Genomic DNA, 113225 nt, shown 5'->3' with positions numbered 1-113225 from the left:
GGCAGCTGATGCGGATACTGGTGCGACAGCAGCATCAGCGCCGCCAGAATCGACGGCCCGGCCACCAGCGGGATCGCCAGCGGCACCAGGAAGGGTTCTTCGCCGGCGGACAGCCCGGAGCTGTTCCCCTCCTGCGTGGGGAAAATCATCTTGATGGCGATCAGAAACAGGATGATGCCGCCGGAAATGGAGACGGTTTCGGTGCGCAGGTTGAGGAACGCCAGAATTTTCTCGCCGGCGAACAGGAAGATCAGCATCAGCAGCAGGGCGATCAGCAGCTCGCGGATCAGCACTACCCGGCGGCGGCGCGGTTCCAGATGCTTGAGCACCGACATGAAAATCGGCAGGTTGCCCAGCGGATCCATAATTAAAAACAGCAATACCGTAGCGGAAATCATCTCTGTCATGGTGACCTCGTGATCGGGAAAACGCCTCGGCCTTTCCGGCCGCGTCCTTGCCTATAAGAAGGATTGCTGAGAAATCCCCAGCCATCGAATAAATTCACTTTGCGCCCGCGCCGACATTTTGTAAGGTGAGGAGATATTGCACACAACTCGTTATCACCTACATAAGCCCTTATCCGGGCGGGACACAGATATTATGAAAAACGTTGGTTTCATCGGTTGGCGCGGAATGGTCGGCTCGGTTCTCATGCAACGCATGACGGAAGAGCGCGATTTCGACGCCATTCGCCCGGTCTTTTTCTCCACCTCGCAGCACGGTTCCGCCGCGCCGGCCTTCGGCGGCCAGCAGGGCACGCTGCAGGATGCGTATGATATCGACGCGCTGAGCGCGCTCGATATCATTATTACCTGTCAGGGCGGCGATTATACCAACGAAGTGTATCCTAAGCTGCGCGCCAGCGGTTGGCAGGGGTACTGGATTGACGCGGCCTCTTCGCTGCGCATGCAGGACGACGCCATCATCATCCTGGATCCGGTCAACCACGCGGTGATTCAGCAGGGCCTGGACAACGGCATCAAAACCTTCGTCGGCGGCAACTGCACCGTCAGCCTGATGCTGATGTCGCTCGGCGGCCTGTTCGCCAACGATCTGGTGGAGTGGGCGTCGGTCGCCACTTATCAGGCGGCCTCCGGCGGCGGCGCGCGCCACATGCGCGAACTGCTGACCCAGATGGGCATGCTGCATGCCGACGTGGCGAAAGAGCTGCAGGATCCGGCTTCCGCCATTCTGGATATCGAGCGTAAGGTGACCGAGGCCACCCGCAGCGGCAAACTGCCGACCGATAACTTCGGCGTGCCGCTGGCCGGCAGCCTGATCCCGTGGATCGACAAGCAGCTCGACAACGGCCAGAGCCGCGAAGAGTGGAAAGGCCAGGCGGAAACCAACAAGATTCTGAACACCGGCAGCGTGATCCCGGTCGATGGCCTGTGCGTGCGCGTCGGCGCGCTGCGCTGCCACAGCCAGGCGTTCACCCTGAAGCTGAAAAAAGACGTGTCGCTGCCGGAAATCGAGCAGATGCTGGCGACGCACAACGACTGGGTGCGCGTGATCCCGAACGACCGTGAGCTGACCATGCGCGAACTGACGCCGGCGGCGGTGACCGGCACGCTGAATACGCCGGTCGGCCGTCTGCGCAAGCTGAATATGGGGCCGGAGTACCTGTCGGCGTTCACCGTGGGCGACCAGCTGCTGTGGGGCGCGGCCGAGCCGCTGCGCCGCATGCTGCGTATTCTGCTGTAAACCCGCATTTCCTGGGGGCTGGCTACTTTCAGCCCCCTAAAGCCTTATTTTCCGCTTTTTTGTTCGCCGCGTCCGCGTCGGGCAACGTCATCGCAAGCCCTGCTTCAATGAGCTGTACCCCGCATATCTCCTCGTCGGCCGCCGCATGCCGGCGCCGCCAGGCTGGCAGTTTTCTTAATGAAGAATTTTCCTGAGCAATGCTGAGCAGTTTTTAACAGACATTGGCTATGCTTAACGCATGGGCGAACAATTTTTCACCATGACTGAAATATTTCTAAAAATAAGCATAAAGAGCGAAATTCAGGTCGGCAGAGTAAAGATTGGTCAATAACCGACCGCAATCACGCTTTGGATACCGAATGCATTGCATGATGACCAAAACGGCCAAGGAATAACCAACAAGCCGTGCTTAGATCATGCTGTTAATCTAAGGAAGAAGACTATGCCTGTACTTCCCGATCGTGACGTGATTGATCAGATCATCTCCGGCCATTACGCCGACCCCTTTGCTCTGCTTGGCATGCATGCGACCGATAACGGTCTGCAGGTGCGCGCGCTGCTGCCGGACGCTGGCGCAGTCTGGCTGGTGGAACAGCAAACCGGCCGGCGGCTGGTGCAGTTGAACTGCGACGATCCGCGCGGCTTCTTCAGTGCCGTGGTGCCGCGGCGCAAAAATCCTTTCCGCTATCAGCTGCAGGTCAGCTGGCGCGATCACCAACAGACCGTCGACGATCCCTACCGGTTCGGCCCGCTGCTGCAGGACATCGACAGCTGGCTATTGGCCGAGGGCACGCACCTGCGCCCCTATGAACGCCTGGGGGCTCACCTCGCCACGCTGGATGACGTCGACGGCGTCAGCTTTGCCGTTTGGGCGCCCAACGCCCAGCGCGTCTCGGTGGTGGGGGAGTTCAACTTCTGGGACGGCCGCCGCCATCCGATGCGTCTGCGGCGTGAAAACGGCATCTGGGAGCTGTTCCTGCCCGGCGTGCGGGCCGGCCAGCTGTACAAATATGAAATCGTCGATTGCTACGGCAATACCCAGTTGAAAGCCGATCCTTACGCCTTCGAGGCGCAGATGCGCCCGGACACCGCCTCGCTGGTGGCGCCGCTGCCGGAGGTGGTGCCGTCGACGCAGGCGCGCCGCCGCGCCAACGATTTTGACCAGCCGATCGCCATCTACGAGGTGCATCTCGGCTCATGGCGCCGCCACACCGACAACCATTTCTGGCTCAGCTACGGCGAGCTGGCGGTGCAGCTTATCGACTATGTGAAGGACATGGGATTCACCCATATCGAGCTGCTGCCGATCAACGAGCACCCGTTCGACGGCAGCTGGGGCTACCAGCCGCTGGGGCTGTATGCGCCGACCCGGCGCTTCGGCACGCCGGCCGATTTCCGGGCGTTCGTGGCGGCGGCGCATGAGGCGGGCATCAACGTGATCCTCGACTGGGTGCCGGGGCACTTCCCGAGCGACGCCTACGGCCTGGCGAATTTTGACGGCACCGCGCTGTATGAATACGCCGATCCGCGCGAAGGCTACCACCAGGACTGGAATACGCTGATCTACAACTACGGCCGCCACGAGGTGCGCAACTACCTGGCGGGCAACGCGCTGTATTGGCTGGAGCGTTTCGGTATCGACGCGCTGCGGGTCGATGCGGTGGCGTCGATGATCTATCGCGATTACAGCCGCGCCGACGGCGAGTGGGTGCCGAATTACTACGGCGGCAACGAGAACCTGGAGGCGATCGCCTTCCTGCGTTATACCAACCAGACTATCGGCCAGGCGCAGCCGGGTGCGGTGACATTGGCGGAGGAGTCCACCGACTATCCCGGCGTCACCCTGCCGCCGGACGCCAACGGCCTGGGATTCCACTACAAGTGGAACCTCGGCTGGATGCACGACACGCTCAATTACATGAAGTGCGATCCGGTGCACCGCAAGTATCACCACAACCAGATGACCTTCGGCATGCTGTACGCCTACACCGAGAACTTCGTGTTGCCTATCTCGCACGATGAAGTGGTGCACGGCAAAAAATCGATCCTCGACCGCATGCCGGGCGACGCCTGGCAAAAGTTCGCCAACCTGCGCGCCTACTACGGGTTTATGTGGGCGCATCCGGGCAAAAAGCTGCTGTTTATGGGCTGCGAGTTCGCGCAGGGGCGCGAGTGGAATTTCGATACCAGCCTCGACTGGCATTTGCTGGAAGGGCTGGATAACTGGCACAACGGCGTGCAGCGGCTGGTGCGCGATCTGAACCACTGCTACCGGCAGCAGGCGCCGCTGTATGAGCGCGACTACCGCCCGGACGGCTTCGAGTGGCTGGTGGTCGACGATCACGACAACTCGGTGTTCGCGTTCGCGCGCTACGATTCGCAGGGCAATGAGCTGATCGCCATCAGCAACTTTACCCCGGTGCCGCGCTACCGCTACCGCATCGGCCTCTCACGCGCCGGCGACTATCGCGAGATCCTCAATACCGACTCGCACCACTATCACGGCAGCAACGCCGGCAATCAGGGGCGGGTCTCTTCCGAAGCGGTCGGCAGCCACGGCCGCGACTTTTCCATCTGCGTGACGCTGCCGCCGCTGGCGACCATTTATCTGCTGCGGGAGGCGCCATGACGGAGCTGACGGCCGGCCTCGCCGCGCCGCTGGGCGCCCATTACGACGGCGAAGGCATCAACTTTACCCTGTACTCGGCGCACGCCGAGCGGGTGGAGCTGTGCCTGTTCGACGGCCAGCAGCGCGAAGTGCGCCTGCCGCTGCCGGCGCGCAGCGGCGATATCTGGCATGGCTACTTGCCGGGCGGCAGACCGGGGCAACGTTACGGTTACCGGGTCTACGGCCCGTTCGACCCGGCGAACGGGCAGCGTTTCAACCCCAACAAGCTGGCGCTCGATCCGGCCGCGCGCGCGGTGGAGGGGCCGGTGGCGGATCACCCGCACCTGCACGGCGGTTACGAACAGCCTGATCCGCACGACAGCGCCGAGCTGATGCCGAAATGCGTGGTGGTGGACGAACAGTACGACTGGCAGGACGATCGCCCGCCCGCCACGCCCTGGGGGCAGACGGTGATTTACGAAGCGCACGTGCGCGGCCTGACGCTGCTGCACCCGAAGATCCCGCCGGCGCTGCGCGGCAGTTTCGCCGCGCTGGGGCACCCGGTGATGATCGCCCACTTCAAACGCCTCGGCATCACCGCGCTGGAACTGTTGCCGGTGCAGCAACATACCTCCGAACCGCGCCTGCAGCGGCTGGGGCTGATCAACTACTGGGGCTATAACGTGCTGGCGCCCTATGCGCCGGACAACCGCTACGCCAGCCTGAGCACCGACGGCACGCCGCTGAACGAATTTCGCGATGCGGTCAAGGCGCTGCACCAAGCCGGCATCGAGGTGATCCTCGACGTGGTGTACAACCACAGCGCCGAGCTGGACAGGGACGGGCCGATGCTGTCGCTGAGCGGCATCGACAACCAGAGCTACTACTGGCTGACGCCGGAGGGTGACTACGTCAACGACACCGGCTGCGGCAACACCCTGCGATTGGATCAGCCGCAGGGCGTGGCCTGGGTGATGGATTGCCTGCGTTTTTGGGTGCGGGAGTGCCACGTCGACGGTTTCCGCTTCGATCTGGGCAGCGTGCTCGGCCGCACGCCGGGGTTCGATCGCGATGCGCCGCTGTTCCAGGCGATGCTGGCGGACGATGTGCTGTCGCGCTGCAAGCTGATCGCCGAACCCTGGGACGTTGGCCCCGGCGGCTATCAGGTGGGGGCGTTCCCCGGCCGCTTCGCCGAATGGAACGACCATTATCGCGACGACATGCGCCGTTTCTGGCTGCAGAGCGGCGTGTCGCTCGGCCAGTTCGCCCGGCGTTTTGCCGCCTCCAGCGATCTGTACAACCAGCGCGGACGGGCGCCTTACGCCACCGTCAACATGCTGACCGCCCATGACGGTTTTACCCTGCAGGACGTGGTCAGCTTCAACGAGAAACACAACCAGCCGAACGGCGAAGGCAACCGTGACGGCAGCGATCGCAATTTCAGCAACAACCACGGCGTGGAAGGCCTGGTCGCCGACGACGCCATTGTGCAACGCCGCAGGGCCAGCCAGCGGGCGATGCTCGCCACGCTGTTGCTGTCCCAGGGAACGCCGATGCTGCTGGCCGGCGATGAACAGGGACACAGCCAGCAGGGGAACAACAACGCCTATTGTCAGGACAACGCCATCACCTGGCTCGATTGGGCCACGGCGGATGACGCGCTGACCGACTACGTCGCGGCGCTGATCGCGCTGCGCCGCCAGATCCCCGCGTTGCAACAGGATCGCTGGTGGCAGCAGGACGACGGCAGCGTGCAGTGGCTAAACGCGCAAGGGCAGCCGCTCGACGCGCAACAGTGGGAGCAGGGCGATCTGCTCATGCAGATCCTGCTGTCGCAGCGCTGGCTGCTGCTGGTCAACGCCACGCCGCAAACGGTGGAGATGAGGTTGCCGGAAGGCGATTGGCAGGTTGTCGCCCCGTTCACTCAGGAAGACTCACGGGCGGTGTTACCCGCCTGGCACCAGGCCGCGCGCTCGCTTTGCGTTCTGGTACGGAAATAATAAAAGGAGTCCGCTATGGTTAGGTTTGAAAATAAAGACCCCCTGATGTTGGCGCGCCAGCTGCCGATTAAATCCGTAGCGCTGATCCTAGCCGGCGGCCGCGGCTCGCGCCTGAAAGATTTGACCTCCACCCGCGCCAAGCCCGCCGTCCACTTTGGCGGCAAGTTCCGCATCATCGATTTCGCCCTGTCGAACTGCCTGAACTCCGGCATTCGCCGCATCGGCGTGATCACCCAATACCAGTCGCACACGCTGGTGCAGCACATTCAGCGCGGCTGGTCGTTTCTCAACGAGGAAATGAACGAGTTCGTCGATCTGCTGCCGGCCCAGCAGCGCCTCAGCACCGAGCATTGGTACAAAGGCACCGCCGACGCGGTGTATCAGAACCTGGACATCATCCGCCGCTATGAGGCCGAATACGTGGTGATCCTGGCGGGCGACCACATCTACAAGATGGATTACTCGCGCATGCTGATAGACCACGTCGAGAAGGGCGCCCAGTGCACCGTGGCCTGCCTGCCGGTGCCGCGCAGCGAAGCCGGCGAATTCGGCGTGATGAAGGTGGATGAAAGCGACCGCATCATCGAGTTCCTGGAGAAACCCGCCGATCCGCCGGCGATGCCGGGCAACCCGGATATGTCGCTGGCCAGCATGGGCATCTATATTTTTAATGCCGCCTACCTGTTTCAACTGCTGGAAGAGGATATGTCGACCCCCGGCTCCAGCCACGATTTCGGCAAGGATCTGATCCCGAAAATCACCGCGCAGCAGGCGGCGTGGGCGCATCCGTTTACCTTGTCCTGCGTGACCTCCAACCCCGATCTGCCGCCGTACTGGCGCGACGTGGGCACGCTGGACGCCTACTGGCGCGCCAACCTCGATCTGGCGTCGGTGACGCCGGAGCTGGACATGTACGACCGCGCCTGGCCGATCCGCACCCACATGGAGCCGCTGCCGCCGGCCAAGTTCGTGCAGGATCGCTCCGGCAGCCACGGCATGACCATGAACTCGCTGGTGTCCGGCGGCTGTATCGTCTCGGGCTCGGTGGTGGTGCATTCGGTGCTGTTCCCGCGCGTGCGAGTGAACTCGTTCTGCACCATCGACTCTACCGTATTGTTGCCGGACGTGAACGTCGGCCGTTCCTGCCGCCTGCGGCGCTGCATCATCGACCGCGCCTGCCACATTCCGGAAGGCATGGTGATCGGGGAAAACGCCGATGAGGACAGCAAGCGTTTTTATCGCTCGGAAGGCGGCATCGTGCTGGTGACGCGCGAAATGTTGTCAAAATTGTGAGTTAACGTGGGCGGCAGAACGATAGCCTGCCGCCTGATGAACGGTTCGATGGCTTGCGCAACGCGGCACGCATAACAGCGGCAAGCCTGCTTTATTTCTTATCCAGAGGCCTTCGGCCGACTTTCAGGAGTGATAATGCAGGTCTTACACGTATGTTCTGAAATGTTCCCCCTGCTGAAAACGGGTGGACTCGCAGACGTGGTTGGCGCGCTGCCGGCGGCGCAAATCGCCGAAGGCGCCGATGTTCGGGTGCTATTGCCCGCTTTCCCTGACGTACGCAACGGCATCCCCGACACCTCGCTGGTGGCGGAAATCGACTCGTTCGCCGGCCGGGTCGGCCTGCGTTACGGCACTTACCATGGCGTGGGCATCTATCTCATCGATGCGCCCTGGCTGTATGACCGGCCGGGCAGCCCGTACCACGATCAGTCCATGTACGCCTATCCCGACAACCACCGCCGCTTTGCGCTGCTGGGCTGGATGGCCTGCGAACTGGCCAAGGGGCTGGATCGCTACTGGCGGCCGCAGCTGGTGCATGCCCACGACTGGCACGCCGGCCTGAGCTGCGCCTATCTGGCCGCCAACGGCCACCCGGCGCGCTCGGTGTTTACGGTGCACAACCTGGCTTATCAAGGGCTGTTCTCCGCCCATCACGTGACCGAGCTGTGGCTGCCGGCGTCGTTTTACGATGTTTATGGCCTGGAGTTCTACGGCCAGATGTCGTTCCTCAAGGCCGGGCTGTTTTATGCCGACCACGTGACCGCCGTCAGCCCGACCTATGCGCGCGAGATCACCCGGCCGGAGTTCGGCTACGGCATGGAGGGGCTGCTGCAGGAGCGGCAGCGGCAGGGCAGGCTGAGCGGCATCCTCAACGGGGTGGACGACAACATTTGGGATCCGGCCCGCGACCCGCGGCTGAGCGCCCGCTACGACGCTGACGATCTGAAAAGCAAGGTCAAAAACAAGCTGCATCTGCAAAAGGCCATGGGGCTGAAGGTGGATGAATCGCTGCCGGTGTTCGCGGTGGTGAGCCGATTGACCAGCCAAAAAGGCCTGGATCTGGTGCTGCAGGCACTGCCTGAACTGCTGGCGCAGGGTGGGCAGCTGGCGCTGCTGGGCGCCGGCGATGCGGTGCTGCAACAGGCGTTTCTGGCCGCCGCTGCCGATTATCCCGAGCAGGTTGGGGTGCAGATCGGCTATCACGAATCCTTCTCCCACCGCATCATCGGCGGCGCCGACGTGATTCTGGTGCCGAGCCGCTTCGAGCCCTGCGGCCTGACGCAGCTCTACGGCCTGAAATACGGCACGCTGCCGCTGGTGCGCCGCACCGGCGGGCTGGCGGACACGGTGGTGGACTGCGCGCTGGAGAACCTGGCCGACGGCACCGCCAGCGGCTTCGTGTTCGACGATTGCGACGCCGTCGCGCTGGGCAACGCCATCCGCCGCGCCATGGTGCTGTGGAGCCGGCCGAAACACTGGCGCCACGTTCAGCGCCACGCCATGAGCGTGGACTTCGGCTGGCCGGTGGCGGCGAAAGAGTATTTATCGCTTTATCAACGTTTGTAGCCCGCGTTTCGCGTCTCGGGTTGACGCGCGGCGGGCAGCCGTTTGGGTTGATTGTCGGGGCGCGGCGTGCCGCGTCCATGTTCAGCGGAGCCCGCTATTCCGCGGCGAATGGCTGGGCTCCCTACAAGGGATTAAAAAGCCATGACTTCACCGTTTAGTTACACCTCACCTACGGTCAGTGTGGAAGCGCTGAAACACTCCATCGCCTATAAGCTGATGTTTATCGTCGGCAAGGATCCGGCCATCGCCAACCGGCACGACTGGCTGAACGCCGTGCTGTTCGCGGTGCGCGATCGCATGGTTGAACGCTGGCTGCGTTCCAACCGCGCCCAGCTGTCTCAAGACGTGCGGCAGGTGTATTACCTGTCGATGGAGTTTCTGATCGGCCGCACCCTGTCGAACGCGCTGCTGTCGATGGGCATCTATCAGGATATCGACAACGCGCTGAACGAAATGGGGTTGAGCCTGGGTGAACTGCTGGAAGAAGAGAACGACCCTGGCCTCGGCAACGGCGGTCTGGGCCGCCTGGCGGCCTGCTTCCTCGATTCGCTGGCGACGCTGGCGCTGCCGGGGCGCGGCTACGGCATTCGCTACGAGTACGGCATGTTCAAGCAGAACATCGTCAACGGCCAACAGATGGAGTCGCCGGACTACTGGCTGGAGTACGGCAATCCGTGGGAGTTTCCGCGTCATAACACCCGCTACAAGGTGCGCTTCGGCGGCCGCGTGCAGCAGGAGGGCGCCAAGGCGCGCTGGCTGGAGACCGAAGAGGTCGTGGCCATCGCCTACGATCAGGTGATCCCCGGTTTCGACACCGATGCCACCAACACCCTGCGGCTGTGGGGCGCGCAGGCCAGTAACGAGATCAACCTCGGCAAGTTCAACCAGGGCGATTATTTCGCCGCGGTGGAAGATAAAAACCATTCGGAGAACGTGTCGCGCGTGCTGTATCCGGACGACTCGACCTCCTCCGGGCGCGAGCTGCGGCTGCGGCAGGAGTATTTCCTGGTGTCGGCGACGGTGCAGGACATCCTCAACCGCCATTGGCTGATGCACAAAACCTTCGACAACCTGGCGGACAAGATCGCCATTCACCTCAACGACACTCACCCGGTCTTGTCGATTCCCGAGCTGATGCACCGGCTGATCGACGAGCACAAATTCAAGTGGCTCGACGCCTGGGAAGTGGTGGAGCAGGTGTTTTCTTACACCAACCACACGCTGATGAGCGAGGCGCTGGAAACCTGGCCGCTGGACATGATTGGCCGCATCTTGCCGCGCCACCTGCAGCTGATTTTCGAAATCAACGATCACTTCCTCAAGATGGTGCAGGAAGTGGCGCCGGGCGACAACGACCTGCTGGCGCGGGTCTCGATCATCGACGAAACCAACGGCCGCCGGGTGCGCATGGCGTGGCTGGCGGTGGTGGCCAGCCTCAAGGTCAACGGCGTTTCCGCCCTGCATTCCGAACTGATGGTGCAGTCGCTGTTCGCCGACTTCGCCCGGCTGTTCCCTAATCGTTTCTGCAACAAAACCAACGGGGTGACGCCGCGCCGTTGGCTGGCGCTGGCCAACCCGCCGCTGGCGGCGGTGTTGGACGACTGCATCGGCCAAACCTGGCGCACCGATCTCAGCCAGCTGAGCGAGATCAAAGCCAACGTCGATTACCCGAGTTTCCTGCAGGCGGTGCAGCGCGCCAAGCGGCAGAACAAGGAGCGGCTGGCGCTGTACATCGCCAAAACGCTCAACGTGGTGGTCAACCCGGATGCGCTGTTCGACGTGCAGATCAAGCGCATCCACGAGTACAAACGGCAGCTGCTCAACGTGTTGCACGTCATCACGCTGTATAACCGTCTGCTGGACGATCCGGAGATCGAGCGCGTGCCGCGGGTGGTGATCTTCGCCGGCAAGGCGGCCTCGGCCTACTATGCCGCCAAGCAGATCATCCGCTTGATCAACGACGTGGCCAAAGTGATCAACAACGATCCGCGCGTGCATACCCAGCTGAAGGTGGTGTTCATTCCGAACTACGGCGTCAGCCTGGCGCAGATCATTATCCCGGCGGCGGATCTGTCCGAACAGATCTCGCTGGCGGGCACCGAGGCCTCGGGCACCAGCAACATGAAGTTCGCGCTGAACGGCGCGCTGACCATCGGTACGCTGGACGGCGCCAACGTCGAGATGCGCGAGCACGTGGGGGAGGAGAATATCTTTATCTTCGGCAATACCGCCGAGCAGGTCGAGGAACTGCGCCGCAACGGTTACAACCCGCGCCAGTACTATGAGCAAGACCCGGAGCTGCATCAGGCGCTGACGCAGATCGCCACCGGCGTGTTCAGCCCGGAAGAGCCGAAACGCTATGGCAATTTGTTCGACTCGCTGGTCAACCTCGGCGATCACTATCAGCTGTTGGCGGATTACCGCAGCTACGTGGACACGCAGGACAAGGTGGACGAGGTGTATCTCAATCAGGACGAGTGGACGCGGCGCGCGGTGCTGAATATCGCCAACATGGGCTACTTCTCCTCCGATCGCACCATTCAGGAATATGCGGATGAAATCTGGCACATTCAGCCGGTGAAGCTGTAAAGCGTGCGAGGAAGAGCAAAGAAAAGGGCCGGATAACCGGCCCTTTCTTTGTTACGCTGCGGCTCAGGAAGCCAGAGACAGCGTTTTCGTTTTCGCGTGTTCCGCCAGCCAGGCTTTCACTCGCGCCTGCTGCGCTTCGTCCAGCCACATGCCCAGCTTGGTGCGGCGCCAGATGGCGTCGTCCAGCTCTACGACCCACTCTTTCTCGGTCAGGTAGCGCAGTTCGGCTTCATACAGACCGTGGCCGAAATCTTCGCCCAGATCGGCGAGGCCGTTGGCGCCGGCCAGGATCAGCTCGCTCTGGCTACCGTAGGTGCGGGCATAGCGGCGCGCCAGCGCTTCCGGCAACCAGCCGTGGGCGCGGCGCAATTTGGCCGCGTAGCCGTCGCGATCGCCGCCGATGTCACCGCCCGGCAGCGTGGCGTTTTTGGTCCACGCCGGGCCGCAGCCTGGGTAGTAGTGGGCCAGTTTTTCCATCGCGTGCTCGGCCAGCTTGCGGTAGGTGGTCAGCTTGCCGCCGAAGACCGACAGCAGCGGCGCCTTGCCTTGTTCGTCGTGCACGTCCAGCGTGTAATCGCGGGTGATCGCCTGCGGCGAATCGGATTCGTCGTCGCACAGCGGACGCACGCCGGAGTAAGTCCAGACGATGTCGTCGCGGCCCAGCTGCTTCTTGAAGTGATCGTTGTACACTTTCAGCAGATAAGCGATTTCGTTCTCGTCGATCTTCACGTCCTTCGGATCGCCTTTGTACTCCACGTCGGTGGTGCCGATGATGGAGAACTCGTCATTCCACGGGATCACGAACACGATGCGGTGGTCTTCGTTCTGCAGAATGTAAGACTGCGGCTGATCGTGTACGCGCGGCACCACGATGTGGCTGCCTTTGATCAGGCGGATGCCGTAAGGCGATTTCAGCTTCAGGCCGTCGTCGAAGAAGTTTTTCACCCACGGGCCGGTGGCGTTCACCAGGCCTTTGGCGCGCCAGGTGAAGGTTTTGCCGCTGTCGATATCGACCGCTTCCACCATCCACATGCCGTTTTCACGCCATGCGCGGGTCACTTTGGTGCGGGTGCGCACTTCGCCGCCGCGTTTTTCCACTTCCTGCGCGTTCAGCACCACCAGGCGAGCATCGTCGACCCAGCAGTCGGAATATTCGAAACCGCGCTTCAATTCAGGCTTCAGCACCGACTCTGGTCCAAAGCGCAAGCCCTTGCTGCCCGGCAGGCTGGTGCGTTTGCCCAGGTGATCGTACAGGAACAGGCCGATACGGATCATCCAGGCCGGGCGCAGGTGCGGCTGGTGCGGCAGGCGGAAACGCATTGGGAACGCGATGTGCGGCGCCAGCTTCAGCAGCACTTCACGTTCGGCCAGCGCTTCGCTCACCAAACGGAATTCGTAGTGTTCCAGGTAGCGCAGGCCACCGTGGATCAGTTTGGAACTGGCGGAAGACGTAGCACAGGCCAAGTCTTGCGCTTCCAGTAGCAGTACCGACAGCCCGCGCCCGGCAGCATCCGCCGCGATGCCGGCACCGTTGATGCCGCCACCGATAACGATCAAGTCTTTGGTTTCCACGTCATCTTCCTCCAGATGTTCGAAATAGCTCTTTCATGTTCGTTTTCGCTCATGATTGTAATCAAAAACCAACAAGCAAGCCAAGACTTAACCAAACAAAAACATTTAGGCGTGATAAAGGTAACAGTTTGGTGATGATAGGCACATAAATTATAAGGATATGGCGCGGGCGGGCAAACGGCTGTCGAAAAGGGGGCGTCGGGGGTGGGAAACGGGGCGGCGGCGCGCCCCGCGGATTAACGGCGGATCAGCACAGCTCCAGCTGCACGTCGTACTGCTCGATGATTTTCATCACGCTCGGCGGCGGCAGCTGGTCGGTAAACAGGTAGTCGATCAGGTTCATGTTGCCCAGGTTGACCATGGCGTTGCGGCCGAATTTGGAGTGGTCGGTGACCAGCATTACGCAGCGGGAATTTTCGATAATCGCGCGTTTGGTGCGCACTTCGTGATAGTCGAATTCGAGCAGCGAGCCGTCCATATCGATGCCGCTGATGCCGAGAATGCCGTAATCGAGGCGGAATTGAGAGATGAAGTCCAGGGTGGCTTCGCCCATGATGCCGCCGTCGCGGGTGCGCACTTCGCCGCCGGCCAGGATCAGACGGAAGTCTTCCTTGGCGGTCAGCAGGGTGGCGACGTTGAGGTTGTTGGTGACCACGCGCAGGTTCTTGTGGTTCATCAGCGCATGGGCCACCGCTTCCGGCGTGGTGCCGATATCGATGAACAGCGTGGCGCCGTCCGGGATCTGGCTGGCGACGCGCTGCGCGATGCGGGCCTTCTCTTCCGACCACATCACCTTGCGATCGTTATAGGCAGCGTTGACCGAGCTGGAAGGCAGCGCCGCGCCGCCGTGGTGACGCTGGATCTTGTTCTGGTCGGCCAGGTCATTCAAATCGCGGCGAATCGTTTGCGGGCTGACGTCAAAATGTTCGACCAGCTCTTCCGTGCTGACGTAACCCTGCAGGCGCACCAGCTCGATAATTGCGTCATGACGCTGTGTTTGCTTCACGATAATCCCCTAAAACGCCCGCTATGCCCGCTGGGCACAGCTCCCGGCTGTTATTGTTCGTTGTGTGCGCGATGGCGCGTATCCCAAAATGCCATCAATAACCCTAACACTAAACCGGCTACGTGTGCCGCGTTGGCGATCGACATTCCTAAAATATCGAAATATCCGGCCACCAGCCACAGCACCGAGAACGCCATCAGGCCGCGCGGCAGCATCAGGCCGCGCTCCGGCGCCCGTTCGCCCGTTAGCCACACATAGCCCATCAGCGCATAAACCACGCCCGACAGCCCGCCGAACAGCGCGCCGCTGAACAGCGATTGCGCCCAGCCGCTGAAGAAGGCCGACACCACCGCCAGCACGAACAGCTTGCCGGCGCCGAGGCGTTTTTCCATCTGGCCGCCGAGATACCACCACCACATCAGGTTAAACAGAATATGCAGCAGGGAGAAGTGCAGGAACGCATGGCTGACCCAGCGCCACAGCTGTGTGTATTGGCTGCTGTTTTGCGGCCAGGAGAGCCAGTACATCACGGTGTCGTCGCCCAGCGCCTGCATCAGAATATAGACCGCGATGCACAGCACCATCACGCCGAGCGTCAGCGGCCCGGCCTTGCTGCGCAGGGTGTGCAGATAGGATTCGCTCTGATAGTGCAGGCCGGCGTCGGTATGGCCGGTCTGCCAACTGGCGGCCTGATAACGGCGGTTGAGCGGATCGGTCAGAAACTGCTGCAGCTCGTGTTGCACCTGCTCGAGGTGAACGTCGTCGGCCAGCCAGATTTCCGCCGCCTCGCCGCTGTTGCGCAGCTCAAGCCGGATGCCCTGGGTCGCCATATAGTCGACAAAGGCCAGCGCCAGGCGCGGGTTGGATACGGCGATTACTCTAACCATTGCTCTTCCGTCGTAAGTGAATGATTTTGGCCGCGGCTTGCCCGCCGGCGACCCTGACGGCCGATTATAACGTCGAAATCCTGAGCGCTGGCAAACGGATCTGCGAAAAACCCGCGAAAACGCGCACAAAATCGAAGGGGAAGCCCGCCGACGCACGGCGGGCGGCGGGGATCAGGCAGAGGTTTCCACGTCTTGCGGATACTGGCGGGCCCAGGCCTCGAAGCCGCCGTCGATACTGTAGACCGCGTCGAACCCCTGGTGCAGCAGGTACTGCGCCGCGCTGCGGCTGCTGTTGCCGTGGTAGCACATCACCATTACCGGCCGCTCGAAGTCGTTTTGCTGCATAAAGGCCGACAGGGTGGCGTTGGTGAGGTGAAAGGCGCCCGGCGTATGCCCGGCTTCAAAACTTTGCGGATCGCGGATGTCGACCAGGGCGGCGCTGCCCTCTTTCCAGCGGGCGTACGCTTGCTCAACGTTGATCGCTTCGAACTGTTCCATACTGCTGACTGCCTCGTAATTGGGGGACGCCGCTATTGTAACCAACTCTGCGGCGTTTAAGACCAGAGCAAGGGTGTGGTTTTGTCACACCAGCAGCACTTCAACGCCCTGTTGACGCAGTTGCTCAACGATCGCCGGATTGGCAGCGCGGCCGGTGATCACCATGGCGATTTGCTCGGTGCGGCTGAACAGCATGCCGGCGCGTTGGCCGACTTTGCTGCTGTCGACCAGCACCACCAGTTTACCGACGTAGTTGAGCATCTTTTGCTCCGCCATGGCGGTCAGCATATCCGTTTTATACAAACCCTCGGCGGTAAGGCCGATACCGCTGGTGAACATCCTGTGCCCGGCGTACAGCGTCGCGTCGCCGTCCTGAGGCGCCAGGGTAATCGACTGAGTCTTGTTGTACTGGCCACCCATGATCACCACGCTGTCATGGTCCTGTTCGATCAGGTAGTTGGCCAGCGGCAGGTAGTTGGTGATCACCTGAACCGGCTTGCCGCAAATTTCACGCCCCAGCAGAAATGCGGTGGAACCGCAGTTGATCACCACGCTTTCGCCCGGCTGACAGAGTTGCGCCGCCGCTGCCGCGATGCGCATTTTTTCGTCGAGATGCTGGGTTTGGTGGATGTTGAGCGGCGTCCAGGCCGGGCGCGGGGTTTGCGTAGCTTCGGCGCCGTTGCGCACTTTGCGCAATTTGCCAATTTCATTCAGTTTGTTGATGTCCCGGCGCGCGGTGGCCGGAGAGATGTCAAACGCCGCGATCACGTCCGCCACGGAGATTTGCCCCTTGCGATGCAAGAGATCGAGAATGGCATTGTGGCGTTGGGACTCTGTCATGCGGGCTCCATCAGGGTGAGAAGAACGTCGTTGCCTTCGATTATATGCGCGCCGTTTGACGATTTGAATCATTGCCGTTCAAAAGCGCGCATCAGTATGCAACACCGGTTGATTACAAGAAAGACTTGAAGGGCAGGTCGGGTTCCTGGGTGAAACAATCATCGAACCCGCGCGGATAGTGATATTCCAGATTGTCTTTGTCCTGCGGCCAGATGAACTTGCCGCCAACCTGCCAGATAAAGGGTTTGAAACCGTACTTGAGCCGATCCTTTTTCATGTCCCACAACACGCGGATCTCCTGCGGGTCTGCCTGGAAATTCGACCAAATATCGTGGTGGAAGGGGATCACGACCTTGGCGTTCAACGATTCCGCCATGCGCAAGATGTCGGCGCTGGTCATCTTGTCGGTAATGCCGCGTGGGTTCTCGCCGTAGGAGCCGAGGGCGACATCAATGTGGTGATCGTTGCCGTGCTTGGCGTAATAGTTGGAGTAGTGAGAATCGCCGCTGTGATAAAGGTTGCCGCCCGGCGTTTTGAACAGGTAGTTGACCGCACGCAGATCCATGCCGTCCGGCAGTACGCCCGCGGCCTTTTGTTCCACCGGTAATGTGATCAGCGCCGTGCGATCGAAAGCATCCAGCGCATGAATTTCGACGTCTTTGATTTTTATCACGTCGCCAGGTTTGACGGTGATGCAGCGCGCCGGCGGCACGCCCCAGCCGATCCAGATATCCACGCAGCTTTTCGGCCCGATAAACGGGACGGATTCGGGACAGTTCTGCAACACGGCCGCCGCGACGTTCACATCGATATGGTCGTTGTGATCGTGCGTGGCCAGCACGGCGTCGAGCTGGGTGATGGCGAACGGGTCGAGTACGAATGGGGTAGTGCGCAGGTTCGGCTGCAGCTTCCGCACCCCGGCCATGCGCTGCATTTGATGGCCGGTTTTCATCAGCGGGTTGCCGTGGCTCTGCTTACCGGTGCCGCACCAAAAATCGACGCACAGATTGGCGCCTTCTTCAGACTTGAGCCAGATGCCGGTGCAGCCCAGCCACCACATGGCGAAGGTGCCGGGCGCGACTTTCTCCTGCTCTATCTCTTCGTTCAGCCAAGTGCCCCATTCGGGAAAGGTGTTCAATATCCAGGACTCGCGGGTGATGTCGTTGACTTTACTCATGGGTTTTTCCTCATTGTCGGTGATGATAAAATCATAAATAATCACATTAAGATTTTATGTGACTTGTTTTGATTGAATCTAGCATCGTTTTTTTCACCTGACAACGATCTTAACTCCCGTTAACGCCGCCTTATTCGCGTGCGACACTGCCCATGGCGCTTATGCTTCTCCTGGTTACTGCTATTAAATTCAATGGTTAATAAAATGAGTGTTGCCTAATTCATTGAATGTTAGTGGAATTGATTTTTATCTTGCGAGGTTGTTCACAAATAATCATTTATGATCTTTTTGTGATTGTTGGTGATTGATATGGTGAAAGCGTTACCTGCACGCCAACCTTTCCGGGAGAGCCGTATGGAAACCCTTTACACCATCTTCACCGTCTTTTTTAACCAGGTGATGACCAATGCGCCGCTGCTGCTGGGGCTGGTTACACTGCTGGGTTACACGTTGCTGCGCAAAAGCGCGGCGGTCATCATCAAAGGCACCATCAAGACTATTATCGGTTTCATGTTATTGCAGGCCGGCTCCGGCATCCTGACCGGCACGTTCAAACCGGTCGTGGCGAAGTTGTCCGAGGTATACGGCATCAACGGGGCGATTTCGGACACCTATGCTTCGATGATGGCCACCATCGAACGTATGGGGGACGCCTACAGCTGGGTCGGCTACGCGGTATTGCTGGCATTGGCGCTGAACATTCTCTACGTACTGCTGCGGCGTATTACCGGGATTCGTACCATCATGCTCACCGGCCACATCATGTTTCAGCAGGTCGGGCTGATCGCGGTATTTTTCTACATTCTGGGTTACGGCATGTGGACGACGGTATTGTGCAGCGCGCTATTGGCTTCACTGTACTGGGGCATCACCTCCAACATGATGTTCAAGCCGACGCAGGCGGTAACGGAAAACAGCGGCTTCTCGATCGGGCATCAACAGCAGTTCGCTTCGTGGCTGGCATACAAGGCCGCACCGTATCTCGGTAAAAAAGAGGACAGCGTGGAAGATCTGAAGCTGCCCGGGTGGCTGAACATTTTCCATGACAACATCGTGTCCACCGCCATCGTGATGACGCTGTTTTTCGGCATCATTCTGTGCTCGTTCGGCTTGGACACTCTGCAGGCGATGGCCGGTAAAACCCACTGGAGCATCTATATCCTGCAAACCGGGCTGATGTTCGCGGTGGCGATTTTCATCATCGTGCAGGGCGTGCGCATGTTCGTCGCCGAATTGACCGAGGCCTTTAACGGCATATCCCAACGTCTGATCCCCGGCGCGGTACTGGCCATCGACTGCGCCGCCATTTATAGCTTCGCGCCCAACGCCGTGGTGTGGGGTTTTATGTGGGGCACTATCGGCCAACTGATCGCCGTCGGCATACTGTTGGCGCTCGGTTCTTCCATCATGATCATTCCCGGTTTCATTCCCATGTTCTTTTCTAACGCCACCATCGGCGTATTCGCTAACCACTTCGGCGGCTGGCGCGCGGCGATGAAGATCTGTCTGGTGATGGGAATGATAGAGATCTTCGGCTGCGTGTGGGCCATCAAACTGACCGGGCTAAGCGCCTGGATGGGCATGGCGGACTGGTCGATTCTGGCGCCGCCGCTGATGCAGGGGCTGAGTCTGGGCCTGTGGTTTATGGGTGTGGTGATCGTTATCGCCCTGCTGTACATGTTCTTCGCCGGACGCACCCTGCGTGCGGAAGAAGATGCTGAAAAACAATCGGTTGAACCAGCGTCACGTTAATAGGAGTGCAGATTATGACGGTACGAATCCTGGCGGTATGCGGTTGCGGGCAAGGCAGTTCCATGATCATGAAAATGAAAGTCGACCAATTTTTAACGCAGCAAGGTGTGAATCATTCGGTCAACAGCTGTGCGGTGGGGGAATACAAATCCGAGTTGAACGGGGCCGACATCATCATCGCTTCCACCCATGTCGCCGACGAAATCGTCGTGAGCGGCAACAAATATGTGGTTGGGGTGCGCAATATGCTCTCGGCGGCGGACTTCGGCCCGAAGCTGATGGAAGTTATCGGCACGCATTTTCCGCAAGATTTGAAGCAGTAAGGAGCGAGTGATGAAGCTGAGCGATTCGTTGGCGCAAAACAACGCCATCCAGCTGCAGGCGGAGGCTACTGACTGGCGGCAGGCGGTGCGGTTGGGCGTCGATTTGCTGGTGGCTGCCGGGGTGGTGGAACCGCGCTATTTCGACGCCATTTTGGCCGGCGTCGAACGGCACGGCCCTTACTTCGTGCTGGCGCCGGGCCTGGCGATGCCGCACGGCCGGCCGGAGGAAGGGGTGCTGAAAACCGGCTTCGCCTTGGTCACCTTGAAAACGCCGGTGTGTTTCGGCGATGAGGACAACGATCCGATAGACATCTTGATCACCCTGGCGGCGGTGGACGCCAAAACGCATCAGGAGGTGGGGATCATGCAAGTGGTGAATCTGTTTGAAGATGAGGCGAACTTCGATCGCTTGCGGGCCTGTCGCCACGCGAGCGAGGTATTGGCGTTGATCGACAAAACGTCTACGGCGGCGAATTGATTGAAGGAGACAAACAATGAACACGCAGTTACCGATGTTGCAGGTGGCGCTGGATAACCTGTCCATGGCCGCGGCTTACGATACGACTCGCCTGATCGCGGCCGAAGTCGACATCATCGAAGTCGGCACTATTTTGTGCGTGGCGGAAGGCGTGCGCGCCGTGCGCGATCTGAAAGCGCTGTATCCGGATCGCATCGTGTTGGCGGACGCAAAAATCGCCGATGCGGGTCAGATTTTGGCGCGAATGTGCTTCGAGGCGCATGCCGATTGGATCACGGTGATCTGCTGTGCCGACATCAATACGGTCAAGGGCGCCCTGCAGGTGGCGCATGAGTTCGGTGGCGACGTGCAGATCGAACTGACGGGGTTCTGGACCTGGGAACAGGCGCAGGCGTGGCGTGAAGCGGGAATGGGTCAGGTGGTGTACCACCGCAGCCGCGATGCGCAGGCCGCAGGGGTCGCATGGAGCGAAGACGATATCCGCGCGGTGCGCCGCCTGAGCGAGATGGGTTTTAAGGTGACGGTCACCGGCGGTTTGGCGTTGGAAGACTTGCCACTGTTCCAGGGCATTCCCATCCACGTCTTTATCGCCGGACGCAGCATTCGCGATGCCGCCGATCCGGTCGCGGCGGCGCGGGAATTTAAATCCGTCATTGCCCAGCTGTGGGGCTGAGGAGCGGTTATGTTGCACAAATCCGTGCCGTTGGGCATCTATGAGAAAGCGTTGCCGCCGGGCGAGGACTGGCTGACGCGTCTGCAGCTGGCGGGTGAGTTGGGATTCGATTTCGTTGAAATGTCGATCGATGAAAGCGACGGCCGCCTGGCGCGGCTGGACTGGAGCGCTGAACAGCGGCTCGCCTTGGTTAGCGCCGTTGCGGCGAGCGGTGTGCGCGTCCCTTCTTTATGCCTCAGCGCCCACCGGCGTTTTCCGTTGGGCAGTGCAGACGACACCACGCGCGACCGGGGACTGGAGATCGTGCGAAAAGCTATTCGGCTGGCGCAGGATACCGGCATCCGGGTGATCCAACTGGCCGGGTATGACGTTTATTACCAGCAGTCAACTGCGCAGACCCGCGCCCGGTTCCGCGCCGGATTGGCGCAGGCGGTGGAGATGGCCAGCCGTGCGCAGGTCATGCTGGCGATGGAAATCATGGACTATCCGCTGATGAACTCGATCAGCAAGGCGCTGGGCTATGCCCACTACCTGAATAACCCGTGGTTTCAGCTTTACCCGGACATCGGCAACTTGTCTGCCTGGGACAACGATGTGCCGATGGAGCTCATGGCCGGGCGCGGACATATCGTGGCGGTACACGTTAAGGATACGCGGCCGGGGGAGTTTAAGAATGTGCCGTTCGGCGAGGGCGTGGTCGATTTCGTGCGCTGTTTCGAAACGCTGTTGCAGAGCGGCTATCGCGGCCCCTATCTGCTCGAGATGTGGAGCGAGAAAGCGGACGATCCGCTGCGGGTGGTGCGGGATGCGCGAGCCTGGGTGGTTGAACGCATGGTCGAGGCCGGGTTGGAAATAAGGGGGGAGCATGCTGGAGCAACTGAAAAGTCAGGTGTACCGAGCCAATATGGCGTTGCCTGAGCACGGGCTGGTGACCTATACCTGGGGCAATGTCAGCGGCATCGATCGGGCCAGTGGGCTGGTGGTGATCAAACCCAGCGGCGTACCTTATGAAACGATGCGGGCTGAGGATATGGTGGTGGTGAATACGCGAGGTGAGGTTGTCGAGGGGCAACTGCGGCCTTCGTCCGATACGCCGACGCATTTGGCGCTGTATCGGGCGTTCCCCCAACTCGGCGGTGTGGTGCATACGCACTCTACCCATGCCACCGCCTGGGCGCAGGCGGGTGAAGCGATACCGGCGCTCGGCACCACCCACGCCGACTATTTTTCCGGCGACATTCCTTGTACCCGCGGGCTGACGGCGGAAGAGGTGGCGCGGGAATATGAGCTGAACACCGGTCGGGTGATTATCGAAACCCTGAAAGGGCGTGAACCGCTGCACATTCCCGGCATCCTGGCGTATCAGCATGGCCCGTTCAGTTGGGGAAGGACGCCGGATGAGGCGGTGCATAACGCCGTGGTGTTGGAGGAGGTGGCGAAAATGGCGTGGATCAGCCGGGATATTAACCCCGGCCTGAAACGGATCGATGACTATCTGCTGGAAAAGCATTTCAGCCGCAAACATGGCGCCGGCGCCTATTACGGCCAGCGCTGACTCTCAGGCGCCGTACCCCATCATCTTCAACAGCTGCTGCGCTTGCTGCACCGCTTCCTGGCGATGGGCCACGCCCAGTTTCTGATACAGGTTGCGGATGTGCGTCTTGATGGTGGTGGCCGCCACGTCCAACTCGCCGGCGATCTGGTCGTTGCTGTAGCCGGAATAGATCAGCCCCAGCACCTGCCATTCGCGCTGGGTGAGCGGGCTGGTGCGGATCAGCTCCGGCACCTGCGGATGGGTCAGCAGCTTATCGACGAAATTCTCGTCAAAATGCGCGAACTTGTGCCGATGATGCTGGTTGATGTCGCGCAGGATGCGCTGGGCGCGATGCTGTTCCAGCTCCGGCAGCGTGTTGAGCTGGATCAGCTGTCGCAGCTGCTGCGCCATCGCTTCGCCCTCGATGACGAAGTGGCTGATAAAGCCGGTGCGGTTGGCCAGCGACAGCGCTTCGATCAGCGCCTGCTGCGCTTCGCCCTTGCGCTCTTGCAGCCAGTAGAGCTGGTTGCTGAGCAGCAGGTTGCGGTTGAGATCGCTCACCAGCCGCAGGCGGCGGGCGTTTTCGTTCAGCTCATCCAGCACCACGCCGGCCTCTTCATACTGGCCGAGCAGGATCTGCACCCGCGCGATGTTGCGCCACTGGCCCTGCGTGAAGTGGTTGTCCGCCATGCCGGGCTTTTCGGTGTGGCGCAGCCACTGGGCAGAGGCGGCGGTGTCGCCGGTCATCTGCCAGTGGATCACCCGCGACTTGTCGGTGTTGGTCAGCCAGTCGCGATGGTAGTGGGCGCCGTGCAGCAGGGTTTCGCAGCGCTGCAGATGGGTATTGGCGTTGTCCAGATCGCCGCGCGCCAGCGAGCATTTGGCCAGCATGGCGATGCACTGCAACTGTTGCTGCGGCTGGTAGTTCGCCAGGATTTTCAGCCCGGTGCGCGCCGCGTCTTCCGCCTCGTCCAGCCGCGACCACGACCACAGGATCTGCGCGCGAATGCGCAGCAGGAACTCGTGCATCGGCAGCTGTTCCAGGTGCTGTTCGCGGATCAGTTCGAACGCCTTGTCCTGGGTTTCGTAAGCGGCCTGCAGGAAGCCCTGGGCGATGAGGATTTCGCTCTGCTGCAGCAGCGCCCAGAGCGCGTAATGGTTGGCCTGATGACGACGCGCCATCTGCTCGGTTTGCTGCATCATCGGCAGCGCGCGCGCCAGTTCGCCCTTGCAGTGGTGCACTTCGCCGGTCACCGAGGTGGCGACGATGCGGCTGTAATAGCTGGACAGCGGCAGGAATTTCAACGCTTCGGTCGCCAGCCGCTCGGCCTCTTCCGGTTTACCGGCGTTGATCGCCACCTGGGCGCGCAAGGCGTCGAACTCGGCGTGCAGCGTTTGGTCTATCTCGATTTTCTGCTCGCGCATGGTGCGCTCGGCGCGCTCCAGCAGGGTATTGACCTCGCCGTAGCGGTGCTGGCTCTGCGCCAGCCAGGCCTGCAGCAGCGCCAGCTTGGGATTTTGGATCAGGCGCTCATAAGGCAGCGCGTTGAGGCACTCCTCCAGCAAGGCCAGTTCGCTGTGGTGGAACAGCGACCAGGCGTGTTGCAGCAGGATATCGCGCAGCATGCTGACGTCGCTGGCCGCCAGCGCATGGTGAATGGCCTCCGCCGGATACCCCAGCGCCAGCCAGCCCTCGGCGGCGGCGCGGTGCAACCCCGGCAGCTCCAGCGCCAGCTCCCACTGGCAACGCTGGCGCAGGAAAGAAGCGAACAGCGGATGGAAGTTGAACCATTCGCCGGTGTCGTCCATGCGGTGGATAAACAGCCCCTGGCGCTCCAGCTCCTCCAGCCGCTGCTGGCCGTTGTCTTCGCCGGTCAGCCGCACGATCAGCGCGTCGTTCATCGAGCGCAGCACCGAACAGCGCAGCAGGAAGGCGCGCGCCTCGGCATCGACGTGATCCAGCACTTCGTCCACCAGATAGTCGGACAGGTGGCTGGCGTTCAGCCCCGCCAGCCGCTTGGCCGACAGCTGAGCCGACGAGGCGGACTGGCGGGCCGACAGCGCGATCAGCTGCAGCGCGGTGGCCCAACCTTCGACTTCGTCGCACAGGCGGCTGCTGTCCTGCTGTTCCATCGGCGCCGCCAGGCGGCAGTCGAAGAATTGTTTGGCTTCCTGATGGGTAAACGCCAGCTGCTGCGTGCCCATTTCCAGCAGCTGATCGCGCACCCGCAGATTGGCGATGCCGAGCGGCGGCAGGGTGCGCGAGAGCAGGATCAGCGTCAGGTTTTCCGGCTGATGGCGCAGGAAGAAGCGCATGGCTTCGTGAATGGCGTCGTTGGTGATCAGATGGTAGTCGTCGATCACCAGGTACAGCGGCTGGTACCAGTCGGCCAGCTCGATAAACAGCTGGGCGAACAGCGCCGACAGGCTGGCGTACTGGTGTTTCTGGCTCAGCGCCTCGCTCTTGACGCAGCGGCCGCCGCTGGCCTGCTGCAGCGCGGCGATCAGGTAGCTGGCGAAGCGCTCCGGCTGGTTGTCGCTCTCGTCCAGCGAATACCAGCCCAGATCGGCCTTGCCGGCCGCCCATTGGGCGATCAGCGTGGTTTTTCCGTATCCCGCCGGGCAATTGACCAGTGTCAGGCGATAGTTGCCCGCGCTGGCCAGTTTGGCCAGCAGGCGATCGCGGATCACGGTATTTTGCAGCCGTACCGGGCGGCTCAGTTTTGATGGGATCAGCATAGTATTCCAGGGTATAAATCGCGGTTCCCGCCGGGATTGGAGTGGCGCTAATTATTTTATGGTTCGTAATTAATAGCTCCCCCTAACTTCTGCCAACCCTAAACGTATTGCAACAAGCTTCCGCATCGGCTTGGAGTTAAGTTGCTATCGATCACACTTTTTTACGTTTGGCGTCGGCGCGCGGCGTTGCGGTTGCAGATCGCATTTCCGGCCATGCACAAAACTTCAGCAGTGCGAATACTTGTGCTAACGTCATGGCTAACGTTCTCAGTGCTCGCCGCACGCGTTGGCGGGCTTTTTTGCATCGTTGCAAGGGAGTCAAACAGTGCCTGAGATCACAATTCCAGCTACGCCCCAATCCTCCTCCCCAGCTAATCCCCAGGCGGGATGATGCCGTCAGGCTTTCTCACCGGCACGATAGCGGCAATTTGACCCACTTACTGGATAGAGAGTTTTCCTTATGTCACAGCCTACGCTCAAGAAGGATGCTTTTCTGGCGGCGCTTGCCCGTCAGTGGCAACGGTTCGGCCTCAGTTCCGCACAGCAGATGACGCAACATCAATGGTGGGAAGCCGTCAGTGCGGCGCTGGCCGAGCAGCTGGCCGCACAGCCGGCGCCGCGCAAAAGCGCCAAACCGCTGCGCCACGTGAACTACATCTCGATGGAGTTTCTGATCGGCCGGCTGACGGCGAACAACCTGATCAACCTGGGCTGGTACGACACCGTCGAGCAGGCGCTGGCGGAGCAGAACGTCAAGCTGGCGGATCTGCTGGAGCAGGAAACCGATCCGGCGCTGGGCAACGGCGGGCTGGGGCGGCTGGCGGCCTGTTTCCTTGACTCGATGGCGACGGTGGAGCAACCGGCCACCGGGTATGGGCTGAACTACCAGTACGGGCTGTTCCGCCAGTCGTTCCAGGGTGGGCAGCAGCAAGAGGCGCCGGATAACTGGCAGCGCGAGAGCTACCCGTGGTTCCGCCACAACGCCGCGCTGGCGGTGGACGTGGGCATCGGCGGCAAGCTGGAAAAGCAGGCCGACGGCCGCGAACTGTGGCGCCCGGCCTTCACCCTGCGCGGCGAAGCCTGGGATCTGCCGGTGCTGGGGTATCGCAACGGCGTGGCGCAGCCGCTGCGCCTGTGGCAGGCGACCCATCAGCATCCGTTCAACCTGAGCGATTTCAACGACGGCAAATTCCTGCAGGCGGAGAAGCAGGGCGTAGAAGCCGACAAGCTGACCAAGGTGCTCTACCCGAACGACAACCATCAGGCCGGCAAGCGCCTGCGCCTGATGCAGCAGTATTTCCAGTGCGCCTGCTCGGTGGCGGACATTTTGCGCAAGCACCATCAGGCCGGCCGCAAGATTGAAGAGCTGCCGAAGTACGAAGTGATCCAACTGAACGACACCCACCCGACCATCGCCATTCCGGAAATGCTGCGCATTCTGCTGGACGAACACCAGCTGGAGTGGGAGGCGGCCTGGGCGATCACCAGCAACACTTTCGCCTATACCAACCACACCCTGATGCCGGAAGCGCTGGAGTGCTGGGATGAAAAACTGGTGCGCAGCCTGCTGCCGCGCCATTTCTCCATCATCAAACAGATCAACGCCAGGTTCAAAAAGCTGGTGGATAAGCACTGGCCGGGCGACGAGGCGGTGTGGGCCAAACTGGCGGTGCACCACAACAAGCAGGTGCGCATGGCCAACCTGTGCGTGGTCAGCGGCTTTGCGGTCAACGGCGTGGCGCAGCTGCACTCGGATTTGGTGGTGAAGGATCTGTTCCCGGAATATCACCAGCTGTGGCCGAACAAATTCCATAACGTCACCAACGGCATCACGCCGCGCCGCTGGCTGAAACAGTGCAACCCGGCGCTGTCGGGCCTGATCGACGAGACGCTGAAGGTGGAATGGGCGAACGATCTCGACGCGTTGCGCGGGCTGGAAAAATTCGCCGACGACGCGGCGTTCCGCCAGCGTTATCAGCAGATCAAACGCGACAACAAGGTGGCGCTGGCCCATTACGTGCACGGCGTGATGGGGTTGACGCTCGACCCGGACGCGATTTTCGACGTGCAGATCAAGCGTCTGCACGAGTACAAACGCCAGCACCTGAACCTGCTGCACATCCTGTCGCTGTATCGCCAGCTGCGCGACAACCCGAATCTGGACATCGTGCCGCGCGTCTTCCTGTTCGGCGCCAAGGCGGCGCCGGGCTACTACCTGGCGAAGAACATCATTTACGCGATCAACCAGGCGGCCGAGAAGATCAATAACGATCCGCTGGTGAAAGACCGCCTGAAAGTGGCGTTCATTCCCGACTACCGCGTGTCGGTGGCCGAACTGATGATCCCGGCGGCGGATATCTCTGAGCAGATCTCCACCGCCGGCAAAGAGGCCTCCGGCACCGGCAATATGAAGCTGGCGCTGAACGGCGCGCTGACGGTCGGCACGCTGGACGGCGCCAACGTCGAAATCGCCGAGCAGGTGGGCGAAGACAATATCTTTATCTTCGGCAATACCGTGGAGCAGGTGAAGGCGATACTGGCGAAGGGCTACGATCCGCTCAGCTACCGCAAGAAAGACAAGCACCTGAAGGCGATTTTGGATGAGCTGGCGAGCGGCGCGTTCAGCCACGGCGACAAGCACGCGTTCGACATGATGCTGCACAGCCTGCTGGAGGGCGGCGATCCCTATCTGGTGTTGGCGGACTTCGCCTCGTATTGCCAGGCGCAAAGCCGGGTCGATGAACTGTACCGCGATCGGGACGAATGGACGCGGCGGACTATCCTTAACACCGCGCGCGTCGGCATGTTCAGCTCGGATCGTTCGATCCGCGATTACCAGCAGCGCATCTGGCAAGCCAAACGTTAAGGAGAACGAATGGATCGCAAGCGTATCGATCAGGCGGCGGCACAGGCGGGGATCGCCGCCGATTTCATCAATGCCCACGGCAAGCGGCAGGCGATTGAACCGGAGACCAAGCGCAAGCTGCTGGCGGCCATGAATCGGGCCGAAGCCGCGCAGGAAGGGGCGGCGTCGCCGTTACCGGCGGTCAAGGTGTTCTATCAGGGCGCGCCGTTGGCGTTGACCCCGGCGGGCGAAGGCGAGTACCTGTGGGCGCTGCAGCGTGAAGACGGCGAATGCCTGCAGGGGCGCGTCGGCGCGCGCAAGACCCTGACGCTGCCGGGCGATCTGCCGGCGGGCTACCACCAATTGACGCTGAGCCAGGGCGCGCGGCAGTGGTCATGTCGAGTGATCGTCGCGCCGAGGCGCTGCTTCGAGCCGAACGCCTTGCTGACCGGCAAGAAGCTGTGGGGCGCCTGCGTTCAGCTGTATACGCTGCGTTCCGATCGCAACTGGGGCATCGGCGATTTCGGCGATCTGCGCCTGATGGTGGAGCAGGTGGGGGAACGCGGCGGCGCTTTCGTCGGCCTCAATCCGATCCATGCGCTGTATCCGGCCAACCCGGAGAGCGCCAGCCCCTACAGCCCCTCGTCGCGCCGCTGGCTGAATCTGGCGTATATCGACGTCAACGCGGTGGAGGATTTCCAACGCAGCGACGCGGCTCAGCGCTGGTGGCAGAAGCCGGCGACGCAGAAGCAGCTGGCCAAGGCGCGCGTCGCGGAGTGGGTGGATTACACCGCCGTGATGCAGCTGAAGCTGACGGGGCTGAAGCTGGCGTTCCCGCTGTTTCAGGCGCGCAAGCCGAACGACGCGCAGCGTCAGGCATTCGAACGGTTCGTGACTGAGGGCGGCGAAAGCCTGTATCAGCAGGCGGCGTTCGATGCGCTGCATGCCCACCTGGCGGCCAAAGACGCCAGCCAGTGGGGGTGGCCGGCCTGGCCCGAGCGCTATCGGCGTGGGCAGAGCGAAGCGGTGCGGCAGTTCTGCGATGAGCATCAGGACGCGGTCCGCTTTTACCTGTGGCTGCAGTGGCTGGCGGCCACGCAGTTCGCGCAGTGTTTCGAACAGAGCCGGCAGCAGCAGATGCCGATTGGCCTGTATCGCGATCTGGCGGTCGGGGTGGCGGAAGGCGGGGCGGAAACCTGGTGTGACCGCGAACTGTACTGCCTGAAAGCGTCGGTCGGCGCGCCGCCGGACATCCTGGGGCCGCTCGGGCAAAACTGGGGGTTGCCGCCGATGGATCCGCACGTGATGGCGGCGCGCGGTTATCAGCCGTTCATCGATCTTTTGCGCGCCAACATGACCAGCTGTGGCGCGCTGCGCATCGATCACGTCATGGCGCTGCTGCGGCTGTGGTGGATCCCGTATGGCGAAACCGCCGATCGCGGCGCCTACGTCAAATACCCGGTGGACGATCTGCTGGCGGTGCTGGCGCTGGAAAGCCAGCGCCACCGCTGCATGGTGATCGGCGAGGATCTCGGCACCGTGCCGGTGGAGATCGTCGGCAAGCTGCGCGACAGCGGCGTCTATTCCTACAAAGTGCTGTATTTCGAAAGCGACGGCGAACACCATTTCCGCGCGCCGCAGGCCTATCCGGTGCAGGCGATGGCGACCATCACCACCCACGATCTGCCGACGCTGCGCGGCTACTGGCAAAGCGACGATCTGACGCTCGGCAACCGGCTGGGCCTTTACCCGGATGCGGAGATCCTGCGGGCGCTGTTCGCCGATCGGGAACGCGCCAAGCAGGGGCTGCTGGACGGGTTGCATCGCTATGGCTGCGTGCCGCAGAAGGTGGGCAAGAAGGCGGCGCTGCTCGGCATGAGCCCGCTGCTTAACCGCGGCCTGCAGCGCTATGTCGCCGACAGCGCCAGCGCCCTGCTCGGCCTGCAGCCGGAAGACTGGCTGGACATGGCCGATCCGGTCAATATTCCCGGCACCAGCGATCAATACCCTAACTGGCGGCGCAAGCTGACCGAAACGCTGGAGGAGATGTTCGCCGATCCGCGGATAAACCGGTTGCTGAAGGATTTGGACAAACGGCGGCGCAAGGTGTCGGTGGGCTGAAAACGACAATGCCGGAACGGGTTTCCCCCTTCCGGCATTGTGTTATCCACCGCGGCGCGAGCGCCGGGGATCAGTAATAGGAGTGCTCGCCGCGCTGGTGCTCGGTCAAATCGCGCACGCCTTTCAGCTCCGGGAATTTCTGCAGCAGCTCTTTCTCGATGCCTTCTTTCAGCGTGACGTCGACCATCGAACAACCGTTACAGCCGCCGCCGAACTGCAGGATCGCCATGTTGTCGTCGGTGATCTCCATCAGCGTCACGCGGCCGCCGTGGCCCGCCAGCTGTGGGTTGATCTGCGACTGCAGCACGTATTCCACGCGCTCCATCAGCGGCGCGTCGTCATCGACCTTGCGCATCTTGGCGTTTGGCGCTTTCAGCGTCAGCTGAGAACCCAGCTGGTCGGTCACGAAGTCGATTTCGGCGTCTTCCAGATACGGCGCGCTCAGCTCATCGACATAGGCGGACAGTTTGTCGAACTTCAGTTCGGTATCCGTCGCTTCTACCGCGTCCGGCGGGCAATAAGAGACACCGCATTCGGCCGTCGGCGTGCCCGGGTTGATCACGAATACGCGGATTTGGGTGCCTTCTTCTTGATTTGCCAGCAGTTTGGCAAAGTGTTCCTGTGCAGCATCTGTTATACGGATCATAGCATTAGCTCAATAGTTGACTTCTATAGTCGGTTATAATACGCCCATTGCCGTGGCACTACAACGTGCGGCAAACGCACCATATCTGCACCGAGGCGGCGCCTTGCCGCCGCAACAGCGCCGCGATTTCCGCGACGGTGCTGCCGGTGGTCACCACGTCATCCACCAAGGCGATATGCCGGCCGGCGACCGGCACCGTGCAGGTGAAAGCGCGCTGCAAATTGCGCCTGCGCGCTCCGGCGCTCAGCCGCTGTTGCAGGGCTGTCTTGCGCACCCGGCGCAAAGCGGCGGGCCAATAGGCGCAGCCCAGCCAGCGCGCCAGCGGCCGGGCCAGCAGATCGCTCTGGTTATAACCACGGCGCCAACAGCGTGATGTATGCAAGGGTACCGCTAAAATCAGGTCGGGTCTGTTCAGATTCTGCTCTCTGCGCGTCTGCTGCCACCGCAACAGCATCAGGCGCGCCAGCGTCGGCGCCAGCTCGGGCGCGCGGTGAAACTTGAACCTCTTTACCAGTTGGCTGAGGGGCGCAACGTAGTCGCCGACGAACACCAGCCGCTGCCAGGGCGGCGGCCGTTGCAGGCAGCGGCCGCAGGGGGTTTGCGTCTCCCCGGCGGGCAATCCGCAGCGCGGGCAACACGGCGGGTGGGCCGGCAGATGGCGCAGGCAGCAGCTGCAAATGCCATGACGCATCAGGCTCAACGGCTGTCGGCATAGCCAACAGCGGCTGCGGATTGATAGCATAGAGCCTCCGAGACGGATAAGCATGAAAGGACAATAACCAATGACAGCGCTGTACTGGCAAACAATAGGTGAGGGCGAACGCGATCTTGTGCTGCTGCACGGCTGGGGCTTGAACGCCGAAGTGTGGAGTTGCATTCAGGCGCGACTGGCGCCACATTTTCGCCTGCACCTGGTCGATCTGCCGGGTTATGGCCGCAGCCAGGGGTTCGGCGCGTTGTCGCTGGTGCAGATGACGGAAATCGTGCTGGCGGCCGCCCCGCCGCAGGCCTGGTGGCTAGGCTGGTCGCTCGGCGGACTGGTGGCCAGCCAGGCGGCGCTGATGCAGCCCGAGCGGGTCAAGGGGCTGATCACCGTAGCCTCCTCGCCGTGCTTTGCCGCCCGCGATGAGTGGCCGGGGATCCGCCCGGACGTGCTGAGCGGTTTCCAGCATCAGCTGAGTCTGGATTTCCAGCGCACCGTCGAGCGTTTTCTGGCGTTGCAGACGCTGGGCACCGAGAGCGCGCGTCAGGATGCGCGCCAGCTGAAAGCGGTGGTGCTCAGCCAACCGACCCCGAGCGTCGAGGTGTTGAACGGCGGGCTGGAGATCCTGCGCACCGCCGATCTGCGCGTGCCGCTGGCGGAGTTGAATCTGCCGCTGCTGCGGATCTACGGCTATCTGGACGGGCTGGTGCCGCGCAAGGTCGCCGAGCTGCTCGATGCCGCCTGGCCGCATTCTGCGTCGCAGATCGTGGCCAAAGCCGCCCATGCGCCGTTTATCTCTCATCCCGATGAATTTGTGACGATGATCGAAGCGTTTATTGCAGCACATTGAATCCGGTGGGAAATCGCACGATAGGGCGCTAAAAAAAACGCCGCCGGGTGGATAAAAGACAAAGCTGTTCGATACTTAGTGAGTCAATGCGTTGGCTGCAAAATGAAAAGACCGCGTGCGGCGCTTTTCATTTTGGCGTTTCGTCTCTGGGAAACAGGCCCCGTCAGGGAAAGCAACGAGGCCTGAGGATGTCGCGGCAGCCTGCGGTACTACGCATGGATTCTTGACGGCTTTCATAACAGATAAATTATCCATTGAGAGGTTAGTGTCATGAAATCATTGAAGATGATTATTGCAGCGGCAGTGCTGGGTTCGGTGTCTTTCGGCTCCATGGCGGCAACCCTGCTGACCAAGGAAGATCTGGATAAGAACCCGGGTAAATACGAGAAGATCGGCACCGTCACCACGACGGCGGAAACCACGTCACCGATGGATGCCAAGGAAGAGCTGTCCAAACTGGCTGACGAAAAGGGCGGTCAATACTACGTGATCCTGGCAGGCCGCGAACACGGTAAATTCAGCGCCATCGCCGAAGTTTACAAAGACAAGCAATAAGCCTTGAACGGCAAAGGGGCGCCCGTCATGGCGCCCCTGATCGTCAGGCCTTCAGCCGATAGAACACCGTGCTGCACCCCTCCCCCTGCGGGCAGCTTTTGCAACTGCCGCTCAGACAGGCGCCGTCATCCTGTTCGATGCGTTCCACTTTTCCCATCGCCGTCAATCGATCCAGCATCGCCTGCACCAGCGGCAGTGGCGTCGCCAGCGAGTGGCTGAGCTGCTGCGCCTGGGCGCTGCCGCGCAGCGCCAGCGCATCGCGCACCTGCAGCAGCCCGGCCATCAGTGACAGCTCCCTTTGGCGCTCTGGCAACAGGCCGCCGGCGTGGCGTTGCCCAGGCGCACCGTGACGCGGCTGCGCGCCCGGCGCAGGCCGAACAGCACCAGCAGATTCACCAGCACCACTGCCAGGATCGCCGTCAGGCTGTACTGCGGGTGTTGGTTGAAGGTGGCCGCCTGATAGAACAGCGTCGCCAGCGAGTAGGCCACGTTCAGCCCCCACAGAATAGAGAAGGTCATCCAGCCGCGGCTCGATTCACGGGCGATGGCGCCCATCACCGAGACGCAAGGCACATACAGCAGCACGAAGATCAGATAGCTGTAGGCGGAGATGCCGGAGCCGAATTTGCTGCTCATCACGCCCATCGAGCCGACGCCCATCTCGCCGTCGCCCTTGCTGGCTTCGATCGGGTTGGAGAGCACGCTCAGGCTGAAGGTATTTTTCAGGCCGTCCCAAGTTTCGTTCAGCGCGCCGCCCAGTTCATCGAGCAGGTTGAAGTTGGCGGCGTCGAACGCCTCTTTGTTGATGCGCTCGGCGGTGTACAGCGTATTCAGCGTGCCGACCACCACTTCTTTCGCCATCGCGCCGGTCACCAGCCCGACGGTGGCCTGCCAGTTATCGCTGTGGACGCCCATCGGCTGCAGCAGCGGCGTCAGCACCCTGGAAACCGAGGCCAGCGCGGAGTCGTTGATGTTGTCGACCGTCTTGCCGCTGAACGAGAAGCTGTTCAGGCCGCCGATGAATATGCTGGCCACCACGATCACCTTGCCGGCGCGCAGCACGAAGCCTTTCAGCCGCTGCCAGGTTTGCAGCAGCAGGCTTTTCAGGTGCGGCACGTGGTAGACCGGCAGCTCCATCACGAACGGCGAGGCTTCGCCGCGCATGAGGGTGTATTTGAGCACCAGGCCGGTAAGGATCGCCACCGCAATGCCGAGCATGTACAGCGAGAACACCACCCCGGCGCCGTCCTGGCCGAAGAAGGCGGCGGCGAACACCGCGAAGATCGCCAGACGGGCGCCGCAGGACATGAACGGCGCCATCATGATGGTGATCAGGCGCTCGCGCTGGGCATCCAGCGTCCGGGCGCCCATGATGGACGGCACATTGCAGCCGAAGCCGACGATCAGCGGCACGAAGGATTTGCCCGGCAGCCCGAGCGCCTGCATCAGGCGATCCATCACGAACGCCGCGCGCGCCATGTAGCCGGAATCCTCCAGGAACGACAGAAACAGGTACATCATGCCGATCTGCGGCACCAGCGGCAGCACGGTATTGATGCCGCCGCCGACGCCCTGCGCCAGGAAAACGGTCAGCCAGTCGGGGAAGTGCAGGGTGTAGCCGAGCCACTGAATGCCCTGAATGAAGATCGCCGCCGAGCCGATATCGAAGATCGGCTGCAGCGCACCGCCGATGTTGATCGCCAGCAGGAACATCAGGTACATCACCAGCAGGAAGATCGGCACGCCCAGCCAGCGGTTGAGGATCACTTTATCCAGCAGCTCGGTCAGACGGTTGGGCATCGCCTGCTGCGAGTTGCTGACCTCATCGCACAGGGCGGCGATGGACTGGTAGCGCGCGTCGGCGATCACCAGCGCCGGATCTTCCTGCTGCTGCTGTTGCAACGCCTGGGCAGCCGCAGGCAACAGCGCGACGGCGGGACCGGCCAGCCGGTGGCTGTAGATGTCGCCTTCCAGCATTTGCAATGCCAGCCAGCGGCGCTGCACCGCCGGCAGCGTTTGCGGCATGGCGTCGCTCAGCGTGGCGACCGCTTTCAGCAACAGCGGTGGGTAGTTCACCAGCGCCTGCTGTTCGTTGATGTGATGATTGTCGATCATCTGTTTCAGCACGCCGATGCCGTCGGCGCGGGTGGAGACCATCGGCACTACCGGGCAGCCGAGGCGCGCCGACAGCGCGGCGACGTCGATATCGATATGCTGACTTTTGGCGATGTCGAGCATGTTCAGCGCCACGATGCAGGGAATGCCCAGCTCCAGCAGCTGCAGCGTCAGGTAGAGGTTGCGCTCCAGGTTGGAGGCGTCGACCACGTTGATCAGCAGATCGGCATCGCCGCTCAAAATGTAGTGGCAGGCGATCTGCTCGTCGAGCGAGGTTTGCTCTGAAATGGTGGTCAGGGAGTAGGTGCCGGGCAAATCGACCAGCCGCACGTCGGACTGCGGGGTGGTGAAATGGCCTTCTTTGCGTTCGACCGTCACGCCCGCCCAGTTGCCGACCCGTTGGCGTGCGCCGGTCAGCTGGTTGAACAGCGTGGTTTTGCCGGAGTTCGGGTTACCGATTAAGCCGATGGTGAGTTTTTTCATAGTTCAGCGTGTCGTCTTCAAGGAGAACAGCGCCGGCGCAAAGGCGCGTCGGCAAACGGAGAGCGTGTCGGCTCAGGGCTGGCCGTCGAGCTGCAGCAGCGCCAGATCCTTCCTGCGCAGCACCAGGCTGACGCGGCGAGTTTTAATTTCTATCGGATCGCCTAGCGGTGCGATGCGCACTACGTCGAACGAAGAGCCGGGCAGCATGCCGAGCGATAACAGTTTCTGGCGGTAGGCCGGCGCAATTTCACCGGAAAAGCCGACAATCTTATACGTGCGTTTAGGTTGGAGCTGCATGTGATTAACCTTCCGGGTGCCGATGAGCATCGGGCTGATGATAATTGGACGTTGCCGGCGAAAATGCCACGCCGTCGGCGGTATTCATCCATAAGGTCATGCAATAAAGTGAGCGCAAATAATAGTAATTATCATTATCGCGTTCAATACAAAAAGTAAGGGTATTGTAACCAATTATTATGGCGTCGACAGTTTTTGATGGCGTTGTCTTGATTAACGACGTTTTACCACCGGTTGCGCTGGGGAACAAATGAGAATGGCGAGTTAAATCAGTTACGTATTTGTAGCCGAGTTTTCTTGTTTGCAAATATAGATGGTTTTTTCCCTTTATTTATTTCCACCGAAAGGCAATTCGATAACATTATTCCGCCGTAATGCGAGCGGTAACCATTTGTGTTTCTCTCACAATTCGCGAGATGAAAAATGCGTGTTAACGAAGTTGTTAATAAATGGCTGCAGAAGGGATTGTTGTTGCCTGAATAATGGGAGGGTGGTCACGCAGGCGCGGGAAATAAAAAGATGACGGTTTATTGAGGCGGGTCAAGAAATGCCGCAAGTTTTATTCATCAGAAAGGGGCGGAGCAGGCTCCGCCCCCTGTTGGATCTGACTTAGCGTTTCTTGCCGAATGCCGCCGCCAGCGCGTCGCCCATGGCGCTGTTGCCGGCCGGCGCCGCGTTGCGCGGTTTGGCCTTGTTGCCGCCCGCCGAACGGTTGGTGTGGTCGCGCGTCTGTGCAGGCGCGTTGCCGCCGCGGCGCGGTGAACCTTCGCCCGGCTGCTCATCCAGGCGCATGCTCAGCGCGATGCGTTTACGCTGCAGATCGACTTCCATCACCTTCACTTTGACGATGTCGCCGGCCTTCACCACGGTGTGCGGATCTTCAACGAACTTGTCCGCCAGCGAGGAGATGTGCACCAGGCCATCCTGATGCACGCCGATATCCACGAAGGCGCCGAAGTTGGTGACGTTGGTGACCGACCCTTCCAGGATCATGCCCACCTGCAGATCGTTGAGGGTTTCCACGCCTTCGGCGAAGGTGGCGGTTTTGAACTCCGGACGTGGATCGCGGCCCGGCTTCTCCAGCTCTTTCAGGATGTCGGTGACCGTCGGCACGCCGAACTTGTCGTCGGTGAAGTCGACCGCTTTCAGGCTGCGCACCGCCGAGGCGTTGCCCATCAGGTCCTGCAGCGCCTGCTCGGTGGCGGCCAGGATGCGCTGCACCACCGGGTAGGCTTCCGGGTGAACGGTGGAAGCGTCCAGCGGGTTGTCGCCGTGGTTGATGCGCAGGAAGCCGGCGCACTGTTCGAAGGCCTTCGGCCCCAGGCGGCTGACTTTCAGCAGTTGCTCACGGTTGCTGAAGCGGCCGTTCTCGTCGCGCCAGTTGACGATGTTCTGCGCCATCATGCGCGTCAGGCCGGCCACGCGGGTCAGCAACGGCACCGACGCGGTGTTCAGATCGACGCCGACGGCGTTCACGCAGTCTTCCACCACCGAGTCCAGCTTCTTCGCCAGCTGGCTCTGGCTGACGTCGTGCTGATACTGGCCGACGCCGATGGATTTCGGGTCGATTTTCACCAGCTCCGCCAGCGGATCCTGCAGACGACGGGCGATGGACACCGCGCCGCGCAGCGACACGTCGAGATCCGGGAACTCCTGCGCCGCCAGTTCGGACGCGGAATACACCGACGCGCCCGCTTCGCTGACGATCACTTTCTGCGCCCGGACCTCGCCGAACTGCTTTTGCAGGTCGAGATAGAAACGCTCGGTTTCACGCGAAGCGGTGCCGTTGCCGATGGCCACCAGCTCCACGTTGTGTTTGATGCACAGCGCCGCGACGATGGCGGCGGCTTTGGCCGCTTGCCCGGTGTGCGGGTAGACGGTGTCGGTGGCGACCAGCTTGCCGGTCGCGTCGACCACGGCGACTTTCACCCCGGTGCGCAGGCCCGGATCGAGGCCCATGGTGGCGCGCATGCCGGCCGGCGCGGCCATCAGCAGATCGTGCATGTTGCGGGCGAAAACGTTGATCGCTTCATCTTCCGCGCGCTCGCGCACCGTGCCCATCAGCTCGGTTTCCAGGTGCAGCAACACCTTGATGCGCCAGGTCCAGTTGACCACCGCCTTGCGCCAGGCGTCGGCCGGGGCGTTGTTCAGGCGCAGGTTGAGGTGATTGATGATGATCAGCTCCGCCTGGCTTTCGCGCGGCGCTTCCTCAAACTGCGGATCGGCGTTCAGCGCCAGCTGCAGCACACCTTCGTTGCGGCCGCGGAACATCGCCAGCGCGCGGTGCGAAGGCACCTGGGAAATCGGTTCGTGGTGATCGAAATAGTCGCGGAACTTGGCGCCTTCTTCTTCCTTGCCCTCGACCACTTTGGACACCAGATGGGCGTTTTTCCACAGGTAGTCGCGCACCTTGGCCAGCAGCGAGGCATCTTCGGCGAAGCGCTCCATCAGGATATAGCGCGCGCCGTCGAGGGCGGCTTTGACGTCCGCCACGCCCTTGTCGGCGTCGACGTAGCGTTCAGCCAGCTGTTCCGGCTGCTGTTGCGGATCCAGCCACAGCGCGTCCGCCAGCGGTTCCAGACCGGCCTCGATGGCGATCTGGCCGCGGGTGCGGCGCTTCGGTTTGTACGGCAGATAGAGGTCTTCGAGTTCGGTCTTGCTCAGCGTGGCGTTGATCGCCCCCGCCAGTTGTTCGGTCAGTTTGCCCTGTTCATCGATCGACTTCAGGATGGTCTGACGACGATCTTCCAGTTCACGCAGATAACCCAGGCGGGTTTCCAGCTGGCGCAGTTGGGTGTCGTCCAGGCCCCCGGTGACTTCCTTACGATAGCGTGCAATAAAGGGCACGGTATTACCTTCATCCAGCAGACGGATGGCGGAGTCGACTTGCTCCGGCCGGGCCTGCAGTTCTGTTGCAATAATGCGGCTCAGTGGGTCATTCATAGGTCTGGTATCTGTATTGAGAACGGTGAATAAACAGGGGACAGTTATACGGATTGATCGGGGAAAATGCCAGTGGAGCGGGCCGCCGCCGCGCGGCCGCCGCGTGGAGAACTGCGCAGGCGGCGGCGTTGGCGGCGGTTCGGAAAAAGCTGAAAGCTTACTTCGGGTAGTCTATCTCGTTAACGTACCACTGCGCCTCGCCCAGCGGCGTATTGACGGTGGCGACGTCGCCGACCTCTTTTTTCAGCAGGGCGCGCGCCATCGGCGCGTCGATGGAGATGTAATCCTTGCGGCCGAAGATCTCGTCGTAACCGACGATGCGAAAGCGTTTGGTCTCGCCGTCGTCGTTCTCCACTTCCACCCAGGCGCCGAAGAACACCTTGCCTTCCTGCTGCGGAGAGTAATCGACGATCTTCAGCTGCTCCAGGCATTTGGTCAGATAGCGGACGCGGCGGTCGATCTCGCGCAGCCGCTTCTTGTTGTACTGGTAGTCGGCGTTTTCGCTTCTGTCGCCCAGGCTGGCGGCCCAGGTCACTTTCTTGGTCACCTCGGGGCGTTCTTCGCGCCAGAGGTAATCCAGCTCTTGCTTGAGCTTGTCATACCCTTCACGGGTTATCAGTTGAGTTCTCATGGTGATTTATCTTTATGGGGCCACCGCCACAGTGTACGTGAATGCGGGGGGCTTTAGAAATGGCGCGCGGGCCTGCGCGTTGCCGCACGGTTGTTATTCAGTTTGCGCAGCTTTTAACAATCGGGAGTATGCTTAGCGATAGCGGAAAAGGAATGTGACGAAAGGAGGATATCTGGCGAGAGAGACAAGGAATTTTGGCGCACAACCCAACACATTGAAGGTATTACCGCATGGAATTTAAAGATTACTACGCAACGATGGGCGTTGAGCCCAACGCCGATCTGAAAACCATCAAAACGGCCTACCGCCGGCTGGCGCGTAAATATCACCCTGACGTGAGCACCGAAGAAGACGCCGAGAGCAAATTCAAGGAGCTGGCCGAAGCCTATGAGGTGCTGAAGGACGAAGAGCGCCGCGCCGAGTACGATCAGATCCGGCTGCACCGCAACGATCCGAACTTTGGCCGCCAGGCGCGCGGCGATCGCGGCGGCTACCAGCAGAGCGCTTCATGGCACGGCGGCGGCGCCGACGCGCAAGACTTCTCCGATTTCTTCGAAAGCATGTTCGGCGGGCGTGCGGCGGGCGGGTATCGCTCCGCTTCGCACTCGCACGGCGGGCATGGCTTCCGCGGCCAGGATCTCGAGATGGAGGTGCCGCTGTTCCTCGAGGAAACGCTGCATGGCCAAAGCCGCGAGATCTCCTACAAGCTGCCGGTGTACGACGAGCTGGGGCGGCAGGTGAGCGAAGCCAGCAAAACGCTGAACGTGAAAATCCCGGCCGGGGTGGGCGACGGCGAGCGCATTCGCCTCAAGGGGCAGGGCGTTGCCGGCGTGGGCGGCGGCCAGAACGGCGATCTGTATCTGGTCATCCGCCTCGCGCCGCATCCGCTGTTTGAGATCGACGGCCACAACCTGAGCATCGTGGCACCTCTCGCCCCTTGGGAGGCGGCGCTCGGCGCCAGCATTGAGGTGCCGACGCTGACCGGCAAAATCGCGTTGACCGTGCCGGCCGGCAGCCAGAGCGGCAAACGGCTGCGGGTCAAGGGCAAGGGGCTGGCGGGCAAGAAAGAGCCCGGTGACCTGTATGTCATTCTCAAGGTGGTGATGCCGCCGAAGCCGAACGAGAAGGCCAGCGCCCTGTGGCGAGAACTGGCTGAACAGGCGGCGTTCAACCCGCGCGCGGAATGGGAGTAAAGCACATGATGAAGAAAGAGATCACTTTCACCGTGGTGGAACTGTGCCAACGGGTGGAGATTTCAGAGGATGAGCTGGTCGAGATCGTTGGCCTGGGCGTGATCGTGCCGCTGGAGCCGGCGCAGCCGAGCTGGGAGTTCGACTACCCGGCGCTGAGCCATCTGCAGCGTGCGCGCAGGCTGCGGGCCGAGCTGGATCTGGATTGGCCGGGGATCGCCATGGCGCTGACGTTGCTCGATCGGGTTGAGGCGCTGCAGCAAGAGAACCGGCAGCTGCGCCGGCAGCTGGCGCGTTTCCTGCAGACTTCCTGACTCGCCGTCAAAACGCCACCGTGCGGTTTGCCGGTGGCGAAATTGCGTAAAATTGGGCCGCGGCCCCACATTGCGCTGATAAAGGGCGATATTTTGACGAACCCCCGTCGACATTCACTGAAAATTGTTGATAAATGGGGAAAAGAATAAGCTTTGTAACAATTTCGTCTAGAATACATACCATTAAACGCTGTCTCAAATGGCAAGGTTTTCTAACAATATTCGAGTCAGGCAATAAAGCCTTTGGGAGTAATACCATGCAAGAGAATCATAAGATCCTGGTTGTCGATGATGACATGCGCCTGCGCGCACTTTTGGAACGTTATTTAACCGAGCAGGGCTTCCAGGTTCGCAGCGTTGCCAACGCTGAGCAAATGGATCGCTTGCTGACCCGTGAATCCTTCCATTTGATGGTGCTCGATCTGATGTTGCCGGGCGAAGACGGCCTGTCCATCTGCCGCCGCCTGCGCAGCCAGAGCAACCCGATGCCGATCATTATGGTCACCGCCAAAGGTGAAGAGGTCGATCGCATCGTCGGGCTGGAAATCGGCGCCGACGACTACATTCCTAAACCGTTTAACCCGCGTGAGCTGTTGGCTCGCATTCGTGCAGTGCTGCGCCGCCAGGCTAACGAGCTGCCGGGCGCGCCTTCGCAGGAAGAAGCGGTGATCGCGTTCGGCAAATTCAAACTGAACCTCGGCACCCGCGAGATGTTCCGCGAAGACGAACCGATGCCGTTGACCAGCGGCGAGTTCGCGGTACTGAAGGCGCTGGTCAGCCACCCGCGTGAACCGCTGTCGCGCGATAAGCTGATGAACCTGGCGCGTGGCCGCGAATACAGCGCCATGGAGCGCTCCATCGACGTGCAGATCTCTCGCCTGCGCCGCATGGTGGAAGAAGATCCGGCGCATCCGCGTTATATCCAGACCGTTTGGGGTCTCGGCTACGTGTTCGTCCCGGACGGCAGCAAGGCATGAGGCGATTACGCTTTTCACCGCGTAGCTCGTTTGCCCGAACCCTGTTGTTGATCGTCACCCTGCTGTTCGTCAGCCTGGTGACGACCTATCTGGTGGTGCTGAACTTCGCCATCCTGCCCAGCCTGCAGCAGTTCAACAAGGTATTGGCCTACGAAGTGCGTATGCTGATGACCGATCGGCTGCAGCTGGAGGACGGCACGCTGCTGGAAGTGCCGCCGGCGTTCCGCCGCGAGATCTACCGCGAACTGGGCATCTCTCTCTACACCAACTCGGCGGCGGAGGAGAGCGGCCTGCGCTGGGCGCAGCACTACCAGTTCCTCAGCCAGCAGATGGCGCAGCAGCTCGGCGGGCCGACCGATGTGCGGGTGGAGGTGAACAAGAACTCCCCGGTGGTGTGGCTGAAAACCTGGCTGCAGCCCGATATCTGGGTGCGCGTGCCGCTGACGGAAATCCACCAGGGCGACTTCTCTCCGCTGTTCCGCTATACGCTGGCGATCATGTTGCTGGCGATCGGCGGCGCCTGGCTGTTTATCCGCATTCAAAACCGCCCGCTGGTGGAGCTGGAACATGCGGCGCTGCAGGTGGGCAAGGGGATTATTCCGCCGCCGCTGCGCGAGTATGGCGCTTCCGAAGTGCGGTCGGTGACTCGCGCATTCAATCAGATGGCGTCGGGCGTCAAGCAGCTGGCGGATGACCGCACCTTGCTGATGGCCGGGGTTAGCCACGATCTGCGCACGCCGTTGACGCGTATCCGGCTGGCGACGGAGATGATGAGCGCCGAAGACGGCTATCTGGCCGAGTCGATCAATAAAGACATCGAAGAGTGCAACGCCATCATCGAGCAGTTCATCGATTATCTGCGCACCGGGCAGGAGATGCCGACCGAAAGCAGCGATCTGAACGCCATTTTGGGCGAGGTGGTCGCGGCGGAAAGCGGCTATGAGCGGGTGATTGAAACCGCGCTGTCGCCGGGTGAACTGATGATGAACGTGCACCCGCTGTCGATTAAGAGGGCGGCGGTGAACATGGTGGTGAACGCGGCGCGTTACGGCAACGGCTGGATCAAGGTCAGCAGCGGCCGCGAGCTGCAGCGCGGCTGGTTCCAGGTGGAAGACGACGGCCCGGGCATCAAGCCGGAAGAGTTGAAGCACCTGCTGCAGCCGTTCGTCCGCGGTGACAGCGCGCGCAGCACCAGCGGCACCGGTCTGGGGCTGGCGATCGTGCAGCGTATTATCGATGCGCACGACGGTGAGTTGGAAATCGGCACCAGCGAACGCGGCGGGCTCTTGATCCGCGCGTATATTCCGTTGCCGATGGAGAAAAAAGAGTCGGCCAACGGCCATCAAACCGCCAGGGAAAACGCCTGACGCGCTTGGCGCGGGCCGCGTCGTTGCGGCCCCGTCAGGACTTCCTGCTCATCACGTAGTATTCCGCCGCATCCTCATGCAACCGACGGCCGGTCGGCGCCTGCCACGGATCGATTAACTCGATGCCGCAGTGGAGGAAGTCTTTGGTGTTGCGGGTGGCCAGGGCGGCGCCGTAATGCAGGCAGGTGGCGGCGATTTGGGCATCCGGCACGCTCATCGCTTTACCCAGAAGCCGATTCCTTGCCGTCAATTCCGCGTATTGCATCGCGCACAGCCCATCAAACGGCAATATCTGCCCCTCGAACTTCAATTCAAGAGCGTCCGCCAATTTGAGCTTGAGATCCCGCTGGCGCTTGCCGTCAGGCATGCAGGCGACGCCGCTGAACAGTTCGGCCAGGACAATGGCGCTCAGATAGAGATCGTCATTGTCCTTTTCATTTAGCCAGTTAATGACGTTGTAGTACGGGCTGGGGCGCAGCGTTTCTGAAATGACGTTGGTGTCGAGAATGATCATGCGTTGTCATCTTCATCATCAAAGGTGACGATGCGTGGTGGCACGGCGTCACGCGGTGGGATCTCCAGCTCGACGCCGCCAAATTCGGCGAAGTGCTGATGCATCCAGGTACCCAATCCATAGCGCGGCGGCTTTTTCACCAGCGCCTGTTTCAGGATCATGCGCGCTTCCTCTTCCATGGAATGGCCGTTTTTCGCCGCTGAAATACGCAGCAGCTCTTTGATTTCGTCGTCCAGATTTCTGACGGTGATAGTAGCCATTGAAACCTCCTTTGCTATCAATGATTGCATTGACTTATTTTCTCGCCTTGCTGGTTAAAAAGCAATCGCTGAAAATAAAAAAAGGCGCGGGATCCGCGCCTTAGCTGAAGAGGTAACGCTACCGAATTACAGCTTAGGGCCGGCGCTGACCAGCGCGGCGCCCGCAGGCGTGTCGGTGTATTTGTCGAAGTTGGTGATGAAGCGCTCGGCCAGATCCTGCGCTTTTTCCTGCCACTGCTCGAGGCTGGCGTAGGTATTGCGCGGATCGAGGATCTCCGGGTTCACGCCCGGCAGCGCGGTCGGCATCGCCAGATCGAAGATCGGCAGGGTGACGGTTTCCGCCTTGTCGATTTCACCGCTCAGGATGGCGTCGATGATGCCGCGCGTATCTTTGATCGAGATGCGCTTACCGGTACCGTTCCAGCCGGTGTTGACCAGGTAAGCCTGGGCGCCGGCGGCCTGCATGCGTTTCACCAGCACTTCGGCGTACTGCGTCGGGTGCAGCGACAGGAACGCGGCGCCGAAGCAGGCGGAGAAGGTTGGCGTCGGTTCGGTGACGCCGCGCTCGGTGCCGGCCAGTTTGGCGGTGAAGCCGGACAGGAAGTGGTACTGAGTCTGGTTGGCGGTCAGGCGCGATACTGGCGGCAGCACGCCGAAAGCGTCGGCGGTGAGGAAGATCACCTTGGTGGCGTGACCCGCCTTGGACACCGGCTTGACGATGTTTTGAATATGGTAGATCGGGTAAGAAACGCGGGTATTCTCGGTTTTCGAACCGTCGTTGAAGTCGATGCTGCCGTCGGCCAGCACGGTGACGTTTTCCAGCAGCGCGTCGCGTTTGATGGCGTGGTAGATGTCCGGCTCGGCTTCTTCAGACAGCTTGATGGTCTTGGCGTAGCAGCCGCCTTCGAAGTTGAACACGCCGTCGTCGTCCCAGCCGTGCTCGTCATCGCCGATCAGCTGACGCTTAGGGTCGGTGGAGAGGGTGGTTTTGCCGGTGCCGGACAGGCCGAAGAACACCGCCACGTCGCCTTTCTCGCCCACGTTGGCCGAGCAGTGCATCGAGGCGATGCCTTTCAGCGGCAGCAGGTAGTTCATCATCGAGAACATGCCTTTCTTCATTTCGCCGCCGTACCAGGTGCCGCCGATCAGCTGCATGCGCTCGGTCAGGTTGAAGGCGACGAAGTTCTCCGAGTTCAAGCCTTGCTGCTGCCAGTTCGGGTTGGTGCATTTGGCGCCGTTCATCACCACGAAGTCCGGCTCGAAGTCAGCCAGCTCTTCGTCGCTCGGGCGGATGAACATGTTTTTCACGAAGTGCGCCTGCCAGGCGACCTCGGTGATGAAGCGCACTTTCAGGCGCGAGTCGGCGTTGGCGCCGCAGAAGGTATCCACCACGAACAGGCGCTTGCCGGAAAGCTGTTCGGTGACCAGGTGTTTCAGATCGGCCCACACTTCCGGGCTGAGGGGTTTGTTGTCGTTTTTGCCTTTGCCCTGATCGGCCCACCACACGGTATCGCGGGTGATGTCGTCGCGGACGATGTATTTGTCTTTCGGCGAGCGGCCGGTGAAGATGCCGGTATCGACGGAGACGGCACCCAGCTTGGTGACTACCCCACGCTCAAAACCTTCCAGAGATGGGTCTGTTTCTTCCTTAAACAGCAGTTCATAGCTCGGGTTGTGAACGATTTCGCTAACGTCGTGAATGCCGTAAGCGGCCAGATCCTGAGGGGTTATACCTTTAACGCGCATGTTACTACTCCTTGGTCACAGAATTTCTGGCGGCAATTGTAGGGATCTAACGGTGCGTAACAGCGATGGGTATCAAATATTTAACGTTTTAGGCGGTATTTCGTTACGATCTGAGAGATAGCACACGGAAAAAAGCAAACGTGCAAACGGCGGGCGTTGGCGGGCGCCGGGCGCGCCCGCCGAAGGGGGTATAACTTAGTGCAACCTGTCGCTTTCGCCGGTATTACCCGCATACAAGGCGGCAACATCAACCGGGTCAAAGACATAGTGGCTGCCACAGTAGTCGCAGTGCATGTCGATATTGCCGTCCTGCTCCAGCATGTCCGCCACTTCATCGGTCGGCAGGGTCAGCAGTGCGTCGGCGCAACGCTGGCGTGAACAGGTGCAACGGAACTGCACGTCCTGCGGTTCGTACAGGGTGACTTCTTCCTGGTGATACAGGCGGTACAGCACTTCGTTGGCCGGCAGGCCGAACAGCTCTTCGCTTTTTACCGTGTTGGTCAGTTGCACCAGATGATCGAAATCATCGAGGTTGCCGTCCTGCGCCGGCAGCACCTGCAGCAGCATACCGGCCGCTGCGGCGTGGCCTTCCGCTTCGCCGGTGCGGATGAACAGGCGGGTTGGCAGCTGTTCGGACTGGCGGAAGTAGGCTTCCAGGCACTCGGCCAGGGTTTCACCTTCCAGGCCGACCACGCCCTGATAGCGCTCGCCTTCCGTCGGGGAAATGGTGATGACCATGACACCGTTGCCGATCATCTGATGCAGGGTGCTGTCGTCGGCGATAGGCGCCTGGGTGCGCGCAACGCCGCGCATCTCCTGGCGGTTGTTGCCGTTGATCACCGCCAGCTTCAGCGGGCCGTCGCCCTGCAGCTGCACGGTGATGTCGCCGTCGAACTTCAGGGTCGCGGTCAGCAGACTGGTGGCGACCAGCAGCTCGCCCAGCAGCTTTTGCACCGGCGCCGGGTAGTCGTGATTATTCAGGATCTGCTGATAGGTTTCGCTGACGGTAACCAGCTCGCCGCGCACCGCGTAGTTTTCAAACAGGTAACGGTGCAATTGGTCATGGTTGGACATAATCTTCTCTCATTGCGGTGAGGGGTTATTCCGGCTCACCAAATTTAAATTTCATCAGGTCGCGCCGCTCCTTTTTGTCCGGACGGCGGTCCGGATGCGGCATGGTCAACGCGTTCATCTTGCGCGCCAGCGCCATTTTTTCGCGGTTGGCGATGCTGGCTTCGGTTTCCTGATACATTTGCTGCGCCTCGCCGGCGCCGCGGCGTTGGCTGCTCAGCGCCAGCACGATCACGGTTCGTTCTTCGTTACCCTGCCGCAGCTTGAGCTCGGCGTTGAGTTCGACAATCTTGCTCGGCTTACCGCGCTGGCCGTTGTAATGCACCTTGCCGCCGTCGATCATTTCGCGCGCCAGCGCGCGGGTCTTGTAGAAGCGTGCGGCCCACAGCCACTTGTCCAGCCGGACCGCGTCGTCGCGCGTCGCTTTTTCCTTCATGCTTCCCCCTTGGCCAGCGCCGGTATCAGCAGGCGATAGTCGCGCATCGACGGATGGCGCTGGAAGCTTTTTTCCGCCGTGCTGGAGTCCGGGTTTTGCACGCCCAGGCAGTAACGAATGCCGAAAGCGCGCGCCGCGTCGAGGATCGGCTCGCCATCGTCGACGAACAGCGTGCGCTGCGGATTGAATCCGGTGTGCTGCTGCACCGCCTGCCACAGACGCTGATCTTCTTTCGGATAACCAAATGTGTGGGTGGAAAACAATAAATCAAGGTGCCGATCGAGGCCGGTATGCTCGATTTTCACCGCCAGGCTGTGCGGATGCGCATTGGTCAGCAAAATGGTTTGCAGGCCGGCGTCGCGCAGCGCCTGTAAAAACGGCTCGGTGTCTTCGCGCAGCCGGGCGCGGCTGCCCACTTCGCTGGTCATGCGGTAGATATCCAGATCCAACCGCTCGCTCCAGTAATCGAAGCAATACCAGTTCATGGTGTGCTGCACCGCATGATATTCCCGCTCAATGATATTGCGGGCTTCGTCGAACGGAATGGCGCGCCTTTCGCTCAGCGCCTGCGGCACCAGGCTGAGCCAAAAGTGGCTGTCGAACTCCAGATCCAGCAAGGTGCCGTCCATATCCAGCAGCACGGTATCGATCTGCGGCCAATCAAACTCGGGAACCATAAAAACTCCACGGGCGGACCGACGGGCGGTCCGCAGATGAGAATAATAGCGTTAGCGTAGCATAAGCAGATGACAGGGCGGAGGCCCCGACGCCAGGTTCAGGCCATCGGCCGCATCGACATCGGATTGAGCTGCGGATTGAAGCAGCTGTCGTAGTAACGCTGGATATCGGCGACGCGGTGCTGATTGATGCGCCGACGCTGCACCAGCCGCCAGGCGTTATAGCCCAGGCTGATGACCACCGCCAGCAACAGCAGGCTGGTACCGAGGTAGCGCCACAGGGTGATCATGTCCGGTTCGCTGTGCAGCGCCACGTGGCGGGTGCCGTTGGCGTCGACGCTGAGGCTGGTGATCACCCCCTGCGCCTGGAACGGGGTATGCAGCAGCAGAGTGGAAAGGCGCTGCAGCTCATTCCACTGGTCGAGGGCGTTGTATTCGCTCTGCGGCGCCGAGGATTGCGGGTGGCTGACCAGTTGGCGGCCTTCGTCGCTGCGGATCAGGAAACCGCCCGGCGGCGGGCTGTTGAGCGCCGCGGCGGCCAGACGCGTTTCATTGAAGATGAACGACGACGTGGCCACTTTGGTCAGGCTGTCCAGCGATTCGGCACTCACCGGGCGCAGCAGCACGTTGACGCCTTGCAGCGCGCCGGACCTGGCGCGTTTCACCAAACCGCTCCAGTTTTTGGCGTTACCCAGGTTGACCAGGGCGTTTTTCAACCGCACGCAGTCATTTTCTGCCTGACACAAATCCTGTGTTTTCAGAACGATATCAGAGAAGTCATCCAACAGGATCATGCCGGATTTCTCGATGGCGCTGGCCAACTGCGGGTTGACCTTCTGATCGGCGCCGCTCGGATGCAGCTGGCTGTTGACCGTAGCCAGCAGGGCCGTCGCTTTGTCTATGACTTCCGATTCCGGCTGCGGCAGCGGGGCGGCGTTGTTCCAATAAATGCCGGAGCAGTCGAACGGCGCGAAATTGGCGGCGCCGCCACCGTTGGCCGGCGGCGGCACATAGCACATGCCGCTGCCGCGCACTTTCAGCGTGTCGCCGATGCGCAGCGGCGTGGCCTCCAGCGCCTGTACGCTGGTCACTTCCACTTTTTGCGCGCCCTGCAGCCAGGCCATGCTGAGGGTCAGCGGCAGGTTGAGCGGGATATAGATCAGCAGCAACAGCAGCACCAGCGCCGAGCTGGCGACCAGCACCGCGTTGCGGCCCCACTGCTGCAGCGGGAAGTTCTTCACTTCGTCATGCAGCGAGAGGAAGCGCCCCTGGCGCACCACCTGCCGATTGAGGTAGACGTCCACGTCGGTGGTCTTGCCCAGGTCCTGCGTCAGGTAAGGCTGCCAATGCGGCGGGTAGATAAGATCGATGATGCCGAGCGAAATGTTGCTGATCTGCCCCTGGCCGGATTCGCCGAACAGGCCCCAGCGCTTCGGCGTGCCGCGCAGACAGTGGATCTCCTTCAGCTCGCGTGAGGCCGGGCGACGGAACAGATTCCAGCATCCCCAGGCGATCATCAGCACCGCCACGAAAATCATCCAGGGGATCACCAGCACCGGGCTTATCAGGCTGAAGAACAGCAGCAGCAGCGCAACGGAGATGATAACGGCTTCACGGATGCCGTTCGGCCGGTTCAGCGCATGCTCTTCCGGCGTTTCCTTGCGAATATTGACCAGCTCGACATGCTCGCTCTCCTCCTTGCGGATGGACGCGTTTTTGGTCGGCGCGGCGGTTACCACCGGCGGCTGCGGCCGGTCGTGAATATGATCTTTCAGCGAATGCCCGTTGAGCGAAATCACCAGCGGCAGCGTCTGGGTTCTGATCACTTCCACATGGTTGTCGGCGGTGATATAGGGCTCCCAGAACGGCGGCAGATGCACCTCTTCAGCGTCGAGGTAATAGCGCCATTTATTGGGATCGTCGCTGGCCAGCCCGTAGCGGGTGATGGCGTGCGTGACGGGATAAACGTTATCGCTTTGCGGGGTGAGCGCCAGCTTGGCCGCGGGCAGCGTAGCGCCGCCGCCGGGCAACAGTTTGTTGCTCAGCTTGTTTTGCTGATTGAGGTAGAATTCGACCGCGGCGCGCTCTTCGTCGGTCAGCTTGCGGTGGGCTGGTTTGATAAACGGCAGCGCGTGCGCCAGCGCCGACGGGTTGCGAGCCTTGAACCACAGGTACAGACCGGCGGCAATCAGACAGACAAGCACTAAGGCCAATATCAACACTATTGTGCTCATGCAATCCCCATCTCACACCGTGAATTTCGCCAACCTGATGAAAAGCTGAATATTATACGGAGTAAACCGCCAGGAGGCACCCAGAACTAATGAGGGAACAAACAGATTCTCGCTCTGGATCTCATTCCTTCATGACGCAAGGCCATTTTATCACTGATTCTTGCCTGCGTGATACTAGCAACCTGCCTCTGCCGTCGATATCGGCATTATCCTATTTTCTTGCACGCTGTTTGCTGAATCAGTACGGAAAATCGCCGGCCGCTGGCTACGCTTGTTAAAAGAAAGTAAATTACTGCTCATGCGCGTTGCAGCGGAGCTTGCCCTTAACGCACAATGTGATCAGGATCGAATTTGGTCAGCGTTTGAGCGCCTACGAGCCGTGCGTTACGCCAATCATTATTTCGGTTGCCCCGTCCACGTCTGGGTAACCTTTTTGAGGCAATCATGGATAAACACCTGCAAAAACCTAAAATTCTGAAAGTGGAAACCGTCGCGCGTTCGCGTTTGTTCAACGTCGAGTCGGTCGATTTGGAATTCAGCAACGGGGTTCGGCGGGTGTATGAGCGCATGCGGCCTTCGGATCGCGAAGCGGTGATGATCGTGCCGGTGATTGGCGATGATCTGCTGCTGATCCGCGAATATGCGGTGGGCACCGAATCCTATGAGCTGGGGTTCCCGAAAGGGCTGATCGATCCCGGTGAGGGCGTGCTGGAGGCGGCCAACCGCGAGCTGATGGAAGAGGTGGGATTCGGCGCGAAGCGCTTTGATTTTCTCAGCAAGCTGACGATGGCACCATCCTACTTTTCCAGCAAAATGAATATCGTGCTGGCGCACGATCTCTATCCGCAGAGCCTGGAAGGGGATGAACCAGAGCCCCTGCCGCAGGTGCGCTGGCCGATCGCCAACATGATGGCGCTGCTGGCGGAACCGGATTTCCGTGAGGCGCGCAACGTCAGCGCGCTGTTCCTCTCCGAGGCGTTTTTGCGCGCATCGCGCTGATACGCTTCGCGCCGAACAAAAAAAGGGCCAGATTTCTCTGGCCCTTTTCGATCAGAACAGCTCGTGGCTTTCACCGCCCGGATCGGTCAACGTGGTGCCGGTATCGCGTGATGGGTAGTCCGTCGGCTGCGTTCCTTCGATGAAGTACTCGGAACGGCTGCCGCCGCCACCGCCAGAGAGCTTGCCGCTGCTCTTGTCGATGGTGACGCTGATGATGCCCGGCGGCGGCGTGACTTTCTGCTCCGGGATGCCTTCCAGCGCGGTCTTCATGAAGTCGTCCCACGCCGGCTGGGCGCTCTTGGCTCCGCCTTCGCCGCCGGAGATCTGATCCGGGATGGCGCCGGATACCGTCGACCGGCCCAGATCGCGGCGGTGATCGTCGAAACCGATCCACACCGAGGTCACGGTATCCGGGCCATAGCCGGAGAACCAGGCGTCCTTGGAACTGTTGGTGGTACCGGTTTTGCCGCCGATATCATGACGCTTCAGATCGCGCCCGGCGCGCCAGGCTGTACCCATCCAACCCGGTTCGCCGAAGATGTTGCTGTTCAGCGCGTCGTGGATCAAGAAGGCCAGCTGTGTGCTGATGACGTGCGGCGCATACTGTTGGTCGCCGTCCTGCTGTACCTGAGCCGGGGTAACCTGCTCCAGCTGCGGCATCGGCACCGTGCTGTTGTTGCCTTCCTGCGAGGTGGCGACGTTTTCGATGTTGTCGTCGGACAGCACCGCCGAGCGGTGGGTGTCGCCGTAGATCACCGGCAGGTTGCAGCTGCTGCACACCACTTTCGGTTTGGCTTCGAACACCGTATTGCCGTTGTCGTCTTCAATTTTGGTGATGAAGTACGGATCGACCAGGTAACCGCCGTTCGCCAGCACCGCGTAGCCGCGCACCAGCTGCATCGGGGTGAAGGAGGCGGAACCCAGCGCCAGCGATTCGGTATGCACGATATTCTGCGCCGGGAAGCCGAAGCGCTGCAGATATTCCGCCGCGTAGTCGACGCCCATCGCGCGCATCGCGCGCACCATCACTACGTTCTTCGATTGCCCCAGCCCCTGCCGCAGACGAATCGGGCCGTCGTAGGTCGGCGGCGAGTTCTTCGGCCGCCAGTCTGTGCCGGCGCCGGCATCCCAACGGGTGATCGGCAAGTCGTTCAGGATGGTGGCCAGCGTCAGGCCTTTATCCATCGCGGCGGTGTACAGGAAGGGTTTGATGTTCGAACCTACCTGGCGCAGCGCCTGTGTGACGCGGTTGAATTTGCTCTGGTTGAAATCGAAGCCGCCGACCAGCGCTTTCACCGCGCCGTCGTTCGGGTTGATCGAGACCAGCGCCGAGTTGACGTCCGGCACCTGCGACAGCCACCAGGCGTCGTTCACTTTGCGCACCCATACCTGCTGGCCGGCCTGCACCACGTCGGTGACGCGTTTCGGCGTAGGGCCTTGCTGAGTGTCTGAGCGATATGGCCGCGCCCAGCGCATGGTCGCCATCGGCAGGGCAATGCTGCTGCCGTCGGCCAGCATCGCCGTCGCTTCCTGCGGGTTGGCGGCGGTAATCACCGCCGGCGCCAGCGGGCCGTAGTTCGGCAGGTTTTTCAGCGAATCGACAATCTGTTTGCGATCCCAGGCCGCTTCGCCGACTTTCCACAACACGTTGGACGGGCCGCGATAGCCGTGGCGCATGTCATAGGCCAGCACGTTGTTGCGCACCGATTCCTGCGCCGCCAGCTGCAGCCGTTTGGTGACGGTGGTGTAAACCTTGTAACCGTCGGTATAGGCGTTTTCACCGTAGCGCTTGATCATCTCCTGACGCACCATCTCGGAGAGATACGGCGCGGAGAAGCTGATTTCCGGCGCATGGTAATTGGCGACCAGATCTTCGGAACGCGCCTGATCGTACTGCGCCTGCGTGATGTAGTGTTCGTCCAGCATGCGCGACAGCACCACGTTGCGACGGGCAACGGCGCGATCGTGCGAATAGAGCGGGTTGAAGGTGGACGGCGCTTTCGGCAGGCCGGCGATGGTCGCCATTTCGCTCAGGGTCAGCTGGCTGACGTCTTTGCCGAAATAGACCTGCGCGGCGGCGCCCACGCCGTAGGCGCGGTAACCCAGATAGATCTTGTTCAGATACAGCTCAAGGATTTCATCTTTGGTGAGCATCTGCTCGATGCGCACCGCCAGGAAAGCTTCCTTGATTTTACGCATCAGGGTGCGTTCCGGGCTTAAGAAGAAGTTACGCGCCAGCTGTTGGGTAATGGTACTGGCCCCCTGTGAAGCGTGGCCGGAGACCAGCGCGATGGAGGCGGCGCGGAAGATGCCGACCGGATCGACGCCGTGGTGATCATAGAAGCGGCTGTCTTCGGTGGCGATGAATGCGTGCACCATCACCGGCGGAATTTGATCCAGTTTCAGCGGAATGCGGCGCTTCTCGCCGTATTGGGCGATCAGTTCGCCATCGGCGCTGTAGACCTGCATCGGTATCTGCAGCCGCACATCTTTCAGCGTTGCAACGTCGGGCAGCTGTGGCTCGACATATTTGTACAAGCCAAAAATCGAGGCTGCTCCCAGCACGATGCAACATACTGCAAGGATTAGAAAATACTTTACGAACTTCACCTGAGATTTCCCATTTCTAAGTCATTTGGGCAGTTTATAAACAACCGCGCGGTAGTATAAAGGCAAGCCTGCGACATGGATATGTTCTTTTATCATCTGATGTTATGGAGGCTTGCGAAACATGTTCCCTCAAGCATGGCAGGTAGGGCTGGATATACAAATCGACTGCGTGCGGGCGGTGGCGGCCCAACGCCGCCGCAACGGCTGGCAGTTGCGCCACTGGTGGCAGCAGGCGCTGCCGCAGGCAGTTTTGCGCGATGGCTGCCTGCAACCTTCCGAATTCCTGATCCGGGTGCTGCGGCAATGGCGCGTCCAGCTGCCGCGACATATTTCCTTACGCATTGCTCTACCGGCGCAACGCGTGTTACAGCAGCGCATGACGCAGCCGGACGCGCGGCTGCGCGAGCCGGAACGCAGCGACTATATCGGTGGCCACGGTTTGAAGCAGTTCCCGCTCGACGGCCAGACGTTGGTGCTCGACTATCGCGCCGTGCCGGCGGATGAGGCGGCGCTGCTGTTGACCGCTGCGCGGCGGCAGGAGCTGCAGCAGTGGCTGCATTGTCTGCGTCAGGCTGGCCTGCATCCGCAAGCGGTCGATATCACCCCCTGTGCGCTGCGCATGATGGCGACGGCGGCAGGCGTGCCGCCCGCTGCGGGGTTGATGCACCGTCTCGAACGAGAATGGCTGTGGGTGGCGCCGGCCGACGGCGCGTTCGCTTTTGGTCTGGCGCCGGGCGACGATGACGCGCAGGCGCTGCGGGCGCTGCAAGCCCAGATGCCGGTGGGCGACGATCGGCCGGTCTATGCCGGCGGTGTGCTGGCGGGAGCCTTGCCCGCCGGTTGCCTTGGTTGGTCGCCGCTCAGCGCCTTCACGCAGCTGCGTCCGCCGTTGCCTGCGCATCCTTCGGCGTTCGCGTTGGCCGGTGGTCTGGCGCTGCGCGAGGAGGATCGCTGATGTATCAGGTCAACTTTCTGCCCTGGCGCCAGCGCCGCGAGCGGCGGCGCGGCTATTTCTGGCTGGGCGTGCTGCTGTTGCAGGTAGCGGCGCTGCTGCTGGCACTGTTCCTGATCGCCGGCCAGCTGCGGCATCAACAGGCGCAGCGGCAGGCGCGGCTGGCGATGCTGGGTGAAGAGCTGGCGGCATTGACGTTGCTCGTCCGCCAGCAGCAGCAAGAGCGGGCGCAACGAGCGTTGCACAGTGTCCGCGCCGAACGGCAGGCGAGCAACGCCCAACATAACCGGCGTTATTTGCAGCTGCTGCAGCAATTATCCTCCAGCGTTCCTCCCCTGCTGTGGCTCACGGCGCTGGACAGCGATGCGGCGAACGGCCTGCGGCTGCGTGGATTGAGCCGCTCTCCTGCGGCCATCACGCAGTTCGAACGACGGCTGGCGGGGATGCCTGCGTTGCCACGGCTGCGTTTGGCTGAGGTGGCGCAACGCGAAGACGGCCTGTACTCCTTTCACCTGGCGGCGCGCTGGGGGCGTGATGGATAGCCGTTTGTCATCCGGGCTGCGCTTCTGGCTGAGCTTGCCGGGTTGGCTATTGCTGGTGGCGCAAGGGCTGGGCATCGGCGCGTTGGCGCTGTTGGGCGGCGGCTGGATGCTGCAAGACGAATGGCGTCAGCGGGAAAGCGCGGCGGAGCGGCAACAGCGCCTGTTGCAACAGATCGCTATGGTGCAACGCCAACTGGACGAGGTGCCGCAAACCGCTATCCCGGCGGCGCCGCTTGCGCCGATCGCCACCGGCGATCTGGCGAGCGTGCTGCAACGAGCGGGGGGCGCCCTGTTGCGCTGGCAGCGGCAGGAAAAACCGCCGCGGCAAACGCTGAGCTTGCGCATTGACTACGCCGGTTTGCTGGTGCTGCTGGAGGCGCTGCCCGCCGATTTGCGCCTCCAGCAGCTGAGCGTGGAGACACCGCCGCAGGGCATGACGGCGAGGTTGGTTTTACAGGATGCCGCCGAGGAGCAGGCCGATGAGTAAAAGACCTGGCCGTTGGTGGTGGCTGCTATGGCCGTGGGCCTTATGTGCTGAGCCGCGCGATCCGTTTGCGCCGCCTCCGCTGCCTGCTTGTGCCCAAACGGAGGCATCGCCGGCGGGCTGGCGACTGAAAGGCGTCATCGGGCACCCGGCGCTGCGCTATGGCTGGGTGGTGACGCCGGCGGGGCAATGGCTACGCCTGCGGCCGCAGCAGCGGGTACTGGCCGAGCGCTGGCAGGTGACGCAGGTGCAGGCGCGCAGCCTGACGTTAACGGCGCTGCTGGCCGAACCGGATTGCCCGGCGAGCCAGGGCGACATCTCGCTCATGATGGACAACAACAAGGATGGCAAACCATGAAAGGACGCGCTGGATTGGGCGTGGCGCTGTGGTGCCTGGCGCTCGGCGCCGCGCAGGCGCAGGATAAGCAGCGGGTTTCCCTGGAGTTTCAGGATGCGCCGGTGACGGTCATCCTGCAGGCGCTGGCGGATTATCGGCAGATGAACCTGATCGCCGCGCCCGGCGTGAGCGGCAACCTGACGCTGCGGCTGGAGAATGTGCCCTGGCCTCAGGCGCTGGCGCTGACCCTGCGTATGGGCAAGCTGACGATGACGCGGGAGGGGAGCGTAATGCTGATCGCCCCGGAGCCGGACGCGCAGGAAAAAAGACAGCAGCGAGAAGCGTTGGCGCAGCGGCAACCGCTGCACAGCCTGAGCCTGACGTTACAAAACGGCGATGCGGCGGAGATTGCCGAAAGCCTCAATGCCCAACGCGGCGCCTTGCTCAGCGAACGTGGCAGCGTGCTGGCGGATAAGCGCACCAATACGCTGCTGCTGCGCGACACCGCGCCAATCCTGGCGCAGTTGAAAAAACGGGTGACGGAAATGGACGCGCCGCTGGCACAGGTGCAGCTGGCGGCGCATATCGTGACCATCAACAGCGAAAGCCTGCGTGAACTCGGCGTGCGTTGGGGATTGGCGCCCGACGACAGGCCGACGCGGCCGCTGCGGCCGGGCAATCTCGGCGTCAACCTGCCGCTGGAGCGCAGCGCGGTGAACGCCGGTTTCCACCTGGCGCGCATCAGCGGGCGTTTGCTGAGCCTCGAGCTGACGGCGCTGGAGCAGGAGAATCAGGTGGAGATCATCGCCAGCCCGCGCCTGCTGACGGCGCATCTGCAAACCGCCAGTATCAAACAGGGAACCGAGATCCCTTACGAAGTGTCGAGCGGCGCCAGCGGTGCGACCGCGATCGAGTTCAAAGAGGCGGTGCTGGGCATGGAGGTGACGCCCAAGGTGTTGCCGGACGGACGCATCACGCTGACGCTGCACATCAGCCAAAATATGCCGGGGCGCGCCATCAGCCGGGGCGCGGGGGAAGCGCTGACCATCGATAAACAGGAGATTAAGACGCAGATCACGGTGAAAAACGGCGAAACCCTGGTGCTCGGCGGTATTTTTCAACGGCATAGCGGCAAGACGGCGGACAAGGTGCCGGGATTGGGCGATGCACCACTGCTGGGGGGCTTGTTCCGGCAAAGCGGCGCGCAACAGAAAAAACGCGAGCTGGTGATCTTCATTACGCCGACCCTGATTAAGGGATAAGCGGCTGCCTGTCGGCCGGGCGGCAAATCTCCTAAAGTTGATGAGCAGATACACTTTTTTATCCCCTTGGGGGGATCTGCGTTTGACGCTGCGGCCGATTTAGCTTACAAGGGTTACCGAATTGAGCACCGAGGTTTTTTGTTAGCGTCAAGACGCCGTTAAAAACATATGGTTTCCCTCCCGCGGCGTGGATTGCGATTTATTCGGTTGCCAAACTACCAAGAGTGTTGAGATAATTTTTCGTCTGATCTCGCACTATCGCTCATGAGGTTTCAGTTTAGGTCCCGCCGCTGATTTGATTGGCGGGGCGGGTTAACATTAACGAATTGTCTTAGTAATACCGAAAAACATGGCAGAGAAACGCAATATCTTTCTGGTTGGGCCTATGGGTGCCGGCAAAAGCACTATTGGCCGTCAGTTAGCTCAGCAACTCAATATGGAGTTCTTCGACTCCGATCAAGAAATTGAGCGACGTACCGGAGCTGACGTGGGCTGGGTATTCGACGTGGAAGGGGAAGAAGGTTTCCGCGATCGTGAAGAAAAAGTCATTAATGAACTGACGGAAAAACAAGGGATTGTGTTGGCGACCGGCGGCGGTTCGGTGAAGTCGCGCGAAACGCGCAACCGTCTGTCCGCGCGCGGCGTGGTGGTCTATCTGGAAACCACGATCGAGAAGCAGCTGGCTCGTACCCAGCGTGATAAAAAACGCCCGCTGCTGCAGGTTGATTCTCCGCCGCGTGAAGTGCTGGAAGCCTTGGCGAAAGAGCGCAATCCGTTGTATGAAGAGATTGCCGATGTCACCATCCGCACCGACGATCAGAGCGCTAAAGTGGTTGCCAACCAGATCATCAACATGCTGGAAAGCAACTGATTGCCGATTTTCGCGTTCGCCGTCGGCCAATGCGGAAAACTGATTTGTGTTCCCCGCTGTTGCGGGGATCAACCACCGCCGCACCATACAGAGAACTGAGCGCGACATGGAGAGAATTACTGTAACGCTTGGGGAGCGCAGCTACCCGATTACCATCGCCGCCGGATTGTTTAACGATCCGGCTTCTTTTATGCCGTTGAAGGCGGGTGAGCAAGCGATGTTGGTCACCAACCAGACCCTGGCGCCGCTTTATCTGGAGCGTGTCCGGCAGGTGCTGGAGCAGGGGGGCGTCGTGGTGGATCAGGTGATCCTTCCCGATGGTGAGCAGTACAAATCTCTGGCGGTGTTGGAGCAGGTGTTTTCGGCGCTGCTTGAAAAACCGCACGGGCGCGATACCACGCTGATCGCCCTCGGCGGGGGCGTGGTCGGCGATCTGACCGGCTTCGCCGCCGCGTGCTATCAACGCGGCGTGCGCTTCATTCAGGTTCCCACCACGCTGTTGTCGCAGGTGGACTCCTCCGTAGGCGGCAAAACCGCCGTCAACCACCCGCTCGGCAAAAATATGATCGGCGCTTTCTATCAACCCGCTTCGGTGGTGGTTGATCTGGATTGCCTGAAAACGTTGCCGACGCGTGAACTCTCTTCCGGCCTGGCTGAAGTCATCAAATACGGGATCATCCTCGATCGCGAGTTCTTCGTCTGGTTGGAAAACAACATTGATGCGCTGATGGCGCTGGATATGCAGGCGTTGGCGTACTGTATCCGCCGCTGCTGCGAGTTGAAGGCCGAGGTCGTGGCCGCCGACGAACGCGAAAGCGGCCTGCGCGCCTTGCTGAATCTGGGCCATACTTACGGCCACGCCATCGAAGCCGAAATGGGCTACGGCGTATGGCTGCACGGCGAAGCGGTGGCTGCGGGCATGGTGATGGCGGCGGAAACCGCGCACCGTCTCGGCCAGTTCTCGGTTGAAGATATCGAACGCATCAAAGCGCTGCTGCTGCGGGCCGGCTTGCCGGTCTGCGGGCCGCAGGAAATGACGCCGGAATCCTATCTGCCGCACATGCTGCGCGACAAGAAAGTGCTGGCGGGTGAACTGCGTCTGGTGCTGCCGACCGCGATAGGTGCGGCGGAAGTGCGCGGCGGCGTAGGGCATGAGCTGGTGTTGGCGTCGATCGCCGCCTGCCTGCCTGAGCAGCAGCGTAATTAAATCGGACTAAGTAACAGTGGCTTAGCCGCCATTTGCATCTATATTAATACAGTGAGCAGAGCACGACGGGTGTCGCTTTGCCATCATCGGGTTAATCTGCCCGTGCCACGGTAGGTCTACGGTGGTGGGCTTTTGCCTCTAGTTGGAGGGTTTCAGATGGACGAGTTTAAACCGGAAGACGATCTCAGACCTGATAGCAGCGATCGTCGTCCTACGCGTTCGCGCAAGCCGGCCGCCGCGCCGCGCTTCGCCGTTTCGCGCCAGCATTTGATGATCGGCATCGGCATTTTGGTGCTGTTGCTGCTGATTATCGGCATCGGTTCCGCCTTGAAGGCGCCGACCAAGCATGAAGCGGCTCAGGATAGCGGCGCGCAAAACGGCGCGGCCCGCGATATCAACCTGTCCGGTTCTTCGTCGCTGACCACCGCCAATAACGGCGTGCCGGGCGGCACCACGGATACCCATGACAACAACGGCGTGAGCGCGACTCAGCCGCAGCAACCGCAGAACGTCAGCGTTCCGCCGATCTCCGGCACGCCGACCGAAGCGCAAACTCAGCCTCAGCAGGGCGGTGCGCAGCAGCGCGTCGATCTGCCTGGCAACATGGCGGATGCGCTGTCGCAGCAGCAAGGGCAGGTGGATGCCGCGACCCAGGGCATGACCGGCGCAGCCTCGACGCTGCCGACCGCACCGGCGACGGTGATGAGTGGCGCCGCGGCGCGCGAAACGACTCGCCCTGTGCAGGGCACCGCGCAGCAACAGCATAAAACGCCGGCGAAAACCGCCGCCAAGCCGAGCGCGACGCAGCATAAATCACCGACCACGGTGTATACGCCGCCTGCCAAGCCGTCTTCTACCGCGAAAGCGGGAGCGGTCGCCAGCAGCGGCAGTTCGCTGCAGTCTGCGCCAGGCAGCCACTATACCTTGCAGCTGAGCAGCGCTTCGCGTTCCGATACGCTGAACGCCTACGCCAAACAGCAGAAGCTGCAGAACTACCTGGTGTACGCCACCAAGCGTGACGGCAAACCGTGGTACGTGCTGGTAAGCGGCAACTATGCGTCTTCCGCAGAAGCGAAGCGCGCCATTGCTTCGTTGCCGGCGGATGTGCAGGCGAAAAAACCGTGGGTCCGACCTGTACACCAAGTGCAGCAAGATCTTAAAAAATAAATCATTTAAATTTGTGCGCTGATGTGCTGTCTGAAACAGAGTACAATCCGCCGCTCTGAATTGTATAAGTAGCTAATTGACGGCATGAAGAAAAACCGCGCTTTTTTAAAATGGGCTGGTGGAAAATACCCGCTGGTAGATGAGATTCGTCGCCATCTGCCGGCGGGAGACTGCTTAATCGAGCCCTTCGTGGGTGCGGGATCCGTCTTTCTGAATACGGATTACGACGCCTACATTCTCGCCGACATCAATAGCGATCTTATCAACCTGTATAACATCGTTAAGCTGCGCACGGATGACTTCGTGCGCGATGCCCGCACGCTTTTCGCCGATGAATTCAATAACTCGGATCAGTTTTACCTGCTGCGAGAAGAGTTCAATACTAGCACCGAGCCTTACCGCCGGGCGCTGCTGTTTCTGTACCTGAACCGCCACTGCTATAACGGCCTGTGCCGCTATAACCTGCGCGGCGAGTTCAACGTGCCGTTTGGCCGGTACAAGAAACCGTACTTCCCGGAAGAAGAGCTCTACTGGTTTGCCGAAAAATCGCGCAATGCCACTTTTGTCTGCGAGCATTACCGCGATACCATGGCGAAGGCCGTGGCCGGCGCCGTGGTGTATTGCGATCCGCCTTATGCGCCGCTGTCGGCGACGGCGAATTTCACCGCCTACCACACCAACAGCTTCAGCATCGCCGATCAGCAGAGCCTGGCGCATCTGGCGCACCAGCTCTCGGTAGAGAGCCAGGTACCGGTATTGATCTCCAATCACGATACCGAGCTGACGCGCGACTGGTACCAGCATGCCGCGCTGTATGTGGTGAAAGCGCGCCGCACGATCAGCCGCAACATTCTCGGCCGCAGCAAAGTGAACGAGCTTTTGGCGCTGTATCGCTAAGCCGGGGGCACCCCGGCGCATAACAACTCGACCCTACGTTTGGAGAAGCGGATGAAAAAGTTTTTGATTGCCCCGTCCATTCTGTCGGCAGATTTTGCCCGGTTAGGTGAAGATACCGCCAACGTGCTGGCCGCAGGCGGCGACGTGGTGCACTTCGACGTGATGGACAACCACTACGTGCCCAATCTGACCATCGGCCCGATGGTGTGCGAAGCGCTGCGCAACTACGGCATTACCGCGCCGATTGACGTGCACCTGATGGTCAAGCCGGTGGATCGCATCGTGCCTGATTTCGCCAAGGCCGGCGCGTCTTATATCTCTTTCCACCCCGAAGCTTCCGAGCATGTCGATCGCACCATTCAACTGATCAAAGAGCACGGCTGTAAAGCCGGCCTGGTGTTCAACCCGGCCACGCCGCTGAGCTACCTCGATTACGTGATGGATAAAATCGACGTGATCCTGCTGATGTCGGTTAACCCGGGCTTCGGCGGCCAGTCGTTCATTCACGGCACTCTGGACAAGCTGCGCCAGGTGCGCAAGCTGATTGACGACAGCGGCCGCGATATCCGCCTGGAAGTCGACGGCGGGGTGAAGGTGGACAACATCGCCGAAATCGCCGCCGCGGGCGCCGATATGTTCGTCGCCGGTTCCGCCATCTTTGGCCAGCCGGACTACCGCAAGGTGATCGACGAGATGCGCAGCGAGCTGGCGAAGGTTACCCATGGCTGATTTCGGCGCGATCCGCGCATTGGCCTTCGATCTGGACGGCACGCTGGTCGACAGCGCGCCGGGTCTGGCAGCCGCCATCGATATGGCGCTGGAAGAGACGGGCCTGCCGCAAGCGGGTGAAGAACGGGTCGGCACCTGGATCGGCAACGGCGCCGACGTGCTGGTGCAGCGCGCGCTGCGCTGGGCGGAAGCGGAAGGCACGCCGGAGCAGTGCAGCCGGCTGCGTGAACGCTTCGACCATTTCTACGCGCAGACCGTCGACAGCGGCAGCCGCCTGTTCCCGCAGGTGCAAGAGACGCTGGCCCGGCTGGCCGCGCACGGTTACCCGATGGCATTGGTGACCAACAAGCCGACGCCGTTCGTGGCACCGCTGCTGGCGGCGCTGGGCATTGGCGACTATTTCTCGCTGGTGATCGGCGGCGACGACGTGACGGAAAAGAAACCGCACCCGGCGCCGCTGTACCTGGTGCTCGGCAAGCTTGGGCTGCGGGCGCATGAACTGCTGTTCGTCGGCGACTCCCGCAACGATATTCAAGCCGCGCAGGGTGCCGGTTGCCCGAGCGTCGGCTTTACCTACGGTTATAACTACGGCGAATCGATCGCCCTGAGCCACCCCGATCGGGTGTTGGAGCGCTTCGCCGATTTGTTGCCCGCTCTTGGGCTGTCATCTTTAGAGAATCAGGAAATTTAAACATGAGTAAGCCCATCGTATTTAGCGGCGCGCAGCCGTCCGGCGAACTGACCATCGGCAACTACATGGGTGCGCTGCGTCAGTGGGTGCAGATGCAGGACGACTACGACTGCATCTACTGCATCGTCGATCTGCATGCCATCACCGTGCGCCAGGACGCCGAGAAGCTGCGCAAGGCCACGCTGGATACGCTGGCGCTGTACCTGGCCTGCGGTATCGATCCGGAAAAAAGCACCATCTTCGTGCAGTCGCACGTGCCTGAGCACACGCAGCTGAGCTGGGTGCTGAACTGTTACACCTATTTCGGCGAACTGAGCCGCATGACGCAGTTCAAGGACAAATCCGCGCGCTACGCGGAGAACATCAACGCCGGGCTGTTCAGCTATCCGGTGCTGATGGCGGCCGATATCCTGCTGTATCAAACCAATCAGGTGCCGGTGGGCGAAGACCAGAAGCAGCACCTGGAACTGAGCCGCGACGTAGGCCAGCGTTTTAACGCGCTGTACGGCGACGTGTTCAAAGTGCCGGAGCCGTTTATTCCTAAATCCGGCGCGCGCGTCATGTCGCTGCAGGAGCCGACCAAGAAGATGTCCAAGTCGGACGACAACCGCAACAACGTGATCGGCCTGCTGGAAGATCCGAAAGCGGTGACCAAGAAGATCAAACGCGCAATGACCGACTCGGAAGAGCCGCCTGTCGTGCGTTACGACGTGGTCAACAAGGCGGGCGTCTCCAACCTGCTGGATATCCTCGCCGGCGTGACCGGCAAGAGCATCGCGCAGCTGGAAGCCGAGTTCGAAGGCCAGATGTACGGCCACCTGAAAGGCGCGGTGGCGGAAGCCGTCTCCGGCATGCTGGGTGAGCTGCAGGAGCGCTACCACCGCTTCCGCAACGACGAAGCCTATCTGCAGCAGGTGATGCGCGACGGCGCCGCCAAGGCCCGCGCGCGCGCGCAGGAAACCCTGGCGAAGGTCTATCAGGCCGTCGGTTTCGTACCGCCGCAGGCGTAACGCCGGCGCGAATAGAAAAAGCGGCCAAAGGCCGCTTTTTTTACGTCGGTATCACGCCATTTGCGCCAGGCCGGCGGGCGGTTCCTCGCTGGCGAACCAATTGAGCTTGCTGCGCAGGCTGACCACGCTGCCGACGATGATCAGGCTGGGGCTGGCGGCCTGCAGGGACAAGGCGCCCAGTTGGCCGAGCTCGCCTTCGATCACCCGCTGGCGGCAGGACGTGCCGTTTTCCACCAGCGCTACCGGTGTGGCGGCCGGCAAGCCGTGTGCGATCAGCTGGCGCTGGATCTCCGCTGCCTGCGTTAGCCCCATATAGAACACCAGCGTCTGCTGCCCGGCGGCCAGCGTCGCCCAGTCCAATCCGCCGTCGGCCTTGGCGTGGCCGGTCACCAGGCGCACGCTCTGCGCATGGTCGCGGTGGGTGAGCGGGATGCCGCTGTAGGCGGAACAGCCGGAGGCGGCGGTAATGCCCGGCACCACCGAGAACGGCACGTTGGCGTCCGCCAGCGTCTCCAGCTCTTCGCCGCCGCGGCCGAAGATAAAGGGATCGCCGCCCTTCAGGCGCACCACGCGTTTGCCTTGCAGCGCCTGCTGCAGCAGGATTTGGTTGATTTGCTCTTGCGGCACGCAGTGGTGGCCGGCGCGTTTGCCGACGAAGATGCGTTCGGCGTCGCGGCGCACCAGCGTCATGATCTCTTCGGAGACCAGCCGGTCATAAACCACCACGTCGGCCTGCTGGATCTGCTGCAGCCCTTTCAGCGTCAGCAAGCCGGCATCGCCCGGCCCGGCGCCCACCAGCACCACTTCACCGCGATCTTCCGGCCGTTCGCTGAACAGCTGCTCGAGCTGGCGTTCGGCCAGCGCGGCGTCGTCGTTGGCCAGCGACTGCGCCAGCCGATCGTGGGCGAATAACCGTTCCCAGAAGCGACGGCGCGCGCCGAGGCTGCTGAAGCGTTGTTTTACCCGCTGCCGCAGCGAGCCGCCCAGCTGGGCCAGCTTGCCGAGGTGCTGCGGCAGCATCGCTTCCAGCTTCTCGCGCAGCAGCCGCGCCAGCACCGGCGCTTTGCCGCCGGAGGACACCGCCACCATGATCGGCGAACGGTCGATGATCGACGGCATGATAAAGCTGGCGCGTTTTGGATCGTCCACCACGTTGCAGAACACCCGCTGCTGGTTGGCGCACTGATACACCAGTGCGTTGACTTCCAGCCGGTCGGTAGCGGCGATCACCAGCCATTTTTCCGCCAGCAGGGCCGGGCTGAATTCGCCCTCGGCCAGCGTCAGCAGGCCTTTTTCAGCCCAGTGGTGGAACTGTGGGCTGAATGCCAGGGCGTTGACGGTCAGCGCCGCGCCGGCGTCCAGCAGCAGCCGCGCCTTGCGTTCGGCGATCTCGCCGCCGCCCACCAGCAGGCAGGCTTTGTGTTGCAGTTGGCAGAAAATCGGCAGGTAGTCCATCGGCACTCCTCGGGAGAATCAGTATGGGGGCAAAATGCGCCCCCGAAAACTCAGGCGGTCTGACGTGCGGCGGCTTTCGCCGCCTGCGGGCGTTCGGCGCGCGGCGTAGCGTACCAATACCCCAGGCCCATCAGCACCGAGCCGGACAGGATGTTGCCCAGCGTCACCCACAGCAGGTTGTGGCCAATGCCGGCGAGGGTGTAGGCCTCGCTGTGGTTGCCGAACCAGGAGAGGGCGAACAGCGTCATGTTGGCGACGGAGTGTTCGTAACCCGAGGCGATAAAGGCCAGCAGGCACCACCAGATGGCGATGAATTTGGCGGCGCCTTCGACGCGGATCGCCATCCAAATCGCCAGGCAGACCAGCCAGTTGCACAATACGCCCTTGAAGAACAGCACCTCGGCCGGCGCGGTGGTTTTCGCCAGCGCGGCGCTGTGCACCAGACTGGTATCCACCGGCAGCAGGCTGCCGCCGCCGTAGTAATACATCAGCGCCACCAGCACCGAGCCGAGCAGGTTGCCGAGCCAGGTTTGCGGCAACACTGCCCACATCTGGCTCTGGCGGATGGTGCCGGCCTTGACGCCGAGCGTCAGGAACATCGTATGGCCGGTGAACAGCTCGGAACCGGCGATGATCACCAGCGTCAGCGCGATGCCGAAGGTGGCGCCCATCACCAGCGGCCGCACGCTTGGGTCGACTAGGTTGCCGAGGGTGAAGATCAGGATGATGCCGAGGCCGACGTAGGCGCCCGCCATCGCCGAGCTGATCCAAAAGCCGAGCGGGCTTTCTTTCGCCAGGCGGACGATGCGCGCCGCGTTGGCGGCGCATTTGTTGATCGTGTCGGTAAACATGTTGCCTCCCGAAAGGTTATGCCGCGACTTGCACGATGCCGTCGACCACCCGGCTGGCGAAGCTGGCGACGGAGCGGCTGTCGTCTTCCAGACAGTGGCCGTCGTACAGGCGGAAATGCTGTTTCTTCAGCGGGCTGGCGACCCACAGCTCGCCCTGATGCTCGGCGATCAGGCCGCGCGACAGCACGCTGGCCTGGGCGAACGGGTCGATATTGCTGATGGCAAAAACCTGCTCGTCGGCATAGGGGCGGAACACCGCCACCTGCCGATCGCCGATCAGGGCGCACACGCCGGTGCCGGGCAGAATGTCGGCGACGGGACAAACGGTAATCCACTGGCTCATGCGTGGCTCTCCTCGGTATCGATCAGGGTGACGGGAATGCGCTCGTCAGGGCGCGCCGGGCGGTGCTGGTCGCGTTCGGCCACCACCTGCACGTTCGGATCGCGCAGCGGGCTGTTGACGAAGTGGGCGAAGCGCAGCTGCGTTTCCGGGTGCTCGACGGTCTCTTTCCACTCGCAGATCACCGCATCGCGCAGGCGGGCGATCTCCGCTTCCAGCTGGTCGTTGATGCCGAGCTTGTCGTCGATGATCACCTTGCGCAGGTAATCGATGCCGCCTTCCAGGCTCTCCAGCCACACCGAGGTGCGCTGCAGCTTATCGGCGGTGCGGATATAGAACATCATGAAGCGGTCGAGGTAGCGCACCAGGGTCTCGCGATCGAGGTCGGCGGCCAGCAGATCGGCGTGGCGCGGTTTCATGCCGCCGTTGCCGCAGACGTACAGGTTCCAGCCGTTCTCGGTGGCGATGATGCCGACGTCCTTGCCCTGCGCTTCGGCGCATTCACGGGTGCAGCCCGAGACGCCGAACTTCATTTTGTGCGGGGTGCGGATGCCTTTGTAGCGATGCTCCAGCGTGACGCCGAAGCCGACGCTGTCGCCGACGCCGTAGCGGCACCAGGTGCTGCCGACGCAGGTTTTCGCCATGCGCAGCGCCTTGGCGTAAGCGTGGCCGGTTTCAAAGCCGGCGGCGAGCAGCTTGCGCCAGATGGCCGGCAGGTCGTCTTTCTGCGCGCCGAACATGCCGATGCGCTGCGAGCCGGTCATTTTGGTGTAGAGGTTGTACTCCTTGGCGATCTGGCCGATGGCCAGCAGGCCGTCCGGGGTGATTTCGCCGCCGGCGGAGCGCGGGATCACCGAGTAGGTGCCGTCTTTCTGGATATTGCCGAGGAAGTTGTCGTTGGTATCCTGCAGCGGCGTATGCTGCGGCTTGAGGATGTATTCGTTCCAGCAAGAAGCCAGCAGCGAGCCGACGGTCGGCTTACACACTTCGCAGCCGTAGCCTTTGCCGTATTTGGCCAGCAGCGCCTCGAACGACTTGATGCCTTCGACGCGGATCAGGTGGAACAGCTCCTGGCGCGAGTAGGCGAAGTGTTCGCACAGGTGATGGTTGACCTCGATGCCTTGCTTGCTCAGCTCGGCGTTCAACACCTGGGTGAGCAGCGGGATGCAGCCGCCGCAGCCGGTGCCGGCCTTGGTTTCGGCCTTCAGCGCCGCCACGGTGTGGCAGCCTTTGTTGACCGCCTGGATGATGTCGCCTTTGCTGACGTCGAAGCAGGAGCAGATCTGCGCGCTTTCCGGCAGCGAATCCACGCCGATGGCCGGTTTGCTGCCCGCATGAGCCGGCAGGATCAGGCCGTCCGGGTTTTCCGGCAGCTCGATGCCGTTCAACGCCAGCTGCAGCAGATTGCCGTAATCGCTGGTGTCGCCCACCAGCACCGCGCCGAGCAGGGTTTTGTTGTCGGCGCTGACCACGATGCGTTTGTAGACTTCTTTGCTTTCATCCAGATAAACGTAGCTGCGGGCGCCCTCGGTGCGGCCGTGAGCATCGCCGATGCCGCCGACGTCCACGCCCAGCAGCTTCAGCTTGGCGCTCATGTCGGCGCCCTGGAAGCCGTTTTCGCGGCCGAGCAGGTGATCGACGGCCACCTGCGCCATTTTGTAACCCGGCGCCACCAGGCCGAAGGTGCGATCGCGCCAGGCGGCGCACTCACCGATGGCGTAGACGTCCGGATCCGACGTCTGGCAGCTGTCGTTGATGGCGATGCCGCCGCGGCGGCCAATCTCCAGCCCGCACTGGCGCGCCAGCTTGTCCTGGGCGCGGATGCCGGTGGAGAACACGATGAAATCCACTTCCAGCAGGCTGCCGTCGGCGAAATGCATGGTTTTGCGCGCGGTGCCGCCGCCGTTGACGATCTCCTGGGTATTTTTGCCGGTGTGTACTTTGACGCCCATGCGCTCGATCTTGCGGCGCAGCTGGTCACCGCCCATCGGGTCGAGCTGTTCGGCCATCAGCATCGGGGCGAACTCGATCACGTGCGTTTCCACCCCCAGGCTTTTCAGCGCGCCTGCGGCTTCCAGCCCCAACAGCCCGCCGCCGACCACCGCACCGCGTTTGCTGCGGCGCGCGCAGGCTTCGATGGCGTTCAGGTCTTCGATGGTGCGGTAAACGAAGCAGTCCTGGCTATCCGAACCTTTAATCGGCGGGATCCACGGATAGGAACCGGTGGCCATGATCAGCTTGTCGTAATAGACGGTGCGGCCGGTGTTGGAGTGGATGACCTTCTCGTCGCGATTGATGGTGATGGCGCGCTCGCCGACCAGCACCTTCACGCCGTGTTTTTCGTAAAAGCCTTCGCGCACCAGCGACAGCTCTTCGGCGGTGTGGTGCGAGAAGTAGGAAGAGAGGTGCACGCGATCGTAAGCGATGCGCGGCTCTTCGCAAAATACGGTGATTTCGAACTGGTCTTTGTCTGCTTTATCCAACAGATCTTCGATGAACCGGTGGCCGACCATGCCATTGCCGACGACGGCAAGTTTGACTCTGCTCATTATTGCCTCAAAATTCTGGTTTCCTAGGCTTACCTTATCTCTCCCAATGGGCAATTTATTGATGCAAATCAATCACACCCTCATATACCTCTAACGTGGTATATGGATGATTTTTCACGTTTTTTGATAAGTTGCGGATTTTATTCACCTTTAGCTGAAGCGAGTCAGTTTGCATGCAAACTACCCCGCAGAGAGTAAACACAGGGGGTAGGCAGGCAACGGTGACTTTGTCAGCGCGATCCGCTGCCAGTATGATGAAGAAAACCAGCGCAACGGCAGAGGTGAAGGGTGGCGAAACGTCCATTGAAGTTTATCGATAACCTGCGTTTGAGCGGGCATGAAGGATTGTGGCAACTGGCGATTGAGCAGGGGCGCATCGCGCATCTGGTGCCGCAGCCGGAAGGGCAGGAGTGGCGCAGCGACGTGTTGGATGCGCAGGGCGGGCTGGCGCTGCCGGCGTTCGTCGAACCGCATATTCACCTGGATACCACGCAAACCGCCGGTCAGCCGGCCTGGAACCAGTCCGGCACGCTGTTCGAGGGCATTGAGCGCTGGGCCGAACGCAAAGCGTTGCTGACCCATGAAGACGTCAAACAGCGCGCCTGGCAAACGCTCAAGTGGCAGATCGCCAACGGCGTGCAGTATGTGCGCACCCACGTCGACGTTTCCGATCCCACGCTGACCGCGCTGCGCGCCATGCTGGAGGTGAAACAGGAGGTGGCGCCCTGGGTGACGCTGCAGATCGTCGCCTTCCCGCAGGAGGGGATCCTTTCCTACCCCAACGGCGAAGCGCTGCTTGAAGAGGCGCTGCGGCTGGGGGCCGACGTGGTGGGCGCCATTCCGCATTTCGAATTCACCCGCGAGTACGGCGTGGAATCGCTGCATAAGGCGTTTGCGCTGGCGCAAAAATACGATCGGCTGGTGGATGTGCACTGCGATGAGATCGACGACGAACAATCGCGCTTCGTCGAGACCGTGGCGGCGCTGGCGCTGAAGCTGGAGATGGGGGCGAAAGTCACCGCCAGCCACACCACGGCGATGCACTCTTACAACGGCGCTTACGCCTCGCGGCTGTTCCGCCTGCTGAAAATGTCCGGCATCAACTTCGTCGCCAATCCGCTGGTGAACATTCATCTGCAGGGCCGTTTCGACAGCTATCCGAAACGGCGCGGCGTAACGCGGGTGAAGGAGATGCTGGAGGCGCAGATCAACGTCTGCTTCGGCCACGACGACGTGTTCGATCCCTGGTATCCGCTCGGCACCGCCAACATGCTGCAGGTGCTGCATATGGGGCTGCACGTGTGCCAGCTGATGGGCTATTGCCAGATCGACGACGGGCTGAAGCTGATCACCAGCCACAGCGCGCGCACCCTTAACCTGAGCGACTACGGCCTGGCGGCCGGCAACAGCGCCAACCTGGTGATCCTGCCGGCGGAAAGCGGCTTCGACGCGGTGCGCCGCCAGACGCCGGTGCGCTACTCGATTCGCCTGGGGGCGGTGATCGCCGAAACGCGGCCGGCGGAAACCACGCTGCATCTGCAGCAGGATGAAACGGTGGATTTTCGGCGTTAGCCAGTTCTTTTGCCCGCGACAATAATGGTGAACATTATATGTTGTGGGCCGTTCTCTCACGATAATTCCGGCAACGCGTTGTACATTATTGATCGGTCGATTAAGAACTCTCTTTATAATTTGAATATCTAACAATCATTCATTGAAATAATTCTATACGCATTGTTCTTTATCACGAAATGCCACGCTTCGGCTATTTATAGTCTATATCCCTAACCTTGTTGGATAATAGAGTGTTGATATTGATCTTAATCAATGACTTTTATTGTTTTACTTTGATTTGTGGATATTTATAAGGTTTTGATCTAGTTGTTTGTGATTGATTATTAACTTTATTGGTGTCTGATATGCAAGGTTTAATGATATCTTTCCGCCGAATAGCATTGTTTGGTTTTCTGGCTTATGGCGGGGCATGCTATGCGGCGTTGGCCGGTGAAGGTAGCGTTACGGATCCGACCAATGAATTTGATGATATAAATATTCAGGATCCCAATTGCGATGAACGTGCCACGGAGAAGTATTCGGCTAACAGAGATAGGTATGCCATGTTCACGATGTGCGAAAAGTATGTCGATGGGAAGATGGTTTTAATTCTATGGGTGAACAAGTATCAGGATTATAGTTCGGGCTTTTGGTATGACTGGGAAGAGCCTTATAAACTGAGCATGCTGGTCGGGATAAAACATGATGAAACAGGGAGAGAAAGTCAGCAGCTCTTTCAGTTATACGGATTTGGCAGAGATAAGCGCTTCGTCAAGGTGATACCAACACCAAGGTCTGGGAGATATACGTTTACGCTCAACGCGACCGTACATGCTGATAAAATAGGCAGCGCTAATGATATCTATGTTCGTTTAAGTAAGGAAGTAAACATCGACCCTGATGGTGCTGAAACCTTAATGAAGCTAAATGATGAAATAGAGAAGCATAAAGATGAACCGTTTGCTTATATTTTTGATAAAGACCATCAAATTCCCATGCGCTCAAACGTTGATAGATATTATGCCAATAATCAAAATGGTGTGTTGTTGGTGATTCCTGATGTGAGAAAACGAGTGCCGTCATTGCTTCTGGATATGAAAAAAAGGACGTCGTTGCGTTGTGAGATGAATAACAATGCGGTAACGGATGACGGGAGGCGGCAATCATCTGAAATTTATTATCCGGTTGGCGCATGGGGGCGGTTAGCTTTCCCTGACATTGTGCTAAACGTTAATTATTTTGATATCAGGGCGCAAAGAAACGGTACTACCTGGCTGAGTAATGCCTGTGCAACGCCGCTTGGTATGTATTATGACAATATTAGCGGTGGTTCAACACAGCCTGAGCAAGAAACCAGTGATTATTTCCCTGGGCTGCGCCATTTTGTTGATGAGCATAATAAAGCCGCGCCGGTTGACACATTTTTTTGGGAAATGAATCAACCTGGAGTTCCGTTGCATATTGTAATAAATACCGATCGTTTCAGCACAGAGGCTACGAATTACGCTAATAAGCTAACTAATATGAGAGGCCAATTTGTGGCCTTTTCCGGTACCTCGTTGATTCCACGGCGTGATGATGGTCCGGAAGGGCAGCCGGATAATGGGCCAGCCCAAACGACCCGGATTGCCCTGGGTTACCATAACAAGCAGGATCGTCTTTATATTTTTCACGGCGGTGCTTACCGTGACGGCATTGACCGTGGGGATCTGACCGCGTTGTTCCGGGCATTGGAGGCCAAGGTAGCGATAGAACTGGACGGCGGCGGCTCCGCCGCCTTAGTGATTAAGGACGGCGCGGCGAAATGGGGGGCGGCGAGTTACCCAAGAGCAGTTGTTCTAACTCTGGCGCCTGGTGTTCGCCGATAAAACAACCTGACGGCAATGCCCGCCCTGTACCTTCCTGGTTGGGAATTGAGCTGAGCCAGCCCTGAGCAGTGAATCGAATCCCGGATGGCGCCGCCCATCCGGGAGCACGCTATCAGTTTAGCGAGAATTCAGGTGCGGCAGAAATCATATACAATCCATAGGCGCGCAGCGCATCACGATAGATACCCAGTTTGCGTTTCCCTTCGAATTTCATTTCTTCTTCGGAGGCGTCAGGGGCTGCGACGGTAGTGATGTCATAATGTTCCCCTTTGGCCAGAGCGAGGGATTGTAAAATGACATGGCACCTGCGCACATGGGTTGCGGAACTGACGATGACAATGTTATTTCGTTTTTCTTGTTTGATGATGTAACGCGAATAAATAAAATTTTCTACGGTATCTGTCGCGTAGTTTTCGGCAATTATCCGGTTTTCATCTATGCCTTGGTGAATCAGCCATTGCTTCATTTCGATGCCTTCGCTTTTATCATGTTTCGGCACGCCGCCTGTTACGACAATTTTAGCCTCAGGCAGCATTTTAGCCATGGCTAAGGTTTTTTCCAGCCGGTCGATCAAGATGCTATCCATGGTGCCATCTTCTTTTAATGCATAACCCAAGGTGATAATTAGTGCTGGGTTGTTTTTGTTATAGCCGGCGGGAAGTTTTTCCGCTATTGGCATGGCTAATTGCTCGTTGATATTACCGATTATTGTCGCCACATCTTTTGCTCGTTGCTCACTGATTTTCTTTAGGGCTGACATTTCATTGGTAAATGGTTGCCCCAGATAGTGTTTGTACATCACCAGATAGGTCAGCGCATCAATATCACCACCGGTTTGGATATTTATTCTGGCATAGACGTCTAGTGCCTTATGAATATCTCCTTGCAGTATGTAGGTATTTCCCAGGCTAAATAGGACATCCAAGCGTTGTGGCGCACTCTGGTGAGCCGAGGATAATGCATTTTCCAGTTTTTCCAGGTTATAAATCTCATAGGCGTTTTTCGCACTTAAGAGGAATTGATGTGTTGTGTTACGCGCATTAATGGCCGACGCTGTTGTGAATGACGTATTTTTACCATAGACGGGGGCGTTGCTTATCAACATTAAGAATAAGGCATAAACTATCTTTTTCATTTATGATATTCCTTTATATATATTTGATGGTGATGCTTGAGCGCTGAGTGAGTGAAAATGATAAGTGAACAGCCGCCGGTAGGGCTGCGCTGTTTCTCATTAATCGGAGTTTTCAAATATAAGGAGTGTTGGCATTTTATACAATGCCCATTTAATTATGTTCCGTCACAGCGCGGATTGGAAATGAAACTCGGTTATGCCACCGGCCCAGGGCGCGTTGGCCCAGCTTATGGAAAAGAGGAGAGAATAAAAAATGCCGGCCAGGTAGAAGCGGCCGGCATTTATCTAAGGAGAGGGGCATTATCAGTCAACGACGATGAATTCAGCCCTGTGTGCGGATCAGTGCGTCACGTGGCCGTGGCTGCGGTGCTTGGTCACGAAGCCCAGCAGCAGGCACATCACGAACACCGCCAAATACAGGCCGTTGGCGGTGGTCAGCGCCGCGTGCGCGCCGCCTTTCGCCACGATCGGGCCGGTAACCACGAAGGTCAACATGGTGCCGATGGTGCCGCAGGTCAGGATAAAGTTGACCAGCTTCGGCGAGGAGACCTTGGTCTGCAGCGAGCCGAGGGTGATCAGCGTGGTGTAGATGGCGCTGGAAACGAAGCCCAGGGCCATGATGTAGTAGCCCAGGTGCTCCGGGTTGTCGGTGCTGACGAACAGGTACATCGCGCCGGTAGCCAGTGCGGCCAGCACGGTCACGATGCGCTGCAGATCGAAGAAGCGCAGGATGAAGCTGAACACCCACATGCCGACCATGTAAGAGGTCCAGAAGTCGCTCACCAGCTTACCGGCCTGGCCGATGTCCATGTTGAACGACTTGGTGGCGTACTCAGGCACCCACTGAATGAAGCCCAGCTGGCCGAGAATGTAGCACAGCGCGGCGATCGACAGGAACAGCACGCCGATGCCCCATTTTTCTTTCTCGACCGGCTGGCCGGCGTCGGCGCCTTTCTTGCCCAGCACCGGGAATTCGGAGCACAGGGTCAGCACGAAGATCCCCACGTACAGCAGGCCGATGCAGGCATAAACCCAGTACCAGCCGATATGGCGGGCCAGCAGCATCGCGGCGACGATCGGGAAGATCATCCCGGCCATGCTGAAGAAGGAGTCGGTGAACAACAGGCGCGAACCGCGCTGGCGGCCGGCATACATGTGGGTGATCAGGAAGGTGCCGATCGACATGGTGATACCGCTAACCACGCCGAGGATAAACATGCACAGCGAGAACATGGTCAGGCTCTTGCCGAGCATCAGCCCGGCGACCGCCAGCACCATCAGGACAAAGCCGAAGATCAGCTGACGCTTCAGCGGGATGATTTCCATCAGCCAGGCATTGAGGAAGATCGAAATCAAAATGCCGGCGTTGAGGAAAGTAAAGGTGTTGCTCATGCTGGAAACCGGCAGGTTAAAGTACTCTGCAATGTTTCCCATCACCATCCCTGTGACGATCACTAAAGCACCGGTCAGCGCGTACGAAAAGAAGCTGATCCAGGTAAGCCGTATGCGGTTACTGTCATTCATTGTATAGGCCTGAATATGTCTGTTAGAGGTTTTAACGCTGGCATAAGGCCGCTGGCTTTTCCCGGCAAACGCAGAAAAAGTCCCGATCAGGCCACCAGGGGGCGGATCCTAGCACAGACAACGGGATTTTTTGTGATGGCTGTCGATTTTTTGATGTAACCCATGAAGGGCTGGTGTGCATTATTGTGATCTATTTGCGTACCGTCACAACGGAATCACGGTTGACGATCGTCGGCTCAAACCGGTGCGCCGGGGTGGCGGGGTCGATCAACCTGCGCGCCGCGTATTGGGCCATCTCGCTGATGGGAAAATGTACGCTGCTCAACGCCGGGCGCACGAAAGGCGCGCGTTCGCCGCTGTCGTAGCAGATCAAGGAGATATCCTGCGGTACCCGCAGGCGGTGTTCGTTGATCGCCAGCAGCGCGCCGATCGCCATCTCTTCGTTGCAGCAGTAGATGGCGCTGGGCCGCGCGGCTTGCCGCAGCAGCCGATCGGCGCAGCGGTAACCGCTTTCCAGATCGTAGACGCCCTCCAGGCAGGCCACCGGCTCGATATTCGCCGCCTGCATCGCCTCTTCAAATCCCTGCAGCCGCAGGCGGCTCGACGGGCGTTCACGCGGGCCGCTGATACAGGCGATGCGCCGGTGCCCGGCATCGAGCAGCTGCTGCGTCGCCATGCGGCTGGCGAGCGGGTGATCGAAGGTGACGCAGCGGTCTTCCAGCCCCGGCACCAGACGATCGAGCAACACGAAATCACGTTGCTCCGCCGCCAATTGGCGCAGCCGATCGTCGCTGAGAAAACGCACGTGCAGGATCACGCCGTCGCAGCGCAGGCTAAATAGCCGCTGCACCGCCTGCCATTCGTTTTCGGCGCTGTTGCGGCCCTGGGTCACCAGCAGCTGTTTGCCGTGGGATTCGGCCTCGGTCTGCACGAAGTCCATCAGCGCGCCGAAAAAGCCGCCGCGGTACGAGGTGGTGACCAGCCCAAGGGTATTGCTGTGGCTGGAGGCGAGCGCGCGGGCCGCCGGGTTGGGGGTGTAACCGAGCTGGGCAACGGCGCGTTCAACCTTCTCGCGGGTCGGCGCCTTGACGTTGCTGTCGCCGTTCACCACGCGCGATACGGTGGCGCGCGAAACGCCCGCCAGCGCTGCGACATCTTCCAGTGTCACCATCGTCCCACTCCTGAATTACGGCTAAAAAAATGGGTTCGGCGCGCCGAACCCCTGTCTGGCTGCGTATAGCCGCTTACCTGAACTGCGGCAAATACGGCGCGTTTATCGTCAACACCTCTTCCAGCAGCGGCTGCGCCAGGTTGGCGTTGCCCACCAACGGGTTGGCGATCAGCGCCAGCAACCCGCTGCGGCGATCGCCGTGCACCGCCGCCTCGATGGTCAGGCGTTCGTAGGCTTTCACCTGCTGCGTCAGGGCCTGCATCGGCTCTGGCAGCGGGCCGAAGGTCAGCGGGTGCGCGCCCTGAGCATCAACGATACAGTTGATTTCTATCACAGCATCGTCCGGCAGGCCATGGATAGCGCCGCGGTTTGCGGTGTTGACCACTAATTGCGTGCCGAGATTATTATGGATAGCACGAATCAGCTCCAGCGCAACTTCGGAATAGAAAGAACCGCCGCGGAAGCTGAGCTGCTCCGGTTTCGTGTTCAGCTGCGGATCGGCATACAGCTCGAACAGCTCTTTCTCCACCTGCATCACCTGCTCGGCGCGGGTGCCGCGCTCGCCGGCGGCGGCCATCTCTTCCGCCAGCATCTCGCGGGTCTGGTAAAAATAGCGGTGGTAGGGGCAGGGGATGGCGCCGAGCGCGCGCAGGAAGTCCGGCTGCCAGGGCTCTTCCTTGATGTTGTTCATGGTCAGCGCCGCGCCGTCGCACAGCATGTCGATCACCTTGGCGGTGACGTCGCGCCCCTGCTGCGTGGCCTGATGCACCCAGACCATGTGGTTCAGGCCGGCGAAGCGCAGCTGCACGTCGGCGTAAGGCGCCTGCAGCATGTTGGCGATCATGTGATGCATGCTGATCGGCACGTTGCACAGGCCGATGATCTTCGCTTTGGTAAAGCGGGACACCGCCTCGGTGACGATGCCGGCCGGGTTGGTGAAGTTGATGATCCAGGCGTCCGGCGCCAGTTTTTCCACCCGGCGAGCGATGTCCAGCATCACCGGGATGGTGCGCAGCGCCTTGGCGAAGCCGCCGACGCCGGTGGTCTCCTGGCCGAGCAGCTGGTATTTCAGGCCCAGCCGTTCGTCGGCGGCGCGCGCCGGCAGTTGCCCGACGCGGAACTGGGTCAGCACGAAGGCGGCGCCGCGAATGGCGTCGTCCAGCGCGAAGTGCACGCTGACCTTCACCTGCTCCAGCCCGTGGCGCGCCAGCATGCGGCGGGTCAGGGCGGCGATGGTTTCCACTTTTTGCCGGCCCGGTTCGACGTCCACCAGCGCCAGCTCGGTGACCGGCAGCTCCTCGATGCGCTGGATCAGCCCATCGACCAGTTCGGGGGTGTAGCTGCTGCCGCCGCCGATCACGGCGATTTTAAGCGTGCTCATGGGCGGCCCTCCGTCTGCGACTGACGGCGATAGAGCTCGATCATGTCGTCGGCCAGATCCTGGATCACCATGGCGTTCATCAGATGATCCTGCGCATGCACGGTGATCAGGTTGATCGCCAGTTTGCCGCAGCCTTCGTCCAGGCCGATCAGCTCGGTCTGGATCAGGTGTGCTTTCTTCACCCACTCTTTGGACTCAGCCATGTGCTTGGCCGCGGCGGCGAAGTCGCCGGCGCGCGCTTGCCGCAGCGCCGTCAACGCATTGCTGCGCGCGCTGCCGGAGAACACCAGCAGTTCCATGATGGTGCTTTCAAACTCGGGGCTGACTTCAGTCATCAGTTCACTCACGTCATTTCTCCAGGGGTTGCGCGGCGACGCCGCCGTGGGATGCTTCAGTATCCGCTCTTTTTATAATGAGAGCGCTCTCATTTATATAGAGTAACGGCAATGCGTGTGCAAACTGGGAGGCAGATCGCAAAAACCAACCCAGGGCGGCGCGGGGCAAAAAATGCGTGATGCGGTTGGCAAAAAAGCCTTCTGCGCCCATACTTTCCGCAGCAAAATTCAGGGCCGCCTAGGATATGTCCCGTAATTGGGTAAATATAGGTAAATGGCTGGTACTTGCCGATATAGCTCTTTAGAATCAAAGCGCTTTTCCGTTGTTTGTCTCTCAGAGAAAGGACCCGTTAATGTTCAAACGTACTTTAGTGACCTTCGTCGCGCTGTGTTCCCTCACAGCGATGGCGCCAGCCGCACTCGCCGCCGGTGAGACCCACGTCATGCTGACGACCTCGGCGGGGAATATCGAGTTGGCGCTCGACAGCCAGAAGGCACCGGTTTCCACCCAGAACTTCGTCGATTACGTGAACAGCGGGTACTACAACAACACCATTTTCCATCGCGTGATCCCTGGCTTTATGATCCAGGGCGGCGGTTTCACCGCTGACATGCAGCAAAAATCCACCAAGGCGCCGATCAAGAACGAAGCCGACAACGGCTTGCGCAACCTGCGCGGCACCATCTCGATGGCGCGCACCGCCGACAAGGACAGCGCCACCAGCCAGTTCTTCCTGAACGTGGCGGATAACGCCTTCCTGGATCACGGCCAGCGTGACTTCGGCTACGCGGTGTTCGGCAAAGTGGTGAAAGGCATGGACGTGGTGGACAAAATTGCCCAGGTGCCGACCGGCAACGTCGGCCCTTACCAGAATGTGCCGACCAAACCGGTGGTGATTCTGTCGGCCAAGGTGCTGCCGTAAGTTTTTTGGCCGATCCCGTTGGGGTCGGCCGCTCCTTCCTCCCGAAGCCTTGCCTTCATCACTGTTTTCTCCCGCGCCTCATGCTCTAATCGGCAGACAATAATCAGACCGGAAATCCGGCGTTCGCCCTTTGTTGTCTCTGGATGAGTTGCTGCCATGTATGAATTTAACCAGGTGCTGTTGCTGTTGCAGCAGATGTGCGTCTATCTCGTTATCGCCTATCTGCTGAGCAAAACCCCGCTGTTCATCCCGCTGATGCAGGTGACCATCCGCCTGCCGCACAAGCTGCTGTGCTACGTGATCTTCTCGGTGTTCTGCATCATGGGCACCTACTTCGGGCTGCACATTCAGGATTCGATCGCCAACACCCGCGCGATAGGCGCGGTCCTGGGCGGGTTGCTGGGCGGGCCGTCGGTGGGCTTTCTGGTCGGGCTGACCGGCGGTCTGCACCGGTATACGCTCGGCGGCATGACCGACGTGGCCTGCGCGATCTCCACGGTGTCGGAAGGCCTGGTCGGCGGCATCGTACACAGCATCGCCATGCGCCGCGGGCGCATCGAGCTGCTGTTCAATCCGCTGTTCGTCGGCGGCGTGGCGCTGGTGGCGGAAGTGCTGCAGATGGCGATCATCCTGGCGGTGGCGCGCCCCTACGACGAAGCGTTGCAGCTGGTGGAGCACATCGCGCTGCCGATGATGATCGCCAATACCGTCGGCGCGGCGATGTTCATGCAAATCCTGCTGGATAGGCGCGCGATGTTCGAAAAATACACCAGCGCCTTCTCTTCCAAGGCGCTGAAGATCGCCGAGCGCACCGAGGGCATCCTGCGGCAGGGCTTCGATCAGGAGAACAGCATGAAGGTCGCCCGGGTGATCTATCAGGAGCTGGGCATCGGCGCGGTGGCGATCACCGATCGCGACAAGCTGCTGGCGTTTATCGGCATCGGCGACGACCACCACCTGCCGGGCACGCCGATCGCCTCGGTGCATTCGCATCGCGCCATCGACAACAACGAGGTGGTGTACGCCGACGGTAATCAGCTCTCTTACTGCTGCTCGATCAATCCTACCTGCAAGCTGGGATCGACGCTGGTGATCCCGCTGCGCGGCGAAAATCAGCGGGTGATCGGCACCATCAAGCTGTATGAGCCGAAAAGCCAGCTGTTCAGCACCATCAACCGTACGCTGGGCGAAGGCATCGCCAGCCTGCTGTCGGCGCAGATCATGGCCGGACAGTACGAGCGCCACAAGCAGCTGCTGGCGCAGTCGGAGATCAAGCTGCTGCATGCGCAGGTCAATCCGCATTTCCTGTTCAATGCCTTGAATACTCTGGTGGCGGTGATCCGCCGCGATGGCGAACGCGCCTGCGATCTGGTGCAGTCTCTCTCGACCTTCTTTCGTAAAAACCTCAAACGCTCGGATGACGAAGTCAGCCTGGCGGACGAGATTGAACACGTGAACGCCTACCTGCAGATCGAGAAAGCGCGCTTCGCCGATCGGCTGGAGATCGCGGTATCGCTGCCGGAGGCGCTGTTGGCGGTGCGGCTGCCGGCGTTCTCGCTGCAGCCGATCGTCGAGAACGCCATCAAGCATGGCACCTCGCATCTGCTGGGCGTGGGCCGCATCGAAATCGGCGCCTGCTGCGAAGGGGAGCATCTGCTGCTGCAGGTGACGGACAACGCCGGGCTGTTCCAGCCGAAGCCGAACTGCAGCGGGCTGGGGATGAACCTGGTGGATAAACGCATTCGCGTGCGCTACGGCGAAGGCTATGGCGTGCAGGTGGATTGCCGACCGGACGCCTACACCCGCATTACGCTCAATGTTCCCATGGAGAGGGCCGCCTGATGTTAAACGCACTGATTGTTGACGATGAACCTTCCGCCCGCGACAACCTGCGCCATCTGCTGGAGGCCGAAGCGGAGATCGCGATTATCGGCGAATGCGCCAACGCCATTGAAGCCATCAGCCAGATCCACCGGCTGCAGCCGGACGTGGTGTTTCTCGATATCCAGATGCCGCGCATCAGCGGGCTGGAAATGGTCGGCATGCTGGATCCCAACCGCATGCCGCACATCGTGTTTCTGACCGCCTACGACGAATACGCGGTGCAGGCGTTCGAGGAGCACGCCTTCGACTACCTGTTGAAGCCGGCGGAGCCGAAGCGGCTGAGCAAGACGCTGCAACGCCTGCGGCAGCGCACTGCGCCGCAGGACGTGACGGCGCTGGAAGAGAGCGCCGGTTACCTGAAATACATTCCCTGCACCGGCCACAGCCGCATCTATCTGCTGCGCTTCGACGAAGTGCTGGCGATCCGCTCCAAACTGAGCGGGGTCTTCGTGGTGCGCAGCGACGGCATGGAGTGTTTCACCGAGCTGACGCTGCGCACGCTGGAAAGCCGTACGCCGCTGGTGCGCTGCCATCGGCAGTATCTGGTCAATCTGGAGCAGGTGCGCGAGATCCGCTTCGAAGAGGGCGGCGCGGCGGAGATGATCATGTCGGCCGGCGATCCGGTGCCGGTCAGCCGGCGCTATTTGAAAGCGCTGAAGGAGCAGCTGGGGCTGCGGCGGTGACTATGCCGGCGGCCACCGACGGCGAGTATGCACGATGGCCAATACGATGACGCGTTGAGCCGCCCATTCATAGACCAGCAAATAGGACGGGGAGATGACCAGCTCGCGCGTACCGGCTATCCGCCCCGTTTTCCCGCTGGCGGATGATGCACGAGGCGTGCCGCCGCGTCAGCGATTTTTGCATCATTTTCTGCGGCGGCGGCCGGATTTTTAAGTTCCAACCATTCATAAATCGCCAGACGATCGGCGATGGCGGGTTCCGTCCATGTCAGTTTCACAAAAGTCCTTTTGTGTTTTATCGCGTTGATTTGGCTCTGCGTTCGGCGAAATAAGCGGCCACCTCTTCATCGTCGGCGAATTTGCCTTCACGCAACGCCTTGCGGCTTACCTCGACCTTTTCCTTTAACCACTGGTTGTACTCTTCCTGTTGCGCCTGGCGGCTGACAAACTCGCGCATGAAATCACGCAGCAGTTGCGAAGCCGTGCGATCGGCGGCCTTTGCCGCGCTGGCGAAAGCGGTTTTTAACTCTTCATCCACGCGGATTACCACGGTAGATTCAGACATGGTATTTACCTCGTATATACAGCGTAATGCTCACTATAGCACTGGTGCTTTATTGTTCAAGCAAAGGCGCTTTGACGCTAAGCGCAATCTGAATTCATCAGGCCCCGACGGCACCCATTTTGTTTGTCCTTGACGGGGTTACGCGGCGCTTATAGCTTTATTGCATCCACAGGCGCGTTTCGCGCCGCGTCAGCGTCAAAGGAACAGAAAATGAGTGAACCACGGATTATCGCCAAAGCGATGAAAGACGGAAAACCGGAGCAGGATCTGGTGATTTTGCCGGCGTTGGCCAACCGCCACGGGCTGATCACCGGGGCAACCGGCACCGGCAAGACGGTGACGCTGCAGAAAATGGCCGAACAGTTCTCGCGCATCGGCGTGCCGGTGTTCCTGGCGGACGTGAAGGGCGATCTGTCCGGCATCGGCGCCGAGGGCGTGCCTTCCGAGAAACTGCAGGCGCGCCTGGCGGCGATCGGCGTCAGCGACTGGCAGCCGCAGGCCTGCACCATTATCCCGTGGGATATTTACGGCGAAAAGGGCCACCCGATCCGCGCCACGATTTCCGATCTCGGGCCGCTGCTGCTGGGGCGCCTGTTGGATCTGAACGAGGTGCAAAGCGGCGTGCTGCAGCTGGTGTTCAAGATCGCCGATGACAACGCGCTGCTGTTGCTGGACATGAAGGATCTGCGCACCATGCTGCAGTTCGTCGGCGACAACGCCAAACAATTCCAGACCCAGTACGGCAATATCTCTGCCGCGTCGATCGGCGCCATTCAGCGCGGGTTGCTGACGCTGGAAGAGCAGGGCGCTGACCAGTTCTTCGGCGAGCCGATGCTCGACATCAACGATCTGATGAAAACCGACGCCAACGGCCACGGCGTGATCAACCTGCTGGCGGCGGACAAGCTGATCAATCAGCCGAAGTTGTATTCGGTGTTCCTGCTGTGGCTGCTGGCTGAGCTGTTCGAGCACCTGCCGGAAGTGGGCGACCCTGAACAGCCGAAGCTGGTGTTCTTCTTCGATGAGGCGCACCTGCTGTTCAACGACGCGCCGGCGGCGCTGCTGACCAAGATCGAACAGGTGGTGCGCCTGATCCGCTCCAAAGGCGTCGGCATTTACTTTGTCACCCAGAACCCGCTGGACATCCCGGACAGCGTGCTGGGCCAGCTGGGTAACCGCGTGCAGCATGCGCTGCGCGCCTTCACGCCGCGCGATCAGAAGGCGGTGAAGACGGCGGCGCAAACCCTGCGCGCCAATCCGGCCTTCGATGCCGAAACGGCGATCACCGAGCTGGGCGTGGGTGAAGCGCTGGTGTCATTCCTCGACGAGAAGGGCCGGCCGAACGTGGTGGAGCGGGCGATGGTGATCGCGCCGGAATCCAAAATGGGCATGCTCGGCGCGGAAGGGCTGAACAGTGCGATCAACAAGTCGCCGCTGTATGGCCGCTATGAGGATATGATCGACCGCGAGTCCGCCTACGAGAAACTGTCGTCGGGCGGTTTTGCCACCGTCGGCACCCCGCAGCAGGGGCAGCAACCGCAGGCGCAACAGCAACAACAGCAGGCGGGCGGCGGCCTGATGGACGGCCTGAACGAGCTGCTGTTCGGTTCCACCGGCCCGCGCGGCGGCAAGCGCGACGGCATCGTCCAGACCGCTGCCAAGAGCATGGCGCGCGATCTCGGCCGCCAGATCCTGCGCGGCGTGCTGGGCTCGATCACCGGCGGCCGTAAAAAGTAAGCGGAAATTATCGTCGGCAGCGGCGGGTTAAATCAGTACACTGTGGCGGCATTTTTCTCTGCCGGACCTAACATGCTGCTGCTGATCGATAACTACGACTCCTTTACCTATAACCTTTACCAGTACTTCTGCGAATTGGGCGCCGAGGTGCTGGTGAAGCGCAACGATGAGCTGCAGCTGGCCGATATCGAGCGGCTGGCGCCGCAGCATCTGGTAATTTCCCCTGGCCCCTGTACCCCGAACGAAGCGGGTATCTCGCTGGCCGCCATTCGTCATTTCGCCGGCAAGCTGCCGATCCTCGGCGTGTGCCTGGGGCACCAGGCTCTGGGGCAGGCGTTCGGCGCCGAGGTGGTGCGCGCCCGCGCGGTGATGCACGGCAAAACCTCGGCGATTCGTCATCTGGGCGTCGGCGTGTTTCGCGGCCTGAGCGATCCGCTGACCGTGACCCGCTACCACTCGCTGGTGCTGAAGGCCGATACGCTGCCGGACTGTTTTGAAGTGACCGCCTGGAGCGAACGCGACGGCGTGTGCGACGAGATTATGGGCATCCGCCACCGCACTTTGGCGCTGGAAGGCGTGCAGTTCCATCCGGAAAGCGTGCTCAGCGAGCAGGGCCATCAGCTGCTGGATAATTTCCTCCAGCGTTAATCCCGATGCGTTTTTTTTGCCCGCCAGGCGTTTTGCGTTTGCGCTTGATTGGTTTTTTATGCATATTTCGTGATTATGTTTTCAATTTGATATTACGATAGCGCTGAAAAACCTTCAGGGTGGAGCCGAAAATGACTGAAAAATCCGCAGTGAGCCGCAGCACCTTTGACCAGGTGATCCTGCCTGTTTATGCACCTGCCCAGTTTGTGCCGGTGCGCGGCCAAGGCAGCCGGGTCTGGGATCAACAGGGAAAAGAGTACATCGATTTTTCCGGCGGCATCGCGGTGACGGCGCTGGGGCATTGCCATCCGGCGCTGGTCGAGGCGCTCAAACGCCAGGGCGAAACCCTGTGGCATACCAGCAACGTCTTCACCAATGAGCCTGCGCTGCGCCTGGCGAGCAAACTGATCGACGCCACCTTCGCCGATCGGGTGTTCTTCGCCAACTCCGGCGCAGAGGCCAACGAGGCGGCGTTCAAACTGGCGCGTCATTACGCCATCACCCGCCACAGCCCTTACAAAACCAAAATCATCGCCTTCTATAACGCGTTCCACGGCCGCACGCTGTTCACCGTGTCGGTGGGCGGGCAGGCCAAATATTCCGACGGGTTCGGGCCGAAGCCGGCCGACATCGTGCACGTGCCGTTCAACGATTTGGCGGCGGTGAAGGCGGTGATGGACGACCACACCTGCGCGGTGGTGATGGAACCGATTCAGGGCGAGGGCGGCATTACGCCGGTCGATGCCGGCTTCCTCAAAGGCGTGCGCGAGCTGTGCGACCAACATCAGGCGCTGTTGGTGTTCGACGAAGTGCAAAGCGGCATGGGGCGCAGCGGCAAACTGTTCGCCTATATGCATTATGGCGTGACGCCGGACATTCTCACCACCGCCAAGGCGCTGGGCGGCGGTTTCCCGGTCAGCGCCATGCTGACTACCGAAGAGATCGCGTCGGTGATGCAGGTGGGCACCCACGGCACCACCTACGGCGGTAACCCGCTGGCCTGCGCGGTGGCGGAGGCGGCGCTGGACGTGATCAATACGCCGGAGGTGCTGAGCGGCATCGAGCAGCGTCATGCGCTGTATGTGCAGGCTTTGCAGCATATCGGCGATAAATACGGTATTTTCACCACGATTCGCGGCATGGGGTTGCTGATTGGCGCCGAGCTGACGCCGCATTATCACGGCAGAGCGCGCGACTTCCTCACCGCCGCCGCCGCGCGCGGCTTGATGATCCTCAACGCCGGGCCGAACGTGATCCGCTTCGCGCCGTCGCTGGTGGTGGAGCTGCAGGATATCGAGGCCGGCATGGCGCTGTTCGAGCTGGCGGTGCAGGATGTGATCAACGCCTGATGCCCGCGCGGCATATAACGGGGCGCGGCATGCCGCGCCCTTATTGATCGCGCAGTTTGCGCTTGAGCCAAATGCCGTGGTGCGGGCGCTGGCGCCAGGCCAGCGAAGAAATGGTGTGCATCACGCTCAGGTGCGACAGAATGCGCCGCAGATGGCGCTCCATCTCGGTAACGGGCATCTCCGGATGCAGATCCGGCGGCTGCATGATGCCGCTGTTGCCGCTGCTCGGGCCGTCGTATTCCAACCGCTGTTGGCAGCTTTGCAGCGCGATTTCACAGGCCTGCAGATACGCTTCCGCCAGTTTTGGCGTCAGCATGTAGTGTTCGCGCGCCAGAATGGTCATGGCGTTCAGGTGCTCGACGATGAACTGGCTATGCGTGACCCACAGCCGCATGTCCGCCAGATAGTCCGACGCGAACCCCGGCTCCTGCATCGCCTGATTGAGCGAGGTGAATAGCGCATTGTGCGCCTGGTTGACCTGCATGCGGGTATAGGCCAACGCGGTGGCGTCCGGTTCCGGCTGTTCCAGCATCAACCGCAGCGCGGTTTGATCGTGCTCCAGCGCCTGATGGGCATTCTTGCGCAGCAGCCCGCTTTGCCACTGCGGCCACAGCCAAATGGTGCCGCCGAACGCCAGCACGCAGCCGATCAGCGTATCGATCAGGCGCGGCACCAGAAAATGCGAGCCGTTCAGCGCCAGCAGCTGCAGGGTGTAAACCGCCGTGACCGTAAAGCCAATCACCGACAGCCCGTAGTTCTTGCGCGAAACCAGGTAGGCCAGCAGCGTGATCACCAACATGATGCTCAGCGTTTCGCCTTCCGGCAACTGCAGCTGCAGCAGCCCGGCCGCCAGCAAAAGCCCGGCAATCGTGCCCAACGCACGGTGCTGAATACGCACCCGGGTGGCGTTATACCCGTTTTGGCTCACCAGCATGATGGTGAGCAGGATCCAGTAAGGCTTCGGCAGATTGAACACCGCACCCAGGCTGCTGCCGACCGCCAGCGTCACGCCCAGCCGCGCGGCGTTGCGCAGGGCGGTGGACTTGAACGACAGATAGCTGGCCAGCGCCGGCCAAAACGGCAGGCGGTGCTGGCCGGGCATCAGGTCGCGGCGGTATAGCGGATGCTGGGTGCGCAGCAGGCGGGCGATGCGGCTGAAGTGGTAATAACAAAACTGGCCGACCGGGTTATCGGGATGCTGCGCCGCCATTTTTTCCAGCGCCGCCAGCTCGTGGGCCATGGAGAAGCGCTTCGAATGTTGATGATAGAGAATATCGTGCGCCACTACGCGCAGCCGGCCGGCGATCACCTGAGCGTTGCGGCGAATGATCGCTTCGGCCTGGCTCTGCTCCACCAGTTTTTGCACCTCTTCCGGCAGATGCAGGCTGACGGTGATGTGCTCCTGCAGGTCCATCGCCACCTGAAAGGCGCGCTGCAGGCGCTTTTGCTCGAGGTTGTTGGCGTGCGGCAGGAAATTAAGCTGTTGGTACAACAGGCTGATCAGATCCATCACCTTTTGCTGGCGCACCAGCAGCGGCGGCAGCGCGGTTTGCGGATCGGTGTGCTGGGTCAGCAGCGAGTATTTGGCTTCGAAATAGTCCGCCAGTTCCAGGTAGAGCTGGCTCAGCGTCTCGCGCATCGGCTGCTCTTTCCACAGCTTAAACCAGAACCAGGTGAATAAGCCGTACCAGACGGTGCCGATGGCGTATAGCAGCGGCGCCTGCCAGATGGGTACTGTGCCGGCCGTGCTGAGGGCGAAGATGGCGGCCACCAGCGCCGCCGGCAACAGCCGGGCGTGCAGCGGGCTGATTTCACCGGTGACGCCGAGCAGCAGCGCCAGGCCCAGCATCAGCGCCGGCAGCGGCACGTGCCACAGCAGTGCCTGTTGCAGCAGCACGCTGCTGAAGGCGAACAGCGAGCCGCCAACCACCAGCCGTTTAAAGAAGCGCTTATGCGGCGTGTCCAGACCGGCGATATTGCAGCAGGCGGGCACCAGAGAGAACATCAGGCCGAGCTGCAGCTGGCCTATCAGCAGGCCGAACAGCACCGGCAGGCACAACACCAGCGTTTGTCGCAGTGCGTAGTTGATTTCCGGGTGGTAGATCAGGCGGCGCCACATGGCAGAGAGCAGATAAAAAAAACGGCGCAGATTGCGCCGTTTCTTCAGGGATTAACGGGTGCCGTAGACGACAATGGTTTTGCCGTGGGCGGAAATCAGGTTTTGATCTTCCAGCATTTTCAGAATACGGCCAACGGTTTCGCGCGAGCAGCCGACGATCTGGCCGATCTCCTGGCGGGTGATCTTGATCTGCATGCCGTCCGGGTGAGTCATGGCGTCGGGTTGCTTCGCCAGATTCAGCAGGGTTTGCGCGATGCGGCCGGTAACGTCCAGGAAGGCGAGGTTGCCCACTTTTTCGGAGGTGACCTGCAGGCGGCTCGCCATTTGGGCGGACAGACGCATCAGGATGTCCGGGTTCACCTGGATCAGCTGGCGGAATTTCTTGTAGGAAATTTCGGCCACTTCACAGGCGGTTTTCGCGCGAACCCAGGCGCTGCGCTCCTGGCCTTCTTCGAACAATCCGAGCTCGCCGATGAAATCCCCCTGGTTGAGGTAGGACAGGATCATCTCTTTACCTTCTTCATCCTTGATCAGCACCGCGACGGAGCCTTTCACGATGTAGTAAAGCGTTTCGGCCTTTTCACCTTGGTGAATCAGCGTACTCTTCGATGGATATTTGTGGATATGGCAATGAGACAGGAACCATTCGAGAGTAGGGTCTGTTTGCGGTTTGCCGAGAACCATTCGCTGTTATCCTCTGTTGTTATCGCTGCCTTGTGTCACAGGGGTCAGAGTTCCCTGTAAAACCCGCCTGTAGCCGCAGTCATGAGCGAGGGCTACCGGCAAGTTTTGAGGCGTGTCATAAAAATACGCTGTCGCTCTAGCATATTAACTTGCCGTAAGCGCTGCAAGCTACATTCTGTTAACATACCGGTAAAGGAGCCTTTCTCTGGGCGTTTCCCTGAAATTCAGTGTCCCGGAAAGATTTATTGCGGCTCTGTTTGTAGCACAGAGTAAGGCGGGTGTCTCGTGTTGTCTCGCTTCAGCATGATTAGCATCAGGTTACGTTGCCTGTTTCTATGCGAAAGCGTACTCTGATTTTAAGAAATCAACCGGAGTGACCAGAATGCAGGCAAGAGTTAAATGGGTGGAAGGGTTAACGTTTTTGGGTGAATCGGCCTCCGGCCACCAGGTGCTGATGGACGGCAACGCCGGCGATAAAGCACCCAGCCCGATGGAGATGGTGCTGATGTCGGTGGGCGGCTGCAGCGCGATCGACGTGGTGTCCATCCTGCAAAAAGGGCGCAACGACGTGCGCGACTGCGAGGTGAAGCTGACCTCCGAGCGCCGCGAAGAAGCTCCGCGGTTGTTCACCCATATCAACCTGCATTTCATCGTTACCGGCCAGGACCTGACCGACAAGATCGTCGAGCGTGCGGTGAACCTGTCGGCGGAGAAATATTGCTCGGTGGCGCTGATGCTCAACAAGGCCGCCACGGTGACCCACAGCTTCGAGATCCGCCAACCGGCGTAATCGAGGCGGAGCGCGGCCCGGCGCCGCGCTCAACGCGTTTATTCGATCTTCTTGCCTTCCAGCAACCGCTGCACCAGCGGCGCCATGATCAGTTCCATCGCCAGCCCCATCTTGCCGCCCGGCACCACTAACGTATTGATGTGCGAGATAAACGAGCCCTGCAGCATCGCCAGCAAATAGGGGAAGTCAATTTGATCCAGCCCGCGGAAGTGGATCACCACGAAGCTTTCGTCCAGTGAGGGAATCGCCTTGGCGGCGAACGGGTTGGAGGTGTCCACCGTCGGCACGCGCTGGAAGTTGATGTGGGTGCGCGAGAACTGCGGCGTGATGTAGTTGATGTAGTCTTCCATCGAACGCACCACCGAATCCATTACCGCTTCGCGGGAGTGGCCGCGCTCGCCGGTATCGCGGATCAGTTTCTGGATCCACTCCAGGTTGACGATCGGCACCACGCCGACCAGCAGGTCGACGTGCTTGGCCACGTCATGGTGCTCGGTGACCACGCCGCCGTGCAGCCCCTCGTAAAACAGCACGTCGGTCGGCGCCGGCAGCGGTTCCCACGGGGTGAAGGTGCCCGGCACCTGATTGTAGGGCACCGCTTCGTCGTAGGTGTGCAGATACTTGCGCGAGCGGCCGGTGCCGTTCTTGCCGTAGTCGATGAAGCTCTGCTGCAGCAGGCCGAAGTCGTTGGCCTCGGGGCCGAAATAGCTGATGTGTCTGCCCAGATCGCGCGCCTTGCGGATCGCCGCGTCCATTTCCGGCCGGGTGTAGCGGTGGAAGCTGTCGCCCTCCAGCTCGGCGGCGCGGATGTTGAGCTGTTGGAATATTTTGCGGAACGCCACGCTGGTGGTGGTGGTGCCGGCGCCGCTGGAACCGGTCACCGCGATAACGGGATGTTTGGCAGACATGGTGGTTGTCACTCCGTGTTGAATGCGCCGGCGTCAGGGGATTATTGTGGCTCTTGTTGACGCTCTCTATCTCGGGAAAAAATGGCGCGCGCTGGTTTGCAATGCCCCATTGTTACCTGATTTTTTCCGTCAGTCATAGAACCGATCGCCACTAAATTTCTTCCTGCCCGGCGCGGAACTGGCCGCGCGGCATGATGTTGACGCTCTCGTGCAGTTCCGACCACACCAGCACCACTTCGCCGTTTTTCAGCTGGCGGCGCACGTCCTCCACCTTCTGTTCCAGCGAGCGTTCGTGCTCGCCGTAATCGGTGCCTTCGCGCAGTACAAAAGATTCGATCAGGCTGTTGAGGGTGTCGGTTGCCAGTTCTTGCCAGGGAATGATCACGTCGGGATGTCCAGATAAGGGGAAAGCCAGGCCGGAATGCGATGCTCCAGCCACATGTATGGTTTTTTCAGCGTGCCGCCGACGAAGCCGACGTGGCCGCCGAACTCGGTCAGCTGATATTCGATATTGCGCGGCAGGCCGGCGACGTCGGGGATCACCTCAGGGGTCATGAAGGGATCGTCCTTCGCATGGATGATCAGCAGCGGCGTTTGGACAGCCGGCAACAGCGGCAGGGCGCTGCAGCGGCGATAATAGTCGGTGGCGTCACTGAAGCCGTGAATACGCGAGGTGATGGCGTCGTCGAATTCGCGGATGCGCCGCAGACCGTTCAGTTGGGACAGCTTGAGCGGCAGGGTGTCCGGGTAGTGCAACAGCTTGCGGGTGGCGTTTTGTTTCAGCTGCCCCAGCAGGTAGCGCTGATAAACGCGGGAAAAGCCTTGCTCCATGCGGTAGGCGCAGGGCTCCAGCATCAGCGGCGCCGAGACCACCACGGCCGCCTGCAGCAGGCTGTCGGCGCCTTGCTGCGCCAGGTAGCAGGCCAGCATGTTGCCGCCGAGCGAAACGCCGACCGCCGCGGTCGGCACCTCGCCGTAGCGGTCGCGCAGCCAGCGCAGGAAGAAGCGCGCGTCTTCGGTTTCACCGGAGTGGTAGATGCGCTGCTTGCGATTGGGCACGCCGCTGCAGCCGCGAAAGTGCATCACCACGCCGAGCCAGCCGCGCTCGCGCCAGGCGTTGAGCAGGCCATGCGCGTAGGGGCTGTAGAAGCTGCCCTCCAGGCCGTGGAACAGCACCGCGCGCGGTTTGTCGCGCGCCTGCGCCGGATCCTCGCTCCAGGCGAGATCGACGAAATCGCCGTCGGGCAATTCCAGCCGCTGCCAATGCGGTTTCAATAATACGCGGCGGCGCACCAGCCGCGGCAACAGCGTTTGCAGGTGCGGGTTACTGGCCCCGGTCAGAGGGCGAAAGGTGTTAGGCATAGGCTGAGTAAAATGTTGTGGGCGGCTATTGTGAGATCCCTAGCGCACTGTTAGCTTCAATACCAAGAATTAACAATGATACTGCAAAAAAGCGCCTTGGGTGAGGAGCACCCGTGCCATGGAACCGAGTTTATTCCTTTCGATGCTGGGCTTCCTGTGGGTCGCCGCCATCACGCCCGGCCCCAATAACCTGCTGCTGACCACTTCCGGCGCCAACTTCGGCTTTATGCGTTCGCTGTGGCTGATGATCGGCATCATGCTCGGCATGCAAAGCATTTTGCTGCTGGTGGCCTTCGGCGTCGGCAGCCTGATCCTGGTTTATCCGTCGCTGCACCTGATCCTGAAAATCCTCGGCAGCCTGTACCTGCTGTGGCTGGCATGGAAAGTCGCCACCGCCGCCTATGAAAAACTGGAAACCGACGTGGCGCCGCCGCAGCCGGTGCGGCTGTATCAGGGCTGGCTGCTGCAGTTCCTCAACCCGAAAGCCTGGCTGATGGCGCTGGGGGCGGTGGCCAGCTTCAGCCTGGCGGGCGATAAGTACAACGGTTCCATTGCGGCGATCGCGCTGGGCATTTTGGCGGTCAACATCGTCGCCGGCATTATCTGGCTGGCGTTCGGCACGGTGATCGGCCGCCTGCTGCGCAGCAAAAAGGCCTGGGTTATCTTCAACGTTTCCATGGGGTTGTTGACCGCAGCCTGTGTGTTACTGATCTGGCATTAAGGAGCGAACGATGGCGGAAAATTATTATCACGTGGTTGCCTTTACCGGCGAAGGGCTGCGCGGCAACCCGGCCGGGGTGTGCCTGCTGACGCAGCCGCTGCCGGCGGCGCGGCTGCAGGCGATCGCCAACGAGATCGGCCTGCCGGAAACCAGCTTTGTCTGGGATGACGGCGACATGACCGCCATCCGTTGGTTTACCCCGCAGCGCGAGGTCGATCTCTGCGGCCACGGCACCCTGGCGGCGGCGCATGTGATGTTCAGCGTGGTTAACCCGGCGCTGCAGGATATTCGCTTCCGCTCGGCCGGCGGCGAACTGTTCGTCAAGCGCGATGCGCAGGACGGGGAACGGCTGGTGCTCGACTTCCCCGCCCGGCCGCCGCAGAAGGTGGCTGAGCCGGCGGGCCTCGCGGCGCTGCTGGGCGTGCAGCCGCAGGAGGTGTGGCAGGCGAAAGCGCTGCTGGTGGTGCTGGAAAACGAGGCGCAGGTGCGTGCGCTGCGGCCGGACATCCCGGCGCTGATCGCGCTGGCCGGGTGTGCGGTGATCGTCACTGCGCCGGGTGACACCGTGGACTTCGTGTCGCGCTATTTCACGCTCGACGGCGGTGAAGATCCGGTCACCGGCTCCGCGCACTGCACGCTGATGCCTTACTGGACGGCGCGTCTCGGCCGCCATCGGCTGCAGGCGCAGCAGGTCTCGGCACGCGGCGGCGAACTGTTCTGCGAACTGCAAGGGGATCGTACGCTGCTCGGCGGCTATGCTCACGTGTTCCTGCACGGGACGATCGCGCTGTAATCCGCGTTTATATTACGCAGGGTAATAAAGAAGACTTTTTTATTCTTTTATCGCCCGTCACCGCTCAGATAAAACTGTCAGCAACTGAACAGATTTTTATCAACGGAGCGGAACATGGCGGGCAAACTCTTTTCCTTACGCAACGCGGCGCTGTTGGCGCTGGCGCTCAGCGCAGCCAGCGCCTACGCGGTGGACGTGACCGTGGCGTACCAGACGTCGGCGGAGCCGGCCAAGGTGGCGCAGGCGGAAAACAGCTTCGCCAAACGGTCCGGCGCGACCGTCGACTGGCGTAAGTTCGACAGCGGCTCCAGCGTGCTGCGTGCGCTGGCCTCCGGCGACGTGCAGATCGGCAATATCGGCTCCAGCCCACTGGCGGTGGCCGCCAGCCAGAAACTCCCCATCGAAGTGTTCCTCATCGCCTCGCAGCTCGGCAGCTCCGAAGCGCTGGTGGTGAAAAATGACATCAAAAGCCCGCAGGATCTAATCGGCAAGCGCATTGCGGTGCCGTTTATCTCCACCACCCATTACAGCCTGCTGGCCTCGCTCAAGCATTGGGGCATCAAGCCTGAGCAGGTGAAGATCCTCAATCTGCAGCCGCCGGCCATCGCCGCCGCCTGGCAGCGCGGCGACATCGACGGCGCTTACGTCTGGGCGCCGGTGGTCAACGAACTGGCCAAACAGGGCAAGGTGTTGACCGACTCCGCGCAGGTGGGCGAATGGGGCTCGCCGACGCTGGACGTGTGGGTGGTGCGCAAAGACTTTGCCGAGAAACATCCCGACGTGGTGACCGCCTTTGCCGCCAGCGCCCTGCAGGCGCAAAAGGCCTACCTGGCGGCGCCGGAGCAGTGGCTGAAAGATCCGAGCCATCTCAGCACGCTGGCGCGCCTGAGCGGGGTGCCGGAAGCGCAGGTGCCGGAGCTGGTGAAGGGAAACCGTTATCTGCCGGTGGCGGATCAGGTTGCCCAGCTCGGCCAGCCGGTGGACAAGGCGATCCGCGATACCGCCGAATTCCTCAAGCAGCAGGGCAAGATCCCGCAGGTCGACAGCGACTACAGCGCTTACGTGACCGACCGTTTTGTGAAACAGGTGCAGGCTGCGCCGCAGTCGTAAGGAAGCAGGATGCTAAACGTCAATCATCTTTCAGCAGAGTATCAGGGGCGGCCCGCGCTGCGTGACGTGTCGTTCCAGATTGCCGCCGGGCAACTGGTGGTGGTGCTCGGCCCGTCGGGCTGCGGCAAGACCACGCTGCTGAATTTGATCGCCGGGTTTATCGAGCCTTCAGCTGGCAGCATCACGCTGGATGGAACGCCCGTTCACGGCCCGAGCGCCGAACGGGGCGTGGTGTTCCAGCATGAGGGCTTACTGCCGTGGCGCAACGTGGTGGACAACGTCGAGTTCGGCCTGCAGCTGGCCGGCGTCGGCAAGGCGCAGCGCCGCCAGGTGGCGGAGCAGATGCTGCAGCGCGTGGGGCTGGCGGGCTATGAACAGCACTTTATCTGGCAGCTTTCCGGCGGCATGCGCCAACGCGTCGGCATCGCCCGCGCTCTGGCCGCCGATCCGCGGCTGTTGTTGCTGGACGAACCGTTCGGCGCCCTGGATGCGTTCACCCGCGAGCAGATGCAGGAGCTGTTGCTGACCATTTGGCGCGATACCGGCAAACAGGTGCTGCTGATCACCCACGATATCGAAGAGGCGGTGTTCCTCGCCAGCGAGCTGTTGCTGCTGTCGCCGGGGCCGGGGCAGGTGGTGGAGCGGCTGTCGCTGAACTTCGGCCAACGCTATGCCGACGGCGAAGCCTGCCGCGCCATCAAGTCCGATCCTGAATTTATCGCGCAGCGCGAATACGTGCTGGGCAAAGTTTTCCAACAGCGCGAGGCCTTGCTATGAGCCTGCATTCCACTCTGAAGGCCGCGGCGCAGCCGCAGGGCAAAGCGGCGCGCCGTTTCAGCGTGCCGCGCAACGTTTGGCTGAGCGGCGCCACGCTGTTGACGGTGTTGATCGTCTGGTGGGGCGTGACGGCGCTGCAGCTGATCAGCCCGCTGTTTTTGCCGGCGCCGCAGCAGGTGCTGCACCAGCTGATCACCATCGCCAGCCCGCAAGGCTTTATGGACGCCACGCTGTGGCAACACCTGGCGGCCAGCCTGGGGCGCATTCTGGTAGCGCTGTTGGCGGCGGTGATCGTCGGCATCCCGGTGGGCATCGCCATGGGGCTGAACGACACGGTGCGCGGCATTCTCGATCCGCTGATTGAAATCTATCGCCCGGTGCCGCCGCTGGCCTATCTGCCGCTGATGGTGATTTGGTTCGGCATCGGCGAAACCTCAAAGATCTTACTGATTTATCTGGCGATCTTCGCGCCGGTGACGCTGTCTGCCGTGGCCGGCGTGCGCAGCGTGGCGCAGGTGAGGGTGCGTGCCGCCCGGGCGTTGGGCGCCACGCGTTGGCAGGTGCTGCGTTTCGTGGTGCTGCCGAGCGCGCTGCCAGAGATCCTGACCGGTATTCGCATCGGGCTGGGCGTCGGCTGGTCGACGCTGGTGGCCGCCGAACTGATCGCCGCCACGCGCGGCCTGGGATTTATGGTGCAATCCGCCGGTGAGTTTCTGGCGACCGACGTGGTGTTGGCCGGCATCGGCGTGATTGCGGTGATTGCATTTGGGCTGGAGCTGGGGCTGCGTGCTCTGCAGCGCCGATTGACCCCGTGGCATGGAGTACAGCAATGAACGAACGTCTGAATATCACCCCGCTGGGGCCTTACATCGGGGCGCTGGTGGAAAACGTCGAGTTGGCGCGGCCACTGGGCGACGGCCAGTTTGAGCAGCTTTATCACGCCTTGCTGAAGCATCAGGTGCTGTTCTTCCGCAATCAGCCGATCACGCCGCTGCAGCAGCGCGATCTGGCCGGCCGCTTCGGCGATCTGCATATCCATCCGGTCTATCCGCACGCCACCGACGTGGAAGAGATCATCGTGCTCGATACCCACGACGACAACCCGCCGGACAACGATAACTGGCACACCGACGTGACCTTTATCGACAACCCGCCGCTGGGGGCGATCCTGGCGGCCAAGACCTTGCCTTCCACCGGCGGCGATACGCTGTGGGCCAGCGGCATCGCGGCCTACGAGGCGCTGTCGGCGCCGTTCAGAACGCTGTTGGCGGGGCTGCGTGCGGAGCATGACTTCACCAAGTCGTTCCCGGAACACAAACATCGCGGCAGTGTAGAGGAGCATCAGCGCTGGCAACAGGCGGTGCAGAAAAACCCGCCGCTGCTGCATCCGGTGGTGCGCACCCACCCGGTCAGCGGCCGGCAGGCGCTGTTCGTCAATGAAGGGTTTACCACGCGGATCGTCGATCTGGCGCCGAAAGAGAGCGACGCTTTGCTGAACTTCCTGTTTGCTCACATCACCAAACCGGAGTTTCAGGTGCGCTGGCGCTGGCAGGAAAATGACGTGGCGATCTGGGATAACCGCGTGACGCAGCACTACGCCAACGCGGATTATCTGCCGCAGCGGCGCATCATGCACCGCGCGACCATTCTGGGGGATAGGCCTTTTTACAAGGCCTAAGGCTTAGGCTTCGAACGCCTGCGTTAACTGCTCCAGCTGTTCCTGCGCATCCAGCCAGGTCATCTCCGTCTCTTCCAGCGCGGATTTGGCCTGGCTTTGCTTTTGCAGGCAGTCGGTTAACTCGGCCTTGCGGCTGATGTCGTACAGCGCGGGATCCGCCAGCTGTTCCTCCACCGCCGCCAGTTCGGCGCCCAGTTTTTCCATCTGCTGTTCCAGCCTGGCGATCTGCTTGCGCAGCGGTTGGGTCTGCGTACGGAACTCCGCCTCGCGGCGTTTTTGATCCTTGCGCGCCTGCGCGCTGTTGCCGCCGCTCTCTTTTTCCGGCGTGTCCTGCTGGCTTTCCTGGCGCTGCAGGTCGACAAGCCACTGCTGGTAGTCGTCGAGATCGCCCTCGAAAGGCTCGACCTGGCCGTCGTGCACCAGGTACAGATCGTCGGTGGTGGAGCGCAGCAGGTGACGGTCGTGCGAGACCACCACCAACGCGCCTTCGAAATCGATCAGCGCCTCGGTCAGCGCCTGGCGCATGTCGAGATCCAGGTGGTTGGTCGGTTCATCGAGCAGCAGCAGGTTAGGGCGCTGCCAGACGATCAGCGCCAGCACCAGCCGCGCCTTCTCGCCGCCGGAGAAGCGTTCGGTCACTTCGCTGACCTTGTCGCCCTGGAAACCGAAGCCGCCCAGATAGTCGCGCAGCTGCTGTTCCAGCACCCGTGGTGCGATGCGGCTCAGGTGCTGCAGCGGCGATTCGTCGGCGCGCAGGAATTCCAGCTGGTGCTGGGCGAAGTAACCCAGCTTGATGCCTTTTGCCAGGCCAATCTCGCCGCTCAGCGGCTCCAGGGTGCCGGCCAGCAGTTTGATCAGCGTGGATTTACCGGCGCCGTTGCGGCCGAGCAGGCCAATGCGCGAGCCGGGCACCAGGTTCAGCTTGATTGACTTCAGGATCACTTTATCGCCATACCCGGCGCTGACTTTGTCCATGCGCAGCAGCGGGTTCGGCAGGCTTTCCGGCGGACGGAAGCTGAAGGTGAACGGGTTGTCGACGTGCGCGGGGGCGATCAGCTCCATGCGCTCCAGCATCTTGATGCGGCTCTGCGCCTGCTTGGCCTTGGTGGCCTGCGCGCGGAAACGGTCGATATAGCTTTGCAGGTGCGCCACTTTCTCTTGCTGGTGCTGATACAGCGACTGTTGCTGCGCCAGCTTGGTGGCGCGCTGGCGTTCGAACGACGAATAGTTGCCGGTGTATTCATTGATCGTCTGCTGTTCGATATGCAGGATCTTGTCGACGATCGGATCGAGGAAGTCGCGGTCGTGCGAGATCAGCACCAGCGTGCCGGGATAGCTTTTCAGCCAGCGCTCCAGCCAGATCACCGCATCGAGATCCAGGTGGTTGGTCGGTTCGTCGAGCAGCAGCAGGTCGGAACGGCACACCAGCGCCTGCGCCAGGTTGAGGCGCATGCGCCAGCCGCCGGAGAAGTCGCGCACCGGGCTTTGCAACTGTTCGTTGGAAAAGCCGAGGCCGTGCAGCAGGCTGGCGGCGCGGGAACGGATGGTCCAGGCGTCGATGGCGTCCAGCTTGCCGTGCAGGGTGGCGATGGCGTGGCCGTCGTTGCGGTCGTTGGCCGCCTGCAATTCGGCTTCGAGCTGGCGAAACTCGCGGTCGCCGTCGATAACATACTCGATCGCCGGCACGTCCAGCGCCGGCGTCTCTTGGTTGACCCAGGCCAGCGCCCAGTTGCCGGGGAAGGTAAAGCTGCCGCCATCCGCCGCGATCTCGCCCTTCAGCAGCGACAGCAGCGTGGATTTGCCGCAGCCGTTTTTGCCCACCAGGCCGACCTTCTGACCTGGATTAACCGTCGCCGTGGCGTTGTCCAGCAGGACGCGGATGCCGCGTCGGATTTGTAGCGAGGAGAATACAATCATAAAGCGCCGTATGTTCAGAGTATGTTAAATTATCATTAAGGTAACAGAACGCGCACCGCGCGCTGTTTTTGTCTTTGCGATGCATGGTAACGGAAAACCGCTACCCTGACGACGCTTTGGAGGGGAATGATGTCGCAGCCGCCCAAGGTCTTGCTGCTGTATGCCCATCCGGAATCTCATGACTCGGTGGCGAACCGGGTTTTGCTTCGACCGGCGCAGCAGTTGGAACATGTCACCGTGCACGATCTCTACGCGCACTATCCCGATTTTTTTATCGATATCCATCACGAACAACAGCTGCTGCGTGAGCATCAGGTCATCGTGTTTCAGCACCCGCTGTATACCTACAGCTGCCCGGCGCTGCTGAAGGAGTGGCTGGATCGCGTGCTGTCGCGCGGCTTCGCCAGCGGGGTGGGCGGCAATGCGCTGGCGGGTAAATACTGGCGCTCGGTGATCACCACCGGTGAGCCGGAAGGCGCCTACCGCACCGGCGGTTATAACCACTATCCGATGGAAGATATCCTGCGGCCGTTCGAGTTGACCGCCGGGATGTGCCATATGCATTGGCTGACGCCGTTCGTGGTCTATTGGGCGCGGCGGCAGAAGCCGGAGGTGCTGCGCAGCCATGCGGACGCCTACGGCGAGTGGCTGAGCCACCCGCTGCCGCACGGAGGGCGGTGACGATGGAAGGATCGACCTTACTGACCGCCATTTTGCTGTTCCTGTTCGCCGCGGTGGTGACGGTGCCGATCGCCCGTCGCCTGGGGATCGGCGCGGTGCTGGGCTATCTGATCGCCGGCATCGCCATCGGCCCCTGGGGATTGGGCTTCATTCGCGACGTCGACGAGATCCTGCATTTCTCCGAGCTGGGCGTGGTGTTCCTGATGTTCATCATCGGCCTGGAGCTGAACCCCAGCAAGCTGTGGGAGCTGCGGCGCTCGATCTTCGGCGCCGGCGCCGGCCAGGTGTTGATCACCGCTGCGGTGCTGGGCGCGTTGCTGTATCTGACGCACTTCGCCTGGCAGGCGGCGGTGATCGGCGGTATCGGCCTGGCGATGTCTTCCACCGCCATGGCGCTGCAGCTGATGCGCGAGAAGGGCATGAACCGCAACGAAGGGGGGCAGCTCGGCTTCTCGGTGCTGCTGTTCCAGGATATGGCGGTGATCCCGGCGTTGGCGTTGATCCCCATTCTGGCCGGCGCCGGCGGAACCAGCGACGACTGGGCGAAGATCGCGCTCAAGGTGGCGGCGTTCGGCGGCATGCTGATCGGCGGCCGCTTCCTGCTGCGGCCGCTGTTCCGCTATATCGCCGCTTCCGGCGTGCGCGAGATCTTCACTGCCGCGGCGCTGTTGCTGGTGCTCGGCTCGGCGCTGTTTATGGAGACGCTTGGCCTGTCGATGGCGCTCGGCACCTTCATCGCCGGGGTGCTGCTGGCGGAGAGCGAATACCGCCACGAACTGGAGATTTCCATCGAGCCGTTTAAAGGGCTGCTGCTGGGGCTGTTCTTTATCTCGGTGGGCATGGTGTTGAATATCGGCGTGCTCTACACCCATCTGGCCGAGGTGTTGATCGGCGTGCTGGCGCTGGTGGCGATCAAATCCGGCGTGCTCTACGGGGTGTCGCGTCTGTTCGGCCTGCGCAGTTCGGTGCGCCTGCAGTTCGCCGGGGTGCTCAGCCAGGGCGGCGAGTTCGCCTTCGTGCTGTTTTCTGCGGCGGGCGCGCAAAAGGTGCTGCAGCCGGATCAACTCTCCTTGCTGCTGGTGGTGGTGACGCTGTCGATGATGACCACGCCGCTGCTGATGCAGGCCATCGACCGCATTTTGGCGCGTCGCTATAACGCCAAGGGCGAAGAAGAGGAAACGCCGTACGTAGAGGACGACGATCCGCAGGTGATCATCGTCGGCTTCGGGCGTTTCGGCCAGGTGATCGGCCGCCTGTTGATGGCCAACAAAATGCGCATTACCGTACTGGAGCGCGATGTCAGCGCCGTCGGCGTGCTGCGGCGTTACGGTTACCAGGTTTATTACGGCGACGCCACCGAGCTGGAGCTGCTGCGCGCGGCGGGCGCCGAGAAGGCCAAGTCGATCGTGATCACCTGCAATGAGCCGGAAGACACCATGGAGATCGTGCGGCTGTGCCAGCAGCACTTCCCGAATCTGAGCATTCTGGCGCGGGCGCGCGGCCGCGTGGAGGCGCATGAGTTGCTGCAGGCGGGCGTGAAGCAGTTCAGCCGCGAGACCTTCTCCAGCGCGCTGGAACTGGGGCGCAAAGCGCTGATGGAGTTGGGCATGCATCCGCATCAGGCTTTCCGCGCCCAGCAGCATTTCCGCCGCCTGGATATGCGCATGCTGCGTGAACTGATGCCGCCGCATCAGGGCGACGTGGCGCAAATTTCCCGCGTGAAAGAGGCGCGGCGCGAGCTGGAAGAGCTGTTCCATCGCGAAATGCAAAAAGAAAGTCGCCAGTTCGACGGCTGGGACGAATACGAATAAGCGGGAGCATAACGATGTCTGCAACACGTAAGAGATTTATCGCCGGGGCGGTGTGCCCGAGCTGCAGCGCCATGGATACGCTGGCGGTATGGCGGGAGGATCAGGTGGAGGTGGTGGAGTGCGTCAAGTGCGGCCACCATCAGCGCCAGACCGAACAACAGGTGGAAAAACACGTTCGCCCGCAAGAGCAGGTGATCGGCATTTTCCAGCCGAAGTAGCGTTTTTTTATCCCGGAGGGTACAGCGAGGCAGATTTCCGTTACAATCTGTCCGGAAAAGGCGCGCATCCCGATAACGGTGTGCGTCCTAGTAGCCAACGGTAGGAGATATCATGAAAGTAGCAAAAGACTTGGTGGTCAGCCTGGCTTACCAAGTACGTACAGAAGACGGTGTTTTGGTTGATGAGTCTCCGGTGAGCGCACCGCTGGACTATCTGCACGGGCATGGTTCTCTGATCGCAGGTCTGGAAAAAGCACTCGAAGGCCACGACGTTGGCGATCGTTTTGACGTTCACGTCGGCGCGAACGACGCGTACGGCAACTACGACGAAAACCTGGTGCAGCGCGTACCGAAAGACGTCTTCATGGGCGTTGACGAACTGCAGGTCGGCATGCGTTTCCTGGCTGACACCGATCAGGGCCCGGTACCGGTTGAAATCACCGAAGTTGACGGCGACCACGTGGTGGTTGACGGCAACCACATGCTGGCCGGCCAAAACCTGAACTTCAACGTGGAAGTTGTCGCGATCCGCGAAGCGACCGCAGAAGAACTGGCGCACGGTCACGTACACGGCGAGCACGACCATCACCACGAACACGGTGACGGCTGCTGCGGCGGTCACGGCCACAGCCACGATCACGACCATGGTCACGACCACGGTAAAGGCGGTTGCGGTAACGGCGGCTGCGGCTGCCACTAAGCAGATCGCAGTGACGAGACAAGAGGGCGGCCATCGGCTGCCCTTTTTTATGCGCGGCGCACCGGGCGCCGAACGGCACAACAGGACATGCCATGGCCACCATGAAAGACGTGGCGCGGCGCGCCGGCGTTTCCACGGCCACCGTCAGCCGGGTGATCAATAATACCGCCTACGTTGAACCGGTGACCCGCGAACGCGTCGAGAAAGCGATGCGCGAGTTTAACTACCACCGCAACGCCGCCGCGCTGGCGCTGGCGAAAAGAAGCGGCAATATGCTGGGGTTGCTGACCGGCAATCTTGACGATCCGTTTTTCTCGCGTCTGGCGCGGGGCGTGGAAGACATCACGCGGCAGGCCGGCGTGCGTTTGATGTTGTGCAGCGGCGGGCATCAGGCCGAGCTGGAAAAAAGCGGCCTCGATTTTCTCATCAATCAGGGATGTGAAGCCATCGTGGCGCACGTCACGCGCATGGGGGAGGAGGCGCTGCTGCGCTACGCCGCCCATACGCCCGCGCTGGTGCTGATCAATCGTTATCTGCCCGCCATCGCCAACCGTTGCATCTGGCTCGACAACGCCAATGCGGCGCAGACGGCGACCGAGCTGCTCATACGCCAGGGGCATCGAAGAATTGCCTGCGTGACGGCGGATCTGCCGATCGACGATCGCGCGCAGCGGCTAGCGGGTTACCGCCAGGCCATGGCCGCCGCCGGCATTGAGGTGCCCGGCAGCTGGATCATCAGCGTGCCCTTCAACGAGCGAGGGGGCGAACTGGCGGCCGAGCGCGTTCTGGCCAGCGACCAACGCTTCACCGCCGCAGTGACGTTCAACGACGTGATGGCCGCCGGCATGATGCGCACCTGCCATCAACGGCAAGTTCAGTTGCCCGAGGCGCTGTCGATCGTCGGCTTTGATGACATTGCCCTGGCGAAATATCTCCATCCTTCGTTGACCACCGTGCATTACCCGATCGAGAAAATGGCCCGACGCGCCGCGCGCCTGGCGCTGCAGATCCACAGCGGCAGCGACGTTGCGCCGCAGAACAACCGCTTTTCGGCCGAACTTATCCTGCGAGACTCCGTAACCGACGGTGAGGCGCATGCGCAAAGCAAGCGCGGCGAATGAGAGACGGCTCACACAACGCTACCTCATGAAACCGATTACATGGCCGATTGCCTGCGCTCACATCCTCCGATTATCGAAGCCATTACGCTGTTGCAGTACCCCATCTTCAACAGGAGCCGTATATGGATAATAAGAAAACGCTCAACCTTGGGTTGGCGACGCTGCCGATTGTGGCCATGCTGTTGCTGCTCATCATCGGCTATGGTCAGTTTGGCCTGCGCATTGAACCGCTGCTGCTGGTTTCCGCCGCCATCGCCGCCGCGTTGGCCTGGTGGCAAGGCTACCGCTGGGACGACATCATCGAGGCCATCGTGGCCAAACTGGCGAAGGCGATGCCGGTTATCCTGATCCTGATCTGCGTGGGCGGCCTGATCGGCACCTGGATGATCAGCGGCACAATCCCTTACATGGTGTACTGGGGGCTGAAGCTGATCAGCCCGCAATACATTCTGATCGCCGCATTCTTCATCACCAGCGTGATCTCGGTGTGCACCGGCACTTCCTGGGGAGCGGCCGGCACCGTGGGCGTGGCGCTGATGGGCGTGGCCGCCGGTCTGGACGTGCCGCTGGCCGCCGCGGCCGGGGCGGTGGTGTCCGGCGCTTACTTCGGCGACAAAATTTCGCCGTTGTCCGATTCGACCAACTTCGCGGCCATCGTCGCGGATACCGATCTCTACAGCCATATCCAGCATCTGATGTACACGACGCTGCCGAGCTTCATCCTGGCCGCCGTGGTGTACCTGATCGCCGGCCACACCGGTGCGGTGGGCAGCGTGGCAACGCCGGAAAAAGTGACCGAAATCGTCGGCGCGCTCGAGGAGCTGTACCACTTCAATCTGCTGCTGATCCTGCCGCCGGTGCTGGTGCTGTGGGGCGCGGTGACCAAACGGCCGGTGATCCCCGTCATGCTGGCTGCCTGCGCGCTGGCGATCGCCATCGGTGTCGCGCTGCAGGGCTTTAGCCTGCAGCAGGGGCTGAATGCGTTGATGGACGGTTTCAATCTGTCGATGTTCGCCGCTCAGGGCCATAACGTCGAAGGGATCGTCGCCGATGTGCCGCGCCTGCTGAACCGCGGTGGCATGTTCTCGATGATGAGTACGATCCTGCTGGTGTTCTGCGCCTTTTCCTTCGCCGGCGCTCTGACGCTGACCGGCGCGCTGACGGTGATCATCAGCCGGCTGCTGAACGTGGTGCACACCACCGGCCAGCTGATCGCCGCCACCGTTGCCACCACTATCCTGGTGACCGGCGCGACCAGCGACGGCAAGCTGGCGCTGCTGATCCCGGCGGAGCTGTTCAAAGGGGCCTATCGACGCATGGGGCTGGACAACAAAAATCTGTCGCGCACCGTCGAAGATGCGGGCACCGTCATCGAACCGCTGATCCCGTGGACGGCCGCCGGCATTTACATGGCCACCACGCTGGGGGTCAGCACCCTCGATCTGCTGCCGTGGGCGATCCAATGTTATGCCGCGGTGGTGTTCGCCCTGATTTATGGGTTCACCGGCTTCGGTATCGCCAAACTCCAACCTCAGAACGACTTGCAGCGTAAGGAAGCCTGACATGACGAGTCATTTCAACGCCATCATCGATCGCCACAACACCGGCTCCGTGAAGTGGGACTTCATCGACCGCTATCTGCAACTGGACGGCAGCGAACTGTTGCCGATGTGGGTGTCCGATTTCGACTTTCCGTGCCCGCCAGAGGTGCAGCAGGCGCTGCATCAGCGGGTGGACCACGGCGTCTTTGGCTACAGCGAACGCGACGACGCTTACTATGAGGCAGCGATCGACTGGTTTGCCAAGCGGCACGGCTTGCCGCTGCGGCGCGAGTGGTTCACGTCGATTGAAGGGGTGGTGCCGGGGCTGGCGATGCTGATCCAACTGCTCAGCAAGCCGGGGGACGGGGTGGTGGTGCAGGGGCCGTATTATGGCTCGTTCGCCAAGATAGTCACCATGAACGGCAGAGAGGTGATTGAAAACCCGCTGCGGGAAACCCCGCAGGGATACCGGATCGATTTCGACCAGCTGGCCGCCTGCCTGGCGCAGCGTAAACCGCCGCTGTTGTTGCTGTGCAACCCGCACAATCCAACCGGCCGTTGCTGGCGCCGCGATGAACTGGAGCGGCTCATGGCGCTCTGCCACGCCCATGACGTCACGGTGATCTCCGATGAAATTTGGGCTGACCTGCTGCTGCCCGGCGAGACGTTTACGTCGGTGTTGCATCTGGGCGAGGAATATCGCGAGCGGGTGATTGCGGCGACGTCCGCCAGCAAAACGTTCGGCCTCTCCTCGCTGCGCATTTCGAATTTCCTGATCCCCAACGCCCGGCTTCGGCAGGCGTTTGTCGATCGGCTGAACGCCCACGGGCTGGATGTATTCAACGCGCTGTCGATGACGGCGGCGACCGCGGCCTATCAACGGGGCGCTGCCTGGCTTGATGAGCTGCTCGACTACCTGGCGGAGAATCGGCGTTGGTTTGAGCAGGCGCTGGCGGCCGCCGCGCCCTGGTGCGCGATGACCCAGGCTGAAGGGACCTATCTCGCCTGGCTGGATTGCCGCTCGCTGGGTTTGAGCGATACAGACTTGCAGCAGGCGCTGGTGGCGGTGGCGAAGCTGGCGCCGTCGATGGGCAGCGGTTTCGGCCCGCAGGGGCGCGGTTTTATCCGCATCAACCTGGGGTGCCCGCGCCGGTATCTCGAGCGTGCCGTCGAAGGGTTGGCACGCCTGAAATAACCGCATGGTGAGCCCTCAATAGTGCGGCGGAGGGGTTTCTTCCGACTGCGAGGCGATCATTGAGGTTTGGGTCGAGCGCAGCTTGTCGGTCAACATGCGCAGATGTTCGCGCATCTTCAGCATTTCCATTTGATGCTGGATGACGGTCTGGTTGAGCTCTTCGATGGTGAGCTCTTGGAAGGCCTGACGGCTCTCCAGTTCTTCAAGCCGCTGTAGCAGGCGTTGAGTGTCGGCGTTGTGCATGAGGCTACCTCTGACGCGATAAAATCCTGATTCGGCGCTATGGTAACAGCTGGCGCCGGGTTTGCTCGCGCTATTTCTCCAGACGGCGCGCAACGTTGCGATCGGCAGTGTAAAGTGCTGAAAAGTTGCACGCTCGATCTGCCGTTTTTTGCGAGCCTGGCCGAATATTCCGCAAGAAAAATCTGATTTATCATGGGAGTAGCACGCAGGGGGAAACTTCTTGGCAAAGCGGGAGTCACACTTTGACTCGATTGGTTACCTGTGCGACTGTTTTGTTTTGTTTCAGGCAGCTATAGTAGCCCGGTTATCTTACCTAATGATTGTTTGGGGCATTGCTTCAGACACTGGAGAAATGGATGAAATCTTTGTTTAAAGTCACGCTTCTGGCAACCACCATGGCTTTTGCTCTGAATGCGACCCAGGTCATGGCAGCCGATGCCGCCAAACCGGCAGAAGCCGCTAAACCAGCGGACGCGGCAGCAGCACCGAGCACCGGCAAGTTCAAAAACGACGACGAGCAAGCGGCCTACGCACTGGGCGCCTCTCTCGGCCGTTACATGGACAACTCTCTGAAAGAGCAAGAGAAGCTGGGCATCAAGCTGGACAAAGATCAGCTGATTGCCGGCGTTCAGGACGCGTTCGCCAACAAGAGCAAACTGAACGACGCCGACATCGAGAAGACCCTGCAGGGCTTCGAAGCGCGCGTGAAGGCTTCCGCTCAGGCGAAGATGGAGCAGGACGCCAAGGATAACGAAACCAAAGGCGCCAAGTACCGCGATAGCTTCGCTAAAGAAAAAGGCGTGAAGAAAACCGAATCCGGCCTGCTGTACCAGGTAGAGAAGCCGGGCGCGGGTGAAGCGCCGAAAGACAGCGACACCGTGGTGGTGAACTACAAAGGCACCCTGACCGACGGTACCGAGTTCGATAACTCCTACACCCGCGGCGAGCCGCTGTCGTTCCGTCTGGACGGCGTGATCCCAGGCTGGACCGAAGGCCTGAAGCACATCAAGAAAGGCGGCAAAATCAAGCTGGTGATCCCACCGGCGCTGGCCTACGGCAAAACCGGCGTTCCGGGCATCCCGGCTAACTCCACGCTGGTCTTCGACGTTGAGCTGCTGGACGTGAAAGCGGCGCCGAAAGCCGACGCTAAAGCCGAAAAACCGGCGGACGCGAAAGCAGACGCCAAAGCGAAATAACATCGCCGCTTTGTTTGCCACCGCCGCGGATGCCCTCCGCGGCGGTTTTCATTTCGGCAGCCGCCGCCTCTCTCTCCATTGAACGCTTGACGCCTGCCGGGCATCGGGCTTAACGTCAATACCACGCGCAAACGCAAGGACTTTGCTCCGGCCGCTTTGCTAGACTAATAATTCTGACTTATCAGTCATGCGTCTGCCCCTTAGGGCGTGTACCTAAAATTGTTCCCGGCCGCCTCGCCCGCGGATGTCATCGTGCCGTTTGATGGCGCTCTCAGCCGGCCGCGCTGCGGCGTGCCGATGACGGCAGCGATCCGGTTCGAGCGGTTTTAGCTGCGCCCCCTGGCACAGGCGATCTATGAGGGTGGTATCTTCGATGTCGAATTCGCTTTTATCCAGCGAAGCCAGCGAACTTGATTTGCTGAATGAACGTCCGTTTACTCAAACGGATCATGAAATCCTGAAATCCTATGAAGCGGTGGTCGACGGGCTGGCGATGTTGATCGGCGGCCACTGCGAGATCGTACTGCACGCGCTGGAAGACCTGAACAGCTCAGCGGTACGCATCGCCAACGGTGAACATACCGGGCGTAAAATCGGCTCGCCGATCACCGATCTGGCGCTGCGCATGCTGCACGACATGGCCGGCGACGACAGCAGCGTGTCGAAAGCCTACTTTACCCGCGCCAAGAGCGGCGTGTTGATGAAGTCGGTGACCATCGCCATTCGCAATCGCGAGCAGCGGGTGATCGGCTTGCTGTGCATCAACATGAACCTCGATGTACCGTTTTCGCAGATCATGCAGACCTTTATGCCGCCGGCCACGCAGGACGTGCCGTCGTCGGTGAATTTTGCGTCTTCCGTCGACGATCTGGTGGCGCAGACGCTGGAGTTCACCATCGAAGAGGTGAACGCCGACCGCTCGGTGTCCAATAACGCCAAGAACCGCCAAGTGGTGCTCAACCTCTATGAGAAAGGCATCTTCGACATCAAGGATGCGATCAACCAGGTGGCGGATCGCCTGAACATCTCCAAACACACCGTGTATCTGTACATCCGCCAGTTCAAGAGCGGCGATCTGTTGGGAAGCGACCGTTGATGCTCGATTATTGCCTATTGGTCACCGGCCCGGCTTACGGCACGCAGCAGGCCAGCAGCGCCTATCAGTTCGCTCAGGCTTTGTTGGCGAAAGGGCACCGGCTTTCCAGCGTCTTTTTCTACCGTGAGGGCGTGCTGAACGCCAACCAGCTGACCGCGCCCGCCAGCGACGAGTTCGACCTGGTGCGCGGTTGGACGCAACTGGCGCAGCAACACGGCGTAGCGCTCAACGTCTGCGTAGCCGCCGCGTTGCGCCGTGGGGTCACCGACGAGAAGGAGGCGGCGCAACAGGGGCTGGCAAGCGCCAACCTGCAGCCTGGCTTTACCCTGAGCGGGCTGGGTTCCCTGGCCGAAGCGTCGCTGAGTTGCGACCGTCTGGTGCAGTTCTGAGGATATGATGAAACGAGTCGCTTTTGTTTTCACCCACGGGCCGCACGGCGGCGCCGGCGGCAGGGAAGGGCTGGATGCGCTGCTCGCCACGTCGGCGCTCAGTGAAGATTTGGGGGTGTTTTTTGTCGGCGACGGCGTATTGCAGCTGTTGCCAGGCCAGCAACCGGAAAAGATTTTGGCGCGCAATTACATCGCCACCTTCGGCGTGCTGCCGCTGTATGACGTGGAGCGGTGCTATCTGTGCCAGGCTTCGCTGCAGGAGCGTGGCCTGAGCCAGGTGACCGATTGGGTGCTGGATGCCGAGGTGCTGGCACCGGACGAACTGCGCCGCGAACTGGCCGGCTACGACGCCGTGATGACGTTTTAGGATCCTCTGATGCTGTATACCCTGAGCCACTCGCCAAACCAATGTGACTTGCCTGCGCTGCTGCGCCTGACGGCGGAGGGTGACGCGCTGCTGCTGCTGCAGGACGGCGTGCTTGCCGGCCTTGCCGGCAGCGCCCATCTTGAATCGCTGCTCGCCGCCCCCATATCCCTTTATGCGCTGCAGGACGACCTGGAAGCCCGGGGATTGGTTGGTCATTTTTCGCACAAAATCACTGTCGTCGGCTATAATCACTTCGTTGAATTAACCGAACAACACCGCAGCCAAATGGCCTGGTAATGAGAGTGATGTTGTATATTTCTTGACACCCATACTGGTCAGCCCTAAAATTCTGCGTCCTCGTACTTTGCCAATAGTGCATACGAGGGGATTTATCACATGTTTACGAAGCTAGTACGAAGCAAAAACCAGGAGCTTTTTTAATGGCAACAATTAACCAGCTGGTTCGCAAACCACGCTCTGTGAAGGCTGCTAAAAGCAACGTTCCAGCGCTGGAAGCCTGCCCGCAGAAACGTGGCGTATGCACCCGCGTATACACCACTACCCCGAAAAAACCAAACTCCGCACTGCGTAAAGTTTGCCGTGTGCGTTTGACCAACGGTTTCGAAGTGACTTCCTACATCGGTGGCGAAGGCCACAACCTGCAGGAACACTCCGTAATCCTGATCCGTGGCGGTCGTGTAAAAGACCTGCCAGGTGTGCGTTACCACACCGTCCGTGGTGCACTTGACTGCTCCGGTGTTAAAGACCGTAAGCAAGCTCGTTCAAAGTACGGCGTGAAGAAGCCAAAGGCTTAATGGTTCTCCGTTAAGTAAGGCCAAACGTTTTAACTTTAATGTCAAAATAAACTCGTAGAGTTTTGGACAATCCTGAATTAACAACGGAGTATTTCCATGCCACGTCGTCGCGTAATCGGCCAACGTAAAATCCTGCCAGATCCTAAGTTCGGATCTGAGCTGCTGGCCAAATTTGTAAATATCCTGATGGTAGACGGTAAAAAATCTACTGCAGAAGCAATCGTCTATACCGCGCTGGAGACCCTGGCTCAGCGTTCTGGTAAAGATCACCTGGAAGCTTTCGAAGTCGCTCTCGACAACGTTCGCCCGACTGTAGAAGTTAAGTCGCGTCGCGTTGGCGGTTCTACTTATCAGGTACCAGTTGAAGTCCGCCCGGTTCGTCGTAATGCTCTGGCAATGCGTTGGATCGTTGATGCTGCACGTAAACGCGGTGATAAATCCATGGCTCTGCGCCTGGCGAACGAGCTGTCTGACGCAGCAGAGAACAAAGGTTCTGCTGTTAAGAAGCGTGAAGACGTTCACCGTATGGCCGAAGCCAACAAGGCGTTCGCCCACTACCGCTGGTAATCACCCGGCTGTAGTCATGCTAACCAAGCGGGCGCGTCAAATCGGCCCGCTTGGGTTAACTGAACTTGAACGCCCTAGGAATAGAGGAATCAAATGGCTCGTACAACACCCATTGCACGCTACCGCAACATCGGTATCAGTGCTCACATCGACGCCGGTAAAACCACCACTACCGAACGTATTCTGTTCTACACCGGTGTAAACCACAAAATCGGTGAAGTTCATGACGGCGCTGCCACCATGGACTGGATGGAACAGGAGCAGGAGCGTGGTATTACCATCACTTCTGCAGCGACTACTGCTTTCTGGTCTGGTATGGCCAAGCAGTTCGAACCGCATCGCGTAAACATCATCGACACCCCAGGGCACGTTGACTTCACCATCGAAGTAGAACGTTCCATGCGTGTGCTGGATGGCGCGGTAATGGTTTACTGTGCTGTTGGTGGTGTTCAGCCACAGTCTGAAACCGTATGGCGTCAGGCTAACAAATACAAAGTGCCACGTATCGCGTTCGTTAACAAAATGGACCGTATGGGCGCTAACTTCCTGAAAGTTGTTGGCCAGATCAAATCTCGTCTGGGCGCCAACCCTGTTCCTCTGCAGCTGGCTATCGGCGCAGAAGACAAATTCACCGGCGTTATCGACCTGGTGAAAATGAAGGCGATCAACTGGAACGAAGAAGACGCAGGCGTAACCTTCGAATACGAAGACGTCCCGGCTGACATGATGGATCTGGCTGAAGAATGGCGCCAGAACCTGATCGAGTCCGCTGCGGAAGCTTCCGAAGAGCTGATGGAAAAATACTTGGGCGGCGAAGAGCTGACCGAGGAAGAAATCAAAACTGCTCTGCGTCAGCGCGTACTGAACAACGAAATCATCCTGGTTACCTGCGGTTCTGCGTTCAAGAACAAGGGCGTGCAGGCGATGCTGGATGCGGTAATCGAATACCTGCCGGCACCAACTGACGTTCCTGCGATCAACGGTATCCTGGACGACGGTAAAGACACTCCGGCTGAGCGTCACGCAAGTGATGACGAGCCGTTCTCTGCTCTGGCGTTCAAAATCGCTACCGACCCGTTCGTAGGTAACTTGACCTTCTTCCGCGTGTACTCCGGCGTTGTTAACTCCGGCGACACCGTGCTGAACTCCGTTAAGTCTGCGCGCGAGCGTTTCGGCCGTATCGTTCAGATGCACGCCAACAAGCGTGAAGAGATCAAAGAAGTTCGCGCAGGCGACATCGCCGCTGCGATCGGTCTGAAAGACGTGACCACCGGGGACACCCTGTGTGATCCAGACTCTCCAATCATCCTGGAGCGTATGGAATTCCCTGAGCCGGTAATCTCTATCGCCGTTGAACCGAAAACCAAAGCTGACCAGGAAAAAATGGGTCTGGCTCTGGGCCGTCTGGCTAAAGAAGACCCGTCATTCCGCGTATGGACTGACGAAGAGTCTAACCAGACCATCATCGCCGGTATGGGTGAACTGCACCTCGACATCATCGTTGACCGCATGAAGCGTGAATTCAACGTTGAAGCTAACGTGGGCAAACCTCAGGTAGCTTACCGCGAAGCGATTCGCGCGAAGATTACCGATGTTGAAGGTAAGCACGCCAAGCAGTCTGGTGGTCGCGGTCAGTACGGTCACGTTGTGATCGACATGTACCCACTGGAGCCGGGCTCTAACCCGAAAGGTTACGAGTTCATCAACGACATCAAAGGCGGCGTAATTCCTGGCGAATACATCCCTGCCGTTGATAAAGGCATCCAGGAGCAGCTGAAGTCTGGTCCGTTGGCTGGTTACCCGGTAGTAGACATGGGTATTCGTCTGCACTTCGGTTCTTACCACGACGTTGACTCCTCTGAACTGGCGTTTAAACTGGCCGCGTCTATCGCCTTTAAAGAAGGCTTTAAGAAAGCGAAACCAGTTCTGCTTGAGCCTATCATGAAGGTTGAAGTTGAGACTCCAGAAGAGAACACCGGTGACGTTATCGGTGACTTGAGCCGTCGTCGCGGCATGCTGCGCGGTCAGGAATCTGAAGTGACTGGCGTTAAGATCCACGCTGAAGTACCGTTGTCCGAAATGTTCGGCTACGCAACTCAGCTGCGTTCTCTGACTAAAGGTCGCGCATCATACACCATGGAATTCCTGAAGTATGATGATGCACCGAACAACGTCGCTCAGGCCGTAATCGAAGCCCGTGGCAAATAAGCCGCAGGGTTAAAACCAAAGTCCCGTGCTCTCTCCAGAAGGGGAGAGCGCTATAGTAAGGAATATAGCCGTGTCTAAAGAAAAATTTGAACGTACAAAACCGCACGTTAACGTTGGTACTATCGGCCACGTTGACCACGGTAAAACTACCCTGACTGCAGCGATCACCACCGTTCTGGCTAAAACCTACGGCGGTTCTGCACGTGCTTTCGACCAGATCGATAACGCGCCAGAAGAAAAAGCTCGTGGTATCACCATCAACACCTCTCACGTTGAGTATGACACCCCGACTCG

105 protein-coding genes (1 of these 105 running past the window's edge) are annotated in these 113225 nt (G+C 60.6%); 64 read left to right on the top strand and 41 right to left on the bottom strand.

Features of this window, described 5'->3' with window-relative positions:
- Positions 1–407, bottom strand: partial view of a YhgN family NAAT transporter gene (locus tag ACJ8MK_RS17375; protein ID WP_033654449.1) — the 5' portion only. It extends 187 nt beyond the left edge of the window; the window shows 407 of its 594 coding nt (coding positions 1–407); the start codon lies at positions 405–407; its stop codon lies off the left edge, out of view.
- A 193-nt stretch (positions 408–600) separates the two neighbouring features.
- Between ACJ8MK_RS17375 and asd the strand changes: the two genes are divergently transcribed.
- The 6 genes from asd to glgP all read left to right on the top strand — a co-directional run bounded on the left by asd (position 601) and on the right by glgP (position 11760).
- Positions 601–1704, top strand: a complete 1104-nt coding sequence (asd, locus tag ACJ8MK_RS17370; protein ID WP_033636337.1) for an aspartate-semialdehyde dehydrogenase — start codon at positions 601–603, stop codon at positions 1702–1704.
- A gap of 442 nt (positions 1705–2146) precedes the next feature.
- Positions 2147–4333 (top strand): 1,4-alpha-glucan branching protein GlgB, encoded by a 2187-nt coding sequence (gene glgB / locus ACJ8MK_RS17365; protein ID WP_047570194.1) that lies wholly within the window; start codon positions 2147–2149, stop codon positions 4331–4333.
- Positions 4330–6312: a glycogen debranching protein GlgX gene (gene glgX, locus ACJ8MK_RS17360; RefSeq protein ID WP_442517927.1), complete on the top strand. Its 1983-nt coding sequence runs from the start codon at positions 4330–4332 to the stop codon at positions 6310–6312. Before glgB ends, glgX begins: the two co-directional genes overlap by 4 nt.
- Before the next feature lie 15 nt (positions 6313–6327).
- Positions 6328–7605: a glucose-1-phosphate adenylyltransferase gene (glgC, locus tag ACJ8MK_RS17355; protein WP_004930810.1), complete on the top strand. Its 1278-nt coding sequence runs from the start codon at positions 6328–6330 to the stop codon at positions 7603–7605.
- Between the two features lie 135 nt (positions 7606–7740).
- The gene (gene glgA / locus ACJ8MK_RS17350; RefSeq protein WP_033636333.1) at positions 7741–9171 is read left to right on the top strand and encodes a glycogen synthase GlgA; all 1431 of its coding nucleotides are present in this window, start codon (positions 7741–7743) and stop codon (positions 9169–9171) included.
- Positions 9172–9312: 141 nt separating this feature from the next.
- Positions 9313–11760 (top strand): glycogen phosphorylase, encoded by a 2448-nt coding sequence (glgP, locus tag ACJ8MK_RS17345; protein WP_442517926.1) that lies wholly within the window; start codon positions 9313–9315, stop codon positions 11758–11760.
- Positions 11761–11823: 63 nt separating this feature from the next.
- Here glgP and glpD read toward each other — a convergent pair whose 3' ends face one another.
- From glpD to ulaG, 6 genes are all read right to left on the bottom strand, one after another.
- Positions 11824–13332, bottom strand: a complete 1509-nt coding sequence (gene glpD, locus ACJ8MK_RS17340; RefSeq protein ID WP_033654445.1) for a glycerol-3-phosphate dehydrogenase — start codon at positions 13330–13332, stop codon at positions 11824–11826.
- 247 nt (positions 13333–13579) lie between these two features.
- Positions 13580–14338, bottom strand: a complete 759-nt coding sequence (locus ACJ8MK_RS17335) for a DeoR/GlpR family transcriptional regulator (RefSeq protein ID WP_004930797.1) — start codon at positions 14336–14338, stop codon at positions 13580–13582.
- 50 nt (positions 14339–14388) lie between these two features.
- Positions 14389–15225: a rhomboid family intramembrane serine protease GlpG gene (gene glpG / locus ACJ8MK_RS17330; RefSeq protein ID WP_039569119.1), complete on the bottom strand. Its 837-nt coding sequence runs from the start codon at positions 15223–15225 to the stop codon at positions 14389–14391.
- Between the two features lie 171 nt (positions 15226–15396).
- Positions 15397–15723, bottom strand: coding sequence for a thiosulfate sulfurtransferase GlpE (gene glpE / locus ACJ8MK_RS17325; protein WP_019455180.1), 327 nt, complete (start codon positions 15721–15723; stop codon positions 15397–15399).
- Between the two features lie 84 nt (positions 15724–15807).
- Complete coding sequence (gene ulaR, locus ACJ8MK_RS17320; RefSeq protein WP_442517925.1) at positions 15808–16563, bottom strand: HTH-type transcriptional regulator UlaR; 756 nt, start codon at positions 16561–16563, stop codon at positions 15808–15810.
- A gap of 112 nt (positions 16564–16675) precedes the next feature.
- On the bottom strand, positions 16676–17740 hold the full coding sequence (ulaG, locus tag ACJ8MK_RS17315; RefSeq protein ID WP_049195640.1) for an L-ascorbate 6-phosphate lactonase: 1065 nt from the start codon (positions 17738–17740) through the stop codon (positions 16676–16678).
- A 354-nt stretch (positions 17741–18094) separates the two neighbouring features.
- On the opposite strand from ulaG, the gene ulaA reads away from it, so the two are divergent.
- The 6 genes from ulaA to ACJ8MK_RS17285 are packed head-to-tail and all read left to right on the top strand — an operon-like array spanning position 18095 to position 22521.
- Positions 18095–19492 (top strand): PTS ascorbate transporter subunit IIC, encoded by a 1398-nt coding sequence (gene ulaA, locus ACJ8MK_RS17310; protein ID WP_033636328.1) that lies wholly within the window; start codon positions 18095–18097, stop codon positions 19490–19492.
- A 14-nt stretch (positions 19493–19506) separates the two neighbouring features.
- Positions 19507–19815, top strand: coding sequence for a PTS ascorbate transporter subunit IIB (gene ulaB, locus ACJ8MK_RS17305; RefSeq protein ID WP_033636327.1), 309 nt, complete (start codon positions 19507–19509; stop codon positions 19813–19815).
- A 10-nt stretch (positions 19816–19825) separates the two neighbouring features.
- Positions 19826–20293, top strand: a complete 468-nt coding sequence (ulaC, locus tag ACJ8MK_RS17300) for a PTS ascorbate transporter subunit IIA (protein WP_440482691.1) — start codon at positions 19826–19828, stop codon at positions 20291–20293.
- A gap of 16 nt (positions 20294–20309) precedes the next feature.
- On the top strand, positions 20310–20966 hold the full coding sequence (locus tag ACJ8MK_RS17295) for a 3-keto-L-gulonate-6-phosphate decarboxylase UlaD (protein ID WP_033649343.1): 657 nt from the start codon (positions 20310–20312) through the stop codon (positions 20964–20966).
- Between the two features lie 9 nt (positions 20967–20975).
- The gene (locus ACJ8MK_RS17290) at positions 20976–21884 is read left to right on the top strand and encodes an L-ribulose-5-phosphate 3-epimerase (RefSeq protein WP_197803379.1); all 909 of its coding nucleotides are present in this window, start codon (positions 20976–20978) and stop codon (positions 21882–21884) included.
- Complete coding sequence (locus ACJ8MK_RS17285; RefSeq protein ID WP_049195642.1) at positions 21835–22521, top strand: L-ribulose-5-phosphate 4-epimerase; 687 nt, start codon at positions 21835–21837, stop codon at positions 22519–22521. The genes ACJ8MK_RS17290 and ACJ8MK_RS17285 overlap by 50 nt, the downstream gene beginning before the upstream one ends.
- A gap of 3 nt (positions 22522–22524) precedes the next feature.
- On the opposite strand, the gene malT is transcribed toward ACJ8MK_RS17285, so the two are convergent.
- Positions 22525–25239 (bottom strand): HTH-type transcriptional regulator MalT, encoded by a 2715-nt coding sequence (malT, locus tag ACJ8MK_RS17280; RefSeq protein ID WP_442517924.1) that lies wholly within the window; start codon positions 25237–25239, stop codon positions 22525–22527.
- 460 nt (positions 25240–25699) lie between these two features.
- Between malT and malP the strand changes: the two genes are divergently transcribed.
- The gene (malP, locus tag ACJ8MK_RS17275) at positions 25700–28105 is read left to right on the top strand and encodes a maltodextrin phosphorylase (protein ID WP_033649338.1); all 2406 of its coding nucleotides are present in this window, start codon (positions 25700–25702) and stop codon (positions 28103–28105) included.
- A gap of 9 nt (positions 28106–28114) precedes the next feature.
- Positions 28115–30205: a 4-alpha-glucanotransferase gene (malQ, locus tag ACJ8MK_RS17270; protein ID WP_442517923.1), complete on the top strand. Its 2091-nt coding sequence runs from the start codon at positions 28115–28117 to the stop codon at positions 30203–30205.
- A gap of 70 nt (positions 30206–30275) precedes the next feature.
- Here the strand turns inward: malQ and nfuA are convergent, their stop codons facing one another.
- The gene (gene nfuA / locus ACJ8MK_RS17265; protein ID WP_004930777.1) at positions 30276–30851 is read right to left on the bottom strand and encodes a Fe-S biogenesis protein NfuA; all 576 of its coding nucleotides are present in this window, start codon (positions 30849–30851) and stop codon (positions 30276–30278) included.
- 58 nt (positions 30852–30909) lie between these two features.
- Positions 30910–31593 carry a DNA utilization protein GntX gene (gene gntX / locus ACJ8MK_RS17260; protein ID WP_060449763.1) on the bottom strand — a complete coding sequence of 228 codons (684 nt, stop codon included), beginning with the start codon at positions 31591–31593 and terminating at the stop codon, positions 30910–30912.
- A 40-nt stretch (positions 31594–31633) separates the two neighbouring features.
- Here gntX and bioH point away from each other — a divergent pair, with 40 nt between their 5' ends.
- Together bioH and ACJ8MK_RS17250 are read left to right on the top strand one after the other, a co-directional pair.
- Positions 31634–32404, top strand: coding sequence for a pimeloyl-ACP methyl ester esterase BioH (gene bioH / locus ACJ8MK_RS17255; RefSeq protein WP_060439511.1), 771 nt, complete (start codon positions 31634–31636; stop codon positions 32402–32404).
- Positions 32405–32674: 270 nt separating this feature from the next.
- A complete protein-coding gene (locus tag ACJ8MK_RS17250; protein WP_004930765.1) occupies positions 32675–32959 on the top strand; it encodes a YdgH/BhsA/McbA-like domain containing protein in 285 nt (94 codons plus the stop codon).
- 43 nt (positions 32960–33002) lie between these two features.
- Here the strand turns inward: ACJ8MK_RS17250 and ACJ8MK_RS17245 are convergent, their stop codons facing one another.
- The 5 genes from ACJ8MK_RS17245 to greB all read right to left on the bottom strand — a co-directional run bounded on the left by ACJ8MK_RS17245 (position 33003) and on the right by greB (position 39428).
- A complete protein-coding gene (locus ACJ8MK_RS17245; RefSeq protein ID WP_041037028.1) occupies positions 33003–33242 on the bottom strand; it encodes a FeoC-like transcriptional regulator in 240 nt (79 codons plus the stop codon).
- The gene (feoB, locus tag ACJ8MK_RS17240; protein WP_442517922.1) at positions 33242–35557 is read right to left on the bottom strand and encodes a Fe(2+) transporter permease subunit FeoB; all 2316 of its coding nucleotides are present in this window, start codon (positions 35555–35557) and stop codon (positions 33242–33244) included. The genes ACJ8MK_RS17245 and feoB overlap by 1 nt, the downstream gene beginning before the upstream one ends.
- A gap of 72 nt (positions 35558–35629) precedes the next feature.
- Positions 35630–35854: a ferrous iron transporter A gene (gene feoA / locus ACJ8MK_RS17235; protein WP_060439507.1), complete on the bottom strand. Its 225-nt coding sequence runs from the start codon at positions 35852–35854 to the stop codon at positions 35630–35632.
- A gap of 609 nt (positions 35855–36463) precedes the next feature.
- Positions 36464–38797 carry a Tex family protein gene (locus ACJ8MK_RS17230; RefSeq protein ID WP_193168800.1) on the bottom strand — a complete coding sequence of 778 codons (2334 nt, stop codon included), beginning with the start codon at positions 38795–38797 and terminating at the stop codon, positions 36464–36466.
- Between the two features lie 157 nt (positions 38798–38954).
- Complete coding sequence (gene greB, locus ACJ8MK_RS17225) at positions 38955–39428, bottom strand: transcription elongation factor GreB (protein WP_033636315.1); 474 nt, start codon at positions 39426–39428, stop codon at positions 38955–38957.
- 230 nt (positions 39429–39658) lie between these two features.
- Between greB and cbpA the strand changes: the two genes are divergently transcribed.
- The 4 genes from cbpA to envZ all read left to right on the top strand — a co-directional run bounded on the left by cbpA (position 39659) and on the right by envZ (position 43276).
- Positions 39659–40621 carry a curved DNA-binding protein gene (cbpA, locus tag ACJ8MK_RS17220; RefSeq protein ID WP_442517921.1) on the top strand — a complete coding sequence of 321 codons (963 nt, stop codon included), beginning with the start codon at positions 39659–39661 and terminating at the stop codon, positions 40619–40621.
- A 5-nt stretch (positions 40622–40626) separates the two neighbouring features.
- Positions 40627–40932 carry a chaperone modulator CbpM gene (locus ACJ8MK_RS17215; RefSeq protein WP_033636313.1) on the top strand — a complete coding sequence of 102 codons (306 nt, stop codon included), beginning with the start codon at positions 40627–40629 and terminating at the stop codon, positions 40930–40932.
- 257 nt (positions 40933–41189) lie between these two features.
- Positions 41190–41909: an osmolarity response regulator transcription factor OmpR gene (ompR, locus tag ACJ8MK_RS17210; RefSeq protein ID WP_004709363.1), complete on the top strand. Its 720-nt coding sequence runs from the start codon at positions 41190–41192 to the stop codon at positions 41907–41909.
- A complete protein-coding gene (envZ, locus tag ACJ8MK_RS17205) occupies positions 41906–43276 on the top strand; it encodes a two-component system sensor histidine kinase EnvZ (RefSeq protein WP_033636312.1) in 1371 nt (456 codons plus the stop codon). The genes ompR and envZ overlap by 4 nt, the downstream gene beginning before the upstream one ends.
- Positions 43277–43310: 34 nt before the next feature.
- On the opposite strand, the gene ACJ8MK_RS17200 is transcribed toward envZ, so the two are convergent.
- From ACJ8MK_RS17200 to ACJ8MK_RS17170, 7 genes are all read right to left on the bottom strand, one after another.
- Positions 43311–43790, bottom strand: coding sequence for a type II toxin-antitoxin system VapC family toxin (locus tag ACJ8MK_RS17200; protein WP_033636311.1), 480 nt, complete (start codon positions 43788–43790; stop codon positions 43311–43313).
- A complete protein-coding gene (locus tag ACJ8MK_RS17195) occupies positions 43787–44050 on the bottom strand; it encodes a FitA-like ribbon-helix-helix domain-containing protein (protein ID WP_004930730.1) in 264 nt (87 codons plus the stop codon). Before ACJ8MK_RS17195 ends, ACJ8MK_RS17200 begins: the two co-directional genes overlap by 4 nt.
- A 126-nt stretch (positions 44051–44176) precedes the next feature.
- Positions 44177–45796: a phosphoenolpyruvate carboxykinase (ATP) gene (pckA, locus tag ACJ8MK_RS17190; RefSeq protein WP_015379308.1), complete on the bottom strand. Its 1620-nt coding sequence runs from the start codon at positions 45794–45796 to the stop codon at positions 44177–44179.
- 195 nt (positions 45797–45991) lie between these two features.
- On the bottom strand, positions 45992–46870 hold the full coding sequence (hslO, locus tag ACJ8MK_RS17185) for an Hsp33 family molecular chaperone HslO (RefSeq protein WP_033636310.1): 879 nt from the start codon (positions 46868–46870) through the stop codon (positions 45992–45994).
- Between the two features lie 25 nt (positions 46871–46895).
- The gene (gene hslR / locus ACJ8MK_RS17180) at positions 46896–47303 is read right to left on the bottom strand and encodes a ribosome-associated heat shock protein Hsp15 (RefSeq protein WP_033636309.1); all 408 of its coding nucleotides are present in this window, start codon (positions 47301–47303) and stop codon (positions 46896–46898) included.
- Positions 47300–47980, bottom strand: a complete 681-nt coding sequence (yrfG, locus tag ACJ8MK_RS17175) for a GMP/IMP nucleotidase (protein ID WP_442517920.1) — start codon at positions 47978–47980, stop codon at positions 47300–47302. The genes hslR and yrfG overlap by 4 nt, the downstream gene beginning before the upstream one ends.
- Before the next feature lie 98 nt (positions 47981–48078).
- The gene (locus ACJ8MK_RS17170) at positions 48079–50214 is read right to left on the bottom strand and encodes an intracellular growth attenuator family protein (protein WP_033649328.1); all 2136 of its coding nucleotides are present in this window, start codon (positions 50212–50214) and stop codon (positions 48079–48081) included.
- A gap of 444 nt (positions 50215–50658) precedes the next feature.
- On the opposite strand from ACJ8MK_RS17170, the gene nudE reads away from it, so the two are divergent.
- Positions 50659–51213 (top strand): ADP compounds hydrolase NudE, encoded by a 555-nt coding sequence (gene nudE, locus ACJ8MK_RS17165; RefSeq protein ID WP_033636306.1) that lies wholly within the window; start codon positions 50659–50661, stop codon positions 51211–51213.
- A gap of 51 nt (positions 51214–51264) precedes the next feature.
- Here nudE and mrcA read toward each other — a convergent pair whose 3' ends face one another.
- The gene (gene mrcA, locus ACJ8MK_RS17160) at positions 51265–53823 is read right to left on the bottom strand and encodes a peptidoglycan glycosyltransferase/peptidoglycan DD-transpeptidase MrcA (protein WP_033654851.1); all 2559 of its coding nucleotides are present in this window, start codon (positions 53821–53823) and stop codon (positions 51265–51267) included.
- Between the two features lie 121 nt (positions 53824–53944).
- On the opposite strand from mrcA, the gene pilM reads away from it, so the two are divergent.
- The 12 genes from pilM to trpS all read left to right on the top strand — a co-directional run bounded on the left by pilM (position 53945) and on the right by trpS (position 63972).
- The gene (pilM, locus tag ACJ8MK_RS17155; protein ID WP_442517919.1) at positions 53945–54778 is read left to right on the top strand and encodes a type IV pilus biogenesis protein PilM; all 834 of its coding nucleotides are present in this window, start codon (positions 53945–53947) and stop codon (positions 54776–54778) included.
- Positions 54778–55317, top strand: a complete 540-nt coding sequence (locus ACJ8MK_RS17150; RefSeq protein ID WP_442517918.1) for a PilN domain-containing protein — start codon at positions 54778–54780, stop codon at positions 55315–55317. Before pilM ends, ACJ8MK_RS17150 begins: the two co-directional genes overlap by 1 nt.
- Positions 55310–55804, top strand: coding sequence for a hypothetical protein (locus ACJ8MK_RS17145; protein ID WP_039569176.1), 495 nt, complete (start codon positions 55310–55312; stop codon positions 55802–55804). The genes ACJ8MK_RS17150 and ACJ8MK_RS17145 overlap by 8 nt, the downstream gene beginning before the upstream one ends.
- Complete coding sequence (locus tag ACJ8MK_RS17140; RefSeq protein ID WP_126191904.1) at positions 55797–56159, top strand: HofP DNA utilization family protein; 363 nt, start codon at positions 55797–55799, stop codon at positions 56157–56159. The genes ACJ8MK_RS17145 and ACJ8MK_RS17140 overlap by 8 nt, the downstream gene beginning before the upstream one ends.
- Complete coding sequence (hofQ, locus tag ACJ8MK_RS17135) at positions 56156–57400, top strand: DNA uptake porin HofQ (RefSeq protein WP_158692541.1); 1245 nt, start codon at positions 56156–56158, stop codon at positions 57398–57400. Before ACJ8MK_RS17140 ends, hofQ begins: the two co-directional genes overlap by 4 nt.
- A gap of 349 nt (positions 57401–57749) precedes the next feature.
- Complete coding sequence (gene aroK / locus ACJ8MK_RS17130) at positions 57750–58271, top strand: shikimate kinase AroK (protein WP_004391482.1); 522 nt, start codon at positions 57750–57752, stop codon at positions 58269–58271.
- Between the two features lie 106 nt (positions 58272–58377).
- A complete protein-coding gene (gene aroB, locus ACJ8MK_RS17125; protein WP_033649322.1) occupies positions 58378–59478 on the top strand; it encodes a 3-dehydroquinate synthase in 1101 nt (366 codons plus the stop codon).
- A 156-nt stretch (positions 59479–59634) separates the two neighbouring features.
- Positions 59635–60645, top strand: coding sequence for an SPOR domain-containing protein (locus ACJ8MK_RS17120; protein ID WP_033636298.1), 1011 nt, complete (start codon positions 59635–59637; stop codon positions 60643–60645).
- Positions 60646–60729: 84 nt separating this feature from the next.
- Complete coding sequence (gene dam, locus ACJ8MK_RS17115; protein WP_004930319.1) at positions 60730–61542, top strand: adenine-specific DNA-methyltransferase; 813 nt, start codon at positions 60730–60732, stop codon at positions 61540–61542.
- A 51-nt stretch (positions 61543–61593) separates the two neighbouring features.
- Positions 61594–62271, top strand: a complete 678-nt coding sequence (gene rpe, locus ACJ8MK_RS17110) for a ribulose-phosphate 3-epimerase (RefSeq protein ID WP_004930320.1) — start codon at positions 61594–61596, stop codon at positions 62269–62271.
- On the top strand, positions 62264–62962 hold the full coding sequence (locus ACJ8MK_RS17105; RefSeq protein ID WP_015379295.1) for a phosphoglycolate phosphatase: 699 nt from the start codon (positions 62264–62266) through the stop codon (positions 62960–62962). The genes rpe and ACJ8MK_RS17105 overlap by 8 nt, the downstream gene beginning before the upstream one ends.
- Before the next feature lie 2 nt (positions 62963–62964).
- Positions 62965–63972: a tryptophan--tRNA ligase gene (gene trpS / locus ACJ8MK_RS17100; protein WP_025304534.1), complete on the top strand. Its 1008-nt coding sequence runs from the start codon at positions 62965–62967 to the stop codon at positions 63970–63972.
- 51 nt (positions 63973–64023) lie between these two features.
- Here trpS and cysG read toward each other — a convergent pair whose 3' ends face one another.
- From cysG to nirB, 4 genes are read right to left on the bottom strand one after another with little or no spacing between them, the layout of a single operon-like run.
- Positions 64024–65427: a siroheme synthase CysG gene (gene cysG / locus ACJ8MK_RS17095; RefSeq protein ID WP_033654856.1), complete on the bottom strand. Its 1404-nt coding sequence runs from the start codon at positions 65425–65427 to the stop codon at positions 64024–64026.
- Positions 65428–65477: 50 nt separating this feature from the next.
- Entirely contained in the window at positions 65478–66278 is an 801-nt protein-coding gene (gene nirC / locus ACJ8MK_RS17090) for a nitrite transporter NirC (protein WP_033636294.1), read from the bottom strand.
- Positions 66279–66294: 16 nt separating this feature from the next.
- Entirely contained in the window at positions 66295–66621 is a 327-nt protein-coding gene (gene nirD, locus ACJ8MK_RS17085; protein WP_019456155.1) for a nitrite reductase small subunit NirD, read from the bottom strand.
- Entirely contained in the window at positions 66618–69167 is a 2550-nt protein-coding gene (gene nirB / locus ACJ8MK_RS17080) for a nitrite reductase large subunit NirB (protein ID WP_033636292.1), read from the bottom strand. Before nirB ends, nirD begins: the two co-directional genes overlap by 4 nt.
- Positions 69168–69470: 303 nt before the next feature.
- Here nirB and ACJ8MK_RS17075 point away from each other — a divergent pair, with 303 nt between their 5' ends.
- Positions 69471–70739, top strand: a complete 1269-nt coding sequence (locus tag ACJ8MK_RS17075) for a cytosine deaminase (protein WP_279338331.1) — start codon at positions 69471–69473, stop codon at positions 70737–70739.
- 347 nt (positions 70740–71086) lie between these two features.
- Positions 71087–72589 (top strand): hypothetical protein, encoded by a 1503-nt coding sequence (locus ACJ8MK_RS17070; RefSeq protein ID WP_442517917.1) that lies wholly within the window; start codon positions 71087–71089, stop codon positions 72587–72589.
- Between the two features lie 112 nt (positions 72590–72701).
- Here ACJ8MK_RS17070 and ACJ8MK_RS17065 read toward each other — a convergent pair whose 3' ends face one another.
- The 5 genes from ACJ8MK_RS17065 to ACJ8MK_RS17045 form a co-directional block, all read right to left on the bottom strand.
- Entirely contained in the window at positions 72702–73724 is a 1023-nt protein-coding gene (locus tag ACJ8MK_RS17065) for a YdcF family protein (RefSeq protein ID WP_060439498.1), read from the bottom strand.
- Positions 73725–74063: 339 nt separating this feature from the next.
- Positions 74064–75248 carry an MFS transporter TsgA gene (gene tsgA, locus ACJ8MK_RS17060; protein ID WP_033636290.1) on the bottom strand — a complete coding sequence of 395 codons (1185 nt, stop codon included), beginning with the start codon at positions 75246–75248 and terminating at the stop codon, positions 74064–74066.
- A gap of 190 nt (positions 75249–75438) precedes the next feature.
- The gene (locus tag ACJ8MK_RS17055; RefSeq protein ID WP_039569200.1) at positions 75439–76419 is read right to left on the bottom strand and encodes a LacI family DNA-binding transcriptional regulator; all 981 of its coding nucleotides are present in this window, start codon (positions 76417–76419) and stop codon (positions 75439–75441) included.
- Between the two features lie 73 nt (positions 76420–76492).
- A complete protein-coding gene (locus ACJ8MK_RS17050; RefSeq protein ID WP_060443795.1) occupies positions 76493–77800 on the bottom strand; it encodes a 6-phospho-beta-glucosidase in 1308 nt (435 codons plus the stop codon).
- Positions 77797–78135 carry a PTS lactose/cellobiose transporter subunit IIA gene (locus tag ACJ8MK_RS17045; protein WP_033638609.1) on the bottom strand — a complete coding sequence of 113 codons (339 nt, stop codon included), beginning with the start codon at positions 78133–78135 and terminating at the stop codon, positions 77797–77799. The genes ACJ8MK_RS17050 and ACJ8MK_RS17045 overlap by 4 nt, the downstream gene beginning before the upstream one ends.
- A 353-nt stretch (positions 78136–78488) precedes the next feature.
- Between ACJ8MK_RS17045 and ppiA the strand changes: the two genes are divergently transcribed.
- From ppiA to btsR, 3 genes are all read left to right on the top strand, one after another.
- Complete coding sequence (gene ppiA / locus ACJ8MK_RS17040) at positions 78489–79058, top strand: peptidylprolyl isomerase A (protein WP_033636286.1); 570 nt, start codon at positions 78489–78491, stop codon at positions 79056–79058.
- 156 nt (positions 79059–79214) lie between these two features.
- Positions 79215–80900, top strand: coding sequence for a sensor histidine kinase (locus tag ACJ8MK_RS17035; protein WP_101427475.1), 1686 nt, complete (start codon positions 79215–79217; stop codon positions 80898–80900).
- Positions 80900–81625 carry a two-component system response regulator BtsR gene (gene btsR / locus ACJ8MK_RS17030; RefSeq protein ID WP_442517916.1) on the top strand — a complete coding sequence of 242 codons (726 nt, stop codon included), beginning with the start codon at positions 80900–80902 and terminating at the stop codon, positions 81623–81625. The genes ACJ8MK_RS17035 and btsR overlap by 1 nt, the downstream gene beginning before the upstream one ends.
- A 116-nt stretch (positions 81626–81741) precedes the next feature.
- Here the strand turns inward: btsR and ACJ8MK_RS17025 are convergent, their stop codons facing one another.
- Together ACJ8MK_RS17025 and ACJ8MK_RS17020 are read right to left on the bottom strand one after the other, a co-directional pair.
- Positions 81742–81903 (bottom strand): type II toxin-antitoxin system RelE/ParE family toxin, encoded by a 162-nt coding sequence (locus tag ACJ8MK_RS17025; protein ID WP_223915493.1) that lies wholly within the window; start codon positions 81901–81903, stop codon positions 81742–81744.
- A gap of 17 nt (positions 81904–81920) precedes the next feature.
- Positions 81921–82190 carry a hypothetical protein gene (locus ACJ8MK_RS17020; protein ID WP_033654862.1) on the bottom strand — a complete coding sequence of 90 codons (270 nt, stop codon included), beginning with the start codon at positions 82188–82190 and terminating at the stop codon, positions 81921–81923.
- Between the two features lie 210 nt (positions 82191–82400).
- Between ACJ8MK_RS17020 and ACJ8MK_RS17015 the strand changes: the two genes are divergently transcribed.
- The 3 genes from ACJ8MK_RS17015 to argD all read left to right on the top strand — a co-directional run bounded on the left by ACJ8MK_RS17015 (position 82401) and on the right by argD (position 85924).
- Positions 82401–83927: a helicase HerA-like domain-containing protein gene (locus tag ACJ8MK_RS17015; RefSeq protein WP_039569209.1), complete on the top strand. Its 1527-nt coding sequence runs from the start codon at positions 82401–82403 to the stop codon at positions 83925–83927.
- 72 nt (positions 83928–83999) lie between these two features.
- A complete protein-coding gene (locus ACJ8MK_RS17010; protein ID WP_033636278.1) occupies positions 84000–84575 on the top strand; it encodes an aminodeoxychorismate synthase component II in 576 nt (191 codons plus the stop codon).
- Between the two features lie 131 nt (positions 84576–84706).
- Positions 84707–85924: a bifunctional acetylornithine/succinyldiaminopimelate transaminase gene (gene argD / locus ACJ8MK_RS17005; protein ID WP_442517915.1), complete on the top strand. Its 1218-nt coding sequence runs from the start codon at positions 84707–84709 to the stop codon at positions 85922–85924.
- 40 nt (positions 85925–85964) lie between these two features.
- Here argD and ACJ8MK_RS17000 read toward each other — a convergent pair whose 3' ends face one another.
- On the bottom strand, positions 85965–88043 hold the full coding sequence (locus ACJ8MK_RS17000; protein ID WP_033649309.1) for a YccS/YhfK family putative transporter: 2079 nt from the start codon (positions 88041–88043) through the stop codon (positions 85965–85967).
- A gap of 51 nt (positions 88044–88094) precedes the next feature.
- On the bottom strand, positions 88095–88727 hold the full coding sequence (gene crp, locus ACJ8MK_RS16995) for a cAMP-activated global transcriptional regulator CRP (RefSeq protein WP_004090925.1): 633 nt from the start codon (positions 88725–88727) through the stop codon (positions 88095–88097).
- A gap of 382 nt (positions 88728–89109) precedes the next feature.
- On the opposite strand from crp, the gene ACJ8MK_RS16990 reads away from it, so the two are divergent.
- On the top strand, positions 89110–89517 hold the full coding sequence (locus ACJ8MK_RS16990; protein ID WP_004930372.1) for an OsmC family protein: 408 nt from the start codon (positions 89110–89112) through the stop codon (positions 89515–89517).
- A 38-nt stretch (positions 89518–89555) separates the two neighbouring features.
- Here the strand turns inward: ACJ8MK_RS16990 and ACJ8MK_RS16985 are convergent, their stop codons facing one another.
- The 3 genes from ACJ8MK_RS16985 to ACJ8MK_RS16975 all read right to left on the bottom strand — a co-directional run bounded on the left by ACJ8MK_RS16985 (position 89556) and on the right by ACJ8MK_RS16975 (position 91787).
- A complete protein-coding gene (locus ACJ8MK_RS16985) occupies positions 89556–90425 on the bottom strand; it encodes a phosphoribulokinase (RefSeq protein ID WP_004930374.1) in 870 nt (289 codons plus the stop codon).
- 151 nt (positions 90426–90576) lie between these two features.
- On the bottom strand, positions 90577–90810 hold the full coding sequence (locus tag ACJ8MK_RS16980; RefSeq protein WP_004930376.1) for a YheU family protein: 234 nt from the start codon (positions 90808–90810) through the stop codon (positions 90577–90579).
- Positions 90807–91787, bottom strand: a complete 981-nt coding sequence (locus ACJ8MK_RS16975; RefSeq protein WP_033649307.1) for a hydrolase — start codon at positions 91785–91787, stop codon at positions 90807–90809. The genes ACJ8MK_RS16980 and ACJ8MK_RS16975 overlap by 4 nt, the downstream gene beginning before the upstream one ends.
- A gap of 118 nt (positions 91788–91905) precedes the next feature.
- Here ACJ8MK_RS16975 and ACJ8MK_RS16970 point away from each other — a divergent pair, with 118 nt between their 5' ends.
- The 6 genes from ACJ8MK_RS16970 to tauD all read left to right on the top strand — a co-directional run bounded on the left by ACJ8MK_RS16970 (position 91906) and on the right by tauD (position 96866).
- Positions 91906–92508 (top strand): LysE family translocator, encoded by a 603-nt coding sequence (locus tag ACJ8MK_RS16970; protein WP_041036974.1) that lies wholly within the window; start codon positions 91906–91908, stop codon positions 92506–92508.
- A gap of 10 nt (positions 92509–92518) precedes the next feature.
- Positions 92519–93301 carry a PhzF family phenazine biosynthesis protein gene (locus tag ACJ8MK_RS16965; protein ID WP_033649305.1) on the top strand — a complete coding sequence of 261 codons (783 nt, stop codon included), beginning with the start codon at positions 92519–92521 and terminating at the stop codon, positions 93299–93301.
- 114 nt (positions 93302–93415) lie between these two features.
- Positions 93416–94411: a taurine ABC transporter substrate-binding protein gene (gene tauA, locus ACJ8MK_RS16960; protein WP_033649304.1), complete on the top strand. Its 996-nt coding sequence runs from the start codon at positions 93416–93418 to the stop codon at positions 94409–94411.
- A 9-nt stretch (positions 94412–94420) separates the two neighbouring features.
- Entirely contained in the window at positions 94421–95188 is a 768-nt protein-coding gene (gene tauB / locus ACJ8MK_RS16955; protein WP_038878069.1) for a taurine ABC transporter ATP-binding subunit, read from the top strand.
- Positions 95185–96021: a taurine ABC transporter permease TauC gene (gene tauC, locus ACJ8MK_RS16950; RefSeq protein WP_033631937.1), complete on the top strand. Its 837-nt coding sequence runs from the start codon at positions 95185–95187 to the stop codon at positions 96019–96021. Before tauB ends, tauC begins: the two co-directional genes overlap by 4 nt.
- On the top strand, positions 96018–96866 hold the full coding sequence (gene tauD / locus ACJ8MK_RS16945) for a taurine dioxygenase (RefSeq protein WP_033654872.1): 849 nt from the start codon (positions 96018–96020) through the stop codon (positions 96864–96866). The genes tauC and tauD overlap by 4 nt, the downstream gene beginning before the upstream one ends.
- Positions 96867–96869: 3 nt before the next feature.
- Here tauD and ACJ8MK_RS16940 read toward each other — a convergent pair whose 3' ends face one another.
- A complete protein-coding gene (locus tag ACJ8MK_RS16940; protein WP_309212039.1) occupies positions 96870–98783 on the bottom strand; it encodes an ABC transporter ATP-binding protein in 1914 nt (637 codons plus the stop codon).
- A 129-nt stretch (positions 98784–98912) separates the two neighbouring features.
- Between ACJ8MK_RS16940 and kefG the strand changes: the two genes are divergently transcribed.
- The 7 genes from kefG (at position 98913) to ACJ8MK_RS16905 (ending at position 106050) form a co-directional block, all read left to right on the top strand.
- Positions 98913–99464 (top strand): glutathione-regulated potassium-efflux system ancillary protein KefG, encoded by a 552-nt coding sequence (gene kefG / locus ACJ8MK_RS16935; protein WP_025159909.1) that lies wholly within the window; start codon positions 98913–98915, stop codon positions 99462–99464.
- Between the two features lie 2 nt (positions 99465–99466).
- Entirely contained in the window at positions 99467–101275 is a 1809-nt protein-coding gene (gene kefB, locus ACJ8MK_RS16930; protein WP_033636264.1) for a glutathione-regulated potassium-efflux system protein KefB, read from the top strand.
- Positions 101276–101289: 14 nt separating this feature from the next.
- Positions 101290–101493, top strand: a complete 204-nt coding sequence (locus ACJ8MK_RS16925; protein ID WP_015379274.1) for a YheV family putative zinc ribbon protein — start codon at positions 101290–101292, stop codon at positions 101491–101493.
- 112 nt (positions 101494–101605) lie between these two features.
- Positions 101606–102193: a peptidylprolyl isomerase gene (slyD, locus tag ACJ8MK_RS16920; protein ID WP_033654873.1), complete on the top strand. Its 588-nt coding sequence runs from the start codon at positions 101606–101608 to the stop codon at positions 102191–102193.
- Positions 102194–102285: 92 nt separating this feature from the next.
- Entirely contained in the window at positions 102286–103314 is a 1029-nt protein-coding gene (locus tag ACJ8MK_RS16915) for a LacI family DNA-binding transcriptional regulator (RefSeq protein ID WP_041036963.1), read from the top strand.
- 122 nt (positions 103315–103436) lie between these two features.
- On the top strand, positions 103437–104876 hold the full coding sequence (gene nhaC, locus ACJ8MK_RS16910; RefSeq protein ID WP_060431474.1) for a Na+/H+ antiporter NhaC: 1440 nt from the start codon (positions 103437–103439) through the stop codon (positions 104874–104876).
- A 1-nt stretch (position 104877) separates the two neighbouring features.
- Entirely contained in the window at positions 104878–106050 is a 1173-nt protein-coding gene (locus ACJ8MK_RS16905) for a MalY/PatB family protein (RefSeq protein WP_164105695.1), read from the top strand.
- Positions 106051–106065: 15 nt separating this feature from the next.
- On the opposite strand, the gene ACJ8MK_RS16900 is transcribed toward ACJ8MK_RS16905, so the two are convergent.
- Positions 106066–106293, bottom strand: coding sequence for a SlyX family protein (locus ACJ8MK_RS16900; RefSeq protein WP_033649297.1), 228 nt, complete (start codon positions 106291–106293; stop codon positions 106066–106068).
- Between the two features lie 356 nt (positions 106294–106649).
- Here ACJ8MK_RS16900 and fkpA point away from each other — a divergent pair, with 356 nt between their 5' ends.
- From fkpA to ACJ8MK_RS16855, 9 genes are all read left to right on the top strand, one after another.
- Positions 106650–107489, top strand: coding sequence for an FKBP-type peptidyl-prolyl cis-trans isomerase (gene fkpA, locus ACJ8MK_RS16895; RefSeq protein WP_016930330.1), 840 nt, complete (start codon positions 106650–106652; stop codon positions 107487–107489).
- Positions 107490–107862: 373 nt separating this feature from the next.
- Positions 107863–108585 (top strand): helix-turn-helix transcriptional regulator, encoded by a 723-nt coding sequence (locus ACJ8MK_RS16890; protein ID WP_004930418.1) that lies wholly within the window; start codon positions 107863–107865, stop codon positions 108583–108585.
- Positions 108585–108974: a sulfurtransferase complex subunit TusD gene (gene tusD / locus ACJ8MK_RS16885; RefSeq protein ID WP_049206072.1), complete on the top strand. Its 390-nt coding sequence runs from the start codon at positions 108585–108587 to the stop codon at positions 108972–108974. The genes ACJ8MK_RS16890 and tusD overlap by 1 nt, the downstream gene beginning before the upstream one ends.
- Positions 108975–108981: 7 nt before the next feature.
- A complete protein-coding gene (gene tusC, locus ACJ8MK_RS16880) occupies positions 108982–109341 on the top strand; it encodes a sulfurtransferase complex subunit TusC (protein WP_033636258.1) in 360 nt (119 codons plus the stop codon).
- 9 nt (positions 109342–109350) lie between these two features.
- Positions 109351–109638: a sulfurtransferase complex subunit TusB gene (tusB, locus tag ACJ8MK_RS16875; RefSeq protein WP_033636257.1), complete on the top strand. Its 288-nt coding sequence runs from the start codon at positions 109351–109353 to the stop codon at positions 109636–109638.
- A gap of 143 nt (positions 109639–109781) precedes the next feature.
- The gene (gene rpsL, locus ACJ8MK_RS16870; RefSeq protein WP_004930426.1) at positions 109782–110156 is read left to right on the top strand and encodes a 30S ribosomal protein S12; all 375 of its coding nucleotides are present in this window, start codon (positions 109782–109784) and stop codon (positions 110154–110156) included.
- Between the two features lie 96 nt (positions 110157–110252).
- Positions 110253–110723, top strand: coding sequence for a 30S ribosomal protein S7 (gene rpsG, locus ACJ8MK_RS16865; RefSeq protein ID WP_004956203.1), 471 nt, complete (start codon positions 110253–110255; stop codon positions 110721–110723).
- A gap of 93 nt (positions 110724–110816) precedes the next feature.
- Positions 110817–112931, top strand: coding sequence for an elongation factor G (gene fusA / locus ACJ8MK_RS16860; protein WP_033636256.1), 2115 nt, complete (start codon positions 110817–110819; stop codon positions 112929–112931).
- A gap of 70 nt (positions 112932–113001) precedes the next feature.
- A partial coding sequence (locus ACJ8MK_RS16855; RefSeq protein ID WP_008502775.1) for a GTP-binding protein occupies positions 113002–113225 on the top strand: 224 nt, incomplete at its 3' end.

It is taken from the genome of Serratia sp. CY38905, assembly GCF_052168875.1.
In the GTDB taxonomy this organism is placed as follows: Bacteria; Pseudomonadota; Gammaproteobacteria; order Enterobacterales; family Enterobacteriaceae; genus Serratia; species Serratia sarumanii.
This window is presented reverse-complemented; position numbering and strand designations above follow the sequence as displayed.

Excerpts from the sequence above, each read along its gene's own strand:
- asd (WP_033636337.1), top strand. The coding sequence starts at position 601 with ATGAAAAACGTTGGTTTCATCGGTTGGCGCGGAATGGTCGGCTCGGTT.
- glgB (WP_047570194.1), top strand. The coding sequence starts at position 2,147 with ATGCCTGTACTTCCCGATCGTGACGTGATTGATCAGATCATCTCCGGC.
- glgX (WP_442517927.1), top strand. The coding sequence starts at position 4,330 with ATGACGGAGCTGACGGCCGGCCTCGCCGCGCCGCTGGGCGCCCATTAC.
- glgC (WP_004930810.1), top strand. The coding sequence starts at position 6,328 with ATGGTTAGGTTTGAAAATAAAGACCCCCTGATGTTGGCGCGCCAGCTG.
- glgA (WP_033636333.1), top strand. The coding sequence starts at position 7,741 with ATGCAGGTCTTACACGTATGTTCTGAAATGTTCCCCCTGCTGAAAACG.
- glgP (WP_442517926.1), top strand. The coding sequence starts at position 9,313 with ATGACTTCACCGTTTAGTTACACCTCACCTACGGTCAGTGTGGAAGCG.
- glpG (WP_039569119.1), bottom strand. The coding sequence starts at position 15,225 with ATGGTTAGAGTAATCGCCGTATCCAACCCGCGCCTGGCGCTGGCCTTT.
- glpE (WP_019455180.1), bottom strand. The coding sequence starts at position 15,723 with ATGGAACAGTTCGAAGCGATCAACGTTGAGCAAGCGTACGCCCGCTGG.
- ulaR (WP_442517925.1), bottom strand. The coding sequence starts at position 16,563 with ATGACAGAGTCCCAACGCCACAATGCCATTCTCGATCTCTTGCATCGC.
- ulaG (WP_049195640.1), bottom strand. The coding sequence starts at position 17,740 with ATGAGTAAAGTCAACGACATCACCCGCGAGTCCTGGATATTGAACACC.
- ulaA (WP_033636328.1), top strand. The coding sequence starts at position 18,095 with ATGGAAACCCTTTACACCATCTTCACCGTCTTTTTTAACCAGGTGATG.
- ulaB (WP_033636327.1), top strand. The coding sequence starts at position 19,507 with ATGACGGTACGAATCCTGGCGGTATGCGGTTGCGGGCAAGGCAGTTCC.
- ulaC (WP_440482691.1), top strand. The coding sequence starts at position 19,826 with ATGAAGCTGAGCGATTCGTTGGCGCAAAACAACGCCATCCAGCTGCAG.
- ACJ8MK_RS17295 (WP_033649343.1), top strand. The coding sequence starts at position 20,310 with ATGAACACGCAGTTACCGATGTTGCAGGTGGCGCTGGATAACCTGTCC.
- ACJ8MK_RS17290 (WP_197803379.1), top strand. The coding sequence starts at position 20,976 with ATGTTGCACAAATCCGTGCCGTTGGGCATCTATGAGAAAGCGTTGCCG.
- malT (WP_442517924.1), bottom strand. The coding sequence starts at position 25,239 with ATGCTGATCCCATCAAAACTGAGCCGCCCGGTACGGCTGCAAAATACC.
- malP (WP_033649338.1), top strand. The coding sequence starts at position 25,700 with ATGTCACAGCCTACGCTCAAGAAGGATGCTTTTCTGGCGGCGCTTGCC.
- malQ (WP_442517923.1), top strand. The coding sequence starts at position 28,115 with ATGGATCGCAAGCGTATCGATCAGGCGGCGGCACAGGCGGGGATCGCC.
- nfuA (WP_004930777.1), bottom strand. The coding sequence starts at position 30,851 with ATGATCCGTATAACAGATGCTGCACAGGAACACTTTGCCAAACTGCTG.
- gntX (WP_060449763.1), bottom strand. The coding sequence starts at position 31,593 with ATGCTATCAATCCGCAGCCGCTGTTGGCTATGCCGACAGCCGTTGAGC.
- bioH (WP_060439511.1), top strand. The coding sequence starts at position 31,634 with ATGACAGCGCTGTACTGGCAAACAATAGGTGAGGGCGAACGCGATCTT.
- ACJ8MK_RS17250 (WP_004930765.1), top strand. The coding sequence starts at position 32,675 with ATGAAATCATTGAAGATGATTATTGCAGCGGCAGTGCTGGGTTCGGTG.
- ACJ8MK_RS17245 (WP_041037028.1), bottom strand. The coding sequence starts at position 33,242 with ATGGCCGGGCTGCTGCAGGTGCGCGATGCGCTGGCGCTGCGCGGCAGC.
- feoB (WP_442517922.1), bottom strand. The coding sequence starts at position 35,557 with ATGAAAAAACTCACCATCGGCTTAATCGGTAACCCGAACTCCGGCAAA.
- feoA (WP_060439507.1), bottom strand. The coding sequence starts at position 35,854 with ATGCAGCTCCAACCTAAACGCACGTATAAGATTGTCGGCTTTTCCGGT.
- ACJ8MK_RS17230 (WP_193168800.1), bottom strand. The coding sequence starts at position 38,797 with ATGAATGACCCACTGAGCCGCATTATTGCAACAGAACTGCAGGCCCGG.
- greB (WP_033636315.1), bottom strand. The coding sequence starts at position 39,428 with ATGAGAACTCAACTGATAACCCGTGAAGGGTATGACAAGCTCAAGCAA.
- cbpA (WP_442517921.1), top strand. The coding sequence starts at position 39,659 with ATGGAATTTAAAGATTACTACGCAACGATGGGCGTTGAGCCCAACGCC.
- ACJ8MK_RS17215 (WP_033636313.1), top strand. The coding sequence starts at position 40,627 with ATGATGAAGAAAGAGATCACTTTCACCGTGGTGGAACTGTGCCAACGG.
- ompR (WP_004709363.1), top strand. The coding sequence starts at position 41,190 with ATGCAAGAGAATCATAAGATCCTGGTTGTCGATGATGACATGCGCCTG.
- envZ (WP_033636312.1), top strand. The coding sequence starts at position 41,906 with ATGAGGCGATTACGCTTTTCACCGCGTAGCTCGTTTGCCCGAACCCTG.
- ACJ8MK_RS17200 (WP_033636311.1), bottom strand. The coding sequence starts at position 43,790 with ATGATCATTCTCGACACCAACGTCATTTCAGAAACGCTGCGCCCCAGC.
- ACJ8MK_RS17195 (WP_004930730.1), bottom strand. The coding sequence starts at position 44,050 with ATGGCTACTATCACCGTCAGAAATCTGGACGACGAAATCAAAGAGCTG.
- pckA (WP_015379308.1), bottom strand. The coding sequence starts at position 45,796 with ATGCGCGTTAAAGGTATAACCCCTCAGGATCTGGCCGCTTACGGCATT.
- hslO (WP_033636310.1), bottom strand. The coding sequence starts at position 46,870 with ATGTCCAACCATGACCAATTGCACCGTTACCTGTTTGAAAACTACGCG.
- hslR (WP_033636309.1), bottom strand. The coding sequence starts at position 47,303 with ATGAAGGAAAAAGCGACGCGCGACGACGCGGTCCGGCTGGACAAGTGG.
- yrfG (WP_442517920.1), bottom strand. The coding sequence starts at position 47,980 with ATGGTTCCCGAGTTTGATTGGCCGCAGATCGATACCGTGCTGCTGGAT.
- ACJ8MK_RS17170 (WP_033649328.1), bottom strand. The coding sequence starts at position 50,214 with ATGAGCACAATAGTGTTGATATTGGCCTTAGTGCTTGTCTGTCTGATT.
- nudE (WP_033636306.1), top strand. The coding sequence starts at position 50,659 with ATGGATAAACACCTGCAAAAACCTAAAATTCTGAAAGTGGAAACCGTC.
- pilM (WP_442517919.1), top strand. The coding sequence starts at position 53,945 with ATGTTCCCTCAAGCATGGCAGGTAGGGCTGGATATACAAATCGACTGC.
- ACJ8MK_RS17150 (WP_442517918.1), top strand. The coding sequence starts at position 54,778 with ATGTATCAGGTCAACTTTCTGCCCTGGCGCCAGCGCCGCGAGCGGCGG.
- ACJ8MK_RS17145 (WP_039569176.1), top strand. The coding sequence starts at position 55,310 with ATGGATAGCCGTTTGTCATCCGGGCTGCGCTTCTGGCTGAGCTTGCCG.
- ACJ8MK_RS17140 (WP_126191904.1), top strand. The coding sequence starts at position 55,797 with ATGAGTAAAAGACCTGGCCGTTGGTGGTGGCTGCTATGGCCGTGGGCC.
- hofQ (WP_158692541.1), top strand. The coding sequence starts at position 56,156 with ATGAAAGGACGCGCTGGATTGGGCGTGGCGCTGTGGTGCCTGGCGCTC.
- aroK (WP_004391482.1), top strand. The coding sequence starts at position 57,750 with ATGGCAGAGAAACGCAATATCTTTCTGGTTGGGCCTATGGGTGCCGGC.
- aroB (WP_033649322.1), top strand. The coding sequence starts at position 58,378 with ATGGAGAGAATTACTGTAACGCTTGGGGAGCGCAGCTACCCGATTACC.
- ACJ8MK_RS17120 (WP_033636298.1), top strand. The coding sequence starts at position 59,635 with ATGGACGAGTTTAAACCGGAAGACGATCTCAGACCTGATAGCAGCGAT.
- dam (WP_004930319.1), top strand. The coding sequence starts at position 60,730 with ATGAAGAAAAACCGCGCTTTTTTAAAATGGGCTGGTGGAAAATACCCG.
- rpe (WP_004930320.1), top strand. The coding sequence starts at position 61,594 with ATGAAAAAGTTTTTGATTGCCCCGTCCATTCTGTCGGCAGATTTTGCC.
- ACJ8MK_RS17105 (WP_015379295.1), top strand. The coding sequence starts at position 62,264 with ATGGCTGATTTCGGCGCGATCCGCGCATTGGCCTTCGATCTGGACGGC.
- trpS (WP_025304534.1), top strand. The coding sequence starts at position 62,965 with ATGAGTAAGCCCATCGTATTTAGCGGCGCGCAGCCGTCCGGCGAACTG.
- cysG (WP_033654856.1), bottom strand. The coding sequence starts at position 65,427 with ATGGACTACCTGCCGATTTTCTGCCAACTGCAACACAAAGCCTGCCTG.
- nirC (WP_033636294.1), bottom strand. The coding sequence starts at position 66,278 with ATGTTTACCGACACGATCAACAAATGCGCCGCCAACGCGGCGCGCATC.
- nirD (WP_019456155.1), bottom strand. The coding sequence starts at position 66,621 with ATGAGCCAGTGGATTACCGTTTGTCCCGTCGCCGACATTCTGCCCGGC.
- nirB (WP_033636292.1), bottom strand. The coding sequence starts at position 69,167 with ATGAGCAGAGTCAAACTTGCCGTCGTCGGCAATGGCATGGTCGGCCAC.
- ACJ8MK_RS17070 (WP_442517917.1), top strand. The coding sequence starts at position 71,087 with ATGCAAGGTTTAATGATATCTTTCCGCCGAATAGCATTGTTTGGTTTT.
- ACJ8MK_RS17065 (WP_060439498.1), bottom strand. The coding sequence starts at position 73,724 with ATGAAAAAGATAGTTTATGCCTTATTCTTAATGTTGATAAGCAACGCC.
- tsgA (WP_033636290.1), bottom strand. The coding sequence starts at position 75,248 with ATGAATGACAGTAACCGCATACGGCTTACCTGGATCAGCTTCTTTTCG.
- ACJ8MK_RS17055 (WP_039569200.1), bottom strand. The coding sequence starts at position 76,419 with ATGGTGACACTGGAAGATGTCGCAGCGCTGGCGGGCGTTTCGCGCGCC.
- ACJ8MK_RS17050 (WP_060443795.1), bottom strand. The coding sequence starts at position 77,800 with ATGAGCACGCTTAAAATCGCCGTGATCGGCGGCGGCAGCAGCTACACC.
- ACJ8MK_RS17045 (WP_033638609.1), bottom strand. The coding sequence starts at position 78,135 with ATGACTGAAGTCAGCCCCGAGTTTGAAAGCACCATCATGGAACTGCTG.
- ppiA (WP_033636286.1), top strand. The coding sequence starts at position 78,489 with ATGTTCAAACGTACTTTAGTGACCTTCGTCGCGCTGTGTTCCCTCACA.
- ACJ8MK_RS17035 (WP_101427475.1), top strand. The coding sequence starts at position 79,215 with ATGTATGAATTTAACCAGGTGCTGTTGCTGTTGCAGCAGATGTGCGTC.
- btsR (WP_442517916.1), top strand. The coding sequence starts at position 80,900 with ATGTTAAACGCACTGATTGTTGACGATGAACCTTCCGCCCGCGACAAC.
- ACJ8MK_RS17020 (WP_033654862.1), bottom strand. The coding sequence starts at position 82,190 with ATGTCTGAATCTACCGTGGTAATCCGCGTGGATGAAGAGTTAAAAACC.
- ACJ8MK_RS17015 (WP_039569209.1), top strand. The coding sequence starts at position 82,401 with ATGAGTGAACCACGGATTATCGCCAAAGCGATGAAAGACGGAAAACCG.
- ACJ8MK_RS17010 (WP_033636278.1), top strand. The coding sequence starts at position 84,000 with ATGCTGCTGCTGATCGATAACTACGACTCCTTTACCTATAACCTTTAC.
- argD (WP_442517915.1), top strand. The coding sequence starts at position 84,707 with ATGACTGAAAAATCCGCAGTGAGCCGCAGCACCTTTGACCAGGTGATC.
- ACJ8MK_RS17000 (WP_033649309.1), bottom strand. The coding sequence starts at position 88,043 with ATGTGGCGCCGCCTGATCTACCACCCGGAAATCAACTACGCACTGCGA.
- crp (WP_004090925.1), bottom strand. The coding sequence starts at position 88,727 with ATGGTTCTCGGCAAACCGCAAACAGACCCTACTCTCGAATGGTTCCTG.
- ACJ8MK_RS16990 (WP_004930372.1), top strand. The coding sequence starts at position 89,110 with ATGCAGGCAAGAGTTAAATGGGTGGAAGGGTTAACGTTTTTGGGTGAA.
- ACJ8MK_RS16985 (WP_004930374.1), bottom strand. The coding sequence starts at position 90,425 with ATGTCTGCCAAACATCCCGTTATCGCGGTGACCGGTTCCAGCGGCGCC.
- ACJ8MK_RS16975 (WP_033649307.1), bottom strand. The coding sequence starts at position 91,787 with ATGCCTAACACCTTTCGCCCTCTGACCGGGGCCAGTAACCCGCACCTG.
- ACJ8MK_RS16970 (WP_041036974.1), top strand. The coding sequence starts at position 91,906 with ATGGAACCGAGTTTATTCCTTTCGATGCTGGGCTTCCTGTGGGTCGCC.
- ACJ8MK_RS16965 (WP_033649305.1), top strand. The coding sequence starts at position 92,519 with ATGGCGGAAAATTATTATCACGTGGTTGCCTTTACCGGCGAAGGGCTG.
- tauA (WP_033649304.1), top strand. The coding sequence starts at position 93,416 with ATGGCGGGCAAACTCTTTTCCTTACGCAACGCGGCGCTGTTGGCGCTG.
- tauB (WP_038878069.1), top strand. The coding sequence starts at position 94,421 with ATGCTAAACGTCAATCATCTTTCAGCAGAGTATCAGGGGCGGCCCGCG.
- tauC (WP_033631937.1), top strand. The coding sequence starts at position 95,185 with ATGAGCCTGCATTCCACTCTGAAGGCCGCGGCGCAGCCGCAGGGCAAA.
- tauD (WP_033654872.1), top strand. The coding sequence starts at position 96,018 with ATGAACGAACGTCTGAATATCACCCCGCTGGGGCCTTACATCGGGGCG.
- ACJ8MK_RS16940 (WP_309212039.1), bottom strand. The coding sequence starts at position 98,783 with ATGATTGTATTCTCCTCGCTACAAATCCGACGCGGCATCCGCGTCCTG.
- kefG (WP_025159909.1), top strand. The coding sequence starts at position 98,913 with ATGTCGCAGCCGCCCAAGGTCTTGCTGCTGTATGCCCATCCGGAATCT.
- kefB (WP_033636264.1), top strand. The coding sequence starts at position 99,467 with ATGGAAGGATCGACCTTACTGACCGCCATTTTGCTGTTCCTGTTCGCC.
- ACJ8MK_RS16925 (WP_015379274.1), top strand. The coding sequence starts at position 101,290 with ATGTCTGCAACACGTAAGAGATTTATCGCCGGGGCGGTGTGCCCGAGC.
- slyD (WP_033654873.1), top strand. The coding sequence starts at position 101,606 with ATGAAAGTAGCAAAAGACTTGGTGGTCAGCCTGGCTTACCAAGTACGT.
- ACJ8MK_RS16915 (WP_041036963.1), top strand. The coding sequence starts at position 102,286 with ATGGCCACCATGAAAGACGTGGCGCGGCGCGCCGGCGTTTCCACGGCC.
- nhaC (WP_060431474.1), top strand. The coding sequence starts at position 103,437 with ATGGATAATAAGAAAACGCTCAACCTTGGGTTGGCGACGCTGCCGATT.
- ACJ8MK_RS16905 (WP_164105695.1), top strand. The coding sequence starts at position 104,878 with ATGACGAGTCATTTCAACGCCATCATCGATCGCCACAACACCGGCTCC.
- ACJ8MK_RS16900 (WP_033649297.1), bottom strand. The coding sequence starts at position 106,293 with ATGCACAACGCCGACACTCAACGCCTGCTACAGCGGCTTGAAGAACTG.
- fkpA (WP_016930330.1), top strand. The coding sequence starts at position 106,650 with ATGAAATCTTTGTTTAAAGTCACGCTTCTGGCAACCACCATGGCTTTT.
- ACJ8MK_RS16890 (WP_004930418.1), top strand. The coding sequence starts at position 107,863 with ATGTCGAATTCGCTTTTATCCAGCGAAGCCAGCGAACTTGATTTGCTG.
- tusD (WP_049206072.1), top strand. The coding sequence starts at position 108,585 with ATGCTCGATTATTGCCTATTGGTCACCGGCCCGGCTTACGGCACGCAG.
- tusC (WP_033636258.1), top strand. The coding sequence starts at position 108,982 with ATGAAACGAGTCGCTTTTGTTTTCACCCACGGGCCGCACGGCGGCGCC.
- tusB (WP_033636257.1), top strand. The coding sequence starts at position 109,351 with ATGCTGTATACCCTGAGCCACTCGCCAAACCAATGTGACTTGCCTGCG.
- rpsL (WP_004930426.1), top strand. The coding sequence starts at position 109,782 with ATGGCAACAATTAACCAGCTGGTTCGCAAACCACGCTCTGTGAAGGCT.
- rpsG (WP_004956203.1), top strand. The coding sequence starts at position 110,253 with ATGCCACGTCGTCGCGTAATCGGCCAACGTAAAATCCTGCCAGATCCT.
- fusA (WP_033636256.1), top strand. The coding sequence starts at position 110,817 with ATGGCTCGTACAACACCCATTGCACGCTACCGCAACATCGGTATCAGT.